Here is a 115343-nt window from a genome sequence, read left to right as displayed (position 1 = left end):
CCCGAGCTGCCCGAGAGGTACGCCGACGCCGACCTCGAGCAGGTGCACGAGTGCCAGTCGCCCCTGTTCCTCACGGTCGAGGTCGATGGCAGTACGCCGGACGCTCCCGTCTCCCTGTTCTTCAAGGCTCCGCGCGAGGCGCCGACGACACGCGGGTTCGCCGGGATCCTGCACACCGGACTGGACGGGCTGCCCGCATCGCAGGTGCTGGCGGTGCCGGACGACGTGGTCTTCAGGTTCGGGCTGGCCGAGGCCGTCTCACCCCTGAGAATGCGCGGCATGGTCGCGATGCTCTCGCGAATCAAGCGGCAGATTCGTGACAAGGTGTCCGGGTGACTTTCCGGCCCACCACGATGCGTTAGGTTTCGCCCATGTCCAGTACTCCCAGTAAGGCCAAGCTCGGGGCAGCCGGCGGCCTGATCCTGCTCGGTCTCATCCTCCTGATCGTCGGGCTGCTCTCCGGCGGCTCGGTCAAGCTGCACGGCTTCACCAACGGCCAGCAGGTCGATGCCAAGGACTCCGGCTTCTCGGTGTTCAGCAACGACCAGGCGGCCCGGTCCGCGGTCACCTGCACGGCGACCGTCAACGGTGAGCAGAAGACGCTGCTCCGACCGGCCGAGGACTTCTCGGTCGAGGCGGACGGCACCAAGTACTGGGAGATCGCCCGCAGCACCGACGACATGAAGGCCGGCGCCTACCCGGTCTCGTGCGAGGGCAAGGACGGCATCTCCACCTTCGTCGGCCCCAAGGAGGGCAAGGCCGGCAACGGCGCGCTGCGCATGCTCGGTCTGGTCCTCGGCCCGATCCTCCTGCTCGCCGGCCTGGCGCTGCTCGCGATCTCGCTGATGAAGAAGAAGCCTGCGACCGCGGGCGGCTACGACCAGCAGGGTCAGGGCTACGGCCAGCAGGCGTACGGCCAGCAGGCGGGCGCGTACAACCAGCAGGGTTACGGCCAGCAGCAGGGTTACGGCGACCAGTCCTACGGCCAGCAGGGCGGCTACTACAACCAGCAGGGCTACGGCCAGGGTTACGGCGACCAGTCCTACGGCCAGCAGGGCGGCTACAACCAGCAGGGCTACGGCGACCAGTCCTACGGCCAGCAGGGCGGCTACAACCAGCAGGGCTACGGCCAGGGTTACGGCGACCAGAGCTACGGCCAGGGATACCAGCAGGGCTACGGCGACCAGTCCTACGGCCAGCAGGGCGGCTACAACCAGCAGGGCTACGGCCAGCAGGGCTACGGCGACCAGCAAGCCCAGCCCGCGAGCCAGGACCACGACGCACCGACCCAGGCCGTGCGCCCGGTCGAGGGTGACAACGTCCACGAGCAGCCGACCACGGCCACCCCGGTCCAGGACGACCAGCAGCAGGGCGGACAGTCCGGCGGCTCCTCGTCGTGGCAGCCGGGCGACCAGGGCAAGGGCAACAGCTGACCCGACCTCCCGCCGACGTCACCCCGCACCGTGCATCGGTGCGGGGTTCGTCGTCTGCACCCCCGCTGTACGCCATCGCCATCACCGCCGACGGCAGCGCCGGCGCCGTGGTCAGGGCCGACGGCGAGGACACGACCACGGTGGTCTCCGGCCCGCTGGAGACACTCGTCGCCGAGGTGGCGCGGATCGAGGTCGCCGCTGCTGTGCGGTGGGTGTGGTGGCACCGACGGGCGGTCGCGCCGCTCGTGGCCGCAGACGTCCGTCTCAGTCGATGCTGGGACGTGCAGGAGGTCCACCGGCTGGTTGTCGGCGGCTGGTCGGCCGAGCCCGACGAGGTGTGGGCGGCTGCGCACGCGCTCGATCCGCAGGCGCGCCCCTCCGGACCGACCGGCGACCTGTTCGACCTGACTCGCCCTGACGAGCCGGTCGTCCGCGACGACGGCTTCCTCAGCGCCCGCTGCCTCGAGCCCTCATGGCCGTCCGGCCTGCAGGACTGCGAGCAGTGGGCCGAGCTGGCACTGGTCGTCGCCCGCCGTCAGCAGGACCTGATCCGTGCACGTTCGGCGAGGGCGGTCTCGACGGCCCACAGCGAGTCCGGAGCCGCCGTGCTGTGCGCCGAGCTCGAGCAGCACGGTCTGCCGCTGGACCGCGCGACGATGGAGCAGCTGATCACGCTGGCGGCCGGGCCTCGTCCCGAGTCCGAGGCCCACGCAGCAGCGCTGCGGCGCGAGCGCGACGAGCACGTGCTGCGTCACGTCCCCGGTCGAGAGCGCACCGATCTGCGCAACCCGGCCCAGGTGCTCCAGCTGCTGCACGCCATCGGTGTCCGCGTGGATGACACGCGGTCCTGGCGGCTGGAGCCCTACCGCGCCATGCACCCGGTGGTCGAGGCGCTGCTCACCTGGCGCAAGTCTGAACGCATCGCGACGACCTACGGCTGGTCCTGGCTGGACCGGTTCGTCGGCCCCGACGACCGGCTGCGCGGCGAGTGGACCGTCTGCGACGGCGGCGCAGGTCGGATGACCGCGGGCGCTGGCCTGCACAGCCTCCCCGCTCCCCTGCGGCCCGGCGTCGCCGCCCACGACGGCCACGTCCTGGTCCGTGCTGACCTCGGGCAGGTCGAACCCCGAGTGCTGGCAACGGTTTCGGGCGACCGGGCCTTCGCTGCGGCGACGGTCGCCGACGACCTGTACGCCGACGTCGCCGCTCGGCTGCGCATCGAACGCCCCGTGGCCAAGATCGCGGTGCTGGCAGCGATGTACGGCCAGACCTCCGGAGCGGCCGGCGAGGCGTTGAAGGGTCTGCACGCGGCGTACCCCACCGCCATGGCGTTCCTCCAGCGCGCAGCGGACCAGGGCGAGCGCGGCGAGGCGGTGATGACGTGGGGCGGACGGCTGATCCCGGTGAGCGAAGGCGGCGACGCCGGACGTCGGAGGGCGGTCGGGCGCTTCACCCGCAATGCGGTGATCCAGGGCGCCGCGGCCGAGCTCTTCAAGGCCTGGGCGCTCACGGTCCGCGCCGCGATCAGCGGACTGGGCGGCGAGATCGTGCTGTGCCTGCACGACGAGCTCGTGCTCCACGTGCCCGAGCAGTACGCCGACGAGGCCGTCGCGGCCGTGCACCGGACCCTCGCGTCAGCGACCCACCACTGGTCGGGCGGTGCGCCCGTGCGGTTCGTCGCGGACGTCAGCGTGGTTCAGCGCTGGTCGGAGGCGAAGGACTGAGCGCCCTCAGGGCTGCTTCCGCAGCATCTGCAGGCTCGCGTCGACCAGCCCGACCCTGGGCAGCGAGCCGACCTCGTCGAGCGGGATCCAGCGGGCCTCGTCGGTGCTCCCGCCGACCTCCGCCGTGAGCTCGCCACCGACGACCGTCGCGGCGAACACGACACGGATGCCCTTGAGCGGCCGGTTCTCCCCTCGGAGCCGCTCGTCGGCCCCGATCACCACGGTGTCGACACCGAGCAGCGGCCCGAGCTCGACGTCGTAGCCGCTCTCCTCGCGCAGCTCGCGCACGGCTGCCTCCTCGACCGTCTCCTGGAACTCGACTCCCCCGCCGGGCATCGTCCACTGCGGGGTCTGTCCGCCGTTCCACAGGGAGAGCAGCACGCGGTCGCGCTCATCGATGATCAGCGCGTACGCCGCGAGCCGGGTGTCGTAGTCGCGATAGTCCACGACGGGGAGGTTAGCCCCTGGCCGCGAACAGGCCTGCTACCGAAGGAAGTCGGGGCCGGCGTCCTCGTCGGTCTCGTCGTCGGCGGTCTCCTCGCGCAGGAACGCCTCGAGCTGCTCGCCGATCTCGTCGGCGGACGGCAGCTCGGCCATCTCGGTCGCGAGCAGGCTCTTGCGCTGGCGGCCCTCGTGGAAGGCGTCGTACTGCTGCTCCAGACCCGAGACCACCTGGGTGACCTCGTCGTTGTCGGCGATCTGGCGCTGGATGTCGGCCCGGTTGAGGCCGGCGGCAGCCGCCAGGTCAGCGACCGGGATGGCCAGACCGGTCTGGGCGTGGATCGCCTCCAGCGCTGCCACCGCGGCGTCACCGAACTCGACCTGCGCGAGGTAGTGCGGCACGTGCAGCGCGAAGCCGACCGCGTCGGTGCCGGACTCGCCGAGGCGCAGGTGCAGCAGCTGCTCCAGGCTTGCCGGGATCTGCACGGCGCCGAACACCGGGTCGTTCTCGGGGATCAGGCTGCGGTCAGTGGCATAACGGGTCATGCCGACCGGGCGGGTGTGCGGGACACCCATCGGGATGCCGTGCGCGCTGATGACCAGGCGCACGCCGAGCATCCGGATCAGCTGGCGGACGGCCTCGATGACCCGCTCCCACTGGTAGTCGGGCTCGGGGCCGTAGAGCACGTAGAACGGCGTGCCCTCCTCGTCGACCACGCGGTGCAGCAGCAGCGTCGGGTCGTCGTACGCGGCGATGTGGTCGCGGTCGAACGTCATGACGGGCCGACGGCCGCGGTAGTCGAGCAGCTGGTCGATGTCGAACGAGGCGACGACCTGGCTGTCGAGGGTCTCGAGGATGTGGTCGGTGAGGAGCTTCTGAGCCTGACCGGCATCGATGAGCCCACCGAACGACACGATCATCGTGGAGGCTCGCAGGTCCTCCTGCGGCGTGTCGGTCTCCAGCTGAAAGAGCTGCGACGGGTCTTGCACTGGTCTCTCCTGTGCCTGGTCTGACGGACTTCGGTCTCCCCCTCACCAACGCCCGAGGCTGCGGAGCGATTCCCGACGTCCGGACCAGCCGCGGCGCGGCTCAGCCCGCGACGACGTCGTCGTGACCGAGGTCACGCAGCGCCGTACGCAGCCGGTCGGCGTTGGCGGCCAGCACCTGCTGGTCCTCACCGTGGGTCACGATCTTGAACAGGTCGAAGTCGGCGATGCTGGTGGTGGGCCAGACGTGCACGTGCAGGTGCGGCACCTCGTACCCCATCACCATCAGGCCGGCGCGCTCGGCGCTGAAGGCGCTCTTCTGGGCCAGGCCGATCTGCTTGGCCACGCGAGTGAGGTGGGCCAGGACGTCGTCCTCGGCGTCGGTCCACTGGTCGACCTCGGCGCGCGGCACCACGATGGTGTGGCCGTCGGTGAACGGGTCGATCACCAGGAAGGCGACACACACGTCGTCCTTCCAGACGAAGTGCCCGGGGATCTCGCCGTCGATGATCTTGCTGAACAGGGTCGCCATGCGGGCGAGCCTAGTCACAGCGCATCCATCGCCTTGTAGACCCGCTTCTCCGAGATCGGGTAAGCCGTGCCGAGCCGTTGGGCGAACAGGCTCACCCGCAGCTCCTCGACCATCCAGCGCAGCTCGGTGACCTCCGGCGCAGTACGACGCTCGGCCGGCAGCTCGCGCAGCAGCGCCTGCCGCTCCTCCTCGACCCGCGCGACCACCTCGGCCCGCTGCCGGTCACGGGCCATGTCGGCCGGAGCCTTCTCCAGCCGCTCCAAGAGCCCGCGCAGATAACGGTCCAGGTGCCGCAGCCGACCGAACCCGGTGAGCGCGACGAAACCGGCAGGTACGAGGGCGTCCAGCTGGGCGCGTACGTCGTCGCGCAGGGCCGCCACCGACGGCTGGGTCATCCGCCCGAGTGCGAGGTCGACCTGCCGGTAGTGGTCGAGCACGGGCACGAGCAGGTCGACGACCTCGATGACCTTGGGCACGACCTGCTGGCGTACCGACCGCAGCGCTGCGTCGAACGCGTCCGGGGTGCGTACGTCTCCCCCGGGCTCGTCGGCCACCACGGCGTCGACGGCGCAGGCCAGCGCGTCGTCCAGGAGCTCCTGCATGTCGCCGTGCGGGTTGCTGCCGAGCGCGAGCCGCTGGGTGTTGGTGAGCAGCCCGAGGATGCGCTTCCAGGGCACCTCGGTGTTGAGCAGGATCAGTCGTCGTACGCCGAGCCGCGTGGCCGACTCGCTGGCCGAACGGCTCGGCAGCACCTCGACCGCGACGGAGTCACCGTGGTCGACGACGGCAGGAAAACCCTGGATCGTCTGCCGTCCCTGCTTGCGCTCGAACGTTTCCGGCAGGTCGCCGAAGGCCCACTGCCGCAAGCCTTCTCGTTCGACCGATGCAGCGGCCTTCGCCATCGTCGTACGCACCGTGCCAGCCAGCTGCTCCTGCAGCACGCTGAGGTCCTTGCCCTCGCCGAGCGGCCTGCGGCGCCGGTCCTCGACCCGGAAGGTCATGCGCAGGTGGTCCGGCACGCGCGTCCAGTCCCACTCGTCGACCGGGAGGCGTACGCCGGTGCGGCGGGTGAGTGCGTCCGCGAGCTCGTCCGTGATCGACCCGTTCGCCGGATCTGCCTGTGCCAGAGCGGCTCTCGCGTGGTCAGGGGCGGGGACGAAGTTGCGCCGGGTGGCCTTCGGGAGCGACTTGATCAGCGCCACCGCGAGCTCCTCGCGCATGCCGGGAACGAGCCAGTCGAATCCGTCGTCCTCGACCTGGTTGAGCTGTTCGACGGGGATGTGCACGGTCACACCGTCGGCGTCCTCACCCGGCTCGAACTGGTAGGTCAGCCGCAGTCGCAGGCCGCCCTGCCGCCACGACTTGGGGTACTGCGACTCGTCGATCGCCGCGGCCTCGTCGCTGACGAGCAGGTCCTCGCTGTAGGTCAGGAGCGACGGCGTCTCACGCGAGGCCTTCTTCCACCAGGCGTCGAAATGCGTTGCGGACACGACGGACTCGGGGATCCGCTCGTCGTAGAACTGCACCAGCGTCTCGTCGTCGACGAGCAGGTCACGCCGACGCGCACGGGCTTCGAGGTCGGCGAGCCGGTCGAGCAGCGCGCGGTTCTGCTGGAAGAACGTGTGATGGGTGTCCCAGTCGCCCTCGACCAGCGCGTGCCGGATGAACAGCTCGCGCGACTCGTGCGGGTCGACCCGGCCGTACGGCACCTTGCGGCCGGCAACCAGCGGTACGCCGTACAGCGTGACGCGCTCGAGCGCGACCGCGCTCCCCTGCTTGCGCTCCCAGTGGGGCTCGGCGTACGACCGCTTGACCAGGTGGGCAGCAGCGCGCTCGACCCACGCCGGGTCCGTGCGAGCGTTGACGCGCGCCCAGAGGCGGGTCGTCTCGACGAGCTCGGCCGACATCACCCAGTCGGGCTGCCTGCGGAACAGCGTGGAGCCCGGCTGGATCGAGAACCGCGCGTTGCGCGCCCCGAGGTAGTCGCGCCGGTCGCGGTCACGCAGGCCGACGTGCGACAGCAGACCGGTGAGCAGCGCCTGGTGGATCGCGTCGGGCGAGGCGTCGTTGTCACTCGTCGTCAGGCGTTGCTGCTTGCACGCCTGCTTCAGCTGGGTGTGCAGGTCCTGCCACTCACGGATGCGCAGGTAGTGGAGGTACTCGCGCTTGCACATCCGCCGGAACGCGCTGCCGCTGAGCTCCTGCTGCTGCTCCTTGAGGTAGCGCCACAGCGCCAGGTAGGACATGAAGTCGCTGTGCTCGTCCTTGAACCTGGCGTGCTGCTGGTCGGCCTGCGCCTGCGCGTCGGCGGGCCGCTCGCGGACGTCCTGGATCGACAGGCCCGCCACGATCACCAGCACCTCTCGCAGCGAGCCGTTCTCGGCGGCCGCGACGAGCATGCGTCCCATCCGCGGGTCGACCGGCAGCGCTGCGAGGGTGCGCCCGTACGACGTCAGCCGCTTGCGCGGGTCCACGGCATCAGGGTCGAGGGCGTGCAGCTCCTCGAGCAGGCGTACGCCGTCGGTCACCTGCCGTGCGTCCGGCGGGTCGACGAACGGGAACCGTGCCACGTCGCCGAGGCCGAGCGAGGTCATCTGCAGAATCACCGACGCCAGCGACGTACGCAGGATCTCGGGGTCGGTGAACTCCGGCCGAGCGTTGAAGTCGTCCTCGGAGTAGAGCCGGATGCAGATGCCCTCGGCCACGCGGCCGCAGCGCCCTGACCGCTGTGCGGCGGACGCCTGCGACACCGGCTCGATCGGCAGCCGCTGCACTTTGGTGCGCTGGCTGTAGCGCGAGATGCGCGCGGTGCCGGTGTCGACGACGTAGCGGATGCCCGGAACGGTCAGCGACGTCTCGGCGACGTTGGTGGCGAGGACGACCCGGCGTCCGCTGTGCCGGCTGAACACCCGGTGCTGCTCAGCCGCTGACAGGCGTGCATAGAGCGGCAGGATCTCGGTCTGCGGCAGGTCCAGGCCGCGCAAGGCCTCGGCCGCGTCACGGATCTCGCGCTCGCCGGAGCAGAACACGAGCACGTCCTGCGAGCGTCCGTCCGCCGGCGTCTCGGTCCACAGCTGCTCGACCGCCTCGACGATCCCGGTGACCTGGTCGACGTCGACCTCGACGTCGCCGTCAGTGCGCACGAGTGGCCGATAACGGACCTCCACCGGGTACGTGCGGCCCGAGACCTCGATGATGGGCGCCGGAATCCCTTGTGCTGCGAAGTGTTCGGCGAACTTCTCCGGGTCGATCGTCGCGGAGGTGATGATCACCTTGAGGTCGGGACGGCGCGGGAGCAGCTGCTTGAGATAGCCCAGGATGAAGTCGATGTTGAGCGAGCGCTCGTGGGCCTCGTCGATGATGATCGTGTCGTAACGACGCAGGTCGCGGTCTCGCTGCATCTCCGACAGCAGGATGCCGTCGGTCATGACCTTCACCAGCGTGTCCTGGTTGGCGTGGTCGGTGAAACGCACCTGGTAGCCGACCTGCTCGCCCAGCTCGACGTCGAGCTCCTCGGCGATGCGCTCGGCGACCGAGCGAGCTGCGATCCGGCGTGGCTGGGTGTGCCCGATGGTGCCTGCCACTCCCCGACCCAGCTCGAGGCAGATCTTCGGCAGCTGCGTCGTCTTGCCTGACCCGGTCTCACCGGCCACGACGACGACCTGGTGGTCACGGATCGCGGCGGCGATCTCCTCGCGCGCCGCCGAGACCGGCAGCGCCTGCGGATAGCTGATCTCGGGGACGAGTCCGCGCCGCCGCTCCTCGCGGGCGATGCGCTGCTCGTCGGTCTCGCGCGGACGTCGGGAGTCCGACGGGCCTCGGCGTCCCCACGAACGGGGTCGACGACGCCCCGAGGGCGCGTCGTCGCGCCGTCGGCGGTCCCGGCTGTCTCGGCGAGAGGAGGGCTGGTCGTTCATGGCGTCGTTCAGTCTGTCAGGGGTGCGGGACCTCGACGAATACTGGCCGACCTCGCCGGGGGTCGGTCAACAGGTTTGTGAACGTCGTCGGGTTGCGCGAGAGCGACACCAGCAGGTTGCCGCTGCGCAGCCGGATCTCGGGATGAGCCAACGGCTGGTACCGCACGAAGCCGTTGTGCTCGTCGTACGCGAACGGCGTCTCGGACGCGAGCGTCCACGGGCCGACGGGCGAGGCTGCCGTCCAGACGCCGATCGTGGCGCCGAACTCGCCACCCCGCTTGGACACCAGGACGAACCGGCCGTCGATGCGATGCACTGAAAATGCTTGTGACACACCGGGACTCGCCGACAAGACGGGGCGCGCCCAGCCCGGGTCCTCCTGCCACTGGCGACCGTCGTAGAACTGCCAGGCAGGAAAGCTGCGCATCTGCTCGAGTCGCACGCGGGCGACCAGCGCCGACTTCGCGACCTGCCCTGGCGCCTGCTGGCTGCCGTAGACGTAGAGCCAGTCGCCGTCGACGACCTGGGCAGCACCCCAGTTGACCGCCCGCGGGTCGTGGTTGTCGGGTGTGAGCGTCGTCATGTGCTCCACGACCGGTCGGCCGCCCACTGGCACCCGGATCTCGGCGAGCGACGCCCCGAGGTAGGTGAAGTCGAGCAGACCGTGGTGGTCCTGCTGGACCCGCGAGCAGATCACCGACACCGAGTCACCGCCCATCGCCTTGCGCGCGAGGACCGACGTCGGCCAGCACGCCTGACCGGTTCGTTGCAGATCGAGCACGGGCGCACCCGAGGACCCCGCCACCGGTGTGAAGCAGGTGCCCGAGCTCACCAGCATCGAGTTGGCCACGATGCCCGGCTGAGCACCCTTGGCCCGCAACGTGTCTCCGAACACCCACAGCAGCCGGCCGTCCGAGAGCGGGGCCGTCGCACCGACGTCGCCCGCGCGCCAGTCGGGCAGGCTGATGCCCTGCATCGCCCGGTTGAGGGTGGCCACGTCGTAGCCGCCGGCGACCGGCTGGGTCGAGCACGACGCCTCGGCCGTGCTCGACGGGCTCGGCGTACCGGCGACACCCAGCGCACCGTCCACGCGCCCAGGCACCTGCAGCTCCAGGTCGGGCTCGGGCTCGGCGCACGCACTGACGGCCGCGAGGACGGCTGCACACAGCACGAGGACCGTACGACGGACGCGCGGCCTGAGCATGGCCACCAGGCTAGCCAGGCCGCGCGCCGCGTACGGTCAGTAGGCGTAGGCGAGCAGGTCGGCGAACAACGCCTCGGCGTCCACCTCGTGCCCCTTGGAGGTGAACCACGCGGCCACGTTGCGGCAGTCGCGGTGCAAGAACTCCATGCCCTGCGGGTTGCCCACCACGTCGACCGCCTCCGGGAGGTCGATCACGACGAGCCGCTCCCCCGCCGCCAGCAGGTTGTACGCGGACAGGTCACCGTGGGCGTACCCGGCCCGCACCAGCCCGATCATCGCCTCGCGCAGCTGCTCGAACCATGTCGCGAGCATCGCCGGCGTCGAACGGGCCTGCGCGAGCCGCGGTGCGCCGGCGCCGTCCGGGCCGGTGACGAACTCCATCAGGATCTCGGTGCCGTCGACCTGGACCGGGTAGGGCACCGGGATGCCGTCGGACCAGAAGGTCTTCAGTGCCTCCCACTCGGCCCACGCCCACTGCCCTGCCGCGACGGCGCGGCCGTACTCGCTGCCTTTGGCCAGCGCTCTGGCGTCACGGCTCTTACGGGTACGACGGCCCTCGGTGTAGGAGGTGCTGCGGTGGAACGTGCGGTGGTCGGTGCTGCGGTAGCGCTTAGCGGCCATGACCACGGTGCGACCGGCGTCGTTGGTCGAGGTGCGCTCCAGCAGGAAGACGTCGGCTTCCTTGCCGGTCTTGAGGACGCCGAGCTCGGTGTCGATCGCGGACGCGTCGGTCACGACCCAGTCGGGTCGTGGCTCCGGTCCGCGGCAGAGCCGCTCGATGCTGTCCCAGGTGGACCATCGCTGCCCCTCGCCGGGGTCGTCGACGGCCTGGAAGTCGAAGGTGAAGAACGGGTCGAGCGCGGACTCAGTCTCGCGCTCCGGTGTTGCTGATGACATACGTGCTCCGAACGAAGAGGAAGGACGGCGTGCTGGGCAGGCCGATGACCGTCGTGGACATGTCACTGCTCCTCTCGATCGGGGCGCGCCGGATCAGCGCGCTCGTACTCCGCGGGCAAGGTTGGTACAGACCTCTGCTCGCGCGCAACAGGTTTTCGTTCAGTTCAGTCCTCGCCGCGCCGCCAGCCCCACGGCCGGCCGGCGTGCAGCCACGGCGCGAGCGCGCGCGTCATCGCCGGCAGCAGCAGGTAGGTCATGACGGGCGTGAGCATCGCCGTCAGCACCAGCACCCGGAGCACGACGTTCCAGTCCTGGATCAGGTGGCCGATCGTGACCGTGGCGAGCAGGTTGAGCGGGAAGAACGTCATCCAGATGATCAGCGCCTGCTTCCACCGCGGCGGAGCGGGTGGCGTGGACGGAGCGGTGACCAACGTCTGCAACGACACGTCGACCGGCTCGTCGAACCAGCCCTCCACTCCCGTACGCCGCTCGGCGAGGGTGTGCTCGACCAGACCCTCTCCCGAGCGCAGCCACCAGGAGCGCTCGGCCGAGCCTTCCCAGCGGTGCAGGCTCTCCTCGTCGGCGAAGCGGTAGAGCATGTGCCACTCGTCGGAGTCACCGGTCGGTCGGACCCAGCCGCAGCCCAGGAATCCGGGGAACCGCTCGGCCATCGAGGTGCCCGCGCGCACCCAGGCGAGCATCGCGGTCTCATCGGTCGCACTGACGCGACGGGTGATCGACACGGTCACGCTGTGGCGGCGTGACTCGGTGGCGGGCAGCGGGATCTCGGTGATGGACATCGCTGCTCATTGTCTCGCGGGCTGAGACGTGGTCCGGGCCATCGAGCCCGTGGCCTTGCTCACCTGCCGAAAGTGCAGCTCGTGCCGCCTCCCGTCGCGGGAGGCGGCACGAGTCGCACTGTCGGCGTACGACGACGCGGGGCGCCGTCGTACCGGCCCTCAGGCCTTCGCGGCCGTGAAGCCCTGCTCCAGGTCGGCGACGATGTCGTCGATGTGCTCCAGCCCGACCGACAAACGCACCAGCCCGGGCGTCACGCCCGCAGCGAGGCGGTCCTCGTCGCCGCCCTGGCTGTGCGTGGTCGATGCGGGGTGGATCGCCAGCGACCGCACGTCACCGATGTTGGCGACGTGGGAGTGCAGGGTCAGGCTCTGCACGAACTTCTGACCGGCCTCGACGCCGCCCGCGATCTCGAACGCGAGCACGGCACCGGCGCCCTTGGGGGTGTACTTCTGCGCGAGCTCGTGGAACTCGTTGTCCGGCAACGACGCCCAGCGCACGGACTCGACCTGCTCATGGCCCTGCAGGAACTCGGCGACCTTGTGGGCGTTCTCGATGTGGCGCTCGACCCGCAGGCTGAGCGTCTCCAGCCCCTGCGCGATCAGGAAGGCGTCGAACGGTGACGTCGCCGGCCCGAGGTCGCGCAGCAGCTGGACGCGCGCCTTGAGGATGTAGGCGAGGTTGGCCCCGAGGTCGCTGCCCACGCCGAGGTCGCGCGCATAGACCAGGCCGTGATAGCTCTCCTCCGGCGTGTTGAACCCCGGGAACTTCTCGGGGTTCTTGGCGTAGTCGAACGTGCCGCCGTCGACGATGACACCGGCGATCGTGGTGCCGTGGCCGCCGAGGTACTTCGTCGCCGAGTGCACGACGACGTCTGCGCCGTGCTCGAGCGGACGCAGGAGGTAGGGCGTCGCGATGGTGTTGTCGACCACGAGCGGTACGCCGACCTCGTGCGCGACCGCGGCCACGGCCTCGATGTCGAGGACCTCACTCTTGGGGTTGGAGATGGTCTCGCCGAAGAACACCTTGGTGTTGTCCTTGACCGCCGCACGCCACGACTCGGGGTCGCGGGTGTCCTCGACGAAGGTCACCTGGATGCCGAGCTTGGGCAGTGTGTGCTTCAGCAGGTTGAACGTGCCGCCGTACAGCGAGGGGCTGGCGACGACGTGGTCGCCGGCCTCGGCGACGTTGAGGATCGCGATCGTCTCTGCGGCCTGACCGGAGCCGAGCAGCAGCGCGCCGACACCACCCTCAAGGCTGGCGATGCGCTGCTCGACCGCGTCCTGGGTGGGGTTCATCAACCGCGAGTAGATGTTGCCGAACTCCTTGAGCCCGAACAGGTTCGCGGCGTGCTCGGCGTCGTTGAAGACGTACGACGTCGTCTGGTAGATCGGCAACGCCCGGGCACCCGTGGTCGGGTCCGGGGTCTGACCGGCGTGGATCTGGCGGGTCTCGAAGGACCAGCTGGGGGTGGCGTCGTCAGTCATCGATGCACTCCTCGTCGACGGTTCGCACCGCCGACGGCACCGGCGGTGCTGCGGAAGCAGGACGTCTGCTGCCCGCGCTTGCCGTCGGGCCTGTTGCCCGCACGGCCAGGTCCTCACCCGGGGCACCCCACCGCGGAGGAGGGTTGCCGGCCAGCGAGCCGGGGCTTGACGCTGGCGCTCTTGACCTGCGGTGAGACTAGCGCGAGGAGGCGCCGTCGTACATCACCGTTTCTTATGATGAACCAAACAATCAGGGCAGCTGCGAGAGCGCGTGGATGAGCAGGCCGACCAGGCCACCGACCACAGTGCCGTTGATGCGGATGAACTGCAGGTCACGACCGACCTGCAGCTCGATGCGCCGTGCCGCCTCGTCGCCGTCCCAGCGTGCGACGGTCTGGGAGATCAGCGTCGAGATCTCACGCCCGTACGTCGTCACGACATAGCCCGCCACGTCGTGGAGGCGTCGGTCGACTGCGCCACGCAGCTGGTCGTCGGCCACCAGACGGCGCCCCGCGTCGGCCAGCAGCGCGCTCATCCGCGCACGCAGCGGACCGTCCTCGTCGGCCAGAGCCTCCACGAGGGTGTGCTGCACCGAGCCCCACACCGAGACCATGCCGTCGGCCACACCGGGGTGGGTGAGGAAGCGTTCCTTGAGTGCCTCGGCCCTCGCCTGCGTCTGCGGGTCGTGCTGCAGGTCGCGCGCGAGACCCGCGAGGAGATCGTCGAGGGCGTGCCGCGCCGGGTGCTCGGCGTTGTCGCGCACGTCGCCCAGCCAGCTCATGATCTCGGCGTAGAGGCGATCCGTCACCGTCTCGTCGAGCCACCGCGGTGACCACCAGGGCGCGCGGGCGCCGATGATCGAGGCGATGGTGGCCTTGTTGTCCCGGGCCCAGTCGTGGACCTGGCCGATGCCCAGGTCGACCAGGCCCTGGTGAGAGCGGTCCTGCAGCACACCGTCGAGCAGGTGTCCGGCGATCTCGCTGATGGGCTCCTGGGCCAGACGCGGGAGGAAGAACCCCTCGAGCAGCGTGCGCACCTCGGCGTCCTGGACCGACGAGACGGCCCGGCTCAGGGCCGGCGCCGCCTCTCGTACGACGGTCGCAGCATGCTCGGGGTCGGACACCCAGCGGCCGAGGCGCAGCGGGATCTGCGCCTGCGCGAGTCGCTCCTGGACGATGTCGGCGGTGAGGAAGTTCTCGGTGACGAAGTCCTCGAGGCTCTCGCCGAGCGCGTCCTTCTTCTTGGGAATGAGGGCGGTGTGCGGCACCGGCAGGCCGAGCGGATGGCGGAACAGCGCCGTCACGGCGAACCAGTCGGCGACCGCGCCCACCATCGCGGCCTCGGCCGCGGCGTTGACGTAGCCCCAACCTCCGTCGCGGCCGTGCGTCGCGATGAAGACGACAGCCGCGATGACGAGCAGTGAGGTCGCGACGAGTCGCATCTTGCGCAGGGCAGCACGACGCGACGCATCGGCCGGCCCCAGCTGGGGACCGGCCGATGTCGTCGGGCTGGTGGAGCTCGTCACTCAGACCCTGCGCTCATCCGTGCGGATCAGGAAGCCGCCCAGGCGAGCGCGGCCTTGCCGCCGCCCTCGTCCTTCCAGACCACGGCGTACTTCTTGTAGTCGGCGCCGGCGGGCACCGCGAAGGTCACCAGGCCGCTGGCGCTCGCGCCGTTCTTGAGCGACTCGATCTGGATCTGCTTGCTGCGCGGGGTGATCGTGCCGTAGTCGCGGTCACACACGTTGTCCTGGTCGTCGACCAGACCGAACTGCTGCGGCGACGGGATGTAGTAGTCACCCGTCTTGTGCTTGATGGTGACCGGGAAGGTGATGGCCACCATGCCGTCACCCGGGAAGTAGCTGTCGGTGCTCGAGCTGTCGATGGTCGGCTTGCTGACCGTGATGTCGACCGACACGTCCTTGTCGTAGCCGAGGCCGGTCGCGGTCTGGGTGCCGAGCGGCTTGACCGGCATGCCCGCGCGCAGGATCGCGGTGGAGCCGCTGCTGTCGCACACGACGCCGCTGGCAGCCGCGCTGGTCGACGGGGCAGGAGCCGGAGCCGGGGCCTGGGTGGTCGGGGCCGGAGCGGGCGCCTCGGTCGTCGGGGCGGGAGCCGGTGCCTCGGTGGTCGGGGCCTCGGTCGGTGCCGCGGCTGCCGACGAGGTGGCCGGCGCGGGCGGAGCCGCCGTGGGCGCCTCGTCCTGACATCCCGCAAGGGTCAGTGCTGCGAGCGCGGCCGGGATGACAGCAAGGCGCAGACGACGGTTGGCGTTCATGTTCTCCTCCAGTGATGTGTGGCAGCTCCCCGGCTGCCGCGGTCAGGCTAGCGGTACGACGGCGCGGCACCCCGGGCGGTTCCGGCCTTCGATCATTCAGTCAGGATGCTTTCCAGGCGAGGTCGGCGACACCCGGGTAGTTGTCGGTGAACAGCACCTGGTAGCCGCTGAGGTCGGCGCCTTGAGGGACCGCGAACACCAGCTTGGCCGAGACCGAGTCGCCCGCGTGCAGGCTGTCGACGTCGAGCTGCTGCGAGTCCGGCACCGCATAGTTGAGAGTGTCCCGCTTACAGGGACGCTGCTGGCCGTCGACGAGCGTGAACTTCAGCGACGACGTGATGAAGTAGCTGGCGCTGGTGTTCTTGAGCGTGACCGGGAACACCGCGGAGACCATGCCCTCGCCCGGGTAGTACGTGCTGCCGGTCGAGGTGCGGTCGATGGTCGGACGCCCGACGGTCATCTCGACGGACCCGCCGTTGTCGGTGAAGGTCTGCTTGGTCGCGATCGGCGTGGCCGCCGGTCCGGGCCGACCCTCGTAGGTGCTGGTGCTCGCGCACACTCCGGACGACGTGCCTGCCGCGGGCGGCGTGGCCGGTGCGGCCGCGGTCGGTGTCGGGGTTGCGGTGACCGTCACGGTCGCTGCCGGCTGCTCAGTGGGTGCCGAGGTCGGCGCAGCCGCCGGGTCCGAGGGCGCAGCGGTGGGAGTACCGGCGACGGGCGAGGTGGAGCTGGGCTGCGGCGGGAGCGCGGTGGGCGCCTCGTCCTGGCAACCGGCCAGGACGATGGCCGCGAGCGCGACGGGGACGACTGCCAGACGTGGGCGTACGGTCATGATGACTCCAGGTGCGAGGGGCAGTCGTGCTGCCGCTGATCGACGGACAGTATGACGCCGCCTCCCGCCGCGTCGTTCCGGTCGATCGCGGATTCAGCTGCGGACGACCCAGACCTCCGCACCGTCGGAGGGGCGGTCGGCCCGGACGAACTCACGGGCGCCCTCCGAGACGGCGATGCCCTGCTTGCCCGCTGACTCGGTGAGTGCGTCGACGACGCGGTTCCAGACCTGTGCCCCCTGCGGGAAGCCCATCTCCCACGACATCTCGTCGACGCCGATCACCGTGCGGTCAGGGCGCAGGTGCGCGCGCACGAGCGGACGTGACCCGTCGATCTCGACGACGAGCGCACCCTCCTCGGGTCGTACGGCCGTGACGCGGTCGTCGGCCCCGGCGACATGGGCGATCAGCTCGCCCGTGCGCTGCGGGTCGGCGCCGAGGGTGAGAGTGCGGCCCATCATCGCCAGGTGCTTGGTCGCGGGACCGGAGGTCATCGCCCGGCCGAAGCCGCCCTCGAGCGCGCGCTCACGCACCTGCTCGTGCGTGCGGCTGACCTTGCCCTTGACGAAGAACCAGACGATCGACAGCAGGACGATCGCGACCAGGATGAGGCCGAGGTTGCGGAACACGCTGCTCAGTATGCCGACCGGTCAGCGGGCGGGTGCGAGGGCACCGACCGCGACCGCGCGGACGAGCTCGGCGAGCGTGTCGAGCGAACCGGCGAGGCGCGCCGGCGGCACGCTCAGCCGCAGCGGCACGCTGATCAGACGCGTGCCGATGCTGCGCACCACCATCTCCGGTGCCGGCGGCTCGTCCGCCTGGGCGTAGACGAGCATGCCCGCGCCCAGCCCGAGGGCCGAGGCATAGGTCAGCAGCGGGAAGTAGTCGGTGCTCGGCCCGGACTCGGTCGACCCGAGGTGATAGACCACGTCGCCCACGAGCACCGCACGCGAGCCGCTGCGCAGCAGCATGTCGGGCGTGAACTGCAGCTGGTCGTGCACGTCGAGGCTGTGCTCGGGCTGCTCGTCGACCGCGATCTCGGGCCACAGCCGTTGGCTGAGCTCGACCGTGACCCACCGGCGGAACAGGTCGTCCATGTCGACGAGGAAGGTGTGGGCGCTCTGCTCGCCCTCCATGTGCCGGATCGCGACTCCGTCCAGCGCCATCCGCGACAGGTCCATCGCCGGGCCGTAGTGCTCGTTGAGCCGAGTGATCGGGATGCGGTCACGGTGCGTGCTCGCGTCGGTGTCGGCGACGCCGTCGAACCGCGCGAGCAGGCGCAGGCCGTCCCGGCGTACGACCGGCGGCAGCGAGGGCCAGGTGAGCACCTGGCGTACGGCGCAGCGCAGCAGCTGGTTCTCGGGGATGTTGGCCGTGAAGTCGTCGTAGCGGCAGGGCGGCTCGGCGATCTGCCACGGACGGGTCGCCAGCTTCTCGACGAGCAGCCGGCCACGGATGAGGTTGAGGTCTTCCTCGACCGTGACGTAGCCGTGCAGCAGACCACGGCGCGTCGCCTCGTCGATCGAGAGGAGCACGAACGCCGCGACGCCGTCGACGAGGTCGGCGTCGGAGGACCAGCCGATCTGGTCACTCCCCCAGCCCTCGCCCGGGATGCCGGCGGAGAACATCGTGAAGAGGTTCTCCATCGGCGCCGACGGCCGGATGCGCACGGTCAGGCCTGGGACGGAGATCGCCCCGACCCAGGACCCGGTCACCAGCACCACCCGGTCGGGGTCGGCCGTGGCGCGGATGTCGACCCGTCCCTGCGCGACTGACATCAAGGACTTACGGGCCGCCCGCGGCAGACGGACCGGCGGCGACTCGCTGTGCTCGGCGAGGTCCACGTCCATGGCGTCCACGAGCGGACCTCAGCGCTTGCGTGACGGCGGCAGCGCGCCGACCTCGGCCTGCGCACTCTCGGCATGCCGCTCGCGCACCGCCTGCCAGGTGAACGTCCGCAGCAGGTCCTCGCGACCGTAGAACTGGTCCTCGATGAACGGGTAGACGCTGTAGGTCCAGATGCGCTGCAGCGCCTCGTCATCCAGACCCTCGCTCATGAAGTGGCTGTGGCCGATCTGCAGGTGCGGGCCACGCAGTGCCTGGCGCAGCTCGGCGTTGACGCGGTCGACGACACCCGAGACCCAGACCGGCCCGCCGTGACGCGCGAGCCAGCGGCCGAGCAGGCCCTCCATCGGACCCTCGTGCGGCATGAACGGCACGAAGTGGAACCGGCGACGCAACGCCGCGTCGACCAGGGCGATCGAGCGGTCGGCGGTGTTCATGGTGCCGATGAAGTAGAGGTTGGGCGGCAGCTCGAAGCCCTCGTCGGGACGGTAGGAGGTCATGACGCTCTGCGAGCGGTACTCGAGCAGGAACAGCAGCTCACCGAACACCCGCGGCAGGTTGGCGCGGTTGATCTCGTCGATCAGCATGATGTGCGGCGTCGTCGGGTCGGCCTCGGCCGCCTCGACGAGCAGCGCCAACGGACCCTTGCGCAGCTCGTAGACCATCTGACCACCGGCGTCCAGGCGCGGCCGGAAGCCCTCGAAGAAGTCTTCGTACGAGGTCGACGGGTGGAACTGCACGACCGCACGCTTGGTGGAGTCGGGCTGCAGCGCAGCGGCGAGCCGCTGAGCGAGGTAGGTCTTACCGGTGCCGGGAGGGCCGTAGAAGATGATCTGCTTCTTGTCCTCGAGCAGACCGTGGACCCCACGCAGGAAGTCCTCGTCGACGAGGAGCTCTCCGGCCGCCTCGGCGATGAGGTCGCGCTCGGGGTCGGCGGCCGGCTCGCCCTTGCGCAGCAGCCACAGCGCGAACTGCGCCTGGCCCCACGGGTCGCCCGGCAGCAGCGGCTCGAGCCGAGCGCGCAGCCGGTCGTTGGCGATCAGGTGCTGCTTGGCGCGCGACTGGCCCTCGGCCTCGGGCAGCTCGACGCCGAGGACGCGGGCGAGCGCGATCTTGCCGTCGGCGCCGCCGAGGGAGTAGATCGGCAGGTAGCGGCCCGGCTGGGTGACGGCGAGGAGCTTCATGACCACGGCCTCGCTCAGGCCGGGGACCCCTCCCTCACCGAGGATCGCCTCGACGCGGTCACGGTCATCGGCGTCCTCGCCCCACAGCAGCTGCTTGAGGTGGACCGCGAGGTGGTCGAGCTCGGCGGCGTCCATCGCGGCCAGCCGGGCGTTGAAGACAGAGTTGGAGCCGGGGTGCCCGTAGGCGCGCCCGTTGAGCAGGCGGCGGAACGCGACCAGGTCGAACGCGTCGAGCGCCGCCGGCTCGAGCGCCGCAGCCAGGGCGCGTCGCTGCTCGGAGTGCCAGGTGTCGCGCTCGGACGGGTAGGGACGCTCGGCGACGAAGCGCTCGAGTTGGGCGAGCAGGTCGAGGTCGAGCGGCCCGGTCGGGGTGGGCTCCTTGCCGCTCATCACCTCGACCAGGGGCGCCAGGGCCTTGACGGTCTCGATGATGTCGTCGGCGAAGTCGGCACGGCCCAGCGCATCGGGGTGGGCCCACCAGCGACCGACGAAGATGTCGCCACCCGGGTAGGTGCGCTCGGCCGGGTGCACACGATCGGCCGACGTCACGGGCCGGATCGTCAGGAACGTCATGTCCTCGGGCAGGAAGCGCTCGACGCGACGGCCGATCTCCTCGTGCCGCTGCGCGCTGCCCTGGCCGTCCCACCCGGAGTGCAGGCCGACGGCGACCCCGGACCGGGTGATCCACATGCGGAAGCCGGGCGCGCTCGTACCACCCGGCAGTGCCCAGGTGGCGTGGGCGTCGACGCGGTACGGGGCGTCCTTGGAGATGCCGGTGCGGGCCTGCAGGTTGGTCTCGTGCAGCCGCAGTCCGGTCGCCTCGGCCAGCGGGCCGAGCAGCGAACGCACCGACAGCGTGGCCGCACCGCGCAGCTGCAGCGCCAGGCCGGCCGCGCGAGCCTCCTCACCCGGGCTCGGGTAGCCCGTGCCGGGGTGGAAGTCCATGAACAGCGACCCGGCCTCCTCGCAGATGGCGGGCAGGCCCGTACCGAGACCGAAGAAGGGCTGACGGGACGCGAGATAGCCGACCACCCACTCGACCCGGCGCGGGTCGTCGGGCTCGAGCGAGTGGCACAGCTCGGCGTAGGCGACGTAGCGCTCGGCGTGGGTCAGGTGGCGGCCCATCCAGCCCAACGTCTGGAAGGTGTCGGCGCCCTGGGGCCACAGGGCCGGCCAGGTCGAGCCGCCGTCGGTCGACCAGAACACCGACAGTACCGTCGGGATGCGCGAGGCGTCGGGACCGCCGGAGCCGATGAACTCCTGGACGGCCCGGATGCGGGTCGCCGCCTGCTCATCGTCCTCGGGCGTGAGGGTTACGTCGACCAGCAGGTCGGCGAGATCGCGCTCGCGGCCCGAGGTGTGCGCCATGAGCTGCCCGAGCCAGGTCGGTGCGGTCTGGCTGAGCGCGGAGTAAGGGCCCGGGCGCCGGGACCACACCGACGCCTGCTCGACGAACGCGTGGACGTCGCGCGACAGGGCGAGCTCCTTCAGCAGAGCCCGCGCCTCCTCGTCACGCTCGGCGCGGTGGTTCTCGCTCTGCTGCAGGAGGGTCTGCGCGGACGGGTCGGCCTTCACGGTCTCGCAGACCAGCTCGTACGTCGACCGCCACCGCTTGATGTCCAGCTGGCGCTGCGGGTTGGGGCGCGGCGCGTGGTGGGTGCTCTTGACCTGGAACCCGAGGTCGTGCAGATGGCCGGTGACAGCGCTCAGGTCGTGCGGCATCGACAACGGGGTGAGCGCACCGAACTCGGGCCGGGCAAAACCGTGCGCCGCCGCGGTCAGCGCGGGGACGTCGTACGGGCGTCCCTCATGGACGAGCAGGTGCTCATCGGTGGGGCTGAAACCGTAGGACTCCAAGAAGGCGCCTCGGCCCTGGGCGTCGAACTCGGTGATGGCTGCGAGCACGTCGTCTCGCGTGATGTCGGCCAGGGCCACAGCGTTGCACTCCGATGGAACTCAAAGAAAGGGGACGTTCGCCTAGGCTCACCAGCGTAGGCGATGTGACTGGCGAGTATGACGGAGTGTGGGAAGTGGACGGACAGGCTTCTCGTGGTGGCTACTTCAACGGGGCGTTCCCTCCCGACACGGTGACGTTCGCGGGTGCGATCGCGCTGAAGGTGGCGACCGGCGTCGACACTCGAGACGCCCTCGTGAGCGGCTTCGTGGAGATCGGCCAGGACATGGGTGCCTACTTCCCCGAGCCCGACATGTCGGCCGCCGAGGTCGAGCACCTGGTCGACCTGATCATCAGGGACCACAACGCGCAGGTGACCGCCGCGTCACCGCAGGCGATCGCCCTGCTCGACGCGTTCCACGCCATGACCGTCGCGGGCATCGTCTACTCCTTCGCCGAGGCCGGCGACACCCAGACAGCGCTCGAGGACATCAGCGACTCGGCACGGGAGCTGGTCGAGCACGGCGTCGCTGTGCGCGGCTACTGCTTCGCGCACGCCGTCGACACCGACGAGATGATCATGAACGGCCAGCTCGCCATCGGCTACGGCATCTTCGCCGAGGCCGGCAGCACGCCGGACGAGATCGGACGCGATGTCGCGGCGATCCTGCGCGAGCACGGGCTGCCGGTACGACCGCACCTGTCCTCCGACCAGCGCATCGTGGTCGGACCGATCGTCTACGAGCTGCCGTACCAGGGCATGGAGCTCGCCGAGTCCGGCGACTAGGCGCTGCACGGCAGCGGGTCGGGCAGCCGTACGACGTCCGAGCGCGTCACGACGTAGGTGCCGAGCAGTCGTACGGGTCCGCTGCTGGTCAGGTCGATGACCGCCTGGTGCCACCTGCGGTCGGCATCGGTGACCGCGCTGTAGCCCGGACGGACCACCGCCATCACGAGCGACGAAGCGCGCGCTGCCTCGAACACACCCGTCAGTCGCGCGAGCATGCTGTCGGCCTCTGCGCTGCGGTCGTCGTCACCGAGGCTGAGTGCGAGCGGCTCGAGCAGCAGGCCGTCACGGTCGCACAGGAGCAGCGTGATGCTGCCTCGTTCACGGTCCGCGTCGGTCAGGAGGTCGTCGAGAAGCGCGGTCGCGCGGTCGGGTCGGGCCAGCGACTCCGCGGCCCAGCGCTCAGGGCGCTCGTGAGTGGTCATGACGGCACAGCGTGCTCGAATTCGCGGGACCGCCCCATCCGCTGTCCACAGGGTCTAGCCTCTACATCTGTAGTAGACGTGAGGAGAGTCACATGGCCCCGAACTGGCCGCACATCGACCTGCCACACCCACCCGGACGCCGACCGGTCATCGGCGACCTGCTCGCCGTACGCCCGCCGAAGCCGTTCCAGAACCTCATGGCCGCCGCGGACGACCTCGGACCGGTCTTCGAGATCCGCCTCGGGCGCCAGAAGATGGTGTTCGTCCAGGACACCGAGCTGGCGCGCGAGCTGTGCGACGAGAAGCGCTTCGAGAAGAAGCTGCCGCCCGGGCTGGCGGCGCTGCGCGAGACCGCCGGCGACGGGCTCTTCACCGCCTACTCCGACGAGCCGAGCTGGAGCCTGGCGCACGACCTGCTCAAGCCGGCGTTCACCCGCTCTGCGATGCAGAGCTACCACGGCGTCATGAACGACGTGTGCTCCGAGCTGATCTCGTTGTGGGACAACGCTTCCGGGCCGGTCGACGTCTCCCCCGCCCTCACCAAGATGACGCTCGAGACCATCGGGCGGACGTCGTTCAGCACGTCCTTCGACTCGTTCACGACCGACGAGCAGCACCCGTTCGTGACGGCGATGGTCGAGTCCCTGCGTCGTGGTCAGCGCCGCGGCGCGCTCTCAGCGGTGCCCGGTGGCCGGCTGCTCCTGCGGCGGGGTGCCAAGGAGTTCGACAAGCACCGCTCGTTCGTCGACGGGATGCTGGACGACATCATCGGGGCACGCATCGCCAGCGGCGACACCTCGACCCACGACCTGCTCGGGCTCATGCTCCACTCGGCGCACGAGGAGTCCGGCGACAAGCTCGACCCGCTCAACATCCGCTACCAGATCAACACGTTCCTGGTCGCCGGCCACGAAACCACCTCTGGCGCCTTGTCTTTCGCGCTCCACTACATGACGCGAGACCCCTCGGTGGTTGCCAAGGCACAGGCCGAGACCGACGCCGTCCTGGGCGCGGACCCTGACGCCGAGCCGGCGTTCGAGCAGGTCGCCAAGTTCCGCTACCTGCGCCGCTGCCTCGACGAGGCGCTGCGGCTGTGGCCGACCGCACCGGCGTTCACCCGTGGCCCGAGGACGTCGACCGTCGTCGGTGGCCGCTACCCGATGGGCCCCGACGACTGGGCCACGGTGCTCATCCCCAAGATCCATCGCGACCCGGCGGTCTGGGGCGAGCAGGCCGAGTCGTACGACCCCGACCACTTCCTCCCGGCCAACGTCCGTGCGCGGCCGGCACACACGTACTTCCCGTTCGGCGTCGGCGAACGCGCTTGCATCGGAAGGCAGTTCACCCTTCATGAGGCCGTGCTGGTGCTCGCTCGCCTGTTCCACCGCTACGACATGAAGGCCGACCCGGCGTACGAGCTCGCGATCGCCGAACGCCTCACCTTGATGCCGGTGGGCCTGGAGCTCTCGCTGACGCGGCGCACGCCCAGCCCTGAGGCGATCCTCGACCGCTCGCCTGACAGCGCCGCCGCCGAGGGCGACGCCTGCCCGGTCGATCACGTGGCCGAGGCGATGTGCCCGGTGACGCACACCCGCGGGTGAGCAGACCGCACCACCGATGTACGACGACCGGCCGGCTCGGACACGAGCCGGCCGGTCGCGCACCCCGTGGCGTCAGACCACGCTGATGGTGCCGAGCGTGGCGTCCTGGTCGGGGTTGAGCGTGCATCCCACATGGGCCACGAACCCGCTGTCCGTGGTGAGGTCGGCGGTGAAGTCGCCCACGCTCACCGTGATCGTGCCCGGCGTGGAGGCCGCGGTCTCGGCAGCACCGGTGCCGCTCGCGGTGGTCGTGACGACACCCGTGTCCGGTACGGCCACCTGGGGCACCGTCAACGACGCAGTGCGCGCTCCCGGGCTGGTAACGGCGCCGGCCAGCGAGTAGCCGGCTGCGCTCGTACCCTCGAGCGTCTTGACGTTGAGCGCTCGCAGCTGATCGGCGGCATCGGCTCCGGTCGTGACCTTCGCCGTGACGGCCGGCCCGGGCACGCTCGCCCCGGCAGCGACCTCGGTGGGCAGATCGGCGCTCACCTCAGCGGTCCAGGGATCGTTGAACACGGTGCCGAGGTCAGTGAGCTTGCAGGAGTACTGCAGCGTCACCGGCCCTGCCGAGACGCTCGGCCCGGACGAGCTCGCCTGGGCCGTCGCCGGGCCGGACAGGCCCAGCGCGGCGACGCAGGCCGTGGCTGCCGCAAGGCCTCCGAGACGACGCGTCGTCGTGGTCTTCGTACGCTGACTGAATGCTCCGTGCTGCTGCATGGTGCTCTCCTTGATCAGCGGGTTCGCCTGGCACCGAACGGAACTCGGCGACCGACTTACCCTCACGTAGGTAACGCGACCGACGCTAAGGAGTGTGTGATCCAGGTCTCAAGAGGCTTCGGCAGAAATGGGCGCACCTGCACCAACCAGTCCTACCGTGAACCTGATCCATGCCAGGTCAAGACCGGAGGCTGACGCCCCGACCAGACGATCTGTGCCACCGGCCGGCCTCAAGGAGGCCGAAGCCGGGTCAGCGGGAACCCGGTCGCGCTCAGCCGATGACGCTCAGTCGCACCGTCTCGGGCATGGCCTGCAGCTCGGTGAGCACCGCCTCGGACAGCCCCTGGGCGACGTCGGTGACGACGTAGCCGGTCTGACCGTGGGTGGCCAGCATCTGTCCGTCGATGTTGACGTCGTGCGCGGCGAGCACGCTGTTGACCTTCGCGAGGACACCAGGGGTGTTGGTGTGGAAGTGCATCAGGCGGCAGCCGCCGGCGCGCTGCTCGAGGTTGAGCGAGGGCAGGTTGACGTTGAGCGTCGTGCTGCCGTGCTGGACGAAGTCGCGCAGCTTGGAGGCGACGAAGCGGCCGATGTCCTCCTGCGCCTCCTCGGTGGAGCCGCCGATGTGAGGTGTCAGCACCACGTTGGGCACACCCTGCAGCGGGGACGTGAACGCGTCACCGCGCTTCTTGGGCTCGACCGGGAACACATCGACAGCGGCACCCGCGATATGACCGGACTCGAGGTTGTCGCGCAGCGCGTCGTAGTCGACCACGAAGCCGCGCGAGAGGTTGAGGAACAGCGACCGCGGACGCATCCGGGCGAACTGCTCGGCCCCGAAGAACCCCGCGTTGCCGTCGCGGCCGTCGACGTGCAGCGTGACGACCTCGGCGACCTCGAGCAGCTCGTTGAGGCTCGCGCACCGGCGGGCGTTGCCGAGCGCCAGCTTGTCGTCGGTGTCGTAGAAGTAGACCTGCAGCCCGAGCATCTCGGCCACGACAGACAGCTGCGAGCCGATGTTGCCGTAGCCGACGATGCCGAGGCGCCGGCCGCGGATCTCGTGGCTGCCCTTGGCGTTCTTGTCCCAGACGCCGTCGTGCAGGGCGCGGTCCTTCTCGGTGAGGCGGCGCGCCATCACGATGATCTCGGCGATCGCGAGCTCGACCACCGAGCGCGTGTTGGAGAACGGTGCGTTGAAGACGACGATGCCGCGCTCGGCCGCGTCGGAGAGCGCGATCTGGTTGGTGCCGATGCAGAACGCGCCGATCGCCTTCAGCGAGGGGGCGTTGTCGAGCACGCGAGACGTGATCTCGGTCTTGGACCGGATTCCGACGACGTCGACCCCGTCGAGGGCAGCGATCAGCTCGTCCTCGTCGAGCGCGCCGCCGGCCGTCTTGACGTCGATACCGGCGTCGGTCAGGAGCGACTCTGCGAGCGGGTGGACGTTCTCGAGCAGCAAGGCCTTCACGAGGGCATTTTCGCAAGGACGTGTGTGCGCGCGTCGACCTGTCCGCTCTGCGGTCTCCAACGCCCCTCAGCCGAGGTCACGACAGGGCGAGGAGAGCGTCCAGCGCGCGCTCGCAGTGGAGTACGACCTCGGCCGAGCTCTCACGCTCGTCAGGCCCGCGGGCGCTCCACTGGAGCGCACGGTCCTCGACGTACGCGACCCAGCCGTGCAGGACCGGCGACCGGTCGTCGGGGAGGTCGAGCAGGTCGGCGATGCGGCGGGCGAGCGCCATCCGCAGGCCGAGCGCGAGGTCGTCGTCACCGCGCACCGGTCCTCGACCGTGGACGAGGGCGAGGTAGGAGTCGCGCCGACGGTCGATCTGGGCGACGTAGCGCTCCAACAGCTGTCGTACGCCGGCCGCGCCGCGCACGCCGTCGTCCGGCGCGATCGTACGCAGCACCCGCCGCCCGGCAGCCGCCACGACCGCCGCGTAGAAGTCGTTCTTCGTCGGGAAGTAGTGGAACAGCAGACCCCGCGAGATGCCCGCCTCGGCCGCGACCTCGTCGATCGGCAGGTCCTGGATCGGGCGCTCGACAAGTCGGCGCAGACCGATGCCGACCAGCTGGCGGCGGCGCTCGTCGGGGCTGAGCCGCGCTCGAGAACGCGGCGGCGAGGTCTCGGACACGTTATTGAGCATTGCTCAACAACGGGTTACGGTCAACGCCATGGACTTCACGCCCTCCGCCCGCGCGACCGAGCTCACCGAGGCGGTCCGCGCGTTCATGCAGGCCGAGATCGAGCCGGTCGAGGAGCAGTACCACCGCGACCTCGCCGCGGCCGACGACCCGTGGACGCCGCTCCCGGTCGTGGCCGAGCTGCAGGCGAAGGCGCGTGAGCAGGGGCTGTGGAATCTGTTCCTGCCCGCCGGCCACGGCGACGCGTACGCCGAGAAGTACGGCACGACAGGCGGCACTGGCCTGTCCAACGTCGACTACGCCCCGATCGCCGAGCTGACCGGACGCTCCTTCCTCGCACCCCACGTCTTCAACTGCAACGCACCCGACACCGGCAACATGGAGGTGCTGCTGCGCTACGGCAGCCCCGAGCAGCAGCGCGAGTGGCTCGAGCCGTTGCTGCGCGCCGACATCCGCAGCGCGTTCTGCATGACCGAGCCCGACGTGGCCTCGTCCGACGCGACTAACATGGCGGCGACCGCGGTCGTCGACGGCGACGAGATGGTCATCAACGGCCGCAAGTGGTGGTCGACGGGTGTCGGCCACCCGGACTGCGCGATCCTGATCTTCATGGGCCTCACCGCGCCCGACGCCGACCGGCACTCCCAGCACTCGATGGTGCTGGTGCCTCGCGACGCGCCCGGGGTGAAGGTCGAACGGCTGCTGAGCACGATGGGCACCCAGGACCCGCCGCACGGGCACGGTGAGGTGTCGTTCACCGACGTACGCGTGCCCCTCGCCAACGTGCTGGCCGGGCCCGGGCGGGCCTTCGAGATCGCCCAGGGTCGTCTCGGCCCGGGGCGCGTCCACCACTGCATGCGACTGATCGGCCTCGCGGAGGCGGCGCTGGAGCTGGCCTGCCGCCGCGCGCTGGACCGGACGGCGTTCGGCAAGCCACTGGCCAACCTCGGCGGCAACCGCGAACGCATCGCCGACGCCCGCATCAAGATCAACCAGGCACGTCTGCTCGTGCAGCACGCCGCCTGGCTGCTCGACACCCAGGGCCCGCTCGGCGCGTTCTCTGCGGTGAGCGAGATCAAGGTCGCCGTGCCCACCATGGCCCAGGAGGTCATCGACATGGCGATGCAGCTGCACGGCGGCGGTGGGCTGTCGGAGGACCTCCCGCTCGCCGGCGCCTGGACCAACGCCCGTGCGCTGCGCCTGGCCGACGGACCCGATGAAGTGCACCGTGGCGTCGCGGCACGCCTGGAGCTGATGAAGTACGGAGCGAAGCGATGACCGACAACACCCGCACCCTCATCACCGGCGCGAGCTCGGGCCTCGGCGCCGAGATGGCCCGCCAGCTCGCCGCCCGCGGGCACGACGTCGCGTTGACCGCGCGTCGTACGGACCGGCTCGAGGCCCTCAAGACCGAGATCGAGGCCGCCCACCCGGGCCGGCGCGTGCGCACCCGCGCACTCGACGTCAACGACCACGACGCGGTGTTCGCCGTGACGCGCGAGGTGGCCGCCGAGCTGGGCGGTCTCGACCGGTTCGTCGTCAACGCCGGGCTCGGCAAGGGCACGCCGCTCGGCACCGGACGTTTCGACGCCAACCGCGAGACAGCCATGACCAACTTCGTCGGGGCGCTGGCCCAGATGGAGGCCGCGATGGAGGTGTTCCGCGAGCAGAAGCGCGGCCACCTCGTGGTCATCTCCTCCATCTCGGCCCTGCGCGGGATGCGCCGTGCGATGACGACCTACGCCGCATCCAAGGCCGGCGTCGCGAGCCTTGCCGAGGGCGTGCGCTCGGAGGTCATCGGCCGTCCCGAGCTCGACATCGACGTGTCCACGATCTTCCCCGGCTACATCCGCTCCGAGATGAACGAGCACGTCGAGCAGGAGCAGAAGATGATGGTCGACACCGAGACCGGCGTACGCGCCATGGTCGAGGCCATCGAGGCGCGCAAGGCCAAGGCGTACGTCCCGGCCTGGCCGTGGGTGCCGATCGGCACGGCGATGAAGGCGCTGCCCCTGTCCGTCGTCCGTCGGATGGTCTGAGGCGATGGCCGCTGACGACGCGCGGGAGGTGCGCGCCGAGGACTCCTTCGACGTCGACGCCGTCGCGAGCTGGTTGCGCGAGAACGCCTCTGACACCACAGGACTCGAGGACATACCGTCCGTACGCCAGTTCTCCGGCGGCGCGTCCAACCTCACCTACCTGCTCTCGTACGCCGACCGCGACATCGTCCTGCGACGCCCGCCGGGCGGGCGCAAGGCCAAGAGCGCCCACGACATGCGGCGCGAGTTCACGATCCAGGACCGCCTCGCGGACTCGTTCCCGTACGTGCCGCAGATGGTCGCGTTCTGCGACGACGAGTCGGTCATCGGCTCTGACTTCTACGTGATGCAGCGCCTCGACGGGCTGATCCCGCACAAGGAGATGCCGGCCGGGGTGGACCTCTCCCCCGGCCAGGCGCGCACCCTCGGGCGCAACGTGCTCGACGTGCTCGTCGAGCTGCACGCCGTCGACCCCGGTGCGGCCGGTCTGAGCGAGCTCGGGCGCGGCACCGGGTACGTCGCTCGGCAGGTCGCAGGCTGGTCGGACCGCTACCGCAAGGCGCGCACCCGCAACGTGACGTCGTTCGAGAAGGTCATGGCGTGGCTCGATGCCAACCAGCCGCCCGACGCACGAAACTGCTTGATCCACAACGACTTCCGGCTCGACAACGTCGTGCTCGACCGTGCCGACCCCACCCGGGTCATCGGCGTGCTCGACTGGGAGATGGCGACCCTCGGCGACCCGCTGATGGACCTCGGCGGGTCGATGGCGTACTGGGTGCAGGCCGACGACAACCTCGCGTTCCGGATGTTCCGCCGCCAGCCGAGCCACCTGCCCGGCATGCTGTCGCGACGCGAGGTCGTGCACCACTACTGCGAGCGCGCCGGCCTCGACGTGAGTGACCGCGAGTGGGCGTTCTACGAGGTGTTCGGGCTGTTCCGGCTCGCGGCGATCGCCCAGCAGATCTACTACCGCTACCACCACAAGCAGACCACCAACCCGGCGTTCAAGAACCTCTACCTCGCGGTCACCGCGCTCGACCTGCGCTGCCGCTCGCTCATCCGTCAGGCCGGCCGATGAGCGTGATCCTCCTCGTGCGTCATGGGCAGGCGTCGTTCGGCAAGCGCGACTACGACGTGCTGTCCGAGCGCGGTCACGAGCAGGCCGCTCTGCTCGGTCGTGCGCTCGCCGACCGCGGGGTCGTCCCGGCCCGGGTGCTGCACGGCGGGATGCGGCGTCAGCTCGACACGGCCGTGGGCATGGTCGAGGCTGCGGGCTGGTCGTCGACACCCGAGGCTGACGAGCGGTGGGCGGAGTTCGACCACCAGGACGTCATCGCAGCCCACCGGCCGGCGTACCGCAACCAGCTCGTCATGAAGGCCGATCTCGCGCGAACTCTCAAGCCCCGCAAGGCCTTTCAGGACGTGTTCGCTGCGGCGACCGCGCGCTGGGCGTCGGGCGAGCACGACGACTACACCGAGACGTTCGCGGCGTTCGCCGCCCGCGTCGGGGCCGCTCTCGACGGTGCTGCTCAGCAGGCGGGTACGACGGTCGTCGTCACCTCGGGTGGCCCGATCGGTCTCGTCACGAGTCGCCTGCTCACCGGGTCGCCCCAGCGCTGGGCATCGATCAACGCCACCACCATCAACACCGCTGTCACCAAGGTGCTCAGCGGTGCGTCCGGCCTGACCCTCGTGTCGTTCAACGGTCACGAGCACCTCGAGTCGACCGCCGACGCCATCACGTACCACTGAGATCCTCACTCCCCCAAGGAGATTCGCATGCGCGCAGCACAGATCACCACCCTCGGCGGACCGTCGTCCGTCACCGTCGGCGACCTGCCCGAGCCCGCCCGGCCGACGGATCAGGTCCTCATCGAGGTGCATCGCGCGGGTGTCGCCTACCCGGACGTGCTGCTGTCCCGTGGCGAGTACCAGTTCAAGCCCGAGCTGCCGTTCGTGCCGGGTGCCGAGGTGTCGGGCGTCGTACGCGAGGTGCCGGCAGGGTCGACGTTGACCGTCGGCCAGCGCGTCGCAGCGTTCCCGGCGTTCGGCGGGTTCGCCGAGCTGGTGCACACCGCTGAGGCGATGGTGCTCCCCCTACCCGATGACGTCGACCTCGACGCCGCCGCGGCGCTGCCGATGAACTACCTGACCTGCGTGTTCGGGCTCGAGCAGCGAGCGCGCCTCGCGGCCGGTGAGACCGTGCTCGTCCACGGCGCCTCGGGCGGCATCGGCACAGCCGCGATCCAGGTGGCCAAGAGCGTCGGCGCGTCAGTGATCGCCGTCGTGTCGACCGACGCCAAGAGCGAGGTCGCCCGGCGCGCCGGAGCGGACGAGGTCGTCCTGGCCGACGGGTTCAAGGACCGCGTCAAGCAGATCACCGGCGGGAGGGGTGTCGACGCGGTCGTCGACCCGGTCGGCGGGGACCGCTTCACCGACTCGCTGCGCAGTCTCGCCCCGGAGGGTCGACTGCTCGTCATCGGGTTCACCGGTGGCGACATCCCGACGGTCAAGGTCAACCGCCTCCTGCACAACAACACGTCCGTCGTCGGCGTCGGCTGGGGTGCGTACTGGCTGCCCCAGCCGCAGGTGCTGCGTCAGCAGTGGGACCGGCTGATGGAGCTGCGCTCGGCTGGGCACATCGACCCGCTGATCGGTGCGTCGTACGGCCTCGCCGACATCGGACAGGCGCTCACCGACCTGGACGAGCGTCGCGCCCAGGGCAAGATCCTGCTGCGCGTCGCCGGCTGAGCGGCACCATCGCTCGGACCGTGTCACCCGCCACCGGGCTGCTCGGACAGATCGACGTAGCGGCACAACGCGTTGACCGATCGCAGCTGCTGCGGCGTGTGCACCTCGGCCTCGAGCAGTGCCGGTGAGCCGACCACGACCGCCATGGCCTTCGCGCGAGAGACCGCGACGTTGAGGCGGTGCAGGTCGTAGAGGAAGTCGACCCCACGCGGCGCCTCGGCGGCCGAGGACGCGCCCATCGCGTAGATCACGACCGGGGCCTGACGCCCCTGGAACCGGTCGACCGTGCCGACCTGTACGCCATCAGGCAGGTGCGCGGCCAGCTGGGCGACATGTGCGTTGTAGGCCGCCACGACGAGCACGTCGTCGACGGTCAGACCGTGCTGATTGCCGTCGGCGTCGGTCCAGGTGCCGCGCACGAGGTCGGCGACCAGGGTGCGTACGGCCTCTGCCTCCTCGACGCTCTCGGCGGCGTTGCCATGGTGCTCGACCGGGACCCACCGCAGCCCGGCTCCGCTCACCCGTCCCGGCGCCCGGACGACCTGCCGGTCGCGGCCGTCGGCGGGCAGGAGGCGACCGTCGTACATGAGGTCGGAGACGAACGAGCAGACCTGCGGGTGCATCCGGAAGCTGCGGTCGAGGAAGACGCCTCGGTCGGCGGGGATCGTGTCGTGGCCGTCGAGCAGGTGGTCCAGAGCGGACGCACCGGCCCCGAAGGGGTGCGTCGCCTGGGTCGGCTGCGTCAGCTGCTGCGGATCGCCGAGCAGCACCAGCGCCCGAGCGCCCTGCGCGACGGCGACAGCGTTGGCCAGCGAGAACTGCCCTGCCTCGTCGATGACGAGCACATCGACGGCCTCGGCCATCGACTCGCGAGCCCACAACCAGGCAGTGCCCCCGACCAGGTTGATGCTGCCGTCGGACAGCCCGGCCTCGATGGCCTCGTTGCTGGAGACCCGGGTGATCCCGTCATCCGGTGGCTCCTCCGGGACAGGGGCCTTCTGCCATGCCGGGCGCCCCACACCGTGCAGGAGGTTCTCGATCACCGCGTGCGACAGCGCAGTCACCCCCACGGTCTTGCCGCTGTCGAGCAGCTGTCGGATCAGGGCCGACGCTGCGTAGGTCTTGCCCGTGCCGGGCGGACCCTGCACGGCCAGCACCTGCTGCCGCACGGTCGACCCCACGCGTACGACGACGTCCTTGGGCGTCTCGCCCTCGCGCGGCTCGAGGTCGCGGGCGCTCGGCACCGTCCGATCGATCAGCGCGGCGCCGAGCGGTCGGCCTCCGGCGAGGACCTCGTCGGCGCACCGCTGGATGGAGCCACGCAGGACCTCGTCACCGATCGGCCCGGGCGGGCCGAACCCGCGCACCTGCTTGGGCTCGAACCGCGCGCCGACCTTGAGGTCGACCCAGCCCTCGACCGGGTCGAGCTCGAGCGCCTCACCGACGCTGTCGCCTGAGTCGACGTCGTGCAGCCGGCTACCGACGCGCAGGCCGCAGTCCTGCGCCGGGAAGGGGTAGCGCCACCGCTTCGAGGTCGCCCGACCGGTCTTGCTGAGCACGTCCTCGACGAAGACCGGCCCGCCCGCCCGACCGATCGCGGTGCCGTCAGCCACGATCTCCTCGTCGGTCATCGCGCCGTAGCGGAAGAACGCCCACCACCCCGGTCGCGCCTCCCGCCGGTGCCAGCCGACGCAGCCGGCGAGCAGGGAGTGGCCGGCGTCGAGCAGGCGTTCGGACAGCTCCGCCTCGGCCAGCTCGCCCTCACTGACCTCCTTCAGCGGCGGTGGCGTCGGTCGGCTCAGGGCGACCCCGGTGCCGGCGAGCTCGGAGCGTCGCTGCTCGAGCCACACGTGCAGGTCATGGGTCGAGCGCACGTCGTCGCGGTTGTAGCTCTCGATCGCGTCGAGGATCGACTGGTCGCCGTCGGTCAACCAGCGCTCGTAGTCGACGACGGAGGTCATCGCATCGGCGACCTCGTCGTCACTCTCCGCCGTACGGGTGTGGCCCCAGTAGAAGTCCTCGAGCTTCTTGATGGAGTACGAGGGCTTGCTGATGCGCAATCCCTGCTTGACCACGGCGTAGAGGTCGACGAACCGCTCAGCGCGCAGCAGCTGGTCGAGCTCGGCCTCGCGCGTCGCATGACGCGCAGTCATGCGCTGCAGCGCGGTGACCTCGTAGGGCGCGTAGTGGTAGATGTGCATGCCGGGGTCGGCGGCCCATCGGCGCATCAGGTCGTCGATGAGGTCGGTGACGAGCTTGCCCTCCTGCTCGAAGTCGTGAGCCCACCACGAGCTGAACGTGCCCGAGCGCTCCCACAGACCCGCCAGGTATTCGTGACCCGCGCCGTCGGCGGCCCACGGATCACCCTCGAAGTCGAGGTAGACGTCACCGCCCGCGGGCTCGGGCAGACGTTGGAGGCCTTTGCCCGGCTCGGGTGGGAGGAGGTCGTACGCCGCCTGTCCCGCGTCGCGTTCGCGCACCTGCAGCCGCGCCTGATGCAGCAGGCGGTCGCGCGTGAGCGGGCTGAGAGCGTCACCCACCTGCTCGGGAGTGGCTTCGGCGAGCTGGGTGAGGGTGGCAATCCCCTTGGACCGCAACGCCATTCGCTGGTCACCCCGGAGACCCGCCACCTGGACGAGGTCGTCCTCGGCGACCCACTGCTCCTCGCACACCGTCTGCCAGCGGCACATCACGCAGTGCGCCACCGGTGCGGGCTCGGTGCCGGGCGGTGCCGCGACGACGCCCTCGAGCCGCTCACGGATCCGCCGGGCGTAGGAGGCCACGTCGACCAGCCGCCACGGGTGCTCCTGCTTGTCGCCCGTCACCACGACGAGCTGCTGGGGCGCGACACCCTGCAGGCTGGTGAGGCGTTCGGCGTACATCGCCATCTGCAGGAGCGCCGGCACCTTCAGCCGGCGCGCGAGCTTGGTGTCGGCGATGTCGTAGGACCACGACCCGAGGTCGCTCGGGATCTCGCGGCGCAGAAGGAAGTCGGCGTGCCCGACCCACACCCCGTCGAACAGTGTCGCCTGGTAGATGACGTCGGCGCCGGAGCGCATCGCCTCGACCGTCGCCGCCTCGGCACGCACTCGGTCACGGTCTGAGATCTCGGTGACGCTCCGCCCGCGCTCACGCAGCTGGGCGAGGTAGTCGCGCTCGTGCGAGATGCCCTTGGCGAAGACCAGCTTGAGAGCGTCATCGGCCCCTTGCGGCCGACGCTCACCACGGTCGTCGCTCAGCCACTGCAGATCGAGAGTGGTGATGTGCGGGCACGCGACATGCTTGGTCAGGTCTGTCGGGCTGAGGACGATGCGACCGTCGACGCGCTGCATGACGCCACTGTGCCAGCGACCTCCGACACGTCCGTCCCCCGGTCAGGGGCCGTCGGCCTCGAACCGTCCGTCGACCACGACGCGCAGGTCCAGCGGAGCCTGCCCCGGAGCCGCGAGTCGTCCGGAGGAGTCCTTGAGAGCCCAGCGCACGACGCAGACGCCGGCGACGTCGGGGGCGGTCACGCCGACGCGTACGTCGATCCGCGCTCCCGCAGCCACGGTCGGCAGAACGATGCGCTCATCGGTCTGACAGGTGTCGGACCGCTGCGGGGCGTCCATCCGCTCGAGGTAGTAGGAGTGCCAGGGTCGGCTGCTGACGTTGCGCAGCCGCCACACCTTGGTGACCTGCTCGTGGGTCGCCACGCTCGCGCAGTCTGGCAGGGTCACGTCCTGCTGAAGCGTCCACACCGGCGCGGCGACCGGCGTACTCGTCGACGGCCGACATGCGGAGACGCCGTGCTGGGCCGCCGGCGCTGCCACCGCAGGGGCCGCCGCAGCGGACGCCGTGGCCTCGGGCAGCACCCCACCGACCACGACCAGGACCGCCAGCGTCGCCGCGGCACCGACGACCGCAGCGAGGACAGGTCCTCGTGAGCGCACCCACCAGCGCAGCACGGGCTCGGGGTCAGCGGGCTCCTCGAGCACCATCTGCGGTGCCGGGGCTTCTTCGACCGGGACGGGGGCTGCTGCGACCGGGATCGGGCCGCTCACCGGGCTCACCTCACGGGCGCGCGCCCACCGGTCCTCCCAGTCCTGCGGCTGTGCACCACAGGCGAGGACGAACTGCTCCGTCGTCGCCCAGGTCGGCATCCGTACGCCGAGAGTGGCGTCGTGCAGGGTCGTGTGCGAGATGCAGCCCGAGCGGCGAGCCATCTCCCGGTACGACGGAGAGCCCGCCGCCGCACGAAGGTCGATCAGGTCCTCGACGAACGTCCGGACCGTGTCCTGCTCCACCTCGTGCTGCACCCGCGCCACTCCCTCACCGATGTCGGACGACCCTCCGCGAGTCGCACTCGAGCGGTCTGACGTCGCCGGCGCCCAGGACGATCCCTCGGGTCTCGGGGCTCACGCCGCCGCGGGCGTCAGCGTCCGTTGTAGGACACCAACAGCCAGATCAGGCAAACTCCGGAGCCCGCTCGCCGCCTGGAGGACGCAGCAGCGCGGCCATGTCAACAGCCAGCTCACCGTCGAACCACTGATGGCCTCTGAGCACGCTCTTCAGCGAGACGCCCTTCCTCGGATCGACGCGATCGGCGAACAACATCTCCGGGCGATGACACTTTGCACAGTATTTGTATACAACCAACGGCGACATCTCGACCATTCTGCTACCGGTCGAATAATAGAACTTTCCCTCTTCGAGCGGCTCGACGTTCGTCATCTGCGCAGCTTCGAAATCGGGGTGGTCGTTCATCGCGCGTCCAAGGTCTGCCCTGAATGTTCCCCTGCGACTCTCGAACTTGACATCTCGCACCAACAGCCACGGCACGCTTTCCAGAAAACTCGTCTTCCTCAGAGCGTTCTCGATCAGCGGCAACCCCTCCGCAAGTCGCGCGGCAGCCTCACCTCGGGTAGTCGGACGACCGCCATGGGCGCTGAGATTTCGTTCCTGCAAGAGCATCCTAAGGCTGCCAATAGCGGATTTAGAATCACTCTTTCCGAGGCTCTCAATAAATCCAGGAATCGCGACCTCAGAATCTCCCAGCGCCATCGCCTTCGCGGCCGAAATGGTGATCTGGTGCCAGTGCCCTTGAGATACACCGCGAGCGAAGAATGCGTCGGCCAGCTCGGAAAGCGCAGAACTTTCCGGATCCTCGGCTGCCAGCCAGGAGGTCGAAACGACTCCCAAGCACGCCGAAAGCGCCTCACCGAGATCCAGAAGTAGACGATGCTGCTCCAGCGGGTCCGAGTCGGTCTGCATCGCCCTAGCCAACGAGGCGACCGGAAAAGGACTGTGCTCTCGGGCTCTACGCAGCTGCTCCGACTCTCGTGGCCCTGATCCCGAGAACGACGACATCTGTGTCGGTGTCTCGGACGTCGTGCCCGGCGGAACCGCCGACGCAGGCGTCCTCGATGACTGGAACGCTTGGCGTTGCACCGGCCGCGATGGTTCCCGCGGGGACGGGGCCTCAACCCCAGGCGACTCGACGGGCCACGACGATGTCGGCACCGGCGTAGATCCCGGCCAGGAGCTCTGCCCAGGACTCGCGAAACCAGAAGTCGAGGAAACCGCCCTCGAGTCCGCTCTCCGGGAGCGAAGCGCCCGAACTCCTCGGCGAAGCAGCGCCGTGATAAATCCAGGGATCAAGGCGCCGAGTAACCAGTAGTAGAGAGCGTTGACCCAGGTCGGAGCAGTCTGCTCGACTCCTTCAGCAGGAAAGATGGCCGACATCTCGAATAGCGCCGCCCACGCGACGGTCCACCAGAACGTCCAGTCGCGCAGAAGCGGCCGGTCGTAGACCCCTAGGTATCGGTGCTGTACTTGGGCCATTTCCCGTCCCCTTCTCTCGCGGAACTGTCAGTCATCCTGGCTCATGAGTGCCGCAGCACCGACAGCTCGGCACGCAGGTTGGCGCGGGCGGCATGCTCCCACCGGTCCTGGCCGTAGGCAGTGGCGAAGACGTTCGGGCGCTCCAGCAAGGACGCCAGCACGCGCGCACGGCCCGCGGCGAAGTCGGGGTCCGGCACGGCGGCGTACTCACGTCGGACGTCGGCGGCGTACTCGGCGTAGCGCTCGGGCGCCGTGGCGAGGATGGCCAGGTCGGCGTCGTACAGCACTGCAGCGGAGACATCCGTCGGATCACTGTCGTGGTCGGCGGTGCCCCGCACGAGGCGTGCGACCTCGGAGACCGTCGCACGGGACAGACCTGCCGACGACAGCCAGGCCTCGGCGCACCGCGCCGAGGCCTCCTCGTTGCTCACGTGAGTCGCGGAGCCGGTGGCGTAGACGACGTCATGGAAGTACGCAGCCAGCGTCACGACTGGTTGGTCGACGCCGAGATCTGTTGCCTCCGAACCGATCTCGGTGATCCGAGCAAGCACCTCGTCGAGATGGCGGACGTCGTGATAGCGCCGCCACGGCTGCTCGTACGCCGCGATGACCCGCTCGCGCAGCGCGACCCCGTCACCCAGCGGCCACCGGCGACGTACGCGATCGGCCGCGTCGGTCATGTGCGGTCGCTGTAGGTGATCTGCGTGTGCAGGTGCCCGTCGGCCACAGTGGCCTCGATGGTCGCGAGGCGCCGCCCGACCGGCTGGTTGACCAGGGGCGCGGCGAGGGCGTTGAGCTCTCGGACGAAGCCCTTGCCAACCAGCAGCGGCCGCCCGTCCGAGGCGAGCTCGACGCGTGCGACCCGCTGCAGGTCATCGAGGCGGACGGTCGCCATCACCTGGTCGGCGTCCGCGCCCTGCCGGTCGACCTCGTCCGCGCATGCCTCGCCGATCTGGTCGACCAGGGCGAGCAGCGCGGTCGGGTCGAGCGGCTCCTCGCCGACACCCGCTCGCTCGATCTCCTTGTTCTTGTTCCAGAAGCCCACGGGGACACCCTAGGGACGCCGGACGCCCGCGCGCTGCAGATCCGAGCCGTCGTTTCACCCAGAGTGCACCGCACAGTCACTCCCGAGGAACGACACCGACCTTGACTGGCCGGCATGGACCTTTCCCGCAGAAGTCTCCTGATCGCGTCGGTCGGCACCGGCGCCGCCTCCCTCCCGTTCGCCGCGCAGGCCTCGTCGTCCTCGCGGACCAGCACATCCGCGTCCGACCCGTTCACCCTCGGGGTGGCATCCGGCGACCCGACCGCCGACGGTGTCGTCCTGTGGACCCGTCTGGCCACCGACCCTCTTCATGAGTCGGGACTCGGCGGTATGCCGTCTCGTCCGGTCGCTGTCCGCTACGAGGTCGCCACGGACGAGCAGTTCCGACACGTCGTACGCAGGGGTGCCGTGACCGCACGGCCCGAGTCCGCGCACAGCGTGCACGTCGAGCTGACCGGACTGCTCGCGGGCCGGGAGTACTTCTACCGTTTCCGGACCGACCGTCACCTGAGCCCGACCGGTCGTACCCGCACGACCCCTGCCGCCCACGAGATGGCGTCCGCCCTGACGATGGCGTTCGCGTCGTGCTCGCAGTACGAGCACGGGTGGTTCACGGCCTACCGACGCCTCGCGGAGGACGAGCCGGGTCTGGTGCTGCACCTCGGCGACTACCAGTACGAGTACAAGGCGGGCGTCTACCAGGGCCGCGGCGGCAACGTGCGCGACCATGCCGGCCCGGAGACGGTCGACCTCGCGAGCTACCGCCAGCGGCACGCTCAGTACAAGGCCGACCCCGACCTGCAGGCCGCCCACGCGGTCGCGCCGTGGCTGGTGGTCTTCGACGACCACGAGATCGACAACAACTGGGCGGCCGACGTGCCCGAGAACACCAAGCCCGACGAGGGCAACGACTCGACCGCCCGCTTCCTGGCCCGTCGCCGCGCGGCGTTCCAGGCCTACTACGAGAACATGCCCTTGCGTCGCGCGAGCATCCCGAGCAGCGACGGCATCAAGATCTACCGCCGCAGCACCTGGGGCCGGCTCGCGACCTTCCACATGATGGACACGCGTCAGTACCGCGACGACCAGGCCTGCGGCGACGGCTGGAAGCCCAACTGCGATGCGCGGCTAGATGAGTCGCGCACGATCACCGGTCCCCTTCAGGAGCGGTGGCTGCTCGACGGGTTCCGCGCCTCGCGCGCCCAGTGGGACGTGCTCGGGCAGCAGGTGTTCTTCGCCGAGAAGGACCGCAACGCCAGCGCCGAGGTCACCGACGTCTCGATGGACGGCTGGGACGGGTACGCCGCCTCACGCCGACGCATCACCCAGGGCTGGGTGGACGCCGGCGTCCGCAACCCGGTCGTCCTCACAGGTGACGTGCACCGCAGCTGGGCCAACGACCTCAAGGTCGACTACCGCGATCCTGACGCGCCCGTGGTCGGCTCGGAGCTGGTGTGCACCTCGATCACCTCGACCGGTGACGGCGACGGCTCGACGACCGAGCCGACCATGGCCATCAACCCGCACCTGAAGTACTACAACGACGACCGGGGCTACGTCCGTACGCGCATCACACCGCGGTCGATGACCGCCGACTTCCGGGCGGTCACCACCGTGGCGACGCCGGGCGCCTCGGTGGCGACGCGGGCATCGTTCGAGCTGCTCGACGGGCAGCGCGGCCTGCAGCGTCGCCTCTGAACGCCACGGGTGGTGCGGCCTCACCGGAGAGCCGCACCACCCGTGGCAGACTCGGCGCAACGTCGTCGAGAGGTGTCACATGCCGTCGCCCGAGGTGGTCGCACGCCGACGTGTCGTGTGCGTCGTGACCGCCCTCGTCGGCGCTGTGCTGCTGGCGCTGTCGCTGAGCACCCCGCCGGGCAGCTCGCGCTTCTACCCGCTCGCGGCGGCGTTGGCCCTCACCTGGTTCGTCGGAGCGCTGCTGGCCGGCCCGGTCCGCATCGCACGCACCCGCCCTCGGGCACCCACCACCCCGGCGGTCGCCGGGCTGCTCGCGGGTCTCGCGCTCGCCGGCGCATGTGTCGTGGGCACCGCACTGATCGGGTCGTTCGCCCCGGTCCATTCCGCGGTCACCGAGGTGACCGACATCGCCCGCAGAGGAGTGCCCGCGCTGGTCCTCCCCGTCGCCGTCGTCACCGGTGCCGCTGAGGAGCTGTTCTTCCGCGGTGCGGTCTTCGACGCCCTGCCCCGTGACCGGGCCGTGGTCGGGTCCACGGCGGTGTACGCCCTCATCACGCTGGCCACCGGCAACCTGATGCTCGTCCTCGCCGCCGCCGTGCTCGGTGGTGTCACGTCCCAGCAGCGACGCGTCACCGGCGGAGTCCTCGCCCCGGTCGTCACGCACGCCGTGTGGTCGACCTGCATGGTCCTCGCCCTGCCGCCGGTCCTGGAGCTGGTCGGCCCATGACCGCGACGCGCACCGCACTCGTCACCGGCGCCACGGGCTACGTCGGCTCCCGGCTCGTACCCCACCTGCTCGAGATCGGTTGGCACGTCAAGGTTCTCGCGCGCAGACCCGAACGTCTCACGGTGCACGCATGGGGCGACCAGGTCGACGTCGTACCTGGTGACGCTGCCGATCCTGACACGCTGCGCCGTGCGCTTGCTGACGTCGACGTGGCCTACTACCTGCTCCACTCGATGGACGGCGGTGGCGACCTCAGCCGTCGCGACCACGATCTCGCGACCACGTTCGCGTCGGTGGCGCACGAACGGTCGGTCGGACGCATCGTCTACCTCGGCGGCCTGCATCCCTCCGGCCGGCTGTCCGAGCACCTTGCGTCGCGGACCGACGTCGGCGAAGTCTTCCTCGCTTCCCCCGTGCCCGCCGCGGTCCTTCAGGCCGGCATCCTCATCGGCACCGGGTCGGCGTCCTTCGAGATGCTGCGACACCTGACCCACCGGCTGCCGGTCATGGTCACGCCGCGGTGGGTCACCAGCCGCATCCAGCCGATCGCGATCGCCGATGCCCTGCACTACCTTGCCGCCGCAGGCACACTGCCTGCCGACGTCGACCGCGCGTTCGACATCGGCGGACCGGACGTGCTCACGTACGAGCAGATGATTCAGCGGTACGTCGCCGTCGCCGGTCTGCGACCACGCCGCATCGTCGTCGTGCCCGTCCTCACACCCGCACTCGCGAGCCGGTGGGTCGGCCTCGTCACGCCCGTGCCCTCCGGCATCGCACGGCCGCTCGTCGACAGCCTCGTGCACGACGCCGTGTGCGACGAGCACGACCTCACCGACCTGGTGGGCGCACCCGCCGAGGGCGCGACGTCGTACGACGATGCGGTGCGTCGCGCTCTCGACGGCTCGCGTGACGGCCCAGAGTCGATCGACCCCGGCGACCCGTCGTGGGCCGGACCTCGCTAGACCCCACACGCCAAGGTCACGACCGTCATCGGACGGTGGCTCAGGGTGCTGGGCACGGCCCGGGCTCGACTTGGGGCTCGGCACCGGCCGGCACCCGCGGCAGCGGTGCGTCCTTCACGGTGTAGCCAGGCCCTGAGGCGTAGGACGTGAACGGTGCGGGAGCCTTCCCCGCTCGATGGCACTGCCCGTCCACGACACCCCAGGAGAACCCCATCCGATCGTGCCGCGTGCTGCGCGGGTCGTCGTACACCGTGAAGGACGCCCGCTCGCCGATGGGGAGGTCGCTGCCGCTGTCGATCAGCCCCGAGACCACAGCCACCGGACCGGTCGCCATCACGTAGTCGACCTTGACCGTCGCCCGATGATGGACGACGGTGCCGTCCGGCTTCGGCTCCGGGTGGTCGATGCTCACGCTGCCGCGAGCGTCGCCGAACACGATCCGCCCGTCGGCCACCTTGTAGGGATTGCCGTGGGCGTCAAAGGTGAAGCGCCGCAACGGGTTCTGCGGATCGACGCTGAACTTCACCCAGGCGTCACCCGTGACATGGCCCTCGGCCCGCTGCACGGTCGTACGGTCCGTCGCCGTCGCCGACGGCTGTGCGACGGCAGCTCCCGTGAGCGCCAGAGCTGCGACCGCGCCGACCGCCAGCGCACCCCCTGCTCGTCGAGAAGCGTTGCTGTGCATCATGATTCGTCCCTTCATCGAGTACGAGGCGCCATCGCCTCAGCCCGAAGGTCGCACGGCCGCGCGCGCTCGCCCTCCCTCCGGGGAGCCATGGCGACCCTCGGCAGAGCGAGTCGAAGGCGAGTGGAACCAGACGCGACGCAGGTCACGTCAACTCACCGCTGCGCGGCCACGAAGGCCGCTCCTGGACACCAAGGACGGCCATGAAGAAGAAGCTCGCAGCATCGATCCTCGCCGGCGCCAGCGTGGCGGCCGCAGGCGGACTCGCTCTCAGCAGCAACGCGGAGGCCGCCTCCAGCGTGCGCTACAGCGTCACCTCCCAGTGCAAGGGCACGATCATCGACTCCGGCTACCTGCGCGGGGGCCTGAACGGCCAGGTCGGCGGAGGTAAGTGGCAGCTGTGGTACTCCCCCAAGAACGGTGGCACCAACTGCGTCGTCGTCTATGACAACCTACCCGGCAAGCACAGCATGAGCGCAGGCCTGCGGCTGTCGGGAACGTCCAAGGGCAAGACCGACGCCGGGACGTTCAACACCTTTGCCGGAGGCGTCCAGGCCACCGATGCCAACAACCGATGCGTCATCATGTCCGGCCACGTCAACACCGGTCGCTACTCGCTGGCCACCATGGTCAACAAGAAGGGCAAGGTCGTCAGCGGCGTCAAGACGCACTGCGGCTGACCGAACGGGGTCCGCCAGAGCGGCGAATGTCGTTGCCGCACAACACGATCGGGCCCCGATGCGAACCTTGTCGCCTCGGGGCCCGATCGTTGTCGGCCGGTGATCAGCTGCAGCCGCTGGTGCTGCCGCAACCCTCGCAGACGTAGCACGAACCGGCGGGACGCATCTTGGTGCCGCACGTCATGCACATCGGCGCATCGGCCGCCTTGCCCTGGAACTTCTCCAGCAGCTCGGCGGAGGAGTGGATCTCGCTGGAGACCTCGCGTGCGTCAGCCGCACCCGAGCCGGACTTCACCTCGACCGCGCTCTCCTCGACCTCGACCTTCTTGGGTGAGGTCGGCGCCGCGGACTGGGAGTACGACTCGAACTCGCCCGCCACGTCGTCCTCGCCCTCGTCGGAGGTCGTGGAGTCGGCGTACGAACCCGTCTCGAGCTGGCGGGCACGCTCCTCGGCGGAGTGGATGCCCATGAAGGACCGGGTCTCGAAGTCGAGGTGGTCCAGCGCCAGGCGACGGAAGACGTAGTCCATGATCGACTGCGCCATCCGCACGTCCGGGTCATCGGTCATGCCAGCGGGCTCGAACCGCATGTTGGTGAACTTCTCGACGTAGGTCTCCAGCGGCACGCCGTACTGCAGCGCCACCGAGACGGCCACCGAGAAGGCGTCCATCACGCCGGCAAGGGTCGAGCCCTGCTTGCCGAACTTCAGGAAGATCTCGCCCAGCTCGCCGTCCTCGTGCGTGCCCGCGGTGAGGTAGCCCTCGGCGCCACCGACCGCGAACGACGTCGTCTGGCTGCTGCGACGCTTGGGCAGACGCTTGCGGATCGGACGGTACTCGACGACCTTCTCGACCGCGGCCTCAGCAGGCTTGTCCTCCGCCTTCTTCTTGCCGTCGGACAGCGGCTGACCGACCTTGCAGTTGTCGCGGTAGACCGCCAGGGCCTTCAGGCCGAGCTTCCAACCCTCCATGTGCACCTCGGCGATGTCCTCGACGGTCGCCGACTCGGGCAGGTTGACCGTCTTGGAGATCGCGCCGGACAGGAACGGCTGGGTCGCGGCCATCATGCGCACGTGACCCATCGGGCTGATGGCCCGCTCGCCCATCGCACAGTCGAAGACCTCGTAGTGCTCCGGCTTGAGGCCGGGAGCGTCGATGACGTGGCCCTTGTCGGCGATGTGCTCGACGATCGCCTCGATCTGCTCGGTCTGGTAGCCGAGCTTCTTCAGCGCGCGCGGGATGGTCTGGTTGACGATCTGCATCGAGCCGCCACCGACGAGCTTCTTGAACTTGACCAGCGAGAAGTCCGGCTCGATGCCGGTCGTGTCGCAGTCCATCATGAAGCCGATCGTGCCGGTCGGTGCGAGCACCGATGCCTGCGCATTGCGGTAGCCGTGCTTCTCACCGAGCTCGATGACATCGGCCCAGGCCTTCGTCGCGGCCTTGTGGATGTCGCCGTCCATCGCGTCGAGCGTGCGCACCTCGTCGTTGGCCGCGCGGTGCTTGCGCATGACGCGCTTGTGGGCCTCGGAGTTGCGCGCGTAGCCGGCGTACGGGCCGACGACGGCAGCGATCTCGGCCGAACGCTTGTACGCGGCCCCGGTCAGCAGCGAGGTGATTGCCGCCGCGAGGCTGCGGCCGCCCTCGGACTCGTAGCCGTGGCCGGTGGCCATCAGCAGCGCGCCGAGGTTGGCGTAGCCGATGCCGAGCTGGCGGTAGTCGACCGTGGTCTTGCCGATCGACTCCGTCGGGAAGTCGGCGAAGCAGATCGAGATGTCCATCGCGGTGATGACCAGCTCGACGACCTTCTGGAAGGTCGCGGTGTCGAACGTGTCGTCGTCCTTGAGGAACTTCAGCAGGTTGAGGCTCGCCAGGTTGCACGAGGAGTTGTCGAGCGACATGTACTCCGAGCAGGGGTTGGACGCCGTGATGCGACCGGTCTCGGGGTTGGTGTGCCAGTCGTTGATCGTGTCGTCGTACTGCAGACCCGGGTCCGCGCACTCCCACGCGGCCTGGTTGATCTTGTCGAACAGCTCGCGCGCGTCGACCTCCTCGATGACCGAGCCGTCGCTGCGCGAGGTGAGGCCGAACGTGGTGCCGTCGGCCACCGCGCGCATGAATGCATCGCTCACGCGCACCGAGTTGTTGGCGTTCTGGTACTGGACCGAGGTGATGTCCTTGCCACCGAGGTCCATGTCGAACCCGGCGTCGCGCAGCGCGCGGATCTTGTCCTCCTCGCGCGCCTTGGTCTCGACGAATTCCTCGATGTCGGGGTGGTCCACGTCGAGGACGACCATCTTGGCCGCGCGCCGCGTGGCGCCACCGGACTTGATGGTGCCCGCCGAGGCGTCGGCACCGCGCATGAACGACACCGGGCCCGAGGCCGTACCACCGCTGGAGAGGAGCTCCTTGGAGGAGCGGATGCGCGAGAGGTTGAGGCCGGCGCCGGAGCCACCCTTGAAGATGAACCCCTCTTCCTTGTACCAGTTGAGGATCGAGTCCATCGAGTCGTCGACCGACAGGATGAAGCAGGCCGAGACCTGCTGGGGGCTCTTGGTGCCGACGTTGAACCACACCGGCGAGTTGAACGCGAACACCTGGTGCAGCAGCGCCCATGTCAGCTCGTGCTCGAAGATCTCGGCGTCGTCGTCGGACCGGAAGTAGCCGTGGTCCTTGCCGGCCTTGACGTAGGTCAGGACGACCCGGTCGATCAGCTGCTTGAGGCTCTTCTCACGCACGTCGGAGCCCAGCGCCCCACGGAAGTACTTGGTCGTGACGATCGTCGAGGCGTTGAGCGACCAGAAGTCCGGGAACTCCACACCGCGCTGCTCGAAGATCGTCTCGCCCGTCTTCCAGTTCTGCTGGACGACGTCGCGCGACTCCCAGGTCACCTCGTCATAGGGGTGCACACCTGGCTGGGTGAAGATCCTCTCGACCTTCACGCCCTTGGTCCTGCGACGAGCCTGCGACTGCGTGCGCGCCGTCTCGGTCATGGTGACTCTCCCTCTCCTCGTACTCACTGATCGTCTCGCTGACCACTGACAGTGGTCGTGTCGTCCTGGGAGGCCCCCTGGGCCTCGATGCGCAGCAGCGTGATCGCCGACTCGAAGTCCTCCAGCGAGTCGAACGCCTGGTAGACGCTCGCGAACCGCAGGTAGGCGACCTCGTCGAGCTGCCGCAGCGGGCTGAGGATCTCCAGCCCGACGTCGTGCGCGTCGATCTCGGCCACACCCTTGGCCCGGATCGACTCCTCGACCTGCTGCGCGAGCAGGGCGAGCTGGTCATCACTCACCGGCCGGCCCTGGCAGGCCTTGCGCACACCGCTCATGACCTTGCCCCGCGCGAACGGCTCACTCGCCCCCGACCGCTTCACGACGGTCAGGCTGGCGTTCTCGACGGTCGAGAACCGCTTGCCACAGCTCGGGCACTGGCGGCGCCTCTTGATGCAGGTGCCGTCCTCGTTGGTGCGGCTGTCGACCACCCTGCTGTCGGTGTGCCGGCAGAACGGACAGTGCATGACACCCACTTCCTCTCGACGGCGTCGCCACGACCCCAGCCACCCTTCCGACAACAGTCACGAGGGCATAGGAATGCCCGGGCAACCGCAGCGGGAGACCCCCTCACAGCCGGCTCCTGTGGATATCCGGTGGACAGCTTGGGGACTAGATGTGGATGACTTACAGCCGTGTAACTACTAGATGTAGGGATGCTAAGTCGTCGCGGACCTACGATGCAACACCCGGTCGGGGTCGTGTTGCGGCGGCCCGCAAACGTGCAGGTCAGGGGCTCGCCACGCCTCGACACGGCGCGTCGCCGCACCCCTCGCGGGGCGCGCAGGGCGCGGCTACGATGCACAGGCATGGGGTGGAGAGCCGAGCTGAAGCGAGTCCGCGGCGACCGACTGGCACGCACGATCGCCCGCGCCCACGACGACAAGCTCGACCGACTGATCGCGCACAGCGAGCGCCAGGCCGACCTGCTCGATCGGCTGCTAGCACGGCAGACGCAGCAGGACGCCACCATCGCCGAGCTGCGCACGCGCGTCGAAGCGCTCACACCCACAGCATCCGACGCCACGCCGAGCCCATCGGCGGGCACCTCCGACCAGGACTCCTGGCGCACCAAGGCCCAGGTGGGCGAGCTCGGGTTCCACGTGCATGACACGTTCCGGCAGCACGACGAGCAGTGGTGGCCAGTCATCGACGGAGAGTGGCGCGAGATGGGCTTCAGCCCCGAGGGCTGGCGCGACCGCACGGTCGTCGACGTCGGTGCCGGCTCGCGACTGCGCTCGTTGTGGTTCGAGGGCGCGTCGATCATCGCGATCGAGCCGCTCGCCGACCAGTACATGGAGCAGGTCGCCTGGAGCGACCTCACCCGAGCCACCGAGGTCTACTCGGTGCCCGGTGAGACCTTCGTCCCGGAGGTCGAGGGACGCGCAGACCTCGTCGTCTCGATCAACGCTCTCGACCACGGGTACGACCTCGCCACCTCGATCGGCAACATCGGCCGTTACCTCAAGCCCGGTGCCACCGCCTTCGTGTCGTTCGACATGCACGACACGGTGACCGACGAGATGCACCCCATGGTCGTACGCCACGACGACCTCGTCGAGCTGTTCCCCCGGATCGGCCTCAAGCTGGTCCGCACCGCCGAGCACAGCCGCCGCTACCACGGCGCCACCGGCCCCAAGGCTCGGCACTACTGGTTGCAGCAGGCCTGACACCCACGTCGTTCGCGTCGACTCACGACCCGCTGGGGACCACGAGGGTCTGCCCTGCGTTGACCTCGAGCGAGCTCAGACCGTTGGCCAGCTGGAAGCGCACGACCGCCTCCCCCACCGGCAGCTCCGGCAACCGGGCGTGAGCGATCTCGCTCAACGTCTGCCCCTCGGCCACCGTCACGGTGGACGTAGACGGGGTCGGACCGGCTGCGATCGCGGCCGACGCCATGATCACTCCGAGCGCCGCGATCACGCCGGCCAGAGCCAGCACGAGACGACCACGCGCGGTCAGGCGCAGCCGGGGCTGCCCGGCCCGGGTCAGCAGGTCGGGAACGACCCTGAGGTGTCGCACCTGGGGCGCCGCGGGAGCACGCTGGGGAACCTCCCATGCGGTGACTGCACTCATGACATCCTCCTCGAGACGAACACCTGTGCGATGGAACGCTTGTACGAGTTGTAGCACGGGTGTTCGAACAAGTCCAGGTTGTGCGACGCGACATACGTCGTACAGGTGTTTGAGAACTGTGTCCGAACTCCATAGGCTGCTCTCACAGAACAGGACTGAACCAGCGACCACCGACAGCCCCTGATTTCCCAGGGCGTCCGGCCGCAGACCCACGGGGAACGAGGACGCCGAGATGGCCAAGATCCATGAGATGCCGGAGCCGGACAGCCACAGCCTGACCACGCGCCAGCGCAAGGTGCTGGAGGTCATCCGCAGCTCGATCGACCGCCGCGGCTACCCGCCGAGCATGCGTGAGATCGGCCAGGCCGTCGGGCTCACGTCACCCAGCTCGGTCGCTCACCAGCTCTCGATGCTCGAGCGCAAGGGCTACCTGCGTCGCGACCCGATGCGACCGCGTGCCATGGAGGTCGTCTCCCCCGACCTCGGCAAGCGCCAGCGCGGATACCGCGGGCAGGCGGTCGGTGCCGCCGAGGAGTCCTCGATCGACGAGACCGGCATCAACGACGAGCAGCCGGAGCCCTCGTTCATCCCGGTCGTCGGTCGGATCGCCGCCGGGGGCCCGATCCTCGCCGAGGAGGTCGTCGACGACGTCTTCCCCCTGCCTCGTCAGGTCGTCGGCGAGGGTGACCTGTTCCTGCTCAAGGTCGTCGGCGACTCGATGGTCGATGCCGCGATCTGCGACGGCGACTGGGTCGTGGTCCATCAGCAGCAGACCGCCGACAACGGTGACATCGTGGCGGCGATGCTCGACAACGAGGCGACGGTCAAGACGTTCAAGCGCACCAAGGGCAAGGTGTGGCTGATGCCTCACAACGACGCGTACGAGCCCATCGACGGCGACGACGCCACCATCCTCGGTCGCGTGACTGCGGTGCTGCGCAAGGTCTGAGGCGGGGACTCAGCCGATCAGCTTGCGGCGCAGGTCCAGGGCCGTGGTGGCGTACGCCATCGCGGCTCCGCTGCGTGGCACCTGCGCGTCGTGGGCGACCATGTTGCGCCCGTTGCGCAGCGCAATGGCGGCCTCGACGTAGGCGTCGTTGACCAGGCCGTGTCGCCGCAGCGTCTCCAAGGAGTCCTCGAGGCGGGACCGGGTCCTGATCGACTCGTCGTGCGCGCGGGCGACCGCATTGATGTGGTGGTCCAGCTGCTCCCACGAACGGATCACCAGTCCCGAGGGGTTGCTCCGGCCCAGGACGTCCCACTCGTGCGGAAGCCGGCCCTCCTGCTCGGGCGGCACCGGCCAGTACTGCATCGGTGGGGGCAACGGCCGGTGAGGCGTACTCGGTGGCACGGGCTCGGCGTCCGCCTCCGGTGCGGTGGCCCCGTCGCCGGCCGGCCGGTCAGTCGGCGGCGCAGTCGGCGACGTGGCCGGACCTGCCGGCGAGAACGGCTCGCGGTTGCCGACGGCGCTGGCGCTGCTGCGCTCGGCACCCTCGAGCTCGCGCACGAACTCCGCGGACGCGATCGGGCTGTCGACCTTGGTCATGCGGTCGATGAGGCCCCTCACCTTGTCCCTGAACACCAGGAGCACGACGAGCACCACGACGGGCCAGCTGAGCACGGCACGGATCAGGTTGATCAGATCGGTCCAGGTGGGCTGCTGCATGGGTCCGTCCCGTTCGCCGAGGCTCCGGTCGAACCCCTGTGCGGTCGACCCTACTGATCGAGCGCGGCCTCGAGGGCCTGCAGCGTCGCACCCAGCGGAGCGTCGACCTTGATGGTCGTCTCGGCCTCACCGCGGGTGCGTCCGCGCGTGACCACGGCGACCGGCAGGGAGAGCCGCGCGGCGCGGCGTACGAACCGGTAGCCCGACATCACCATCAGCGAGGAGCCCAGGACGAGCAGACCGCGCGACGCCTCGACCTCGCGAAAACACCGCTCCACCAACGGTTTGGGGACGGACTCACCGAACATCACCACGTCGGGCTTGAGCTTGTCCGACCCGCAGATCACGCAGTGCACCAGCCGGAACGTCGCAGCCAGCTCGTCGGAGATGACGACGTCACCGTCGGGACGGATCTCGCCGTCGACGTCACGGTCGAACCCGGGGTTGGCCAGGGTGAACCACTCGTCGACCGTCGTACGCCGGTAGTGCTCGCCGCAGGTCATGCACACGACCTGGTCGAGCGACCCGTGCAGCTCGATGACGTCGGTGGCGCCGGCCTCCTGGTGCAGCCCGTCGACGTTCTGGGTGATCACGGTGCCGAGCAGGCCGCGGCGCTGAAGACGAGCGACGACCTCGTGACCGACGTTGGGTCGAGCCCGGGCGAACCGTCGCCAGCCGACGTAGCTGCGTGCCCAGTAGCGTTGCCGCGCCTGCGTCGAGCCGAGCAGCTCGGAGGCGGACATCGGCGTGATCCGACGTTCGCCGTCCGGGCCGCGGTAGTCCGGGATGCCGGACTCGGTGGACAGGCCGGCACCGGTCAGACCGACGAGCCCGCCCGTGCGGACGAGCTCGATCATCGACTCCCACGTCCGGACGTCGACCCCCTGCGGGCGGGTCGCACTCGTGTCGGTCACTCCCGCAGTATCGCGCCCGGTCGGGACGGACGCCGCGACGGGGGACGGGAGCACAGCCCGCAGCGGGTAGGGGACGATCCAGGCCATGGATCACGGCCGCAGCACATCAAGTGGCACTCGGTAACTCAGAGTTATAGAATATCTGCATGATCGATGCCGCCGGCCTACGCGTGATGCGCGCCATCTCCGACGAGGGCAGCTTCACCGCTGCCGCCGCCTCCCTGGGCTACTCCCAGCCTGCGATCTCCCAGATGGTGCGCCGACTCGAAGAACGCACCGGCACCGTCCTGGTCGAGCGCCTCGGCCGCACCGTCCGTCTCACCGAGGCGGGTACGGTCCTGGCCCGCCACGCCGGACCCGTCCTGTCCGCGCTCGAGGCCGCCGAGGCCGAGGTCGCCGCGATCGCGGGCCTGCGCTCGGGTCGCGTACGACTGATGGCCTTCCCGTCCTCCTCCTCGACCCTGGTCCCCCGTGCGCTGGCCCTGGTCAAGAAGCGCTTCCCCGACGTGCAGGTCACCTTCGCCGAGGCCGAGCCGCCGGAGTCGCTCGCGGCGCTGCGCGCCGGCGAGTGCGACCTCGCCGTCGCGTTCGCCTACGAAGGCGACGAGCTGCCCCGCGGTGAGGAGGACCTGGACGCGTTCACGATCCGACCGCTGCTCGTCGACGAGGTCCGCCTGGCGGTCTCCAAGGACCATCCGCTCGCCCAGGCCAAGACCGCCAAGATGGCCGACCTGGCGCAGGAGCCCTGGATCGCCGGCTGCCCGCGCTGTCGAGGACACCTGCTCTCCCTCGCTGCGCGTGAGGGGTTCGCGCCCGAGGTGGCGTTCGAGACCGAGGACTACGTCGCCGTGCTCGGACTGGTCGCCGAGGGTCTCGGCGTCGCCCTCGTGCCCGACCTCATCCTGCGCTCCGCGAGCAACCCCGGCGTCGTGACGCTCCCGATCGACCCGGCCAGCCGTCGTACGGTCCATGCCGTGACCACCCCTGACCTCCAACGCGTTCCGGCCGTTCAGGCCACGCTCGAGGCCCTCAACGAAGCCGCCCAGCTCACCTGCTGACCGAGGATGCACGGCGTCCTCGACGGATTCGGAGTCATCGGCGCCGTCATCGGGGTCGGCTTCCTGCTGGCCCACACCGGCGTTCTCGACGCAGCGTCACAACAGCTGCTGGCTCGGCTGGTCTTCTTCATCGCCACTCCGTGCCTGCTGTTCACACTGCTGCTCCAGGCTGACCTGCACCGCGTGTTCTCGCCCGGACTCCTGGTGGCGTTCGGCAGTGTCGTCGTCGCGGCCGGCGTCTATGTCGCACTCGCGCGCCTGATCTGGCGGCGCACCGCCGCCGAGACCGTCATCGGAGCCCTGTGCTCGGCGTACGTCAATGCCGGCAACCTCGGGCTGCCGATCGCGGTGTACGTCATCGGGAGCGGGGCGGCCATCGCGCCGATCCTGCTCATGCAGCTGCTCGTGCTCACGCCCGTCGCGTTCGCGCTCCTGGACACGCTGACCTCCGGGCGGCGCCCCGTGTGGTGGCGCGTGCTCGCCCAGCCGGCGCGCAACCCCATCACGGTCGGATGCTTCCTCGGAGTGGCTCTCGCGCTCACGGGCTGGAAGCCGCCGACCGTCGTGCTCGACCCGGTGACGATGATCGGCGAGATGGCCGTACCCGCGGCTCTGCTCGCCTACGGGGTCTCGTTGCGGCTCGGCCCACGGCCGCTCACCGGCGGGTCCGCCGTCGAGCTGGGGGTCGTGCTGCTGCTCAAGGTCGTCGTCCAGCCGGTCGCGGCCTGGGTGCTCGCTGCAGGAGTGTTCGGGATGAGTGGCAAGGACCTGCTCGCTGCGGTCGTGGTCGCGAGCCTGCCGACCGCGCAGAACATCTTCGTCTACGCGACGAGGTACGAGCGGGGCGAGCTGCTGGCACGGGACTCGATCTTCGTGACGACCATCGCGTCGGTGCCGGTGCTGCTCGGCATCGCGGCTGTGCTGGCGTGAGCGGTCACCCTGGGCGCGCGATCATCGGACGCCCACCCCGTACGACGATCGCCACGTCTCCCCCACGATCGGTCCTCAGCACGGTCGAGCCGCTGTCGCGCAGCAGATCCAGAGTGCGTGCTGCGGGGTGTCCGTAGTCGTTGTCGGCGCCCACGCTGATCACGGCCAACGGCGCACGCACCGCACGCATGAGGTCGGCGTCCTGGTTGGACGACCCGTGATGCGCGACCTTCAGGACACTGATCGGGAGCGAGCCCGGATCGAGCGCGAGCGCCCTGCGCACCTGTGCTTGTGCCTCACGCTCGGTGTCACCGAGGAACAGCATGCGGACCCCGGCGGTCTCGACGTCGAGGACGACGGACGCGTTGTTCTGCACCGATCCTTCGTGAATCTCCCTGGCAGGCCACAGAACTCGCGCTCGAACACCGTTCCAGGTCAGCGTGTCGCCCGTCCGCAGCTCGCGCACCGGGACCTGCGCTGCTGCCGCGACCCGGCGCACGTCGGGCTCCTGCGACGGCTCGTCCCTGCGTCCCGTGCCGTCGGTGTCGTGCACGTCGGTCGTGAACACCTCTCGCGCCGGGCGGTCTGTCAGAGCACCCGCCAGTCCCCCGACGTGGTCGGCGTGGAAGTGCGTGAGCACGACCGCGTCGAGAACCCGCACGTCGAGGGCGTCGAGGCAGCGGTCGATCGAGGCCGGGTCAGGACCGACGTCGATGAGGACACCGGAGTGCTCACCGGTGCGCAGCACGCCACCGTCGCCCTGGCCGACGTCACACGCGACGTAGACCCAGCCTGGCGCCGGCCAGCCCAGCGCGGGCAGCGGTGTCCACGCCGCCACGAGCAGCACGACCGAGGCAGCGGCCACGACCGGGTGGCGTACGGCGTGAAGGGCGAGCGCCGGGCCGGCGAACAGCAGGATCAGCACCAGCCCCGCCAGCAGGAAGGCCCCTGCAGCGCCGTCCGGCCACGGCAGTGCCCCGAACGGCACAGCGGCGAAGACGTGCGCGATCGTCGCGATGCCCCACGCCGGAACGCCCGCGCACCACGCGGGGACCATCGCCACGGTCGTCGACAGCGGCGCCACGACGACCGTGATGACGCCGGCGATGGTCGCCGGCGCCACCCACGGCGCAGCGAGCAGGTTGGCCGGGACTCCCACGACGCTCACCGAGCCCTGCAGCAGCACGATGACCGGTGCACAGACCGCCTGCGCGGCGACCGGGACCGCGATCGCGTCACCGAGGGGGCGCAGGCGGTCAGGCAGGAAGCGCGCGAACCACGCGCCCCACGGCCGCGCGAACAGGATGAGCCCGAGAGTCGCGAGCGCCGACAGCGCGAACCCGTAGGAGACCGCGAGCCACGGATCGACACACAGCAGCGCGATCACGGCTGTCGACAGCGCTGCGGGTGCCGCGTGCGGACGTGACATCGACATCCCGATGAGACCCACCACGCCCATCGCTGATGCTCGCACCACACTCGGCTCGGGTCGGCACAGCAGCACGAACAGGACGAGGGCGAGCAGGCAGAACGGCAACCGCCAGCGGCGTGGGATGCGCAGCCAGCCGCACGTCCACAGGACGGCCATGAGCACGATCGTGACGTTGCTGCCGCTGACGGCGTTGAGGTGGGTCATGCCCGTGGCTCGCATGTCGTCGTCGAGCTCTGGCGGCAGCCGGCTGGTGTCTCCGATCACCAGGGCCGGCACGAGCCCGCGTGGGTCAGCGGGCAGGTGGTCGGTGGCGTCGCGCAGGTCGGAGCGCACGGACTCGACTCCGCGCGTGACGATGCCGGGTCGGGTGAGAACGGTTGGCGGAGAACGAGACTCGGCGATGGCCTCGACATCGGAACCAGCGTCTTCGGGAGCCAGCCTGACCAGAGCGCGCACACGCTCGTGCCAGTGCACCGACAGCCAGCTCTCGTCGCCGAACAGCAGGACCGGCGTACGAGGGGTGCTGCGCTGTCCGCGCCCGACCACCTCGCGGACCGACAGCCTGACCATGACCGTAGGACCGTCGCGGCCTGGGCGTGACATCGCGACCTCTCGCGGGTCGGACACGACGACGGCCTCGATGGTGGCGACCGCGCGGCGCTGGGCGAGCTCGGGCACCGCCCCCGCCTGACGAGTGGCCATGTGCGCTGCGGTGGCGACGAGGACGAGGGCGATGGCTGCGCAGCACAGGCCCGCGACGAGGCCAGCCTTGGGCACCCGGACACGCAGGGCGATGAGTGTGCCTGCCGCGGCAGTGCACGCCGCGATCGTCAGGACCGTCGGACTCGCCCGGACGCCGAGGATGACGGCGACCCACGCGGCACCGGCCGGGGCCAGCAGGCGGACGTCGAGTCCCACCTCAGACACGCACGAGCGGGCGGAGCTGAGCCATCAGCTTGTCCCCGATCCCGCTCACCTCGGTCAGCTCGTCGACGCTGGTGAACCTTCCGTTGTCCGTGCGCCACTGGACGATCCGCGCGGCGATGACCGGGCCGACTCCCGGCAACGCGTCGAGGGCGCCCGCGTCGGCAGTGTTGAGGTCGACCGGACCGGACGCCCCGCCGCCGTCGCCGGCCGGTGCTCCGCTCGCCGGTGCAGCGCCGTCGGCGACGGCAGGACCTCCGGGCGCGGCCGTGACCGCCTCGCCCGGACGAGGCACCACGACCTGCTCACCGTCGACCACGGGGCGGGCCAGGTTGACGTGCGTCAGGTCGGCCTTGCCGGTCGCGCCGCCCGCGGCACTCACCGCATCCTGCACGCGTGCGCCCGGCGCCAGCCGCACCACGCCTGGGCGCTGCACCTGACCGACGACGTGCACCAGCACTGCGGTCGGCGCAGACGCCGCGCCCGTGGCAGCACCAGCAGCCGAACCGCCCCGAACCGACGAGGACGACGTGGCGGCGTCTCGTCCGAGGGCCGAACCCGTCGTGCTCGTGGCCGTGGAGGTCGGCAGCAGTCCACGCGCCGGCTCGGGCTGAGCCATCGTGCGTACCCACATCATCCGACCGCCGAGCACGACCGCTGCTGCGACGACCAGCACGAGGACCGCGACGAGTGCCAACCGACTCGGCTCGACCTGCGCGTCCTGCAGGCTGCTCGGTGTCCTGACCAGGGGTGCGTGCGGTCGAACCTTGGGCGGATCGTCCGCAGCGCGTTGATGGCGCCCGCGAGAAGCCGAGTCGGCGCCCCCTCGCTCGCGCACGCTCGTACGCCGCCCCCGGGCGTCGTGCACACTGGACTCCTCGGGCACCCAGCCGCCGCGCCGGGCACGGTCGACCTCCCCGAGCACGGCTGCGAGTCGGTCGGGCGGAGGGCTGGTGGTCCGGCGGGTTCCCATGAGCCAGACCGTAGGGACAGGTGCACTGCTCGCGCTGGACCGAGCAGCGCACCTGTGGACAACCTCAGGCGCAGGTCACCGGCTGTGGACCGTCACAGGTGGGTCGCGCCGATGACCGGTGCCGGACCGGCCCACGGGCTCGCGGCCACCGCGATGGTGCCGGGCCCGACGTGCGTCCCGACGACAGCACCCAGGTCGACGCTCACAGCGCGGCGCACGTGCGGCAGCCGAGCCCGTAGACGCTGCTGCAGGCCATCGGCGCGGGCGGTCGAGTCCAGGTGGTGCACCGCGATCTCGACGCCGAACGGAGCGTCCATCTCCTCGACCGCTGCGACCACGAGCTGCTCGAGCCGCGCGATCGCCTTGGACGCCGTACGAACCCGCTCCAGCGGCTCGATCTGCCCGTCGGCGAGCCGCAGGATCGGCTTGATCGACAGCGCCGAGCCCAGCAGGGCCGACGCCTTGCCGATGCGCCCGCCGCGCCGCAGGTGCTCGAGGGTGTCGACGTAGAGCAGGCCGACCGCCGCCGTACTGCGTTGGCCGGCCGCACGCGCGACGACGTCGGGCGGAGCGCCCGCCGCGGCGTAGCGAGCGGCCGTCTCGACGCCGAACCCCAGGCCCATGCCCACCGACCTGGAGTCGACGACGGTCACCGGCACCGGCGCGTCGACCGCAGCCAGACGGGCTGAGGACGCCGTCGCCGACATCGAGCTCGACAGGTGCACCGACACGATGTGGTCGGCCCCTGCGGCGGCGACCTTCTCGTAGGTGTCGAGGAACTCACCGGGTGAAGGCTTGGCCGTCGTCACGGGCCGACGCGCGCGGAGTGCGTCGGCCACCTCGGCGGAGCTGATCTGCAGACCTTCGGTGCGAGAGCGTCCGTCGACGACAACGTGCAGCGGCACCACGTGGATGCCGAGCTCGGCGAGTGAGCCGAGCGGGATGCACGCCGTCGAGTCCGTGACCACCGCGACCGTCATGTCGTCTGCTTCAGCCTGCGACGATGTTGACCAGCTTCGGGGCGCGCACGATCACCTTGCGAATCTGCTTGTCGCCCAACGCCTCTCGCACCTTCTGGCTCTCACGCGCAAGGCTTTCGAGATCGGACTCGCTGATCGTCGGCGGCACCTGCAGGCGGTCGCGCACCTTGCCCTCGATCTGCACGACGCACGTGACCAGGTCGTCGACCAGCAGCGCCGGGTCGGCGACGGGGAACGGTTCGTACGCGATGGTCTGCTCGTGCCCGAGCCGCTCCCACAGCTCCTCGGCGATGTGCGGTACGAGGGGTGCCGCCATCTGCACGGTCGGCTCGAGCACGGCACGCGGAGCGACGCCGCCCTTGGTGATCGCGTTGTTGAGCTCGATCAGCTTGGCCGTTGCAGTGTTGAACTGCAGTGCCTCGTAGTCCTTGCGCACTCCGTCGATCGTCTTGTGCAGCAACCGATTCAGCGCCTCGTCCGGAGCGTCGTCACTGACGCGGAGGGCGCCGGTCTCCTCGTCGACGACGTTGCGCCACAGCCGCTGCAGGAACCGCTGGGAGCCCACGACCGCCCGCGTCTCCCACGCGCGCGACTGGTCCAGCGGACCGCCGGACATCTCGTACAGGCGGAAGGTGTCCGCGCCGTACTCGTCGCACATCTCGTCGGGTGTCACGACGTTCTTGAGCGACTTGCCCATCTTGCCGTACTCACGCGTGACCGGCTTGCCCTGCCAGGTGTAGGTGGTCCGGCCGTCCTCGACGTGCTCCTCGACCTCGGCTGCAGGCACCGGCTGGCCGCGGTGGTCGCGGTAGGCGTAGGCCTGGATGTAGCCGTGCGTGAAGAGCCGACGGAACGGCTCGTCCGAGGAGATGTGGCCCAGGTCGTGCAGCACCTTGTGCCAGAACCGGGCATAGAGCAGGTGCAGGACCGCGTGCTCAGCGCCGCCGATGTAGAGGTCGACACCACCCGGGTCGCCGGCCTGTCCCTGACCCGCACCACGGCCCGGTCCCATCCAGTACTGCTCGACCTCAGGGTCGACGAAGCGCTGCGTGTTGCCGGGATCGGTGTAGCGCAGCTCGTACCAGCACGAACCCGCCCAGTTGGGCATCGTGTCGGTCTCACGCCGGTACGTCTTGACGCCGTCGCCCAGGTCGAGCTCGACCTCGACCCACTCCTCAGCGCGCGACAGCGGCGACTCGGGCATCGAGTCGGCGTCGTCGGGCTCGTACGTCTTGGGCGAGTAGTCGGCGACCTCGGGCAGCTCGACCGGCAGCATCGAGTCGGGCACCGAGTGAGCCCGGCCGTCCTCGTCGTAGACGATCGGGAACGGCTCGCCCCAGTAGCGCTGACGGCTGAACAGCCAGTCGCGCAGCTTGTAGGTGATGGTGCCGTGGCCGGCGCCGTCGGCCTCGAGCAGCGCGATCACCGCGTCCTTGGCGTCCTCGATCTCCTTGCCGTCCAACGAGATCCGCTCATTGGTGGAGTTGATGATCGGGCCGCTGCCGGTGAATGCGGCGTCCTCGTCGTGGCCCTCGTGCGGCTGCACCGTGCGGACGTAGGGCAGGTCGTACTTCTTGGCGAAGTCCCAGTCGCGCGGGTCCTCACCGGGAACGCCCATGACCGCGCCCGTGCCGTAGCCCATCAGGACGTAGTCGGCGATGAAGACCGGGACCTGGCGACCGGACACCGGGTTCGTCGCGAACGCCCCGGTGAACACGCCCGTCTTGGACTTGTCGTCGGTCTGCCGCTCCAGGTCGCTCTTGCGCATCGCCGCGCGCTGGTACGCCGACACGCCGGCCCGCGGGTCGGCGGCGCCGTCGGTCCACGCCTCCTGGGTGCCCTCGGGCCATGCGTCCGGGACCAGCGACTCGACCAGCGGGTGCTCGGGCGCGAGCACCATGAACGTCGCACCGAAGATCGTGTCGGGACGGGTCGTGAAGACCTCGACGCCCGTATCAACGCCGTCGACCGCAAACGTGATCGCCGCGCCGTGCGAGCGCCCGATCCAGTTGCGCTGCATCAGCTTGATCGACTCGGGCCAGTCGACGCGGTCCAGGTCATCGGTGAGCCGGTCGGCGTACGCCGTGATGCGCATCATCCACTGCGAAAGGTTGCGCCGGAACACAGGCATGTCACCGCGTTCGGTGAGGCCCTCGTTGGTGACCTCCTCGTTGGCGACGACCGTGCCCAGGCCGGGTGCCCAGTTGACCGGCACCTCGCGCTTGTACGCCAGGCGGCGGCTGTCGATCGCGTCACGCTGCTCGGCGTTGTCGAGCTCGGCCCACGGGCGACCGTCCGGCGTCGGCACGCTTCCCCGCTCGAACTCCTCGACCAGCTCGGTGACCGGACGTGCGCGGCCGGCCGACTCGTCGTACCAGGCGTTGTAGATCTGCAGGAAGATCCACTGGGTCCAGCGGTAGTAGTCCGGGTCGATCGTCGAGATCCGGCGGCGCTGGTCGTAGGACAGGCCGAGCTGGCGCAGCTGGCGGGTGAAGACCCTGATGTTGTCCTCGGTGGTCTTGCGCGGGTGCTGACCGGTCTGGACGGCGTGCTGCTCGGCCGGCAGCCCGAACGCGTCGAACCCCTGGGTGAACAGGACGTTCTTGCCGGTCGTGCGCTGGTAGCGCGCGTAGACGTCGGTCGCCACGAACGGCAGCGGGTGGCCGACGTGCAGCCCGGCACCACTGGGGTAGCTGAACATGTCCTGGACCATGACCTTGTCGCGGCCGTCGGCGTGCTCAGGGTCGGCCCACGGCCCCGCCGGGTTGGGCGCCTCGAAGGTGCCGTCCTGCTCCCACCGGTCCTGCCAGCGGCGCTCGATCTCACCGGCCAGGGCGGCGGTGTAACGGTGCTGGGGCTCCTGCTCAGTCATGGGTCTTCCTCGGATGCTCGTCTTCGGTCAGCAGCGCGCACGGACTCGCGACATGAGAAAACCCCTCGCACAGGGAGGGGTTGGCCGCGTTGAGGTCCGTCCAGGTCAACGCGGCTGGCTAAGGAGCTGCAGCTGCTGCATGGTGCAGAGCCTAGCGCAAGCCCTGCGAGCGCCACGATCGGCGCGGGTACGACGACGGCCGCCGCCCCGAGCGGGGCAGCGGCCGTCGTACGTGTCAGTGCTCGAGGCTCACAGGCTCGAGAACTTCTTGGCCATCGCCGACTTCTTGTTGGCGGCCTGGTTCTTGTGCAGGACGCCCTTGGAGACGGCCTTGTCGAGCTTGCGCGAGGCGTCGCGCAGAGCGGTCTCGGCGGCCTGCTTGTCGCCGGCGTCGGCAGCCTCGCGGAACTTGCGAATCCAGGTGCGCAGCTCGGACTTGTAGGCCCGGTTGCGCTCGGTGCGGACCGCGTTGGTCTTGATCCGCTTCATCTGCGACTTGATGTTTGCCACGAAAACTCTCTCTTGGTCGGAGCTGCTTCTGTCATGAGGGCGACAGACGCGGTTCGGGATGGGGCGTGGGGACACTCGGGCGGTGAACCGCGCTGGTGGTGCTGACGTACGCGCACGACCAGAGCGCGCACGCAAGGGAGAAATCTACCAGCGGCCCGCGCTGTGGGCCAAAACGAGCCGGAGCAGGCGGCGACGGTGCACGATGCTCAGGTGGCGACTCTGTTCATCGTGTGCGGCTTGCCCGGCAGTGGCAAGACCACCACCGCGCGACGCCTGGCGGACGAACGCGACGCGCTTCGCCTCAGCGCCGACAGCTGGATGATCGAACTCGGCCACTCGCTCTGGGATACCCAGGCTCGCGATCGTATCGAGCGACTTCAGTGGCAGGTCGGACAGGAGCTGTTGTCGCTCGGGACATCGGTCATCGTCGAGTGGGGCACGTGGACGCGCGCTGAGCGGGACCGGCTTCGACGGTCCGCGCGCACCCGTGGGGCTCGCGTCGAGTTGTGGTCTCTGGACGCTCCGGACGAAGAGCTTCTCCGTCGCATCCGGGATCGCGGCACGGAGGGTCCGCCTGTCGCGGCCGGCGACATCGACCAGTGGCGGTCCGTGTGGGAACCGCCGACTGCGGACGAACTCAGGCACTACAGCGGATCCGGGACAGGTTGATGATCGGCAGTGCACGTCCGATCGGTGTCGTCCGCACGACTGATGTGCGTGCGCGCCCACCGGTCCGCTCGGTGTGACCCACTGCGACCTGCACGGCTCGGTGTGACCTACCGCGAGGAACATCACCACCCGGGTCGCCATGCTCGGTGTGGCTGATCGCGACCGGCTGAACGCGGTATGGCACACCGTGTCGAGACGAGCGGGTCGTCGTACGCCGCCAGCCATTCACGCGACGTCGGCCCCACCTGCGCGCTGCCGAGTGATCTCCAGGATCGCCCGCTCGACGGCGTAGACCGGGTCACGGCCGCCGCCCTTGACGTCGAAGTCGGCTGCCGCCACGGCCTGGATCGCCCGTCCGAGCCGGTCGCCGTCCCAGCCACGGGCCGCGGCACGGGCGCGGTCGATCTGCCACGGCGCCATGCCGAGCTGCTTGGCCAGGTCGGCTGACCGGCCGCGGCCCGCGGAGGCGACGCGCGCGATCTGGCGCAGCTGGCCGGCGAGCACCGCGACGATCGGCACCGGGTCGAGCCCGGTGGCGAGTGCATGCCGTAGGAGGCGCAACGCCTCGGCCGCGTCGCCGGCGACAGCGGCATCAGCCACTCGGAAGCCCGTCGCCTCGACCTTGCCGCCGTGGTAGCGCTCGACCGTCGCCGCGTCGATGACCCCTGTGGTGTCGTCGACCAGCTGCTGGCACGCCTGCGCGAGCTCGCGCAGGTCCTTGCCGACCGCCTCGAGCAGCGCACGCACCGCGTCCGGAGCGACATTGCGGCCCTTGCTGCGGAACTCGTGGGTGACGAACGACGTCTTGTCGCGGTCGGACTTGATGGCGGGTGCGTCGATGACCCTGGCCTTGGCCTTCTTGAGCGCGTCGAGCGCCTTCTTGCCGCGGTTGCCGGACTTGTGAGTCACGATCACGACGGCGTCGCTCCCCTGCTGCACGATGGCGACGAGGTCCTCGATCAGGGCGTCGTTGCCCTCGTCCAGGTCACGGACGACGACGGCCTTACGACCACCGAACAGGCTCGGACTCGTGTGCACCTGCAAGGCGCCGGGCTCGTACGCGGCTCCTTCGAGGCGGACGACCTCGACATCAGGATCTTCCTCGCGCACCGCCTCGAGGGCGCTGGCGAGGGCACGCTCGGCGAGCACCTGCTCGGGGCCGGAGATCAGGACGAACGGAGGGACGCTCACGAGGGCCAGCCTGCCAGTCGACACCGACGGCGCGCGGCCGGCGTACCCCTCGCTGACAATGACCGGCATGAACATCTCCGAGGTGACCGAGCGGGCGATCCACGTCGCCGGGTTGTACGACCAGCTCAACGAGCAGCAGCGTGGCCGGGTCTGGACGACGGACGACTACATGCTCGGATTCGTCGGCGACGTGGGCGACCTGGCCAAGCTGGTGATGGCCGACTCCGGCACACGCGACGCCGACGACCTGCGGGCACGCCTCGGGCACGAGCTGGCCGACTGCCTCTACTCGGTGGCCGTGCTCGCTCATCGCACGGGCATCGACCTGGCGGCGGAGTTCGATGCGTGCATGACGATGCTCACCGGATACGTGCAGGATCAGCTCGACTGACGATCGCCGCCACACGGCGCAGGCAGAGCCACGCCCGTTGGCGCCGAGGCTCAGGCGGGGTCGGCGGCCAGAGCCACACCCAGGTGAGCCGCCCGCGCACTGACCTCGGCGGGCTGAAGGTCGAGGTGCTCGGCCAGCTCGTCGACGGTCAGCCCCATGTCGGCCGCATCACGCAGCTCTTCGTCGTCCTCGGCGCTCCAGTCACGGGAGCCGTCACTCGGTGTGCTGGACGGCGCGGGCGCACGGGCGGGCTCAGGCTGTGCCGCCGGGACCGGCTCCGGAGCAGGGGCCATGCGCGCGTCGGCACGCGCACCCGTGACACCGCGCAGTGCGGGTCGGTCGACCTCGATCACCGGTGGTGCTGTCTCGTCGAGGCGCTTGAGCGCCTGCAGCACCAGTGCGCGGTCGCTGGTCGGCCAGAACGGCGGCAGCGACTTCTGCAGGAATCCGGCGTAGCGCGCCGTGATCATGCGCGAGTCGAGGAAGGCGACGACCCCGCGGTCGCTCGACCGTCGTACGAGCCGTCCGGCGCCCTGCGCGAGCCGCAGCGCCGCGTGGGTCGCCGACACGGCCATGAACCCGTTGCCGCCCATGCGCGCGATCGCCTGGGACCGGGCCGACGCCAGCGGGTCGTCGGGCCGCGGGAACGGGATGCGGTCGATGATCACCAGCTGGCAGGCCGACCCGGGCACGTCGACGCCCTGCCACAGCGACATCGTCCCGAACAGACAGGTCGCCGCGTCAGCCGCGAACTGGCGTACGAGGGTGGCCGTCTGGTCCTCGCCCTGACACAGCACGGGGATGTCGGCACCGAGCCGCTGGCGCATCTCCTCGGCCGCTGCCTTGGCGGCACGCGTCGAGGAGAACAGGCCCAGGGTGCGACCGCCCGCAGCGCGGACGAGGGCCTCGATCTCGTCGAACACCTGAGGTGGCGTGCCGTCGCGACCGGGCGCCGGCAGCTGTTGGGCCACATAGGCGATCGCCTGGCTCGGGTAGTCGAACGGCGAACCGACGTCGAGTCCCTGCCAGCGCGGCCCTCCCTCACCGCGCAGCCCGAGCTGGCCGGCGACGGCGTCGAACGTGCCACCCAGCTCGAGCGTCGCGGACGTCATGACCACGGTGCGCTCGTCGAAGATCTTGTCGCGCAGGAGCATCGCCACACTCATCGGCGCCACCCGCAGGAGGTGGCCGCGGCGCGGGTCGTCCGACACCCAGATGACGTCGAGCTCGCGCTCCTCGATGACTCGCTCGGCGGTGTCGAACAGCTCGTCGACGGCTGCTCTCGCCATCTGCCTGGCGCCGTCGTTGTCGGCCGGACTCGCGGGCTTGAGCTCGGTCTGGAGGCCACGAGCCGCGTCACGGACCCGGCCGAGCGCGAGCGCGAGGTTGTCGGGCACGCCCATCAGCCGGCCCTCGGCCAGACCGCCGAGGATCTCACCGAGGAACTCGCCCGCCTCGGTCAGTGCGCTCGTATCGCCAAGCCTGCCAACCCTTTTGGCCGCCGCGTTGATCATGCCGGGGGTGATCTCGTCGGTGATCGTGGACGTCACCCGGTCGACGAGCTCATGAGCCTCGTCGATGACGAGCAGGTCGTGCTCGGGCAGCATCTGCCGCCCTTCGAAGGAGTCGATCGCCATGAACGAGTGGTTGGTGACGACGACGTCGACGTCCTTGGCGGCGGAACGTGCCTGCTCGACGAAGCACTCACCGACCAGGGGGCACTTCGACCCGAGGCACTCCTGCGCGGAGACCGACACCTGTCGCCAGGCCCGCTCGGAGACACCCGGCACCAGCTCGTCGCGATCGCCGGACTCGGTCTCGTCGGCCCACTCGCGCAGCCGCACGACCTCCTGCCCGATGCGGCCAGCAGCCTTGTCGACCTCACCGACCGACAGCAGGCCCCCCTCGTCGTCATCGGGGTAGCCGCCGTCGAGCTTGTTCTTGCACAGGTAGTTGCGCCGGCCCTTGACGAGTGCGTAGGTCGGCCGGCGGCCCAGCTGGTCCGCGAGCGCCTCGGCGAGGCGGGGCATGTCGCGGTCGACCACCTGCGCCTGCAGCGCCAGCGTGGCGGTCGCGACAATGGCGGGCTTGCCGGTCTCGAACGCGTGCCTGACGGCGGGCACGAGGTAGGCCAACGACTTGCCGGTGCCCGTGCCGGCCTGCACCAGCAGGTGCTCGCCGGACTCGACCGCGTCCGCGACAGCCTGCGCCATCCGGGTCTGACCGGGCCGCTCGGCACCGCCGACTCCCGCGACCGCGGCGTGCAGGAGGGACTCGAGCGAGGCGGCGGAAGGCATTGCCTCAGCCTAGGCGTCGACCGTCGCTGCGGTGCACCGCTCCACCGACCTGTGGAGCCCATGTCGGGTCAGACCCGGGATGTGGACGGGCGCATCCGCGGCGGTGAGGCCGACGTCTCCCGGTCAGCAGGTGGCGTCGAAGGCGGCGTTGAACCGCTTGATGGTCTCCGGAGTGGTGTTCTGAGCTCCGCCACCGACGCCGAAGGAGCAGAGTCGGCCCCAGGTCTGCGGCCCCACCGATCCGTCGACGAGGATCCCCTGCGAGCGCTGGTACTTCACGGTCGCCGCCTCGGTGGCCGGACCGAAGCTGCCGTCGATGGCGAGATTGGCGGTGAACCCGCCCGTGTTGACCGTGAACGGACCCTTCAGGAGGGTCTGAGCCATGCGCACGCAGTAGCCGGTGTCATAGCGGTTGACGTAGGTGTAGCGGCAGCTGTTGGTGGCCGCGCTGGCCGGCGCCGGGCTGACGGCTGTCGCCACTGTCGCCAACGCCGTCATCGCGACGGCGGCTCCGACGGTCCTGAGCATGATGGAACGCTTCGGCATGGAGATCCCCCTGATGAGTCGTGGTGCTGCTCCACGCGGGCAGCGCCTGGCCGGCCCGTGCCCGTGGTCGGCACCCGGTGCGGAAAGCTGTCGTCAGGCAGACGGTGTCCCCCAAGGCCCTGCGACAGCATCGTCAAAGTACTGACCCTCACCCACGAGCTCAAGGCATCGCCGCCGCCCTGGCGAGAATCAGCCACCGAGCGCGTCGTGCACGGGGTGGCAGATGAGATGGGCGACGACCGCCGTCCAGCCGGTCTGGTGCGAGGCGCCCAGACCCGCGCCGGTGTCACCGTGGAAGTACTCGCTGAACGTCGGGTGCGCCTGCCACAGCGGACCGGTCGGGACGTGCCGCGGATCGCCCGGACGACGGCCGTCGGCACCCGGCCGGAACATCGACACGAGCCGCCCCTCGAGGTCGGCCACGACGTCCCGCAGCGGCACCTGCGTACCGGAGCCTGTCGGGAGCTCGACCGTGAGGTCGCGGCCCATGTCGGTGGCGTACGTGCGCAGCGCGTCCGTGAGCAGCACGTTGACCGGGAACCACACCGGACCACGCCAGTTGGAGTTGCCGCCGAACAGGCCGCTGCGTGCCTCGCCCGGTGCGTACGCGATCGGCAGCGACTCGCCCTCGAGGTCGACGTCGATGCCGTCGCGGTAGGCCGCCGAGAGCGACCGGATGCCGTACGGCGACAGGAACTCACCCTCGTCGAGCATGCGCGACAGGATGCGCACCAACCGCTCCTGGGTGAGCAGCGAGAACGTCGTGTCGGGCTGCCCGTCGTACTCGCTGTGGACCACTGCGTCCGTGAGCTCGGGGCGTCGCTGCAGCAGCCACTCCAGCCGCGAGGTGTAGTCCGACAGCTCCTCGGGTACCCAGTCGGGCTCCACCGCGACGGCCATCAGCGGGAGCAGGCCGACCATCGAGCGGACCGGGATCTGCTGGCACGAGCCGTCGTCGTCGACGACCGCGTCGTAGAAGAAACCGTCCTGCTCGTTCCACAGCGAGATGTTGCTCGTGCCGAACGACTCCATGGCCTCGGCGATCGACAGGAAGTGCTCCAGGAACTTGGTCGCCGCCTCGTCCCAGGCACGGTCGGCCCGCGCGAGCTCCCAGGCGATGCGCAGCATGTTGAGGCAGAAGAAGCCCATCCAGCTGGTCGCGTCGGACTGCTCCAGGCGATGCCCGCCGGGCAGCGGCTCCGAGCGGTCGAACGGGCCGACGTTGTCCATCCCGAGGAAGCCGCCCTCGAACAGATTGGACCCGTCGGAGTCCTTGCGGTTGACCCACCAGCCGAAGTTGAGCATGAGCTTGGTGAACACCCGGATCAGGAAGTCGGTGTCCTGCGCGCCGTCGAGCTGGTAGACCCGCCAGACCGCCCAGGCGTGCACGGGCGGGTTGACGTCACTGAAGTTCCACTCGTACGCCGGCAGCTGGCCGTTGGGGTGCATCGCCCACTCGCGGCACATGAGCACGAGCTGCTCCTTGGCGAACGACGGGTCGACGTGCGCGAGCGCGACGCAGTGGAACGCCAGGTCCCACGACGCGAACCACGGGTACTCCCACTCGTCGGGCATCGAGATGACGTCAGCGAGCGAGAACGTCTGCCACTCGGTGTTGCGACCCTCCGGCTGCGGCGCACGCCGCTCCGGCGGCGGTGCGGGCTGACCGGGGTCGCCCTCGAGCCACTGCCGCACGTCGTACCGGAACAGCTGCTTGCACCAGAGCAGCCCGGCGAATGCACGGCGGGCCGTGAGCCGGTCCTCGTCGGAGGTCTGCTCGGGGATGACGGCGGCGTAGAAGGCGTCCGCCTCGCCCCGGCGGGTCTCGATCACGCCGTCGCCATCAGCCGCGCTCCCCTGCTGGTCGTCGCGGGTCAGCCGCAGCGTCACGGCCACGGTCTCACCCGGCTGGACCGCGTCGAAGTGCCACCACAGCGCGGCCTTCGTGCCCACGTCGGACGCCAGCAACGACTCGTCACCGTGCACGACCGCCTGGTTGACGGCGCTCTTGGGGTGAGCCGGATCGGTGCCACCACCGAAGGTCGCCGTCTCATGAGTTTCGTTGTCGCACAACAAAACTCGCGCACCATCGCTCGCCGTGACGTGATAGCGGCCGAGCCATCCGTGCTCGACCTGCAACCCTCCGTTGAGCGGCCGGATCGACGGACGACGGTCGTCGCGTCCCCAGCTCCACGTGTTGCGGAACCACACCTGCGGCAGCAGGTCGAGCGGGGCGGCGTCCGGGCCGTGGTTGGTCGCCTCGACGCGGACCACGACGTCGTACGGGTTGTCCTTGGCGTGGGTGGTGACGACGTCGAAGAAGCGGTCACCGTCGAGCACGCCGGTGTCGGCGAGCTCGTACTCCTCGTCGTCGAACCCGCGACGGGCGTTCTCGTCGATCAGCTGCTGGTACGGGAAGGCCGCCTGCGGGTAGCGGTAGAGGTACTGCGCGTACGAGTGCGTCGGGGTCGCGTCGAGGTGCCACCAGTACTCCTTGGCGTCCTCACCGTGGTTGCCCTGCGCGTTGGTCAGCCCGAACAGCCGCTCCTTGAGCCGGTCGTCCTGGCCGTTCCACATCGCGACGGCGACGTTGAGGAAGCCGTAGCGGTCGGTGAGGCCGGCGATGCCGTCCTCACCCCAGCGGTAGGCGCGGGTGTGGGCGTGGTCGAACGGGAAGAAGCCCCAGGCGTCGCCGTCGGCGGAGTAGTCCTCGCGGACGGTGCCCCACTGGCGGCCGGACAGGTACGGGCCCCACACCCTCCACGGGTCGAGGTCGCCGGGCGACTCGGCGACGCGGGCGTGCTCAGCGGACGGGTGACCTTCCGAGGATGCGCTCACGTCACCGCACCCTACGGACGAGCGAGGTCTCCACGGAAGACCCGCGCAGGTCTGCGTACGGTCACCGCCGCGGCACCAGGTCCCAGCGCTCCAGCGCGACGCGTGCCTGCTCGGCGGCGTCGATGTTGAGCGGACCGCTGGTCCACATGGCGTACGGCAGGTTGAGGAAGCGGCCCTGCCTCACCGCGGGCAGGTCACGTGTCGCGGGGTTGGTCCGCAGCAGGTGGACCTTCTGGGCGAACGACTGGGGCGGGTAGTCGACGAAGAAGATCGCGTCCGGTCGGGACGCCGCGACCCGCTCCCACGACACCGAGGTCCATGTGTCCTTCAGGTCCGACAGCGGGTTGCGTCCACCACCGGCTGCGATGACGGCCTGCGGCGCCCCGAGCGCCCCGCTGGAGAACACCTCCTTGTCACCGCTGTCGAACACGAACACGGTCGGTGGCTTCTTCGGCTTCGGCGCCGACCGCAGTGCGGCCAGCCGGCGGTCGAGGTCGGTGTTGACCCGTCGGGCGTCGGCGTCGTGGCCGGTGATCGTCCCGAGGTGGGTGAGGTCGGTCCTGAGCGCGGTCCACGGGTCGACCGTCCCGCGAGCGCGACTCCCGTGCTGACGGCAGCTCTCGGTCAAGGTGAAGGCGTCGATTCCCTTGGCCCGCAACGCTTCTGGTGTCACGCCCTTCTCCTCGGAGTAGCCGTAGCCCCAGCCCGCGACCATCACGTCCGGGCGCTGAGCCACGACCGTCTCCAGCGACGGGTACTCAGGAGCGACGACCTTGAGCGAGTCGACGGCGGCGCCGTAGTGCTTGCGCAGCAGAGCCTTGTCACGCCCGATGCTGCTGACGGCCGCGACGCGGTCCTGCGCTTTCAGGGCGAGCACCATCGAGATCAGGTTGCCGTCGTTGACGAAGAGGCGCTGGGCCGGCTTCGGGAAGGACGTCTGCTCCCCACAGCTGCTGACGGTCACTCGTGCACCGGCGGCTCGGCCGGCCTGTCCGGCGTCGGTGGAGGAGCATGCCGCGAGCAGCAGGACGGACGCGCCGGCGAGGGTGGCGGTGAGGCGTCGGTTCATGTCAGGTCCTCCAGGAGCAGGTGGGTACGGCCGGTGACGGGATGGGTGACGTGGGCGGCGGCGACGCCGAACACCTCTGCGACGAGGTCAGGGGTCAGTACGTGCGCGCCCGGGCCGACCGCGTGGGCGCGGCCGTCGTGCAGCACGAGCACCCGGTCGAAGCACGCGAGCGCCAGTCCGAGGTCGTGCACCGCCGCGACGGTCGTACGGCCGAGCGCCCGGACCGTACGCAGGAGGTCGAGCTGGTGGCGTACGTCGAGGTGGTTGGTGGGCTCGTCCAGGACGAGGACGCCGGTGTCCTGGGCGATGCCTCGTGCGAGCCACGCCCGTCGCATCTCGCCGCCGGAAAGCGTTGCGCACGAACGGTGCTCAGCGTCCATGAGGTCGACGTGATGCAGCGCCTCACGTACGGCGTCGCGGTCGTCCGGGCCGCCGCTGGACCAGGGAGACCGGTAGGGCGTACGGCCCAGACCGACGAGCTCACCGACCAGCAGGTCGGCCGGCAGCGCCGGGTCCTGGTCGACGAACGCGATCCGCCGCGCGCGGTCTCGCGCGGCCAGGAGGTGCACGTCGAGGCCGTCGACCTCGACCTGCCCGCCGGCCGCCGGGAGGAGACCGCTGAGCGTGCGCAGGAGGGTGGACTTGCCGCTGCCGTTGACGCCGACGACGGCGAGCATCGAGCCGGGCTCGACGTCGAGACTGACGTGGGAAAGGACTGTGCGACCCCCGACGGCGCACGACAGGTCACGGGTGCACAGGGCGCCGGCGCTCATACCGCGGATCCGTAGCTGTAGCGGCGCCGCCCGAGGAGCAGGAGGAAGACCGGCGCGCCCACCAGACCGGTCACGACGCTGAGGGGCAGCTCGACCGGACGCACGACCACCCGCGAGAGCACATCGACCCAGATGAGGAACGCCGCTCCACCGAGCGCGGCCACCGGCAGCAGCACCCGATGGCGGGCGCCCACCACCAGGCGCCCGAGGTGCGGCAGCACCAGCCCGACGAAGCCGATGCTCCCCGACACCGCGACGAGTACGCCGACGAGCGCCGAGGACAGGACGAACAGGGCCCGACGGAGGCCGTCGACGGGTACGCCGACCGCGCGGGCACCGTCCTCACCGGTGGTCAGCGCGTCGATCCAGGACGACGCGAGCAGCAGTGCTGTCGTCGCGACGACAGCGACCGCGGGCAGCCAGACCTGCGCCCACGTCGTACCGGAGAGGCTCCCCAGCAGCCAGAACAGGACCGACTGGGCGCCCCGGTCGTCGCTGCGCATCACCAGGAAGCTCGCGACCGAGGAGAACGCCGACGACATGACCACGCCCGTGAGGACCAGGCGCAGCGGGGTGAGCCCGCCCTGGGCGCTCGCGATCCCGAAGACGAGTGCCGTGGCAGCGAGCGCACCGAGCAGCGCGCCGGCGGAGAGGGCCCACGTGCCGAGCGCGGCCAGCGCGCCGGTGGTGATCACGGCCGTCGCGCCGACACTCGCGCCGGAGGACACCCCGAGCAGGTACGGGTCCGCGAGGGGGTTGCGGACGAGGGCCTGCACCGCTGTGCCCGCGACGCCGAGGCCGGCGCCGACCACCAGAGCCTGCGCCGCGCGCGGCGCCCGCAGCTCGACCACGATGAGGTCGACCGTCGGGTCCGGGCCGGGGCTCAGTCGCAGGCGGTGGGCGAGCACGTCCCACACCGCACTCGCGGCGATCGGCTCCGAGCCGAGTGCGAGCGACGCGCAGGCACCGGCAGCGCAGAGCACCAGCAGGACGCCGAGCACGGCCAGCATCCGGGGCCGACGACGCTCACGCTCCGGCGCGGGCACAGGCGGTCGCAGTTCAGGACGAGGGCGACCGAGTGCGTCGACGACGCGCCCAGGCGCCGACACGAGGTCGGGCACGCAACGGCTCTTTCATCCGGAGCCCGATCGCGAGGCTCGTGGTCGATGACATGAGCCGGCAGGTCTTCGGACTCGGGATCACTCAGACGGAGCGCCTTCCCGGACTCTCGTCCAGTGGCGTTGTGCTCCGCCCGTCACCCACACCGCTGCGCGTCAGCTCCGGAGTCTCACCGGATTCCCTGGCACCGTTCGTGGTACGACCAGCTCGCCGGGAACGCTATCACCGGCGACCGGCTCACGAGACGGCGTACGACGCGAGCTCGGCCTGCAGCGTCGGCGTCACCTTGGCGTGGACGCGCGTGCCGTCGCCCTGGTGCTCGGTGCTGAGGATCTCGGCCTCGTCGTGCAGGCGGCTGAGCAGGTCACCACGGTCGTACGGCAGGAGCACGTCGACGCGGATGTCGGGTCGTGGCAGCTCACGGGCGACCAGCGCACGCAGCTCGTCGATGCCGTCGCCGGTGCGGGCCGAGACCGCGATGCTGTGCTTCTCGGCGCGCAGGATGCGATCGACGACGTGCGGCTCGGCCAGGTCGGCCTTGTTGACGACGATGACCTCCTTGACCGCGTCGCCGCCGACCTCGGCGAGCACCTCACGCACGGCGCTGATCTGGGCCTCGGGGTCGGGGTGGCTGCCGTCGACCACGTGCAGCACCAGGTCGGACTCTGAGACCTCCTCCAGCGTCGAGCGGAACGCCTCGACGAGCTGGTGCGGCAGGTTGGCGACGAACCCGACGGTGTCGGCCAGCGTGTAGAGGCGGCCGTCCTCGGTCTCGGCGCGACGCACGGTCGGGTCGAGGGTGGCGAACAGCTGGTTCTGGACGAGCACGCCCGCGCCGGTGAGACGGTTGAGCAGCGAGGACTTGCCGGCGTTGGTGTAGCCCGCGATCGCGACGCTCGGCACGTGGTGCGCCTTGCGGCTGTGCCGCTTGGTGTCGCGCGAGGTCTTCATCTGCGCGATCTCCTTGCGCAGCTTGGCCATCCGGCTGTTGATGCGCCGCCGGTCGAGCTCGATCTTGGTCTCACCAGGACCGCGCGAACCCATGCCCTGACCGCCGGCCGCCTGGCCACCGGCCTGCCGGGACATCGACTCACCCCAACCACGCAGGCGCGGCAGCAGATAGCTCAGCTGGGCGAGCTCGACCTGCGCCTTGCCCTCCTTGGACTTGGCGTGCTGGGCAAAGATGTCCAGGATCAGCGCGGTGCGGTCGATGACCTTGACCTTGACGACGTCCTCGAGGGCGCGCCGCTGGCTGGGCGCGAGCTCGGTGTCGGCGATGACGGTGTCGGCGCCCTCGTCGATGACGATGTCGCGCAGCTCCTGGGCCTTGCCCGCACCCATCCAGGTGCCGGGGTCGGGCTTGTGGCGACGCTGCAGCACCCCGGCCAGCACGGTCGAGCCGGCCGTCTCGGCGAGCGCGGACAGCTCGCGCAGGGAGTTCTCGGCGTCCTCGGCGGTGCCGTCGGTCCAGACGCCCGCGAGCACGACGCGCTCGAGGCGCAGCTGGCGGTACTCGACCTCGGTGACGTCCTCGAGCTCGGTGGACAGGCCCTCGACGCGGCGCAGGGCTGCGCGCTCCTGACGGTCGAGCTGCTCGCCGTCGAAGTCGTCGACGATGAAGCCGGACTCGTCGTAGCGAGGGTCGAGGTCATCGGCCTCGGACAGGGCTTCGGCGCGGGTGCTGAGCAGGTGATCGTGTGCAGTCATGTTCTCCCTAGAGTCGCATGAGAGAACGCTGTGGGCGATCCGATTATGCCGAGCAGCACGCCGACGGGCCCCGTGCGGACGCCGTGGGATCAGGAGATCCCGAAGTCCTGGACCCAGGCGCCGTCGCCGTAGCCGTCGCCGACCGAGCCCCCGTCGTACCCCACCCCGATGCGGTTGAACGAGCAGTTGAGGATGTTGGCGCGATGACCCGCGCTGGACATCCACGAGCGCATCACGGCCGCTGGTGAGGCCTGACCGGCGGCGATGTTCTCGGCCGCTGCGAACCCGTCGTATCCCGCGCGGCGCATGCGCTGGAACGCGGTCGACCCGTCGGAGCCGGTGTGCGAGAACGACCGGTGACGCACCATGTCGGACGCGTGACCGTCGGCAGCCCGACGCAGTGCCTGGTCGGTGCGCACGGGGCCGCACCCGGCCTTCGCCCGCTCGGCGTTGGTGAGGCGCACGACCTCGGCGCGCACGTCACGACCGGGCGCTGGCTCGTCGCTGGTCCGGCTCGAGCTGCTCGAGCTGGTCGAGGGGCTCGGAGTCGTGCTGCGAGTCTCGCGCGCCGTCGAGGAACGCGATGATCGGGAGCTCGGGGTCGCCGTCACGGGCTCGGCCCGCTCGGCGACCGGGATCGGCGGCGGCGTCGCAGTGACCGTCACGACGGTCGGCGTGGCGGTGATCGGAGTCGCCGGCGAGGTCGTGGCCGAGTCGGTGCGCGACGGACTGGCCGTGGCCGGCGGCAGATGGTCGAGCCCGGTATGCATCTGCGAGCTCGCCCTGCGTCCATCGAGGCCGCCCCACAGCACGAAGCCACCGGCCGCGCCCAGCACGAGCACGACCGCGGCGGCCAGCAGCGGCGCAGCACCTGATCGCCCGTGCGCGTCCCGTCGTGGTCGCATCAGGTACGCCCGCGCCCTCGCTCGGTGGTCAGCCGATCACGCTAGCGGCCGATCACCGCCTGCGCGGCCGAACGGGCCAGGCGATCATCACTGCGGCGAGAGGTCCTTGGACCAGAGCACCGCGCCTGTTGCGTCACGCAGGCTGGCGGTCAGCAGGCCGGCGTCGTCGATCTGCACGTGCCCGAAGAAGTGCGCCTTGCCGGTGCGGGGCGACTGGTTGGCGTACGACGCCCCCTTGGCGAAGACGACCTCCGGACCGAACGTCGCGTCCATCGGGCTGGGCGCGAACGCCCCGGCCGAGATCGGTCCGGCCACGAGCTCCCAGAAGGGGGTGAAGTCGGTGAAGGCCGCCCGCGACGGGTCGTAGTGGTGCGCAGCGCAGTAGTGCACGTCGGCCGTCACCCAGACGACGTTGCGGATGTCGTGGCGCTTGATCTGCTGCAGCAGGTAGGCGATCTCCAGCTCGCGGCCGAGTGGCGTGCCCGGGTCACGGTTGGCGACGCTCTCCTGGTCGACCGGCCCGTCCGGGACGATGATGCCGAGCGGCAGATCGGCCGCGATGACCTTCCAGGTCGCCCGCGAACGACGCAGCTCACGGATCAGCCACTCGGTCTGCTCGTGGCCGAGGATCGCGGTGCGATGGGTCTCGAGCCCGGAGGTGTTCGGGCTCTTGAACGTGCGCATGTCCAGGCACATCACGTCGAGGTGGCGGCCGCGCGTCACCTTGCGGTAGATGCGGTTGCGGCCATCGGTCGTACGCCGGCCGCGCGCGTCGTCGTCACCGATCGGCTGCCACTCGCGCCAGGCCTGCTTGGCCCGCGCGGCGAGCACGTCGACGCGACGCTCGGTGTAGCGCTCGTCGGTGAGGACCTCGCCCGGGTACCAGTTGTTGAGCGTCTCGTGGTCGTCCCACTGGGCGAGGAGCGGCACGTCGGCGTACATCGCGCGGATGTTGGTGTCGAGCATGTTGTAGCGGTGCCGTCCGCGGTACTGCCCGAGTGTCTGCGCGACCTCGGCGACCTCGGGGATGACCAGGTTGCGCCAGACCTGACCGTCGGGCTCGGTGACCGACTCGGTGATCGGGTTGTCGGCGTAGATCGTGTCGCCGGAGTGGATCATGAAGTCCGGCCGCAGCGCGTGCATCGTGCGGTAGCCGGTCATGCCGCCCAGGTCGGGGTTGATGCCCCAGCCCTGGCCCGCGGTGTCACCGGTCCACACGAAGCTCTGAGCGCCCTTCATCGGCGCGGTGCGCAGATGCGCGATGCCCGACTCGCCCAGGTGGCCGTCGCGCCCCTCGAAGGTGAGGCGGACGTCGTAGTCCGTGCCCGGACGCAGGCCGTGCAGCGTGATCTTGGCGGTGTGGTCGGTGTCCGGGGTCGCCCACGGGCCGCGGATCACCTGACGCGAGCGCCCGCGTCCGACCTCAGCCACCAGCCGGCCGACGCGGTCGGCCCGCGCCCACACGACCCCGCCGTTGGTGGTGACGTCGCCGGACATCACACCGGAGGTGAGGTTCGGGCGCCCGGTGACGACCAACGGCGCAGCGGCGACACGGCTCCCGCCGAGCGTGAGAGCACCGGCGCCGGCGAGGGCGCCTCCGAGCAAGGTCCTGCGCGTCAGATCGGCCATGCGTCGCATGCAACCGGGTCGTGGTGGCCGCCCGGGGTGCCGTCCGTGACGAGCGGGTGAACGTCGGTCAGATCCAGCCGTGCTCGCGCGCGGCGTGCGCCGCCTCGATGCGGTTGCGGGTGCCGGTCTTGGCGATCGCGGCCGACAGGTAGTTGCGCACGGTGCTCTCGGACAGGAAGAGCGATCCGGCGATGTCGGCGACCGTACGCCCGTCGCGGGCCTCGGCGAGCACGTCACGTTCGCGTTCGGTCAGCGGGTTGGGCCCCGCGCGCAGAGCGGCTGCGGCGAGGTCAGGGTCGACGACGACCTCACCGGTGTGCACCCGTCGGATCGCGTCGGCGAGGTCCTCGACCGGCCGGTCCTTGACCAGGAAGCCGCGCACGCCGGCATCCATCGCCTGACGCAGGTAGCCGGGGCGTCCGAACGTCGTGACGATCACGACCTTGCACTCCGGCACCTGCTGGGCGAGGTCGGCCGCCGCGTCGAGCCCGCTGCGACCGGGCATCTCGATGTCGAGCACGGCGATGGTCGCCCGGTGCTCCACGGCGGTCGGCACGATCTCGTCGCCGCGCCCGACCTCGGCGACGACCTCGATGTCGTCCTCGAGGCCGAGCAGCAACGACAGCGCGCCGCGCATCATCGCCTGGTCCTCGGCGAGCAGCACCGTGATCGGCTCACTCATGCGTCGGCCCGCTGACGCTCGACGGGCAGCTCGACGACGAGCCTGAATCCTGGTGGGGATGCGTCGATCTCAAGGGTTCCGGCCATCTGCTCGACGCGCTCCTGGAGCCCTTGGAGGCCGTGGCCGGTGGCCGGCGAGCCACCCCGCCCGTCGTCCTCGACGACCAGCCTGATGCGACCGTCGCGCTCGGTCACGCCCACCCGGCAGGTGCGGGCGCCCGAGTGGCGTACGACGTTGGTCGTGGCCTCGCGCACGACCCAGCCGAGCGTGAGGTCGACGTCGGTGTCGAGACGGTCGGGTACCGGGCCTACCTCAGGGCGAATCCCGGCGGCGCTCAACGCAACTCGCGCCGTGACGATCTCCTCGGCGAGCGTCGTACGCCGGTAGCCGCCGACCGTCTCACGCACGTCGGCCAGGGCGGACCGGCCGATCTGCTCGATGTCGCCGGCGTGGGCCGCCGCGGCGTCCGGGTCGCGGCGCGCGATTCGGCGTACGGCCTCGGACTTGACGACGATGACCGACAGGGTGTGCCCGAGCACGTCGTGCAGGTCGCGCGAGAACCGCAGCCGTTCCTGCGTGACCGCCGCCTCGGCGAGCTGCGCCTGCGTGCGCGACAGCTCACCGACCGCGGCGAGCAGCCAGTAGAAGAAGTAGGTGGCTGTGCCGGCGAGCAGGCAGTTGACCGAGATGACCGTGCCGGTCGACCAGGCGCCGGTGTCGAACCCGATCGTCAGGGACGACAGCGTGCCGATGACGATGATCATGAGCGGCGCGACCGAGGTGCGCAGGCCGACGGCAGCACTGATGGCGACGAGGACGAACACCGCGTACCAGTCATCACCCCAGACGACGGCACCGGTGCCGACCAGCAACATCTGGGCCGCGACCAGCGCGAGCGCGACCGGGCGTCGCAGCACCTGGTCGGTGCCGAGCGGCAGCACGAGTCCCACGAACGCGACGGCCACCCCTGCCACGGCGGCCAGCTCGGTGACCGATCCGTCGCCGACGGCGTGCGACACGGGCGCGATGAGCAGGATCACCAGCCACGGGAGGACCGGCCACGGCCCAGGTCCGCGACGGACCCAGCCGAGCAGCCAGGGCGGCAGGCAGGTGGGCTCACCGAACGGCGTCGCGCCGGGGTCGTCGTCGAGCAGGGCGCGCCAGGGTCGGCGCGTACGGTCCATGACGCTCACGCTACCGACGCACGCCCGACGATGAACGGCAGACGAGTGCCGAGCGGACCGGGCTGCACGAAGTGCTCGATGTCGACGTCGGCGAACCCGGCGCTGCGGATCGCGGCCTCGGTGTCACGGGCCGGGTCACAGCCGTCGACCATGATCTGCACCGGCGCGAACGCCTGCAGCGCGAGGCGGGTCCACCCAGCGTCGGCGAGGACGTGCTCGCAGAACACGAACGAGCCCCCGGGGCGCAGCACGCGGCGTACCTCCGCGAGAGCGCGACGCTGGTCGTCGACCGAGCACAGCACCACGGTGGACAGAACCGCGTCGACCGAGGCCGCAGGCACCGCGATGTCCTCCGCGCTCCCCGCGATGACCTGCGTACGCCGGTGGTCCCGCTGTGCGCGCGCCTCCAGCTCGCGTCTGGCCCGCCGGCGTGGCTCCAACCCGATCCACGAGACCGTGCGGTCCAGCAGACCGAAGTTGGAGCCGCGCCCCGCACCGATCTCGAGCACCGTCCCCCGGAGCGAGCCGATCAGTGCGGTCTTGGCGCCGACGTAGGCGGCCATGTCGCCGGGTCGTGCGCTGCGCACGACGGCCCCGGTCATCGGGGCGCCAGGTCGGCGGTCGGACGTACGCGCAGGAAGAACATCAGGACCGCACCCACGACCAGGTGCAGCCCGATGAGCACGAACGTCGCACTCGTGGTCGTCGCGGCCAGCGGTCCGCCGAGCGAGAGCACCAGGACTCCCCCGGCAAGGATCAGCCACCACCTCAGGCCGGCGCGCCGACGGGTCAGGACCAGCTGCGTCAGCGTGGCAGCGGCACCGACGACCAGTGTCGAGACGACCACCGCCCACGGTCCGACCTCGCGTACCGAGCCGCCCTGCTCGACGGTCAGCGCCACGTCGGCCATCCGCGCGATCCCCCAGCCCGCGAGCGCGGCCGCCGCCGCACCCACGACAGCCGTCGTCGTCCTCACGATGTCCATGCCCCCTCCTTCGCCCGGTCCTGCTGACGACCTCGACGCTAGGAGCGCAGCGGGTGGGGGCGGCAGGGTCGACGGTCCGCGACGGAGAAGGACAGATGTCCCGTGCGGCTACCCTGCCTCTCGATGTCCGAGGACCACTACTTCACCGCGCAGCCCGCCAGCGCCGAGGAACGCCGCACGATCACGGTGCCGCTGGCCGGTCGGTCACGTCCCGTCGAGGTCGCGCGCGGGATCTTCTCGCCCGACCGCATCGACCAGGGCACGTCGGTGCTCCTGCAGCACGCTCCGGCGCCACCCGAGGCGGGCACGTTCCTCGACCTCGGCTGCGGATGGGGTCCGATCGCCCTGACGCTTGCACTGCGCTCCCCCGCCGCCACGGTCTGGGCCGTCGACGTCAACGAGCGCGCCCTCGACCTCGCTCGGCGTAATGCAATCTCGTTGGGGCTCAACGGAGTTCGCGCCACGACGGCCGACGACGTACCCGCCGGCACGACGTTCGACCTCATCTGGTCCAACCCGCCGATCCGCGTGGGCAAGGCCGTGCTGCACGAGCTGATGCGCACCTGGTTGCCGCGTCTGGCACCCGGCGGCTCGGCGTACCTCGTCGTGCAGCGCAACCTCGGCTCGGACTCGCTCCAGAAGTGGTTGGTGGCCGAGCTGGGTGACGGGTACGACGTGTCGCGCCTCACCAGCGTCAAAGGCTTCCGCATCCTGCACGTGCGCCGCGGGGCCTGAGCGCCGTACGAAGGCTGTCTGCTCGGCAGTGCATGGAGTGCCGAGCAGACGAGATCTGTCAGGCGGGGAGGGTGACCGTGCCGTCGGCGACGAGCACCGCCGGGCCCGAGAGCGCGACCTTGTCGTCGCTGATGTGGACGCCGAGCCGGCCGCCCGGGACGTCGACGACCCAGTCGAGCTGGTCGTCCGGCCGCCCGGCCCACCACCAGGTCGCGAGCGCAGCCGCCGCGGCACCGGTGCCGCACGACTGCGTCTCGCCGACGCCGCGCTCGTGCACGCGCATCTCGATGTGGCCGGGGCCGACCGGCCGGACGAGCTCGACGTTGGTGCCCTGCTCGGGGTGCGGGTCGACCTGCGGAGCGGTCGTGAGGTCGATGCGGCCGAGCGCGAGCTCGGGCGGCAGGGCCACGACGGTGTGCGGGTTGCCGAGGTCGAGGCTGAGGGCGGGCACCGGGTCGGCGATGCCGACCACCTGGACCACCGAGTCCATCCCGCGCTCCTGGGCCTCCGGCTCGCGCGCGAGCCGCCATGGGCCCAGATCGACGGCGTAGCCGCCCGGGACCGTGGTGATGCGCTTGAGGCCACCGCGCGTGGCGATGTCGAACGTCTCGTCGGTCACCAGACCGTGGGTGCGCAGGTAGTCGGCGAACACCCGCGTGCCGTTGCCGCACATCTCGGCGACGGAGCCGTCGGCGTTGCGGTAGTCCATGAACCACAGGTCGGGGTCGACGTCTGCGGAGACGTCGGCGACCTTGCCGGCCCGGACCACCCGGATCGCGCCGTCGCCGCCGATGCCGCCACGCCGGTCGCACAGGAACCGCACCTGCTCGGCAGTGAGGTCCAGGGCGCCGTCGAGGTCGGGCACGAGCACGAAGTCGTTGTGGGTGCCGTGGCCCTTGGTGAAGTCGATCGTGGTCACGCCCTCAGTCTGACCGATCGGCGTCGGCCTCGCGCACCGTGACCAGTGCGCGGTCGAGCAGGTCGGGCGCGTCGTACGGCAGCCACACGATGCGCGGCTCGGGGCGGAACCACGCCTCCTGCCGGCGTACGAGCCGGCGCGTCGCCAGCACCGTCTGCTCCTTGGCCTCGGCCTCGGTCAGGTCGCCGTCGAGCTGTCCGAGTGCCTGGGCGTAGCCGATCGCGCGGCTGGCCGTACGCCCGTGCCGCAGGCCGAGCCGCTCGAGCGCGCGCACCTCGTCGAGCAGGCCGGACTCCCACATCCGGTCGACGCGTACGGCGACGCGGTCGTGCAGCTCGTGCCGGGGTGCGCGCAGACCGATCATCACGCTGGGTCGCAGGAACTCCCGGCGCGGCATCGTCGAGCTGAACGGTCGGCCGGTGAGCTCGATGACCTCCAGGGCCCGCACCGTACGTCGACCGTTGCCGGGCAGCATGGCGCGTGCGGCCTCGGGGTCGCGCTCCTGCAGGAGGGCGTACAGCGCCTCGGGTCCCTGGCGTTCGAGCTCGGCCTCCCAGCGGGCGCGCACGTCGGGGTCGGTCGGCGGGATCTCCAGCACGTCGAGGGCTGCGCGCAGGTAGAGCCCCGAGCCGCCGACGAGCAGCGGCCTACGACCCCGGGCCAGCACGGCGTCGATGTCGGCGCGCGCGTCGCGCTGGTAGTCGGCGACCGTCGAGTCCTGCGTGACGTCGAGGGTGTCGAGCTGGTGGTGCGGGACTCCGTGCCGTTCGGCGACCGGGACCTTGGCGGTGCCGATGTCCATGCCGCGGTACAGCTGCGAGGCGTCGGCGTTGACGACCTCGCCATCGAGGCGCTGCGCCAGGGCGATGCCGAGGTCGGACTTGCCGGTGGCGGTCGGGCCGACGACGGCGACGACCAGCGGCGGTCGGGCAGGAGTGCTCATCGCGGCACATCGTCTCAGAGCAGTCGTACCCATCCGTCTCGTCGAGGGCTCCGAACCGCTTCGCGACACGTCCGGACGACCCCGAGGAGCTCCCCGCCATGACAGGACGACCCCGCGCCGCCGTGATCGGTAGCGGCGTCGCCGGGCTCGTGGCCACCCACGTGCTCGCGCGATCGCACACGGTCACGGTGTACGAGGCCGACGCGCGACCGGGCGGGCATGCCCACACGCACGACGTGACGCTCGAGGGTGAGCGGTTGAGCGTCGACAGCGGGTTCATCGTGCACAACGACCGCACCTACCCCACGCTCCAGCGTCTGTTCCGTGAGCTCGGTGTGGCGACCCGGGAGACCGACATGTCGATGTCGGTCCGGCACGAGGCGTCCGGCATCGAGTACGCCGGTGGGCGGGGCCCGTCAGGACTGCTCGCCGACCCGCGGACCGTCCTGCGACCGGCGTACGGACGGATGCTGCTGGACGTCCGCCGCTTCCACCGATCGGCACGCGCCCTCCTCGACACCCCTGCGACCGGCGCTGACGTCGCGCTCGGCGACTGGCTGGAGCCGCAGCGCTTCTCGAACGCGTTCATCGACTGGTTCGTGCGACCGCTGGTGGCAGCCGTCTGGTCGTGCGACCCGGACCGTTCTCTGGAGTACCCGGCTCGGTCGCTGCTCACCTTCCTCGACCACCACGGCATGCTGAGCGTCACCGGGTCGCCGACCTGGCGCACCGTCGTCGGCGGCTCACGCACCTACGTCGACCGCGTCCTGGCCGGCGTCTCCGACGTACGGCTGAGTACTCCGGTCGTCGCGTTGCGGAGGACAGCGAGCGGTGCCGAGGTCGTGTCGGCCGACGGACGCTGCGACGCGTACGAAGCCGTGGTCGTCGCCACCCATCCGCACCAGGCGCTGTCGTTGCTCTCGTCCCCGACAGCCGCCGAGCGCGACGTCCTCGGCGCCATCACCTACTCGGTCAACGAGGCGCAGCTGCACACCGACACCACCGTGCTGCCGAACCGGCGTGGCGCTCGGGCGTCGTGGAACTACCTGCTGCCGCGCGACCCACAGGCCGGGGTGCTCGTGACGTACGACCTGACGCGGCTGATGCGCCTGCCGTCGCCGAGCGGTCAGCGAGTCCTGGTGACGCTCAACGGTTCTCAGCGCGTCGACAAGCGCCGGGTGCTCGCCGAGATGACCTACGAGCACCCGCTCTACACCGCCGACGCCGTGGCTGCCCAGGCCCGCCTGCCCGAGCTGTCGGACCGACGCATCGCCTTCGCCGGCGCCTATCACGGCTGGGGGTTCCACGAGGACGGCGCGCTCTCGGGGCTGCGCGCCGCTCAGGCGCTCGGGGGCTCGTGGTGAGGCCGCGGCTGCTGCTCACACAGGTACGCCACACGCGTACGGCGCCCGTACGCGACGACTTCACGTACGCCGGGTGCGCGTGGCTCGTCGAGCCCTCGACGTCTCACGAGATGCCTTGGTGGCAAAGGCCATTCGTCACCTTCGGAGTCGCCGACCATCTCGGCGACCCACGAGCCTGCTGGCACGACAACGTGGTCCGCTTCGCTGAGACACAGGGCCTCGACCTCGACGGCTGCCGAGTGCTCGCCCTGACCGGCGCCCGCAGCCTCGGCCACGCGTTCGACCCCCTGACGATCTACTGGTGCTGGGACCGTGACGACGCGCTCGTGGCCGTGATCGCCGAGGTCCGCAACACCTACGGCGAGCGTCACGCCTACCTCGTCCGGCCCGACTCGCGCGGCCGCGCGAGCGCCGAGAAGGCGCTCTACGTCTCGCCGTTCAACGACGTGTCCGGTCACTACGCCATGTCCGTGCCGCCGCCGACGGCGGCGGGTGTCGACATCAGGATCACGCTCCACCGAGACGGGCACCCACCGTTCGTGACGAGCTGGCGAGGACGACCCGCTCGCCCGCGCGATGCGCCGCGCGTCCTCCTCCGACTTCCCCTCGCTCCGCACGTGGTCACCCTGCGCATCCGACTCCGCGGCGTACGCCTGTGGCTGCGTCGCGTGCCGGTGCAGCCACGACCAGCCCACCACCGCCAGGAGGCCGTATGACCGCCCTGTCCCCCACCGCGCCACGAGTCCAGGTCGACCCGGACCGATGGCCGGACGTCGCACGCGTTCCGTTGAGCCTCAAGGCGCGCGGCGCGGCGTTCGTCACCCGCGGCATCTTCCGTCGCGCGATGGCCGGCCTGCCCGTCCGCGTCGTGTGGCCCGACGGCTCGTGCATGGGTGGTGCCGCCGACGTCCCCACCGCACCGACCATGCACGTGCACGACCCGTCGGCGTTCATGCGCCGGGTGGGCAGCGCCGGACTCATCGGGTTCGGGGAGTCCTACCTCGCCGGTGAGTGGGACAGCAACGACCTCGCGGCTCTGATCGCCGCGTTCGCGACGGGAGTCGACGCGCTGGTGCCGGCTCCGCTCAAGCGGATGCGGTCGGCGTACCTCGCCCGTCAGCCACGAGCCGAGCGACCGACCCCGGAGAACGCGCGCAGCAACGTCGAGCGCCACTACGACCTGTCCAACGACATGTTCGCGCTCTTCCTCGACCCGACGATGACGTACTCGTCGGCGTTGTTCGTCGACGACGACGAGAGCCTGCAGACGGCACAGCACCGCAAGATCGACCGGATGCTCGACCAGGCGCGCGTCACTGCCGGTTCGCAGGTGCTCGAGATCGGCACCGGCTGGGGTGAGCTCGCGCTGCGCGCCGCACGACGAGGCGCCCGGGTCCACAGCGTCACGTTGTCGCGTGAGCAGCTGGAGTGGACCCGCGCCAAGATCACCGCTGCGGGATGCGCCGACCGCGTCAGCGTCGAGCTGTGCGACTACCGCGACGTGCGAGGCCGGTACGACGCCGTCCTCAGCGTCGAGATGGTCGAGGCCGTCGGCCTGGACTACCTCGACGGCTACTACGCCGTGCTCGAACGATCACTGCGCGACGGTGGACGCGCGGTGGTCCAGGCCATCACGATGCCGCACCAACGGGCACTGGAGACCCGAGACGGCTACACCTGGATCCACAAGTACGTCTTCCCCGGCGGTGCGCTGCCGTCACCGGAGATGCTCGCGTCGTCCGCAGCGGCCGCGGGCCTGGTCGGTGTCGACGCGCTGTCCATCGGTTCGAGCTACGCGGAGACGCTGCGCCGGTGGGCGGAGACCTTCGACGGGGCGTCGGAGGCGTTGGCACGCCTCGGTTTCGACGAGGTGTTCCGGCGGATGTGGACGTTCTACCTGCGCTACTCCGAGGGCGGCTTCCGGGCCGGATATCTCGACGTGCAGCAGCTGACGTACGAGCGGGCCACCGCATGAGCGCCGCTCCGATCGCACCGCGGCTGGCGGCGCTGCTCGAACCCGTGGTCGGCGCGCCGCTGCCCGTCCGCATCACCGCCTGGGACGGCAGCACCGCAGGCCCGCCCGACGTGCCGGTGGTGCACCTGAGCTCTGCGCAGGCCTTGCGCCGGTTGCTGTGGCACCCCGGCGAGCTCGGTGCTGCGCAGGCCTACGTCGTCGGTGAGGTCAGTGTGGAGGGGGATCTCACCGACGGCCTGCGTCACACCTGGGGTGAGGTGGCGCGCCGCGGCCTGCGCGCGCAGCGCCCCTCGCCCCGGGTGCTCGCAGCCGCCGCACGCCTCGCCCGTGAGCTCGACGTGCTCGGGACGCCGGCGCCCCTGCCGCGCACCCAGATCGCGGTGACCGGCCGGCTGCACTCGATGCGACGCGACCGCGCCGTCATCCATCACCACTACGACCTGTCCAACGCGTTCTACTCCCGCATCCTCGACCGTCACATGGCCTACTCGTGCGCCTACGTCACCGGCTCCGACCTCGACGGCGAGGAGTCGTCGGCGTACTCACTCGACGACGCGCAGACCGACAAGCTCGACCTCGTCTGCCGCAAGCTCGGGCTCGACGCACGCCCCGGGATGCGCCTGCTCGACATAGGCTGCGGCTGGGGGTCGCTGAGCCTGCACGCCGCGCAGCACTACGACGCCCAGGTCGTCGGCGTGACCATCTCGCAGGAGCAGAAGTCGTTCATCGACAACCGGATTCGCGAACGTGGCCTCCAGGACCGGGTCGAGATCAGGCTGCAGGACTACCGCAAGATCGACGACCCGGCGTACGACGCGGTCGCCTCGCTGGAGATGGGCGAGCACGTCGGCGAACGCAACTACGCGACGTACGCCGCGACCCTCGCCCGCTGCGTCCGCGACGACGGCCGGGTGCTGATCCAGCAGATGTCGCGGGCTGGCCGTCACCCCGGCGGCGGACCGTTCATCGAGGCGTTCATCGCGCCCGACATGACGATGCGCCCCATCGGCGAGACGGTCGCGTTCCTCGAGCGGGCCGGGCTGGAGGTGCGCGACGTGCACGCGATGCGCGAGCACTACGTCTGGACCGTCCGCGCCTGGCAGCGCCGGTTCGAGGCCCATCGCGCCGAGCTCGTCGCACTCGTCGGTGAGGAGGTCGTGCGGGTGTGGGACCTCTACCTCGCCGGCGGGCTGCTCAGCTTCGAGCAGGGCCGGATGGGCGTCGACCAGATCCTGGCCGTACGCCGCGGCACGGGTCCGAGCGCCCTGCCGCCGGTGCGCCCCGCGACCTGGAGCGACCCGCGGTGAGCGACGTCCTGGCCCTGAGCGCGGGATGCCTCGGTGTGCTCGCCCTGGTGCAGGCGGTGACCTTCGCCGTCGGCCACCGCATCGGGCGGTACAACGTGGTCGACGTCGCGTGGGGCCTCGGCCTCGCGCTGGTCTCTCTCGTCTGTCTCGCGCGATCGCAGGACTGGCGTGCGTGGGCGCTCGCGGCGCTCGTCACGACGTGGGGCGTGCGGCTGTCGTGGCACATCTGGAGGCGTACCCGTGGTGGTGACGAGGACCCCCGCTACGCCCGCCTGCTCGACGGCGCAGGCACAGGCACGGTCGTGCGCAAGGTGTTCGTGACCCAGGGGCTCGCCCAGTGGTTCATCTCGTTGCCGGTGCAGGTCGCGGCCGTCACCGGCCCGCCCGGGCGAGTCGGTGCCGTGGTCGCGGTCATCGGTGTCCTGGTCTGCATCACCGGCATCACGGTGGAGTCGGTCGCCGACCGGCAGCTCGCGGCGTACAAGGCCGATCCCGACAGGCCGCCGGTGATGGACCGCGGGCTGTGGGGCTGGTCGCGGCACCCCAACTACTTCGGCGACGCGTGCGTGTGGGTGGGCGTCTACCTGGTCGCGGCGTCGGTGTGGCCGGGCGTGCTCACGGTGCTCTCCCCCGCCGCCATGGTGTGGTTCCTCGTCGTCGCGACCGGGGCACGGCTGCTGGAGCAGCACATGAGCGGGCGCCCCGGCTACGCCGACTACCAGGCACGCACCAGCTTCTTCCTCCCGCTGCCGCCGCGCCGCACCACCTAGGGTCGGCGGCATGGTGAGACCGACGATCCTGTGGCTGCGGCGTGACCTGCGGCTGCACGACCACCCGGCGCTCCTGGCCGCTCATGAGGAGGCCGGATCCGGTGGCGTGTTGCCGTTGTTCGTCGTCGAGCCCGGCCTCTGGGACGGGGCGGGTGAGGTACGCCGGCGCTGGCTCGCGCAGAGCCTGCAGGCTCTCGCGGCGTCCTACGACCACCGGCTCGTGCTGCGGTACGGCGACCCTGCGTCGGTCGTCCCTGCCGTGGCCGCCGAGGTCGACGCCCGCGCCGTGCACGTGACGCGAGAGTCGACACCGCACGGCCGCCGACGTGACGCCGCCGTCGAGAGGGCACTCGGCGACGTACCGCTCCGGGCGACCGGCACGCCGTACGCCGTCGCGCCCGGCCGCGTCCTCAAGGGCGACGGTACTCCGTACGCCGTGTTCACCCCGTTCGCTCGCGCGTGGCACGACCACGGCTGGCCCGGTCCCGCCGACGCTCCTCGCCGAATCCGTTGGGCCGCAAGCGATTCCGACGACCAGGCGGTCACAGCAGTGAGCGACGCCGCCGACGGGGAGCAGCTCGTGCAGCCCGGCGAGGACGCTGCGCTCGGGAGGTGGGACGACTTCGTCGAGGAGGCCGTGGCGGCGTACGACACCGACCGCGACCGGGCAGCGGTCGACGGCACATCGCGCATCTCGCCCTACCTCAAGCTCGGCGTCGTGCACCCACGCACGCTGCTCCAGCGCATCGCCCACCTGCGCAGCAACGGCGCCGCCACGATGCGCACCGAGCTCGCATGGCGCGAGTTCTACGCCGACGTCCTGTGGCACCACCCGCGCTCCGCCTGGCACGACCTGCGACCGGCGTTGACCGGCATGGACTACGACGAGCCCGGCGACCTGGTCGACGCGTGGAAGGCCGGGCGCACCGGCTACCCGTTCGTCGACGCGGGGATGCGCCAGCTGCTCGCCACCGGGTGGATGCACAACCGCGTCCGCATGGTGACCGCGTCGTTCCTCACCAAGGACCTGCACGTCTGGTGGCCGATCGGGGCGCGCCACTTCCTGGACCACCTGGTCGACGGCGATCTCGCCTCGAACAACCATGGCTGGCAATGGGTCTCGGGCACCGGCACGGACGCTGCGCCGTACTTCCGCGTGTTCAACCCGGTCACGCAGGGCGAGCGGTTCGACCCCGACGGCGACTACGTACGCCGGTGGGTCCCCGAGCTGCGTCATCTCGACGGCAAGGCGGTGCACCAGCCGTGGAAGCACGCGGACGGTCACGCGCACGGCTATCCCGAGCGCGTCGTCGACCACGCCGAGGAACGGCGCGAGGCGCTGCGCCGCTACGAGGCGGTGCGTTGAGGGCTTGACCTTCGACCTGGTCGAACCACTCGACTCGCGGTCATGAGCGTCCTCGTGCACCCGTGCCGCGCCTGTCCTCACCCCGTCGACTGGCACGACCCACGCCACCGCGGCTACACCTCCTGCGCGTGCTGTCGCACCGGCGTGGCCGACCCCGACCCCGCGCCGCGCCTGCAGGCGACGTTCACCTCGCCGGGCGGGCGGCCCGAGCCGCTGTACGCACCCGGGTCGCCGCGCAACGCCGGCTCCATGCACGCCACCCGCACCTGCGACTGCCCCGCGTGCCACACGGCGTACGCCGCCCGTCAGTAGGTCATCCCCATCACCTCACGCACCTGATCGAGCGTGTGCTCAGCGACCTCGTTGGCCCGTGAGTTTCCTTCGCGCAGAACCTGATCCAGGTACGCAGGGTCCTGGGCGAGCTGCGCGCGGCGGCTGCGGTGGTCGGCCAGCCCGTCGTTGACCGCCTCGGTGACGACCCGCTTGAGCTCGGCCGCTCCGCCGTCGCCGATCCGCTCGGCGAGCACGGCCTCGTCCTCACCGAGGAAGAGGGCGGCCGTGGTGATCAGGCTCGACACCTCGGGCCGTCGGTCGGGCTCGAACGTGATCCGCCGCTCACCGTCCGTGCGGGCGCCCCGGATCAGCCGGGCGGTCTCGTCGGCGCTCGCGCCGAGCCGGACGGTGTTGCCGCGCGACTTGCTCATCTTGTGCCCGTCCGTCCCGAGCAGCAGCGGGGCGTCGCTCAGCAACGCCTCCGGTTCACGGAAGACGACCTGCCCGCCGGCGTACCTGCGGTTGAACCGACGTGCGATCACCCGGGTCTGCTCGACGTGCGGCAGCTGGTCCTTGCCCACGGGCACCACGTTGCCGTGGCAGAACAGGATGTCGGCGGCCTGGTGCACGGGATAGGTCAGCAGCAGCCCGCTCAGTGGTCGTCCGTCGGTGGCGGCCAGCTCGTCCTTGACCGTCGGGTTGCGCCGCAGCTCGGCGTTCGTGACGAGCGACAGGAACGGCAGCATCAGCTGGTTGAGCGCCGGCACCGCCGAGTGGGCGAAGATCGTGGTCCGGCTCGGGTCGATCCCTGCGGCCAGGTAGTCGAGCACGAGCCCGCGCGTGTGATCGCGGATGCGGCCGACGACATCGCGGTCGGTGATGACCTGGTAGTCGGCGATGATGACGAAGGACTCGACTCCCTTGTCCTGCAACGCAACTCGGTTGCGCAGGCTCGCCAGGTAGTGGCCGACGTGCAGCTCGCCGGTGGGCCGGTCACCGGTCAGGACCCGCAGCCCGGCTCGGCGCAAGGCCTCGGGGTCGTCGATGGTCTGGTGCAGCAGGTCGCTGCGCTCCCGGGCGATGTCGTACGACGTGTCGGTGGACGTGGTGGTCATGGTGCTCCTTACAGGACGGGCCCTCGAGCACACGTCGCCACACATGACGAACGCCGCCCGAAGGCGGCGTGTGAGAGTGGTCTGAGGGTCTCGTCAGCGGCCGCCGGTCAGGGCAGCCACCACCAGCACGCGGGACGAGACGTCAGAGCCATGCCCACCACCATAGGCGCTTCACGCCGCGTCCGTCACACCCGACGGCGCCCGCCACAGCAGCGCGCCGATGGCGAGGGCGAGTGCGTACAACGCAGCCACGAAACCGACCAGGCCGCTCCACCCGCCTGCGCTGTAGGCGACTCCGGCGCACACCCCGGCGACCGAGCTGCCGACGTAGTAGGCGAACAGGTAGAGCGCGCTCGCCTCGGCGCGGTGGTCGACAGCGAGCCGTCCGACCCAGCCGCTCGCGACGGCGTGTGCTCCGAAGAAGCCCGCCGTGAACAGCAGCATGCCTGCCAGCGTCGTGACCAACGAGTCCGGAAGGGTCAGCGCCAGGCCGACCAGCGCGGCGGCCTCGCTCATGACCAGCATCCCTCCCCGGCCGAACCGGTCGGCGAGCCGACCCACTGCCGCGGACGACGCCGTCCCGGAGAGGTACATCAGGAAGACCAGCCCCACGAACGCCTCAGGAAGGGCGAAAGGGCTTGCCAGCAAACGGAATCCGAGGATGTTGTACGCCGACACGAAGCCACCCATGAGCAGGAGTCCGGAGGCGAACAGCACCAGCAGCCGAGGTCGTGTCAGGTGCCCGACGAGATGGCGTGCGGTCGTGACCAACCCGATCGGCTGCGGCCGGAAGTGCTCGGACGGTGGCGCCAGCCGCAGGAACCACAGCGTGAACCCGAGCGACACCAGAGCCGCGACCTCCAGGGCCCACCGCCAGGTGCTCAGGTCGAGCGCGAACGAGGCCAGCAGGCGGCCGGCGAGGCCACCGATCGTCGTACCGGCGACGTAACGACCCATCGCCGCACCCAGGGAGCCCGCGTGGACCTCCTCGGCGAGGTAGGCCATGGCCGTGGCCGGCACACCGGCCAGCGCGATGCCCTGCAGGCCGCGCAGCGCCACCAGCACCTCCATCGACGGCGACCAGGGCAATACGAGCCCGATCAACGCCGACAGCAGGGCCGAGGCGGCCATCACCCGGGTCCGGCCGAACCGCTCGGACAGCGCGCTCGCCGGGATGATCGCGAGAGCGAGCAGACCTGTCGTGGTCGACACCGCCAGCGCCGATCCCGCCGGCGAGACCCCGAACTCGTCGGACAGCTGGGGCAGGACTGCCTGCGCGGCGTACATCGCGACGAACGTCGTCATGCCGACCGCGAACAGCGCACCCGTGATGCGCCGGTAGCCCGGCTCGCCCTGCCGGTGACCCGCCGCCGGTCGCGGCACGGTCTGCGTCATCACATCGCTCACATCCCCCATCGTCGCGATCGGCTCCTGATGATGGAAATGAATGTCTGGGCAGTTTGTCATGCACTCACGACATATCCTTGAGTCGTGAGGGAAACGACTCGATGGTTCGTCGTGCTGGCGGAGGAGCAGAACGTCACCGCCGCTGCGGCACGGCTTCAGATGACGCAGCCGACGCTGTCGCGGATGCTGTCGCGCCTCGAACGCCGGCTCGGGGCGACACTGTTCGACCGCCACGGACGGCGCCTCGCCCTCAACGACCTCGGGCGCCTGTACGCCGACCACGTGCGTCGCGCTGACACCGAGCTCGCCCTCGCCGAGCAGGCCGTCGCTGATCGCATCAGCGACGAGCCCCGCGTCGTACGCCTCGGGTTCTTGCACTCGTTCGGCACCTGGCTCGTGCCGGACATCGTGCGCGGGTCGCGCGAGCACGACCCGGGGCTGCGGTTCGAGCTGCTCCAGGGCTCGGCCGACCTCGTCCGCGACAAGGTCATCGCCGGTGAGCTCGACCTCGGCATCCTCTCGCCGCAGCCGGCATCGACCAGGGTCACCTGGCGGCGCATCATGCGTCAGTCCGTCGTGCTCGCCACCCCGCTCGGTCACCCGCTCGCCGGTGCCCGCAGCGTGCGGATGGAGCAGGTCGAGGGCTGTTCGTTCGTGGCCATGCCGCGCGAGTACGGCATGCGACAGATCCTCGACGAGGCTTGTGCCGCAGCAGGATTCGAGCCTCAGGTCGTGGTGGAGTGCCAGGACCTGCACACCGTGGCGGGCCTGGTCTCCGCCGGCATCGGCGTCGCCCTGCTGCCCGAGGAGCACACGACGCGGTATCCCGCCGATGTCGCGATCACTCCCCTGGCCGGGGCCGTGGGCGGGCGTGAGGTCGGGCTGATCTGGGCCAAGGGACGGCCGCTGCCTCAGCCTGCCCGCGACGTGCGCGATGCGCTGGCGTGACACCGCGCTACGGTCTGGCGCATGAGTGACGTGACCCTGCTGCACAACCCGCGCTGCTCCACCTCGCGCGCGGCCCAGGACGAGATCACTGCGGCCGGCGTCGACGCCGATGTCGTGCAGTACCTCAAGGAGCCGCTCGACGCGGATCAGCTGCGCGACCTGCTCGGCAAGCTCGAGGACGAGCCGACCGACCTCGTACGCCGCGACTCCTTCTTCAAGGACCTCGGGCTGACCGACGCCGACGTCGCGTCAGCCGACCAGGTCGTGGCGGTGCTGATCGAGCACCCGCGCCTCATGCAGCGACCGGTGATCGTCAAGGGCGACCGCGCCATCATCGGCCGGCCCAAGGACCGCGTGCCTGCGTTCCTCGCCGACTGACCACCCAGGGCCTCACGTCGAGGCGAGATGTGACTTCACGAGTGCGCACAGCAGCCCATGAAGTCCCATCTCGCCTGGTGCGTCAGATGCCGCAGGCGGGCGCGCTGACCTCGGGGGTCGCCGGCTTGCCGATCGAGGGCATGCCCAGCGCGACGGCCGGCTTCCGGGAGACCCCCTCGGCAGCGTCGGCCTGCAGCGCCTCCCACGCGTCACCACCGCGCGTCCGGCGTACGGCATAGGTGCCGCCCTCGACACCGGAGTCGGCGACGAGGTGGTGCGGGGCGCCGTACGTCACGTCGACCGTCACCATGTCGCCCGGACGCGGCGTCTCGCCGCCCTCGGGCACGCTGAAGTGGACGAGCCGGTTGTCCCGCGCACGACCCGACATGCGCTGGGTGGCAGCGTCCTTGCGGCCCTCTCCCGGCGCGACCAGCACCTCGACCGTGCGGCCCTCCTGAGCGCGGTTCTCGCTCCAGGAGACCTCCTCCTGCACCTTCAGCAGCCGGTCGAAGCGGTCCTGCACCACGGCCTTGGGGATCTGGTCGGCCATCGTGGCCGCCGGCGTGCCCGGGCGGATGGAGTACTGGAAGGTGAAGGCCGACGAGAAGCGCGACTCGCGGACGACCCGCAGCGTCTCGTCGAAGTCCTCCTCGGTCTCACCCGGGAAGCCGACGATCAGGTCGGTCGTGATCGCGGCGTCGGGCATGCGCTCCCGCACCCGGTCGAGGATGCCGAGGAACTTGGCCGAGCGGTAGGACCGGCGCATGTCCTTGAGGACCTTGTCCGAGCCCGCCTGCAGCGGCATGTGCAGCGACGGCATCACGTTGGGCGTCTCGGCCATCGCATCGATCACGTCGTCGGTGAACGCCGCCGGGTGGGGGCTGGTGAAGCGCACCCGCTCCAGACCCTTGATGTCACCGCACGCGCGCAGCAGCTTGCCGAACGCCAGCCGGTCGCCGAACTCGACGCCGTAGGAGTTGACGTTCTGGCCGAGCAGCGTGATCTCGACGACTCCCTGCTCGACGAGTGCCTCGACCTCGGCGAGGATCTCGCCCGGGCGACGGTCCTTCTCCTTGCCGCGCAGGCTCGGGACGATGCAGAACGTGCACGTGTTGTTGCAGCCGACCGAGATCGACACCCAGCCGCTGTAGGCCGAGTCGCGGCGCGTCGGCAGCGTCGAGGGGAACGTCTCGAGCGACTCCAGGATCTCGACCTGCGCCTCGGCGTTGTGCCGGGCGCGCTCGAGCAGCACCGGCAGCGAGCCGACGTTGTGGGTGCCGAAGACCACGTCGACCCAGGGCGCCTTGCGGACGATCTCGCCGCGGTCCTTCTGCGCGAGACAGCCGCCGACGGCGATCTGCATGCCCGGGTTCTGCTGCTTGACCGGACGCAGGTGGCCGAGGTTGCCGTAGAGCTTGTTGTCGGCGTTCTCGCGCACGGCGCAGGTGTTGAAGACCACGACGTCGGGTGCATCAGGCCGTTCGCCGACAGCAAGGCCGTCGACGTCGACGTAGCCGGCCGACTCCAGCAGGCCGCTGATGCGCTCGGAGTCGTGGACGTTCATCTGGCACCCGTGGGTGCGCACCTCATAGGTCTTCATGGCGCCACCCAGGGTACGACGGCCGCCCACCTCTCCCCGAACTCGCGCGGCCCCGCGGCCGGCCGGCGACGGCGTACGGGAGGATCGAGCGTATGAGCATCGTGAAGATCAACGCCATCACCGTGCCCGCCGACAGCGGAGACGAGCTCGGCAAGCGGTTCGCCGCGCGTCAGGGCGCCGTCGACGACCAGCCGGGCTTCGAGGGCTTCGAGCTGCTCAAGCCGACGGATGACCGCACCACCTGGCTGGTCATCACGCGCTGGGCCGACGAGGAGTCCTTCGAGGCGTGGAAGTCGAGCCAGAGCTTCGGGCACGCCCACCGCGGTACGTCCGGCGAGGGCGAGTCGGGCTCCGGCTCCGGGGAGGCCCCGCAGCGGCCGGTCGGCATGAGCGCCGAGCTGTGGTCGTACGAGGTCGCGACGGGTTCGAGCGGCAACGCCGGATGAGGCTGCTGCTCAACCTGATCTGGTTCGTGCTCGCCGGGCTGTGGCTGGCCATCGGGTACGCCCTCGCCGGGCTGATCATGTGCGTGCTGATCGTCACGATCCCGTTCGGGGTCGCGTCGTTCCGGATCGCGTCCTACGTGCTGTGGCCGTTCGGTCGCACCATCGTCGCCAAGCCGAGTGCCGGCGCCGGCGCCGTGGTGCTCAACGTGATCTGGTTCGTGCTCGCGGGCTGGTGGCTCGCGATCGGACACATCGTGACTGCCGTCGCGCAGGCGATCACGATCGTCGGCATCCCGCTGGCGATCGCCAACATCAAGCTCATCCCGGTGACGCTGGTGCCGTTCGGGAAGGACATCGTGCCGACCGACGCGTTGCACGGTCAGCGCGCGCTGCACTCCATGTGAGGTCGCCTCACCGGATGAGGCAGAAAGGGTGGCCGGCGGGGTCGAGGTAGACCCTGAACCCACCGTCCTTCGACGGCTGGTGCTCGTGCACGCGGGCGCCGGCCGCGAGGACGGCCGGCTCGGCGGCCTCGATGTCGCCGACGGCCAGGTCGAGGTGCATCTGCTGCGGGTGCCCGCCGCCCGGCCAGGTCGGCTCGACCCAGTCCTCGATGCGCTGGAACGCCACCGCTGTGTGACCGTCGGGGTTGTCAGGGCCGATGCCGCCACCGGGCGGCTGCAGTGTCGCCCAGTCACGGTCGGCGCCGTCCTCCAGCTGCCAGCCGAGCACCTCGCCGTAGAACCCGGCGAGCTCGAGTGCGTCCGGGCAGTCGATGACGATCAGGTCCAGCTTCGGGCGTGGTCTCGTCGTGTCGGTCATGGGTCGACCGTACGACCGGTTCCGGACGTCGCGGGTCCGGAACCGGCCTTCCCTGCGGGACTGCTCAGCGCAGACCGACGACGACCCGGTCGTCACCGACCTGCCAGACCTGGCCGACCTGGGAGCAGCCCCCGTCACGCATCGCTTGCAGGTAGTCGGCGGTGGACGGGAGGTCGTGCACGTCATGAGCGAGGTCGACGCGTGCCCGAGCGTCGCGCAGCGCGGCCAGCTCGGGCGCAGCCGGCACGGCGTCCCACCAGGCCCGCCAGTCCTCGCCCTCGACGCGACCAGCGCGATCGGCCGCGCGATCGGCAAGCACGCGCGTCAGCTCGTCGAGCGAGCGCGCTCCGTCGTACAGGTGGTCTCCGTCGACCACGACTCCCCCGGGCACCAGTGCGGACGAGGCGGTCGTCAGCAGCCGCATGAGGGCGGGGCGGTCCAGCCAGTGCAGCGCCGTCGTGCTCACGAAAGCGTCCGGTGCGCGGTCGAGCTCCAGCGCATCGAGCCACCCGTCGGTGCGCAGGTCGACCCGCACGGTGCGGAACCGGTCGCCGCCGTAGGCGCGCTCGGCGAGACCCAGCAGGAGCGGGTCCATGTCAGCGCCGACCACGCGCGCTCCGGGCAGCCGCTGCAGCAACCGGGTCGCGAGCGAGCCCGGTCCGACGCCGAGGTCGACGATGAGCGGGTCCGGGCGGTCGAGGACGTGCTCGACCACGTCACAGATCACCTCGAAGCGCTCCTCGCGGTCGGTGAAGTACGTCGCCTGCTGGGCGTCCCAGCGCTGGAGCCAGGTGAGTGCCGCCTCGGGGGTCAGGGTCTGCGTGCTCGTCGTCATGGGACCAGCGTGATCGTGTGCAGCGTGACGAGGTAGCCCTGCAATCACCTGCTCCGGACATAGCCTGTGCCTATGCCAATGACACCATCGGTCGATGATCTCCGGCTCGTGCTCGCGATCGTCGAGCACGGCTCCATCGGCGCCGCTGCACGAGCCCTTCGGGTCGCTCAGCCCTCCGCGAGCCAGCGGCTGTCGTCAATCGAACGCCGTTGTGGCGCAAGGCTTTTCGAGCGAGACACGACGGGTGCTCGGCCGACTCCGGCCGGCGCAGAGCTCGGTCGCCAGGCGGCGCACATCATCGGCCACCTGGAGCGTGCGTACGCCACGGCGTCGGCCGCGTCGGAGGCTCGTCCACCCCGGGTCGGGACGTTCGTGTCGCTGTCCCCTGCCGTCTTTCCCGCCCTGGAGCGGTGCCTGGACCGCGAGGTGCTCGCTGTCGTCGACCACGGCCCGGCGCTGATCGAGCAGGTCGCCGAGGGCAGCCTCGACGCGGCGGTCGTTGCCGTCGCCGAGCAGGTGACGCTCCCCCGCCTGGTGCGCGTCCATGCGCTCGGCGAGGACACCCTGGTCACGCTCCGGCGCCGTGACGTGGCACCGCTCGGCAGGGGCAGACGGGCCCTCGCCGGGCGACGCGTCGTCTACTCGACCTACGACCGGATGGGCCCCGTGCTGCACGAGCGGCTGGAGCGCCTCAGAGCACGCCCACAGCAAGGCCCGACGCTGCCGACGACCATCGCGTACGCCCGCGCCGGCGACTGCATCGCTGTCCTGCCGCGCAGTGCCATCGCCCACCAGCTGCGGGACGACGAGGTGATCGAACCGCTGCCTGTACGCGTCACGCTGCGCCTGTCGGTCGTCACCGGCCGCGCGCCGGACCCCGATCTCGTCAGCTCGATCCCGGCGCTGCGACGCGCCCTCGGCGTCGGACGCGCTCAGCCGCGTGCGTCGAGTGCCTGACCCTCGCCGCCGAGCCGCGCCCGATCAGCCGCGCTGAGCCCGGAGTACCAGCCCTCGGCGTCCTTGGGCCGCCGTGGTCCCTTGCGCTGCACCACGGGGAACAGCTCCTCGATCGCCTCGGTCACCTCCTCGTGCCGGTGCTCCAGCACGTGGACGAGCGAGGTACCCGATCGCTCGCCGGTGCTCGCCTCGGACTCCATCGCTGCGACCTGCGCCTGCGCCGCCTCCTGCAGCCGCTCCCCGATTCGGGTGGCGTACGCCGACAGGAACGAGGACCGGAACCCTCGGGTGCGGCTGCGTCCGCGCTGGTCGGTGCGCTGTCCGGCCGCAGTCATCGCTCGCGTCGCCTGCACGAGCAGCGAGGTGTAGAGCATCTCGACGGCGTCGAGGTCGGGCGCGAAGCCGACGACCGTGCCGAAGCCGAGGTGCTGGCTCCACACCATCCGGCAGCGGTTGGCCTCGGCGACCGCAGCGAGCAGGAGGGCCTTCTGGGCGTCGTAGGGCTGGTCGACCCCGATGCGCCGACCCACCGGCCCGGAGCGCGACCGGCCGCGCTCCTCACCGGACTGCGCGAGCAGCGCGGCATCGATGCTGTGCCGGGCCATCAGCGACTGCGCCGCAGCGGTGAACGTCTCGGCCTCCGGCTCGTACGGCGTCGACTCGGCTTGCGCCAGCAGACGGCGTACGCGCTGCAGGACCCGCTCATCGACCTTCGGACGCTGCTCGTCGGTGGGAGCACCGGTGTCGGGTACGTACGCACCCGGCACCGCGGTGAGCCGCTCGATCGGCGGCAGCACCATGAGCAGGTGCAGCACGGTGAGCGTGCTCGTGAGCAGCGTCAGCCAGTCGGTGCCGCGCTCACGGTGCGCGAGCAGCAGCGGCTGCGAGCGTGACCACCACCAGCGTCCGTCGAGTGCCTTGAGCTGTGCATGCCAGGTCGGGTCGACCGTCGCCGACGCGAACCCGTCGAGGTGGCGTACGACAAGGTCGAGGGTGAGGTGCTGCTCGGCGGACGCGACTCGGCGCACCGCCATGCGGTGCACGTCGGCCGGCTGCCAGCCGTGCTCCCATGCGCGCGTGAGGTACTGGCCGAGCTGGGCGTCCAGCTCGGCGACGACGGCCCGGGCTCCGGCTGCGGTGGAGCACTGCTGGGCGAGTGCCACCGCAGCGTCGTCGAACGCGTCACCCCAGCCGCGCTCGATCGCCGTGACGCCGGCACCGATGTCGTGGCGCACGTCGTCGGCGCCTGCACCGTGGTGCTGATGACTCACAGAACCTCTCCTGCATGCGTCGTGCGTCGGCGCATGCACGATCGGTGCACGCGGTCAGTCGGGCTGGTGCTCAGGTGCGTCGGCGATGACCTCGCGGATGACCGCCCACGCCACCGATGACGAATACCCTTTGCGGGCAAGCATGCCCGCGAGCCGACGGGTCTGCACGGTCGCGTCGAGACCGTGCATCGAGCGCATCTTCTTCTCGGCCAGCGCTCGTGCTCGATCCCGCTCGCTCTCGTCGTCGATGTCGTCCAGCGTCGCCGCAGCGACCTCGTCGTCGACGCCTTTGCGTCGCAGCTCCTGGCGCAGCGCCCGACGCGCCAGACCACGTCCGGTCTGCTGGGTGCGGACGACCATCTGGGCGTAGGCCTCGTCGTCGACCAGGCCCACCTCCTCCATCCGGTCGAGGACCTGGCGTGCCACCTGCTCGTCGCAGTCCTTCTGGCGGAGCTTGTCCTCCAGCTGTTTGCGGCTGCGCGGCGCCATCGTCAGCTGTCGCAGCACGATCGCCCGCGCCACCTCGTGCGCGTCCGGCTCGGGGTCCTGACTCGCAGCGCGGGACGGGTCGTCGGGAGCCTCGGGCGCGCGCCCGGTGCGGCGCTGGGCGGCTGCGCCAGGACTCGTGCGGCGCTGCTCACGGGTGGGCCGTCGGCTGCTGGAGGGTTCGTACGACGTCGACGCGGAGGTCGCGGTGCCGTCGGCCGACCGGGCCGCTTCCTGCGCGAACGCGGGAGGCGGCCCGGCCGGACGGTCGAACGGACGATCCACGATCAGAAGGAGACCGGGACCTCAGCCGCCGGAGCCTCGGCGGGCGCCTCGGCCGGCTTGTCCAGCTGCGGGCCGACCCCGAGCTTTTCCTTGATCTTCTTCTCGATCTCGTCGGCGAGGTCGGGGTTGTCCTTGAGGAAGTTGCGGGCGTTCTCCTTGCCCTGCCCCAGCTGGTCGCCCTCGTAGGTGTACCAAGCGCCGGACTTGCGCACGAACCCGTGCTCGACGCCCATGTCGATCAGGCCGCCCTCACGGGAGATGCCCTGGCCGTAGAGGATGTCGAACTCGGCCTGCTTGAACGGCGGGGACACCTTGTTCTTGACGACCTTGACGCGGGTGCGGTTGCCGACCGGCTCCGAACCGTCCTTGAGAGTCTCGATGCGACGGACGTCGAGGCGGACCGAGGCGTAGAACTTCAGCGCCTTGCCACCCGTGGTGGTCTCGGGCGAGCCGAACATCACGCCGATCTTCTCGCGCAGCTGGTTGATGAAGATCGCCGTCGTGCCCGTGCTGTTGAGCGCGCCGGTGATCTTGCGCAGCGCCTGGCTCATGAGGCGGGCCTGCAGGCCGACGTGGCTGTCACCCATCTCGCCCTCGATCTCAGCGCGCGGCACGAGGGCTGCGACCGAGTCGATGACGATGATGTCGAGCGAGCCGGAGCGGATCAGCATGTCGGCGATCTCGAGCGCCTGCTCACCGGTGTCGGGCTGGCTGACCAGCAGGTTGTCGGTGTCGACGCCGAGCTTCTTCGCGTATTCCGGGTCGAGTGCGTGCTCGGCGTCGATGAAGGCGGCGAGCCCGCCGTTGCGCTGGGCGTTGGCGACGGCGTGCAGGGCGACCGTCGTCTTACCCGAGCTCTCCGGCCCGTAGACCTCCACGACGCGGCCACGCGGCAGACCGCCGATACCGAGCGCGACGTCGAGCGTGATGGCGCCGGTCGGGATGACCTCGATCGGCGGGCGGATGTCGTCACCGAGGCGCATCACCGCACCCTTGCCGTGCGACTTCTCGATCTGGGACAGGACGACGTCGAGCGACTTGTGCTTGTCTCCGCCGGCGGGACCGGACTTGGGTGCTGCAGCCATCTGGCTTCTCCTTCAGAACGTGGGCGGGCGCGCCTCCCGGCGACCGACCTCAGCCCACGCGTGCGATGGACCTCGGTACGAGTCAGACGCTAGGAGCCAGCACCGACAGCCGTCGCGGACGTCCGAGCACGCTGTGGACGAACGACCCGTCGAGCGGGCACCTGTGCACAACGTATCCGAACATGCGTACGAGCGGCGCGCGACCCGCCGTACGCGCGTGTCGCGAACCGCGCGACGTCAGACCATCACCACGGGCGAGGTGTGGTCGTCGGTGTGCAGGTTGCCCTCGAGCAGCGCGGTCACGCGCATGCCCCGCAGGTTGACCCGCCCGCCGAAACGCGTCATGAACGAGGTGTCGGCAGCATCGCGTCCGGTGGAGATGCGCAGCAACGACTGCCGTGGCGCCATGCCCGTGGAGTCGACCAGGTGCCAGGCGCCGTCGACGTAGGCCTCGGCGACGGCGTGGAAGTCCATCGGCACCAGGCCGGGCGCGTAGCACGCGACGATCCGGGCCGGCACCTCACGCGCACGCAGCATCGCGACGGTCAGGTGGGCGAAGTCGCGGCAGACGCCGTCGCGCGCCAGGAACGTGTCGACCGCGCTGTCGGTGACGCGCGAGGAGCCGACGACGTACGCCGTCCGCTTGCGCACCCATGCGCGTACGGCCTGGACCAGCTCCATGCCCTGCACACCCTCGAACTCCTCGCGGGCCGAGCCGAGCAGCCGGTCGGACTCGCAGTAGCGGCTCGGCAGCAGATAGGTGAGGCGATCGGCGATGTCGTCCTCGAACGGCTCGGCCTCACCCTCGACGCTCGCCTCGTAGCGGACCTCATGCTGCCCGGGCTCGACGTCGACGACGTGGCAGATGCCGTCGTGCTTGCCGACGATGGCGGTGACGTCACGAGCCTCACCCTGCGCCGTGACCGTGAACGCGTCCTCGATGCGCAGTCCCGGCCTCGGCGCCACGGCGACCTGGAGCACGAGGCGTGCCGGTGTCGTGACCTGGAGGTTGAGGACGGACGAGACGGTGCGCTTCACCTACGACTCCTTGGGGTTGTCTCGGACGGGCAGGTCGACCCCGAGGCGGCGCTCCGGGGGCACGTTCATGTCGTCGCACAACGCCTCCCAGACGTCGCGCGGCCGACGGTGCGCGGCCAGGGCCTGCTCGACCGTGAGGTCGTCGAGCGCGTGCAGCACGTGAGTGCTCGCCAGCATCCGGCTGTAGGACGCACCGAACTCGTCGTCCATCAGTCGCCAGAACTCGCTCATGCGCACACGAGACGGTCTCACACGCCGACGCTCGGCTGCACGCGGGCGCAGCCCCGCGCCGGGCTGCTGTGACGGGCGCAATACTGGCCCGCATGGAGCTCATCACCGCGCCGGCCGTCCCGACGTCCTGGGCCCGTGTCGACCAGCCCGACCACGCCCCGGTGCGTGTCGGACTCGTCCAGCACGCCTGGGACGAGGACACCGACCGTCTGCAGAAGACCCTGCTCGACGGCATCACGACCGCAGCCGAGGCCGGAGCACGCATCGTGTTCCTTCCCGAGCTGACCCTGTCGCGCTACCCCGCCGACACGCTGCCCACCGGGACGCCGTCAGACCTGGCCGAGAGCCTCGAGGACGGCCCCACGGTCGCCTTCGCCCGCGAGGCCGCTGCAGCGACCGGCGCGATGGTGCACGCGTCGCTCTACGAGAAGGCCGACCAGGACGACGGCCTCGGTTTCAACACCGCCGTGCTCGTGGCTCCTGACGGTCGGCTGATCGCCCGAACGCGCAAGACGCACATCCCCGTGACAGCCGGCTACTACGAGGACAAGTACTTCCGCCCTGGCCCGGCCGATGACGCGTATCCCGTTGTGCCGGTTGAGGACCCACAGGTCAAGCTCGGCCTCCCGACGTGCTGGGACGAGTGGTTCCCGGAGGTCGCGCGGCTGTACGCCCTCGGCGGGGCCGACGTGCTCGCCTACCCCACCGCGATCGGCTCCGAGCCCGACCACCCCGAGTTCGACACCCAGCCGCTGTGGCAGCACACGATCGTCGGCCACGCCATCGCCAACGGCCTGTTCGTGGTCGCGCCCAACCGCTACGGCACCGAGGGCCTGATCACGTTCTACGGCAGCTCGTTCATCGCCGATCCCTACGGCCGGGTGCTCGTGCAGGCACCGCGCGACCGGGCGGCCGCACTCGTCGCCGACCTCGACCTCGCACAGCGCAAGGACTGGCTCGACCTGTTCCCGTTCCTCGCGACCCGACGACCCGACTCGTACGCCGACCTCGCCGCCCCCGTACGGCCCGAGCACGAACGGCACGTCGACTGATGGCTGCCGACCCGCAGCGGTGGCGGATGCCGGCCGAGACCGCCGCGCAGACCTGCACCTGGATGGCGTGGCCGCACGCGGGCTACACGTTGGGCGACACCGACGACGAGGCGGACGCCGCACGCCGTACCTGGGCCGCTGTCGCCAACGCCGTCGTCGCCTTCCAGCCCGTGCACATGGTCGTCGACCCGTCGGCGGTCGACGACGCCCGTGCACACCTCGACCCGAAGGTCACCCTCCACGAGGCACCGCTCGACGACGCCTGGATGCGCGACATCGGTCCGTCCTTCGTGCTCGACGAGCACGGCCGGCTCGGCGCGGTCGACTGGGTCTTCAACGGGTGGGGCGCACAGTCGTGGGCGACCTGGGGCAAGGACGCCGAGATCGGTTCGTACGTCGGCGAGCTCGCCGGCGCCAGACTCATCGACTCACCGCTCGTCAACGAAGGCGGCGGCATCCACGTCGACGGCGAGGGCACGGTCCTGGTCACCGCGACCGTGCAGCTCGACCCGGGCCGCAACCCGGGCGCGAGCAGAGCCGACGTCGAGGCCGAGCTCGCCCGGACGATCGGGGCCTCCCACGTCGTCTGGCTGCCACGGGGACTCACGCGCGACTACGAGGAGTTCGGCACGCGAGGGCACGTCGACATCGTGGCGACGATGCCCTCGCCGGGAGTGGTGCTCGTGCACGACCAGGAGGACCCCGAGCACCCCGATCACGTCGTGAGCGCCGAGATCATCACGTTCCTCGAGGGTCAGGTCGATGCCGCGGGCCGGCCGTTCGAGATCGTCCGAATCCCCGCTCCCGCAACGCTTTTCGACGATGAGGGGCCGGTCGACTACAGCTACGTCAACCACCTCGTGGTCAACGGCGGCGTCGTGGCGTGCACGTTCGACGACCCGCACGACGAGCGCGCTCTCGACGTGCTCCGCCGTGTCTATCCCGGCCGCACCGTCGTCGGCGTCGACGCCCGCGAGCTCTTCGCCCGGGGCGGAGGCATCCACTGCATCACCCAGCAGCAGCCCCGGGCGACCGATCCCTGATCGACGCCGGATCGAGTGACCCGTTATCCCTACGTCGCCGTCATCACCCACCTAACGTGGACCCATGGGTGGAGCGAGCACGGTCGCCGGCAGGCGGGTCCTGATCACCGGTGCGGCACGAGGCATCGGCGCCGCCCTGGCGAAGCGGCTGCACGAGCGGGGTGCCCACGTCGCCGTGGCGGGGCTGGAGCCCGACCTCCTCGAGACCGTCGCGGCCGACGTCGACGGCCCCTGGAGCGAGTGCGACGTCTCGGACCGCGAGCAGGTCGACGCTGCCGTCGCGCAGACCGTCCGCGAGCTCGGCGGGCTCGATGTGGTCGTCGCCAACGCCGGCATCGCCAAGCAGCTGCCCATCGACGGCGGCGACCCGACCGTCATGGAGCGCACGCTGCAGGTCAACACCCTGGGCGTCTACTACACGCTGCGCGCGGCGGCACCGCACATCAGCCACCGCGAGGGCTACGCCCTGGCCACGTCGTCGTTGGCCGCAGGCGTCAATCTCCCTCTCCTGGGTGCTTATTCGGCGTCCAAGGCGGCGGTCGAGGCGATCGGCAACACGTTCCGCTGCGAGGTGCGGCCGACGGGTGCGAAGGTCGGCGTCGCCTACTTCGCCGAGCTCGACACCGACATGACCACGCGAGGCTTCGGCACCGAGTCGGCGAGCACGCTGCTCGGAGGCGGCGGCACGATCAGCGGCGTCGCCCCGCTCGGCCCGGCCATCGATGCGCTCGAGCGCGGCATCGCCCGCCGCTCTCGTCGGATCTGCTCACCGGGCTGGGTCCGGGCCGTGCTGCCTGCTCGCGAGATCGCCCAGCGCGTGGTCGAGCTCAAACCGTTGCCCCATCTGCGCGAGGCCCTGGAGCTGGCCCAACGCGAGGACGTCGACTTCACCACCGTTCAGCCGCAGCGACGGGAGCTGCGGTGACGGCCCGGATCTCTCCCGGGACGCTCCGGGAGATCGGACCGGCGGCGTACGCGATGAGCCGCGTCGCGGGACGCGTCACCCGCACGAGTCCCCCGGCGATCTTCACCACGCTGGGCCGCACCCGGCGTACGTACTGGGGATGGCTGGCCTTCGCCGCGACGCTGATGCCGTTCGGCCGACTCGCCCGCCGCGAGAGCGAGATGGTCATCCTGCGCACGGCCTACCAGCGCGACAGCGACTACGAGTGGGCCCACCACGAGCGCCTCGGCCGCCGAGCAGGCCTGAGCCGCCAGGAGATCGAGCGACTGGGGCAGGACGACCTCGGGCTCGAGTGGTCTGCGCGGGAGCACATCATCCTGCTCGCAGCGGACGAGCTGTTGAGCACGGACGACCTCGGCGACGAGACCTGGTCGATGCTGCGCGCGCATCTCGACGAGCGTGAGTGCATCGAGCTGCTGCTGCTCGTCGGCCACTACGCGATGCTCGCCACCACGCTGTCGACGCTGCGTGTCATCCCTGATACGCAGAACTGAACGTCTGCTTAACCTTCCTTGACGTTCACCGCGTGAGCGGGCCGCGTTCCTCCCAGGAACGCCATTTCTGCGACTGTGACCCGCCAGGAACCTTGCCGCCGACGAGCCCTGCGCAGGAATCTTCGGTGCGACCCGCCACGTCGTGAGCCGCACCACGGCTCGATGCGCTCCTGACGGGTCACTCCCAGCCGCTGACCCGGCGGCTCCCCCTCAGGAGGAAACCTGTGAAGCACCTCAAGCTGGTCGTCGCTGGCACGACGTTGGCCTCTGCTGTTGCACTCTGCCCCACCACGGACGCGGTCGGCTCGGTCTCGTCGGCCGTCCCCGCTGCCGCCCAGGCACGCTCAGCCGCGATCGCCTCGGCCCAGGCCGCAGCGGGCGACAACGCCCGAGCACTGGGCCTGTCCAGCGACGAGAAGCTCGTCGTCAAGGACGTCATCACCGACGCCGACGGCACGAAGCACGTCCGCTACAACCGCACGTTCAAGGGCCTGCGTGTCGTCGGCGGCGACTTCGTCAGCCACAACGACCGCTCGGGCTCGGTCAAGAGCGTGAGCTGGAACGGCGCGGGCAAGAAGGTCGCCGTCGCCACGACCCCGACGGTGTCGTCGGCCACCGCCGTCGCCAAGGGCCGCCAGAGCGCCCAGGCCGACAAGGCGTCCGTGGCCACGAGCAAGGGCGAGCTGGTCGTCTACGCCTCCGACCCCTCCGGTCCGCGTCTGGCGTACGACGTGCTCACCACCGGCGTCCGCGACAACCAGACGCCGAGCCGTCTGCACACCTACGTCGACGCCCAGAACGGCAAGGTCCTCGGCTCACGCGACGAGATCGTCGAGGGCACCGGCAACGGCGTGCACGTCGGCAGCGTCTCCCTCACCACCACGGGCAGCTCGGGCGCGTACAAGCTGCGCGACGGCGTGAACAACTACACGACCGACCTGAACGGCTCGACCAGCGGCACCGGCACCGAGTTCACCGACAGCGACGACGTGTGGGGCAACGGCTCCACCTCGAGCCGTCAGTCGGCTGCGGTCGACGCGCAGTACGGCGCGGAGAAGACGTTCAACTACTACAAGAACGTCCAGGGCCGCAACGGCATCTGGAACGACGGCCGCGGCGCACGCTCGCGCGTCCACTACGGCAGCAACTACGTCAACGCCTTCTGGGACGGCACGCAGATGACGTACGGCGACGGCTCGAGCAACAGCAACCCGCTCACCTCGATCGACGTCGCCGGCCATGAGATGAGCCACGGCGTCACCGAGAACACCGCGGGTCTGGACTACTCCGGCGACCCGGGCGGTCTCAACGAGGCGACGTCGGACATCTTCGGCACCATGGTCGAGTGGTACTCCGGCAACACCTCCGACCCCGGTGACTACCTCATCGGCGAGGAGATCAACATCAACGGCAACGGCACGCCGCTGCGCTACATGGACAAGCCCTCCAAGGACGGCGGCTCCTACGACTGCTACCGCAACATGTCCGGCGTCGACCCGCACTACTCCTCCGGCCCGCTGAACCACTGGTTCTACCTGGCCTCCGAGGGCTCGGGCGCCAAGACGATCAACGGTGTCTCCTACAACAGCCCGACCTGTGACGGCTCCACCGTGTCCGGCATCGGCCGCGACAAGGTCGCCAAGGTCTGGTATCGCACGCTGTCGACCTACCTCACGAGCAGCAGCACCTACGGCGCCGCTCGCAACGGGGCTATCAAGGCCGCCAAGGACCTGTACGGCGCGAGCTCGGCCGAGTGCGCGGGCATCGAGAAGGCGTTCACCGCCATCAGCGTCCCGGCCGGCACCGAGAAGTGCGACGGTGGCACCACGCCTCCGCCCACCGGCGACAACCTGCTGAAGAACCCGGGCTTCGAGTCCGGCGCGGTCGACTGGACCGGCACCTCCGGCCCGATCACCAACAACACCGGTCGCCCGGCCCACACCGGCTCGTGGAAGCTGTGGCTCGGCGGCAACGGTTCGTCCACGTCGGAGAACGAGTCGCAGTCGGTCACGATCCCGTCCACCGCGGCAGCCCCCAAGCTGTCGTACTGGGTCCGCACCGACACGAGTGAGTCCGGCTCCACGGCGTACGACACCGCCAAGGTCCAGGTCGTGAGCGGCACGACGACCTCGACGCTCGCGACGTACTCCAACGTCGGCACCAGCAGCACGTACAGCCAGAAGACGTTCGACCTGTCCGCCTACAAGGGCAAGACGATCACCATCAAGTTCTCGGCCACCGAGGACTCCTCGCTGCAGACGAGCTTCGTCTTCGACGACACGTCGGTGACCCTCGGCTGACCCAGCCTCATCTCAGCACGCGACCGGCCGTCGTACCTCATCGAGCAGGTACGACGGCCGGTTCGCGTACATCCCCCGAAACCCTTCTCCCTCAAGGACTTTCGCATGCGAACAACCACCCTGCGCTACGCCGCCGCTGCCGCTGTCGCGACCGCGGTCACCCTCACTCCCTCGGCCTCGGCGAGCACCCCGACGCTGGCCGACCCCGACATCTCGGTGACGAGCACGAAGGCGCACCTGGACCAGCTGCAGAGCATCGCCACGGCCAACGGCGGCAACCGCGCCACCGGCCGCCCGGGTTACAAGGCGTCCGTCGACTGGGTGAAGTCCCAGCTCGACGCGGCCGGCTATGTCACCACGGTGCAGCCGTTCTCGACCAGCTCGGGCACGTCGTACAACCTGATCGCCGAGTGGCCGCACGGCGACGCGAACCACGTCGTCATGGCCGGCGCACACCTGGACAGCGTGTCCAGCGGACCGGGCATCAACGACAACGGGTCCGCAAGCGCGGGCATCCTCGAGACCGCCCTCGCCTACGCGCGGAGCGGCGAATCCGCGAAGAACAGAGTGCGATTCGGCTTCTGGGGCGCTGAGGAGCTCGGACTGCTCGGCTCCAAGTACTACGTCAACAACCTGCCGACCGCCGAGCGCGACAAGGTCGAGGTCTACCTCAACTTCGACATGATCGCCTCGCCCAACCCCGGGTACTTCGTCTACGACGACAACCCGGCCGGCGACGGCGCGCGCGACGACCTCACCGCGTACTTCGACGGGAAGGGCATCCCGTGGGAGTACATCGACGTGCAGGGCCGTTCGGACCACGCGGCGTTCAGGTCGCTCGGCATCCCGACCGCAGGCACGTTCACCGGCGCCGAGGGCACGAAGACCAGCGCCCAGGCCAGCAAGTGGGGCGGGACGGCCGGGCGCGCCTTCGACCCCTGCTACCACTCCTCCTGCGACACCAGCGCCAACCTCGACCTCACGGCGCTCGACCGCAACATCGACGCGATCGGCCACATGATCTGGTCGTACGCCGCCAAGGACTACGGCACGACACCGCCGCCGTCCGGGGACAACCTGCTGAAGAACCCCGGCTTCGAGGCCGGCGCTGTGGACTGGACCGGCACGTCCGGCCCGATCACCAGCAGCACGAGCCGGCCGGCGCGGACCGGCAGCTGGAAGATGTGGCTCGGTGGCAACGGGTCGACCTCGGCCGAGACCGAGTCGCAGACGGTGACGATCCCCTCGACCGCGCCCGCCCCGAGGCTGTCGTACTGGCTGCGCTCCGACACGGCCGAGACCGGCAGCACGGCGTACGACACGATGAAGGTGCAGGTCGCGAGCAGCACGAGCACGACCACCCTCGCGACCCACTCCAACGTGGGCACCAGCACCGTCTACGCGCAGAAGACGCTCGACCTGTCGGCGTACAAGGGCAGGACGGTCACCGTGAAGTTCCTGATGACCGAGGACGCCTCGCTGCAGACGAGCTTCGTCGTCGACGACACCGCGGTGACGCTCGGCTGACGAACTCCGGCCGGCCGGTCGTCGAGCATGTCGCGGTACGACGACCGGCCTGGCTCGCACTGTCGCATCCGCCTCGACGCCTTCGTGGAGATGATGAGCACCCGACGACGTGTCGGGTCTGACGAAGAGGTGAGCACCATGCCCGAGACGCCGAACCCGCCGACGCGCCGACCCCTGCGATTCGGCGCGGTCGCGCCGTTCACCACCGACCTGCCGACCTGGACCGACAGCCTGCGGTCCCTGGCCGACAGCGGTTACTCGACGGTCCTGATGCCCGACACACCGCAGTGGCAGCCCGCCCCGGGGCCCGCGCTGGCCGTCGCCGGGTCGGTGACCGGCCTGCGCGTCGGCACCTGGGTCTACGCCTGCCCCGTCAGACCGCCCTGGATGACCGCATGGGAGGCGCACTCGCTGTCCGTGCTCACCGAGGGCCGCTTCGAGATGGGCATCGGCACGGGCAGACCCGGCATCGCCGACCAGCTGCGCGACCTCGGCATCCCCGTCGACTCCTCGCGCAGCCGCTCCGATCAGGTCCGCGACGTCATCGTGGCGCTGCGTGAGCTGGACGGCACCGACCGTCACACGCCGGTCGTCATGGCGGTCTCCGGACCGCGCGCCCAGGCCCTGGCCGCCGAGCTCGCGGACACGGTGACGTTCGTGATGCCCCAGCTCGAGACACGCGCCGAGACCACGCGTCGGGTGCGGCAGTTCGACAACAGCCGTGACCTCGAGCTGGCACTGCACGTGCCGGTGGTCGGCGACGGCGTCGCGCCGTTCATGGCCGGTCCCGACACCGACGCGGCCGCCGTCCGCGCGGCCGACTCGCTCGCCCACCTGCCCAGCGATCCCGCGGCTGCCACCGACGAGATCCTGCGGCGGCGAGAGGAGCTCGGGTTCTCCCACTTCGTGCTCGGGGCCGACGTCGCCGGACCGTTGGCGCAGGTCGTCGCCGACCTCGCCGGGAAGTAGTCCGGCAGGCGCACTACGCAGGTCGGTCCGGTCCGCAGGACGACGACGCCTCGATGCCGCCCATCAGGTCGTTGACGAGGTCCTGCGCGAGCGGGCCGAGGTCGCCGAGCCTTTCGTCGTCCGAACGTCCTACTCCTGCAACGGTTCTCACCGCCACGATCATGTCGTCGGGGTGCCGCGTCGTGGGCGTGTCGTCACCGAGGGCCGTCCAGTCGACCGCGTCGCGAGCGGTGCTCACGCGCTCGTACCAGTCGTCGAGCAGTCGACCCGACTCGCCGTCCGGGAGGCCTCTGGTGGTGAGCTCGACCCGACCGTCCGGCTCGATCGTGATGCGGTCGTCGAAGCCCACGATGCCGCCCGTGCGGGTGATCGTGAGCGTCAGCTGATCAGCGTCCATGGCGTATGACTACCAGTCATCACCGTCGACGACCAGCGGCACGAAGCTGTACCAGCCGTGCTCCTCGACCACCGGAGCGCCGGTCGTGCGCGTCACGCGCAGCATCCGGCCGGCGACAGGAGCGACCAGGACGCCGGCGACGACGAGCTGCTCGACCAGGGACGTCGGCATCCGGTCGGCCATCGCCGAGACGAGCACCCGGTCGTACGGCGCCTCGCCCGGCAGCCCGAGCACGTCCGGCTGGGCGCGATGGACGGTGGCCCACGGGCGACCGGCGGACGCGACCGACGAGGCCGCCCGGTCGGCGAGGGCGGAGACCCGTTCGACCCCGGTCACGCGCCCCTGCGGGCCGACGAGGTCCGCCAGGATCGCCGTCGTCCAGCCCGAGCCCGCGCCCACGTCGAGCACCCGCTGACCGGGCCGGACGTCGAGCAGCTCGAGCATGTCGAGCACCGTGCGTGGTTGCGAGCTCGTCTGCCCGCCGCCGATCGGGAGCGGACCGTCGTGGCCGGCGCGAGCGGCCTCCTCGGGCGGGAGGAAGTCGGCCCGCGGGGTGCGGCGCATCGCCTCGGCCGCGCGACGGCGTACGGCATCCGTCATCACTCCAGTATGCGCGCGGCCACTGAGCTGATGTCGTACGCCGGTGGCAGGCTGGGGCGTATGCCGCAGGACGTCCTCAGCCGGTTCTCACCGGCGACCCGTGAGTGGTTCACGGGCAGCTTCAGCGAGCCCACCGCCGCGCAGGCCGGCGCCTGGGACGCGATCAGCTCGGGACAGCACACCCTCGTCGTGGCGCCGACGGGTTCGGGCAAGACGCTGTCGGCGTTCCTGTGGGCCCTCGACCGGCTGGCTGCCGAGCCGGTCCCGGACGAGCCGCTCCAGCGCTGCCGGGTGCTCTACGTCTCGCCGATGAAGGCGCTCGCGGTCGACGTCGAGCGCAACCTGCGCTCGCCTCTCGTCGGCATCAAGCACGCCGCCACCCGGCTGGGCCTGCCCGAGCCCGATGTCACCGTGGCGGTGCGATCGGGCGACACCCCGGCCCAGGAGAGGCGGGCGTTCCAGCGGCGTCCGTCGGACGTGCTGATCACGACTCCCGAGTCGTTGTTCCTGCTGCTCACCTCGTCCGCTCGCGAGGCACTCGCCGGCGTCGAGACGGTCATCATCGACGAGGTCCACGCGGTCGCCGGCACCAAGCGCGGCGCTCACCTGGCGCTCACCCTCGAACGCCTGGATGCCTTGCTGCCCCAGGCCGCCCAGCGCATCGGGCTCTCGGCGACGGTGCGCCCGGTCGACGAGGTCGCCCGTTTCCTCGCCGGCGGTCGGCCGGTCACCACGGTGCAGCCACCGTCGCAGAAGCAGTGGGACCTCGAGGTCGTCGTCCCCGTGCCCGACATGACCGAGCTGGGTGCCGGCCCGGTCGGTGCTGACGACGACCCGCAGGAGCGGGCGTCGATCTGGCCGCACGTCGAAGAACGCATCGTCGACCTGGTCGCGCAGCACCGCTCGACGCTGGTGTTCGCCAACTCACGCCGGCTCGCCGAGCGCCTCACGGCCCGCCTCAACGAGATCTGGCAGGAGCGCCTGGAGGCCGCGGCGGGTGACGGCGAGGGTGCCGCCGAGGTCGGCGCACGGCGTACGACCACGACCCCCGCCCAGGTCATGGCCCAGTCCGGGCAGAGCCACGGCGCGTCGCCCGTCCTCGCACGCGCCCACCACGGCTCGGTCAGCAAGGAGCAGCGAGCCCAGGTCGAGGACGACCTCAAGGCGGGCCGGCTGCCGGCCGTCGTCGCCACCAGCTCGCTCGAGCTCGGCATCGACATGGGTGCGGTCGACCTGGTCATCCAGGTCGAGTCGCCGCCGAGCGTCGCGAGCGGGCTGCAGCGCGTCGGTCGCGCCGGTCACCAGGTCGGCGCGGTGTCGCGTGGCGTGCTGTTCCCGAAGTTCAGGGGCGATCTGGTGCAGACAGCGGTGGTGGTCGAGCGCATGCGCAGCGGCGGCATCGAGTCGCTGCACGTGCCCGCCAACCCCGTCGACGTGCTCGCCCAGCAGGTCGTCGCGATGTGCGCGATGGACGACTGGGCGGTCGACGAGCTCGAGCAGCTCGTACGACGGGCGACCCCGTTCGCGGGGCTGCCGCGGTCGATCCTGGAGTCGGTGCTCGACATGCTCTCGGGCCGTTATCCGAGCGACGAGTTCGCCGAGCTGAGACCCCGGCTGGTCTGGGACCGGGTCGCCGGCGTGCTGTCCGGACGACGCGGAGCGCAGTGGCTGGCCACGACGAGCGGCGGCACGATCCCCGACCGCGGGCTGTACGGCGTGTTCCTCGCAGGTGGCGACGGGCCCGGCCGGCGGGTGGGTGAGCTCGACGAGGAGATGGTCTACGAGTCGCGCGTGGGTGATGTGTTCACGCTCGGCACGACGAGCTGGCGCATCGAGGACATCACCCACGACCAGGTGCTCGTCTCACCTGCACCGGGTCAGCCCGGTCGCCTGCCGTTCTGGAAGGGCGACTCGATCGGCCGACCGGCCGAGCTCGGCAAGGCCGTCGGCGGGTTCGTCCGCGAGGTGATGGCCCTCGACGACGAGGCCGCGCGCACCCGTGTCGGTGTCGCCGGGCTCGACACCTGGGCCGGCGACAACCTGCTCGACTATCTGCGCGAGCAGCAGGAGGCCACCGGCCACGTCCCGCACGACCGGTCGATCGTGGTCGAGCGGTTCAGGGACGAGCTGGGCGACTGGCGCGTCGTCGTCCACTCACCGTTCGGGGCACAGCTGCATGCGCCGTGGGCCCTGTGCGTGGCAGCCCGGCTGCGTGAGAAGTTCGGCGTCGACGTGCAGGCGATGCACGGTGACGACGGCATCGTGTTCCGCCTGCTCGACCTCGAGGTCGAGCAGGGTGGCGATCTCAGCCGTGAGCTGATGGCCACCATCACGCTCGACCCCGACGACGTCACCGACATCGTCACCGCTGAGATCGGCGGATCCGCTTTGTTCGCAGCACGATTCAGAGAGTGCGCCGCTCGTGCGCTGCTGCTGCCGCGACGCAACCCCGGCCGTCGGCAGGCCCTGTGGCAGCAGCGCCAGCGGTCGGCCCAGCTGCTCGAGGTCGCCAGCCGCTACCCGTCGTTCCCGATCGTGCTCGAGGCGGTCCGCGAGTGCGTCCAGGACGTCTACGACGTCCCCGGCCTCGTCGACCTGATGCGCGACCTGGCCGCACGGCGCGTGCGCCTGGTCGAGGTCGAGACCACCACGCCGTCGCCGTTCGCCAAGAGCCTGCTGTTCGGCTATGTCGCCCAGTTCCTCTACGAAGGCGACTCGCCCCTGGCCGAGCGCCGTGCTGCTGCGCTCGCCCTCGACCCGTCGCTGCTCGGCGAGCTGCTGGGCCACGGCGAGGGCGCCGCCCTGCGCGACCTGCTCGACAGCGACGTCGTCCGGCGCACCGAGGCCGAGCTGCAGCGCCTGGTCGACGAACGCCGCAGCCGCGACGCCGAGGACGTCGCCGATCTGGTGCGCTGGCTCGGGCCGCTCACCCTCGAGGAGATCCGCCAACGCGCGACCGACGACGGCCGCGATCACGTCGATGCATGGGTCGATGCCCTGGTCGACGCGCGACGCCTGATCCGGGTGCGCCTCGCCCAGCGCGACTGCGTCGCCGCCGTCGAGGACGCCTCGCGGCTGCGCGACGCCCTCGGCGCCGCCCTGCCGGTCGGCGTACCAGCCGCGTTCCTCGAGCCCGTCGCTGATCCGCTCGGTGACCTGATCGCCCGATTCGCCCGTACGCGAGGGCCGTTCACGGTTCCCGAGGCCGCCGAGCGGTTCGGACTCGGGCGCGCGGTCGTCCAGGACTGCCTGCGCCGTCTTGTCTCGGCCGGCCGCGTGGTCGAGGGTGAGCTGCGCCCGGTCGACATCGGCGGTGCGCCCCACAGCACCGACTTCTGTGACGCCGAGGTGCTCCGCGTCCTCAAGCGCCGGTCGCTCGCTGCCCTGCGCGCTGAGGTCGAGCCGGTCCCCGCGGTCGACCTGGCCCGGTTCCTGCCCGCGTGGCAGGGCGTCGGGTCCGGGCAGCGCGGCGCGGATGGCCTCCTGCGAGCCGTCGAACAGCTGGCAGGAGCCCAGGTGCCGGCCAGTGCGCTCGAGACCCTCGTGCTGCCCGCCCGGGTGGTCGACTACTCCCCCGGCCTGCTCGATGAGCTGATGACCTCCGGTGAGGTCGTGTGGCAGGGGCACGCGGCCCTGCCCGGTGACGACGGCTGGGTCTCGTTGCACCCCGCCGACACCGCGCACCTCACCCTCGCCCCGCCCGACGCGACGTTCGAGCTGCAGCCCCTCCATCGCGACCTGCTCGCTGCGCTCGAGCCGGGTGGTGCGTACTTCTTCCGCGCCCTGAGCGACGCCGTCTCCTCCTCCGACGACGAGCAGCTGCTCACGGCGTTGTGGGACCTCGTCTGGAGCGGACACGTCACCGCCGACACCATCGTGCCGGTGCGCGCACTGCTGTCCGGCGGTCGCACGACGCACCGGGCCCGCCGCAGCGGTCCGCGCCGCACGCGGCACAGCGGGCGCGGCACGCTCGGCGGCCTGAGCGCGGGGCGACCGTCCGCGCCGAGTCGCAGCGGACCGCCCACCGGTGTCGGGCGCTGGGTCGCACTGCCCGCGGTCGAGTCGAGCGCGACCGTGCGTGCGCTCGCCGAGGCGGAGGTCCTGCTCGACCGGCACGGTGTGGTCACACGTGGCACGGTGGCCGCCGAAGGCGTGGCCGGCGGATTCGCGTCGGTCTACCGCGTGCTCGCCACCGCCGAGGAGTCCGGCCGCGTCCGTCGGGGCTACTTCGTCGAGGGCCTCGGTGCCTCCCAGTTCGCCGGGGCAGGTGCGGTCGACCGGTTGCGCGCACAGTCCAAACCCCTTGGCAGCACTCGCAATCCGTGGGACACCGCACCCGACCCGCGGGAGGCGGCACGGGCCGTGGTCCTCGCCGCCGCCGACCCGGCCAACCCCTACGGCGGCGCGCTCGCTTGGCCGGAGCGTCCGGTCACCGACGGGTCGGCCGACGACCCGTCTTCGGGTCGTACGGGCTCGGCCGGCCACCGCCCGGGACGCAAGGCCGGCGCGCTCGTCGTGCTCGTCGACGGCGCGC

The 115343-nt window shown here is 70.5% G+C and carries 103 protein-coding genes and 2 riboswitches (2 of these 105 cut by a window edge); of the genes, 41 read left to right on the top strand and 62 right to left on the bottom strand.

Annotated features, from left to right (window positions below; translation table 11 throughout):
* The 3 genes in view from VV01_RS06460 to VV01_RS06450 are tightly spaced (at most 38 nt apart) and all read left to right on the top strand, a layout consistent with a single transcriptional unit that may run on beyond the window.
* On the top strand, window positions 1–336 hold the 3' portion of the coding sequence (locus tag VV01_RS06460) for a SufE family protein (RefSeq protein ID WP_050669172.1). The gene continues 102 nt to the left of window position 1, outside the view; the window shows 336 of its 438 coding nt (coding positions 103–438); the start codon falls outside the window, past its left edge; the stop codon is at window positions 334–336.
* A 35-nt stretch (window positions 337–371) separates the two neighbouring features.
* A complete protein-coding gene (locus tag VV01_RS23800; protein WP_050669171.1) occupies window positions 372–1433 on the top strand; it encodes a hypothetical protein in 1062 nt (353 codons plus the stop codon).
* Between the two features lie 38 nt (window positions 1434–1471).
* On the top strand, window positions 1472–3157 hold the full coding sequence (locus VV01_RS06450) for a DNA polymerase (protein WP_231635171.1): 1686 nt from the start codon (window positions 1472–1474) through the stop codon (window positions 3155–3157).
* 6 nt (window positions 3158–3163) lie between these two features.
* On the opposite strand, the gene VV01_RS06445 is transcribed toward VV01_RS06450, so the two are convergent.
* The 14 genes from VV01_RS06445 to VV01_RS23795 all read right to left on the bottom strand — a co-directional run bounded on the left by VV01_RS06445 (window position 3164) and on the right by VV01_RS23795 (window position 21491).
* The gene (locus VV01_RS06445) at window positions 3164–3604 is read right to left on the bottom strand and encodes an NUDIX hydrolase (RefSeq protein WP_050669170.1); all 441 of its coding nucleotides are present in this window, start codon (window positions 3602–3604) and stop codon (window positions 3164–3166) included.
* A 36-nt stretch (window positions 3605–3640) separates the two neighbouring features.
* Window positions 3641–4588, bottom strand: a complete 948-nt coding sequence (locus tag VV01_RS06440; RefSeq protein ID WP_050669169.1) for a PAC2 family protein — start codon at window positions 4586–4588, stop codon at window positions 3641–3643.
* 100 nt (window positions 4589–4688) lie between these two features.
* On the bottom strand, window positions 4689–5117 hold the full coding sequence (locus VV01_RS06435; protein ID WP_050669168.1) for an HIT family protein: 429 nt from the start codon (window positions 5115–5117) through the stop codon (window positions 4689–4691).
* A 14-nt stretch (window positions 5118–5131) separates the two neighbouring features.
* A complete protein-coding gene (gene hrpA, locus VV01_RS06430) occupies window positions 5132–9034 on the bottom strand; it encodes an ATP-dependent RNA helicase HrpA (RefSeq protein ID WP_082220848.1) in 3903 nt (1300 codons plus the stop codon).
* Between the two features lie 16 nt (window positions 9035–9050).
* Window positions 9051–10238: a DUF4185 domain-containing protein gene (locus tag VV01_RS06425; protein WP_157508766.1), complete on the bottom strand. Its 1188-nt coding sequence runs from the start codon at window positions 10236–10238 to the stop codon at window positions 9051–9053.
* 36 nt (window positions 10239–10274) lie between these two features.
* A complete protein-coding gene (locus VV01_RS06420; RefSeq protein ID WP_050669166.1) occupies window positions 10275–11135 on the bottom strand; it encodes a serine protein kinase RIO in 861 nt (286 codons plus the stop codon).
* Window positions 11136–11299: 164 nt separating this feature from the next.
* A complete protein-coding gene (locus VV01_RS06415) occupies window positions 11300–11935 on the bottom strand; it encodes an antibiotic biosynthesis monooxygenase (protein ID WP_050669165.1) in 636 nt (211 codons plus the stop codon).
* A gap of 159 nt (window positions 11936–12094) precedes the next feature.
* The gene (locus VV01_RS06410) at window positions 12095–13420 is read right to left on the bottom strand and encodes a bifunctional o-acetylhomoserine/o-acetylserine sulfhydrylase (protein ID WP_050669164.1); all 1326 of its coding nucleotides are present in this window, start codon (window positions 13418–13420) and stop codon (window positions 12095–12097) included.
* A 69-nt stretch (window positions 13421–13489) separates the two neighbouring features.
* Window positions 13490–13606, bottom strand: a riboswitch (SAM riboswitch).
* Window positions 13607–13670: 64 nt separating this feature from the next.
* The gene (locus tag VV01_RS06405; RefSeq protein ID WP_331456418.1) at window positions 13671–14945 is read right to left on the bottom strand and encodes a DUF445 domain-containing protein; all 1275 of its coding nucleotides are present in this window, start codon (window positions 14943–14945) and stop codon (window positions 13671–13673) included.
* Window positions 14946–14971: 26 nt separating this feature from the next.
* Window positions 14972–15697 (bottom strand): hypothetical protein, encoded by a 726-nt coding sequence (locus VV01_RS23235; protein WP_157508765.1) that lies wholly within the window; start codon window positions 15695–15697, stop codon window positions 14972–14974.
* Between the two features lie 100 nt (window positions 15698–15797).
* Window positions 15798–16529 carry a DUF4352 domain-containing protein gene (locus VV01_RS06390; protein WP_050669161.1) on the bottom strand — a complete coding sequence of 244 codons (732 nt, stop codon included), beginning with the start codon at window positions 16527–16529 and terminating at the stop codon, window positions 15798–15800.
* 93 nt (window positions 16530–16622) lie between these two features.
* On the bottom strand, window positions 16623–17156 hold the full coding sequence (locus VV01_RS06385; RefSeq protein WP_050669160.1) for a hypothetical protein: 534 nt from the start codon (window positions 17154–17156) through the stop codon (window positions 16623–16625).
* Between the two features lie 21 nt (window positions 17157–17177).
* Window positions 17178–18377: an McrC family protein gene (locus tag VV01_RS06380; RefSeq protein WP_071606521.1), complete on the bottom strand. Its 1200-nt coding sequence runs from the start codon at window positions 18375–18377 to the stop codon at window positions 17178–17180.
* A gap of 18 nt (window positions 18378–18395) precedes the next feature.
* Window positions 18396–21491 carry an AAA family ATPase gene (locus VV01_RS23795; RefSeq protein ID WP_050669158.1) on the bottom strand — a complete coding sequence of 1032 codons (3096 nt, stop codon included), beginning with the start codon at window positions 21489–21491 and terminating at the stop codon, window positions 18396–18398.
* Window positions 21492–21586: 95 nt separating this feature from the next.
* Between VV01_RS23795 and VV01_RS06370 the strand changes: the two genes are divergently transcribed.
* The gene (locus tag VV01_RS06370; protein WP_050669157.1) at window positions 21587–22237 is read left to right on the top strand and encodes a DUF6891 domain-containing protein; all 651 of its coding nucleotides are present in this window, start codon (window positions 21587–21589) and stop codon (window positions 22235–22237) included.
* Here VV01_RS06370 and VV01_RS06365 read toward each other — a convergent pair.
* Complete coding sequence (locus tag VV01_RS06365) at window positions 22234–22662, bottom strand: hypothetical protein (protein WP_050669156.1); 429 nt, start codon at window positions 22660–22662, stop codon at window positions 22234–22236. The two genes, VV01_RS06370 and VV01_RS06365, sit on opposite strands and share 4 nt — an antisense overlap.
* Window positions 22663–22754: 92 nt before the next feature.
* Between VV01_RS06365 and VV01_RS06360 the strand changes: the two genes are divergently transcribed.
* Window positions 22755–24263, top strand: coding sequence for a cytochrome P450 (locus VV01_RS06360; protein ID WP_071606310.1), 1509 nt, complete (start codon window positions 22755–22757; stop codon window positions 24261–24263).
* Between the two features lie 72 nt (window positions 24264–24335).
* Here VV01_RS06360 and VV01_RS06355 read toward each other — a convergent pair whose 3' ends face one another.
* The 3 genes from VV01_RS06355 to VV01_RS06345 form a co-directional block, all read right to left on the bottom strand.
* On the bottom strand, window positions 24336–24980 hold the full coding sequence (locus VV01_RS06355) for a DUF6801 domain-containing protein (RefSeq protein WP_050669155.1): 645 nt from the start codon (window positions 24978–24980) through the stop codon (window positions 24336–24338).
* Window positions 24981–25251: 271 nt separating this feature from the next.
* Window positions 25252–26448 carry a phosphoglycerate dehydrogenase gene (serA, locus tag VV01_RS06350; protein WP_050669154.1) on the bottom strand — a complete coding sequence of 399 codons (1197 nt, stop codon included), beginning with the start codon at window positions 26446–26448 and terminating at the stop codon, window positions 25252–25254.
* A gap of 76 nt (window positions 26449–26524) precedes the next feature.
* A complete protein-coding gene (locus VV01_RS06345; RefSeq protein WP_197275004.1) occupies window positions 26525–27112 on the bottom strand; it encodes a TetR/AcrR family transcriptional regulator in 588 nt (195 codons plus the stop codon).
* 40 nt (window positions 27113–27152) lie between these two features.
* On the opposite strand from VV01_RS06345, the gene VV01_RS06340 reads away from it, so the two are divergent.
* The 5 genes from VV01_RS06340 to VV01_RS06320 are packed head-to-tail and all read left to right on the top strand — an operon-like array spanning window position 27153 to window position 31915.
* Window positions 27153–28400 (top strand): acyl-CoA dehydrogenase family protein, encoded by a 1248-nt coding sequence (locus VV01_RS06340; RefSeq protein ID WP_050669152.1) that lies wholly within the window; start codon window positions 27153–27155, stop codon window positions 28398–28400.
* On the top strand, window positions 28397–29161 hold the full coding sequence (locus tag VV01_RS06335; protein ID WP_050669151.1) for an SDR family oxidoreductase: 765 nt from the start codon (window positions 28397–28399) through the stop codon (window positions 29159–29161). The genes VV01_RS06340 and VV01_RS06335 overlap by 4 nt, the downstream gene beginning before the upstream one ends.
* Before the next feature lie 4 nt (window positions 29162–29165).
* On the top strand, window positions 29166–30242 hold the full coding sequence (locus VV01_RS06330; protein ID WP_050669150.1) for a phosphotransferase family protein: 1077 nt from the start codon (window positions 29166–29168) through the stop codon (window positions 30240–30242).
* Window positions 30239–30916, top strand: a complete 678-nt coding sequence (locus VV01_RS06325) for a histidine phosphatase family protein (RefSeq protein WP_050669149.1) — start codon at window positions 30239–30241, stop codon at window positions 30914–30916. Before VV01_RS06330 ends, VV01_RS06325 begins: the two co-directional genes overlap by 4 nt.
* Window positions 30917–30943: 27 nt before the next feature.
* A complete protein-coding gene (locus VV01_RS06320) occupies window positions 30944–31915 on the top strand; it encodes an NADPH:quinone oxidoreductase family protein (protein ID WP_050669148.1) in 972 nt (323 codons plus the stop codon).
* A gap of 23 nt (window positions 31916–31938) precedes the next feature.
* Here the strand turns inward: VV01_RS06320 and VV01_RS06315 are convergent, their stop codons facing one another.
* The 5 genes from VV01_RS06315 to VV01_RS06295 all read right to left on the bottom strand — a co-directional run bounded on the left by VV01_RS06315 (window position 31939) and on the right by VV01_RS06295 (window position 38783).
* Complete coding sequence (locus VV01_RS06315; RefSeq protein ID WP_050669147.1) at window positions 31939–35247, bottom strand: TM0106 family RecB-like putative nuclease; 3309 nt, start codon at window positions 35245–35247, stop codon at window positions 31939–31941.
* Window positions 35248–35289: 42 nt separating this feature from the next.
* A complete protein-coding gene (locus VV01_RS06310; protein ID WP_157508764.1) occupies window positions 35290–36213 on the bottom strand; it encodes an NBR1-Ig-like domain-containing protein in 924 nt (307 codons plus the stop codon).
* A gap of 148 nt (window positions 36214–36361) precedes the next feature.
* Window positions 36362–37168, bottom strand: a complete 807-nt coding sequence (locus tag VV01_RS23225; protein WP_157508763.1) for a hypothetical protein — start codon at window positions 37166–37168, stop codon at window positions 36362–36364.
* A 611-nt stretch (window positions 37169–37779) separates the two neighbouring features.
* Complete coding sequence (locus VV01_RS06300) at window positions 37780–38418, bottom strand: HD domain-containing protein (RefSeq protein ID WP_050669144.1); 639 nt, start codon at window positions 38416–38418, stop codon at window positions 37780–37782.
* Entirely contained in the window at window positions 38415–38783 is a 369-nt protein-coding gene (locus VV01_RS06295; RefSeq protein ID WP_050669143.1) for a hypothetical protein, read from the bottom strand. The genes VV01_RS06300 and VV01_RS06295 overlap by 4 nt, the downstream gene beginning before the upstream one ends.
* Before the next feature lie 114 nt (window positions 38784–38897).
* On the opposite strand from VV01_RS06295, the gene VV01_RS06290 reads away from it, so the two are divergent.
* The 3 genes from VV01_RS06290 (at window position 38898) to VV01_RS06280 (ending at window position 42173) form a co-directional block, all read left to right on the top strand.
* Window positions 38898–40481 carry an alkaline phosphatase D family protein gene (locus VV01_RS06290; protein ID WP_050669142.1) on the top strand — a complete coding sequence of 528 codons (1584 nt, stop codon included), beginning with the start codon at window positions 38898–38900 and terminating at the stop codon, window positions 40479–40481.
* A gap of 79 nt (window positions 40482–40560) precedes the next feature.
* Entirely contained in the window at window positions 40561–41208 is a 648-nt protein-coding gene (locus VV01_RS06285) for a CPBP family intramembrane glutamic endopeptidase (RefSeq protein WP_050669141.1), read from the top strand.
* The gene (locus VV01_RS06280; RefSeq protein WP_050669140.1) at window positions 41205–42173 is read left to right on the top strand and encodes an NAD(P)H-binding protein; all 969 of its coding nucleotides are present in this window, start codon (window positions 41205–41207) and stop codon (window positions 42171–42173) included. Before VV01_RS06285 ends, VV01_RS06280 begins: the two co-directional genes overlap by 4 nt.
* Window positions 42174–42213: 40 nt before the next feature.
* On the opposite strand, the gene VV01_RS06275 is transcribed toward VV01_RS06280, so the two are convergent.
* A complete protein-coding gene (locus VV01_RS06275; protein WP_157508762.1) occupies window positions 42214–42861 on the bottom strand; it encodes a hypothetical protein in 648 nt (215 codons plus the stop codon).
* A 200-nt stretch (window positions 42862–43061) separates the two neighbouring features.
* On the opposite strand from VV01_RS06275, the gene VV01_RS06270 reads away from it, so the two are divergent.
* Window positions 43062–43538: a hypothetical protein gene (locus VV01_RS06270; protein ID WP_050669139.1), complete on the top strand. Its 477-nt coding sequence runs from the start codon at window positions 43062–43064 to the stop codon at window positions 43536–43538.
* A gap of 103 nt (window positions 43539–43641) precedes the next feature.
* Here the strand turns inward: VV01_RS06270 and VV01_RS06265 are convergent, their stop codons facing one another.
* Window positions 43642–46530 (bottom strand): vitamin B12-dependent ribonucleotide reductase, encoded by a 2889-nt coding sequence (locus VV01_RS06265; RefSeq protein WP_050669138.1) that lies wholly within the window; start codon window positions 46528–46530, stop codon window positions 43642–43644.
* Window positions 46531–46553: 23 nt separating this feature from the next.
* Window positions 46554–47054: a transcriptional regulator NrdR gene (gene nrdR, locus VV01_RS06260; RefSeq protein ID WP_050671762.1), complete on the bottom strand. Its 501-nt coding sequence runs from the start codon at window positions 47052–47054 to the stop codon at window positions 46554–46556.
* Window positions 47055–47396: 342 nt separating this feature from the next.
* Between nrdR and VV01_RS06255 the strand changes: the two genes are divergently transcribed.
* Entirely contained in the window at window positions 47397–48257 is an 861-nt protein-coding gene (locus VV01_RS06255; protein ID WP_050669137.1) for a methyltransferase domain-containing protein, read from the top strand.
* Window positions 48258–48279: 22 nt separating this feature from the next.
* Here the strand turns inward: VV01_RS06255 and VV01_RS06250 are convergent, their stop codons facing one another.
* Entirely contained in the window at window positions 48280–48663 is a 384-nt protein-coding gene (locus VV01_RS06250; protein ID WP_050669136.1) for a LysM peptidoglycan-binding domain-containing protein, read from the bottom strand.
* A 232-nt stretch (window positions 48664–48895) separates the two neighbouring features.
* Here VV01_RS06250 and lexA point away from each other — a divergent pair, with 232 nt between their 5' ends.
* Window positions 48896–49612: a transcriptional repressor LexA gene (gene lexA, locus VV01_RS06245; protein WP_050669135.1), complete on the top strand. Its 717-nt coding sequence runs from the start codon at window positions 48896–48898 to the stop codon at window positions 49610–49612.
* Between the two features lie 9 nt (window positions 49613–49621).
* Here lexA and VV01_RS06240 read toward each other — a convergent pair whose 3' ends face one another.
* Both VV01_RS06240 and VV01_RS06235 read right to left on the bottom strand, forming a co-directional pair.
* Window positions 49622–50329, bottom strand: a complete 708-nt coding sequence (locus tag VV01_RS06240) for a hypothetical protein (RefSeq protein ID WP_050669134.1) — start codon at window positions 50327–50329, stop codon at window positions 49622–49624.
* 50 nt (window positions 50330–50379) lie between these two features.
* Entirely contained in the window at window positions 50380–51243 is an 864-nt protein-coding gene (locus VV01_RS06235; RefSeq protein ID WP_231635170.1) for an NAD-dependent protein deacetylase, read from the bottom strand.
* Between the two features lie 146 nt (window positions 51244–51389).
* On the opposite strand from VV01_RS06235, the gene VV01_RS06230 reads away from it, so the two are divergent.
* Both VV01_RS06230 and VV01_RS06225 read left to right on the top strand, forming a co-directional pair.
* On the top strand, window positions 51390–52301 hold the full coding sequence (locus tag VV01_RS06230; protein ID WP_050669133.1) for a LysR family transcriptional regulator: 912 nt from the start codon (window positions 51390–51392) through the stop codon (window positions 52299–52301).
* Between the two features lie 6 nt (window positions 52302–52307).
* The gene (locus VV01_RS06225; protein ID WP_050669132.1) at window positions 52308–53231 is read left to right on the top strand and encodes an AEC family transporter; all 924 of its coding nucleotides are present in this window, start codon (window positions 52308–52310) and stop codon (window positions 53229–53231) included.
* A 4-nt stretch (window positions 53232–53235) separates the two neighbouring features.
* On the opposite strand, the gene VV01_RS06220 is transcribed toward VV01_RS06225, so the two are convergent.
* The 5 genes from VV01_RS06220 to rpsT all read right to left on the bottom strand — a co-directional run bounded on the left by VV01_RS06220 (window position 53236) and on the right by rpsT (window position 60922).
* Window positions 53236–55590, bottom strand: a complete 2355-nt coding sequence (locus VV01_RS06220; protein ID WP_071606309.1) for a ComEC/Rec2 family competence protein — start codon at window positions 55588–55590, stop codon at window positions 53236–53238.
* Entirely contained in the window at window positions 55583–56560 is a 978-nt protein-coding gene (locus tag VV01_RS06215; protein ID WP_231635169.1) for a helix-hairpin-helix domain-containing protein, read from the bottom strand. Before VV01_RS06215 ends, VV01_RS06220 begins: the two co-directional genes overlap by 8 nt.
* A gap of 92 nt (window positions 56561–56652) precedes the next feature.
* The gene (locus VV01_RS06210) at window positions 56653–57540 is read right to left on the bottom strand and encodes a DegV family protein (protein WP_050669130.1); all 888 of its coding nucleotides are present in this window, start codon (window positions 57538–57540) and stop codon (window positions 56653–56655) included.
* Between the two features lie 10 nt (window positions 57541–57550).
* The gene (leuS, locus tag VV01_RS06205) at window positions 57551–60412 is read right to left on the bottom strand and encodes a leucine--tRNA ligase (RefSeq protein WP_050669129.1); all 2862 of its coding nucleotides are present in this window, start codon (window positions 60410–60412) and stop codon (window positions 57551–57553) included.
* Window positions 60413–60661: 249 nt separating this feature from the next.
* A complete protein-coding gene (rpsT, locus tag VV01_RS06200; RefSeq protein WP_050669128.1) occupies window positions 60662–60922 on the bottom strand; it encodes a 30S ribosomal protein S20 in 261 nt (86 codons plus the stop codon).
* Window positions 60923–61132: 210 nt separating this feature from the next.
* On the opposite strand from rpsT, the gene VV01_RS06195 reads away from it, so the two are divergent.
* A complete protein-coding gene (locus VV01_RS06195; RefSeq protein ID WP_071606520.1) occupies window positions 61133–61591 on the top strand; it encodes an AAA family ATPase in 459 nt (152 codons plus the stop codon).
* Window positions 61592–61816: 225 nt separating this feature from the next.
* Here the strand turns inward: VV01_RS06195 and holA are convergent, their stop codons facing one another.
* Window positions 61817–62782, bottom strand: a complete 966-nt coding sequence (gene holA, locus VV01_RS06190) for a DNA polymerase III subunit delta (RefSeq protein ID WP_050671758.1) — start codon at window positions 62780–62782, stop codon at window positions 61817–61819.
* Between the two features lie 67 nt (window positions 62783–62849).
* Here holA and VV01_RS06185 point away from each other — a divergent pair, with 67 nt between their 5' ends.
* Complete coding sequence (locus tag VV01_RS06185; RefSeq protein ID WP_050669127.1) at window positions 62850–63173, top strand: nucleoside triphosphate pyrophosphohydrolase family protein; 324 nt, start codon at window positions 62850–62852, stop codon at window positions 63171–63173.
* A 50-nt stretch (window positions 63174–63223) separates the two neighbouring features.
* Here VV01_RS06185 and VV01_RS06180 read toward each other — a convergent pair whose 3' ends face one another.
* The 13 genes from VV01_RS06180 to VV01_RS06120 all read right to left on the bottom strand — a co-directional run bounded on the left by VV01_RS06180 (window position 63224) and on the right by VV01_RS06120 (window position 78907).
* Entirely contained in the window at window positions 63224–65470 is a 2247-nt protein-coding gene (locus VV01_RS06180) for an ATP-dependent DNA helicase (protein WP_050669126.1), read from the bottom strand.
* Between the two features lie 123 nt (window positions 65471–65593).
* On the bottom strand, window positions 65594–66016 hold the full coding sequence (locus tag VV01_RS06175) for a peptidoglycan-binding domain-containing protein (protein WP_050669125.1): 423 nt from the start codon (window positions 66014–66016) through the stop codon (window positions 65594–65596).
* 189 nt (window positions 66017–66205) lie between these two features.
* Entirely contained in the window at window positions 66206–68854 is a 2649-nt protein-coding gene (locus tag VV01_RS06170) for an MGH1-like glycoside hydrolase domain-containing protein (protein ID WP_050669124.1), read from the bottom strand.
* Window positions 68855–68915: 61 nt separating this feature from the next.
* The gene (locus VV01_RS06165) at window positions 68916–69923 is read right to left on the bottom strand and encodes an ABC transporter substrate-binding protein (RefSeq protein ID WP_050669123.1); all 1008 of its coding nucleotides are present in this window, start codon (window positions 69921–69923) and stop codon (window positions 68916–68918) included.
* Window positions 69920–70696, bottom strand: a complete 777-nt coding sequence (locus VV01_RS06160; protein ID WP_050669122.1) for an ABC transporter ATP-binding protein — start codon at window positions 70694–70696, stop codon at window positions 69920–69922. Before VV01_RS06160 ends, VV01_RS06165 begins: the two co-directional genes overlap by 4 nt.
* Window positions 70693–71817 carry a FecCD family ABC transporter permease gene (locus tag VV01_RS06155; RefSeq protein WP_231635168.1) on the bottom strand — a complete coding sequence of 375 codons (1125 nt, stop codon included), beginning with the start codon at window positions 71815–71817 and terminating at the stop codon, window positions 70693–70695. The genes VV01_RS06160 and VV01_RS06155 overlap by 4 nt, the downstream gene beginning before the upstream one ends.
* 40 nt (window positions 71818–71857) lie before the next feature.
* A riboswitch (cobalamin riboswitch) is annotated at window positions 71858–72037 on the bottom strand.
* 15 nt (window positions 72038–72052) lie between these two features.
* On the bottom strand, window positions 72053–73522 hold the full coding sequence (hflX, locus tag VV01_RS06150) for a GTPase HflX (protein WP_050669120.1): 1470 nt from the start codon (window positions 73520–73522) through the stop codon (window positions 72053–72055).
* Between the two features lie 89 nt (window positions 73523–73611).
* Window positions 73612–74427, bottom strand: coding sequence for a CAP domain-containing protein (locus VV01_RS06145; protein ID WP_050669119.1), 816 nt, complete (start codon window positions 74425–74427; stop codon window positions 73612–73614).
* Window positions 74428–74514: 87 nt separating this feature from the next.
* Window positions 74515–76056 (bottom strand): alkaline phosphatase D family protein, encoded by a 1542-nt coding sequence (locus tag VV01_RS06140; protein ID WP_082220846.1) that lies wholly within the window; start codon window positions 76054–76056, stop codon window positions 74515–74517.
* 67 nt (window positions 76057–76123) lie between these two features.
* Window positions 76124–76738, bottom strand: coding sequence for a response regulator transcription factor (locus VV01_RS06135; RefSeq protein WP_050669117.1), 615 nt, complete (start codon window positions 76736–76738; stop codon window positions 76124–76126).
* On the bottom strand, window positions 76735–77922 hold the full coding sequence (locus tag VV01_RS06130) for a sensor histidine kinase (protein ID WP_050669116.1): 1188 nt from the start codon (window positions 77920–77922) through the stop codon (window positions 76735–76737). Before VV01_RS06130 ends, VV01_RS06135 begins: the two co-directional genes overlap by 4 nt.
* A gap of 5 nt (window positions 77923–77927) precedes the next feature.
* A complete protein-coding gene (locus VV01_RS06125; RefSeq protein WP_050669115.1) occupies window positions 77928–78524 on the bottom strand; it encodes a class I SAM-dependent methyltransferase in 597 nt (198 codons plus the stop codon).
* Window positions 78521–78907, bottom strand: coding sequence for a DUF6069 family protein (locus VV01_RS06120; RefSeq protein WP_050669114.1), 387 nt, complete (start codon window positions 78905–78907; stop codon window positions 78521–78523). Before VV01_RS06120 ends, VV01_RS06125 begins: the two co-directional genes overlap by 4 nt.
* A gap of 123 nt (window positions 78908–79030) precedes the next feature.
* Between VV01_RS06120 and VV01_RS06115 the strand changes: the two genes are divergently transcribed.
* On the top strand, window positions 79031–79642 hold the full coding sequence (locus VV01_RS06115) for a class I SAM-dependent methyltransferase (RefSeq protein ID WP_050669113.1): 612 nt from the start codon (window positions 79031–79033) through the stop codon (window positions 79640–79642).
* 58 nt (window positions 79643–79700) lie between these two features.
* Here the strand turns inward: VV01_RS06115 and dapF are convergent, their stop codons facing one another.
* Together dapF and miaA are read right to left on the bottom strand one after the other, a co-directional pair.
* Window positions 79701–80561, bottom strand: coding sequence for a diaminopimelate epimerase (gene dapF, locus VV01_RS06110; RefSeq protein WP_050669112.1), 861 nt, complete (start codon window positions 80559–80561; stop codon window positions 79701–79703).
* A 4-nt stretch (window positions 80562–80565) separates the two neighbouring features.
* On the bottom strand, window positions 80566–81504 hold the full coding sequence (gene miaA, locus VV01_RS06105; RefSeq protein WP_050669111.1) for a tRNA (adenosine(37)-N6)-dimethylallyltransferase MiaA: 939 nt from the start codon (window positions 81502–81504) through the stop codon (window positions 80566–80568).
* A gap of 98 nt (window positions 81505–81602) precedes the next feature.
* Here miaA and VV01_RS06100 point away from each other — a divergent pair, with 98 nt between their 5' ends.
* The 7 genes from VV01_RS06100 to VV01_RS06070 are packed head-to-tail and all read left to right on the top strand — an operon-like array spanning window position 81603 to window position 88598.
* Window positions 81603–82868 (top strand): NAD(P)/FAD-dependent oxidoreductase, encoded by a 1266-nt coding sequence (locus VV01_RS06100; RefSeq protein ID WP_050669110.1) that lies wholly within the window; start codon window positions 81603–81605, stop codon window positions 82866–82868.
* Window positions 82862–83584, top strand: coding sequence for a DUF1365 domain-containing protein (locus tag VV01_RS06095; protein WP_331456416.1), 723 nt, complete (start codon window positions 82862–82864; stop codon window positions 83582–83584). The genes VV01_RS06100 and VV01_RS06095 overlap by 7 nt, the downstream gene beginning before the upstream one ends.
* Window positions 83581–84843, top strand: coding sequence for an SAM-dependent methyltransferase (locus VV01_RS06090; RefSeq protein WP_050669108.1), 1263 nt, complete (start codon window positions 83581–83583; stop codon window positions 84841–84843). Before VV01_RS06095 ends, VV01_RS06090 begins: the two co-directional genes overlap by 4 nt.
* Window positions 84840–86150, top strand: coding sequence for an SAM-dependent methyltransferase (locus VV01_RS06085; RefSeq protein WP_050669107.1), 1311 nt, complete (start codon window positions 84840–84842; stop codon window positions 86148–86150). The genes VV01_RS06090 and VV01_RS06085 overlap by 4 nt, the downstream gene beginning before the upstream one ends.
* Window positions 86147–86920 (top strand): DUF1295 domain-containing protein, encoded by a 774-nt coding sequence (locus VV01_RS06080; RefSeq protein ID WP_050669106.1) that lies wholly within the window; start codon window positions 86147–86149, stop codon window positions 86918–86920. The genes VV01_RS06085 and VV01_RS06080 overlap by 4 nt, the downstream gene beginning before the upstream one ends.
* Before the next feature lie 10 nt (window positions 86921–86930).
* Window positions 86931–88286: a cryptochrome/photolyase family protein gene (locus VV01_RS06075; protein ID WP_050669105.1), complete on the top strand. Its 1356-nt coding sequence runs from the start codon at window positions 86931–86933 to the stop codon at window positions 88284–88286.
* Between the two features lie 42 nt (window positions 88287–88328).
* Window positions 88329–88598 carry a hypothetical protein gene (locus VV01_RS06070; RefSeq protein WP_050669104.1) on the top strand — a complete coding sequence of 90 codons (270 nt, stop codon included), beginning with the start codon at window positions 88329–88331 and terminating at the stop codon, window positions 88596–88598.
* Here the strand turns inward: VV01_RS06070 and trpS are convergent.
* Both trpS and VV01_RS06060 read right to left on the bottom strand, forming a co-directional pair.
* A complete protein-coding gene (gene trpS, locus VV01_RS06065) occupies window positions 88592–89674 on the bottom strand; it encodes a tryptophan--tRNA ligase (protein ID WP_050669103.1) in 1083 nt (360 codons plus the stop codon). The genes VV01_RS06070 and trpS overlap by 7 nt on opposite strands.
* Before the next feature lie 171 nt (window positions 89675–89845).
* Window positions 89846–91081, bottom strand: a complete 1236-nt coding sequence (locus tag VV01_RS06060) for an MFS transporter (protein WP_231635167.1) — start codon at window positions 91079–91081, stop codon at window positions 89846–89848.
* An 84-nt stretch (window positions 91082–91165) separates the two neighbouring features.
* Here VV01_RS06060 and VV01_RS06055 point away from each other — a divergent pair, with 84 nt between their 5' ends.
* Together VV01_RS06055 and VV01_RS06050 are read left to right on the top strand one after the other, a co-directional pair.
* The gene (locus tag VV01_RS06055) at window positions 91166–92029 is read left to right on the top strand and encodes a LysR family transcriptional regulator (protein ID WP_071606308.1); all 864 of its coding nucleotides are present in this window, start codon (window positions 91166–91168) and stop codon (window positions 92027–92029) included.
* A gap of 21 nt (window positions 92030–92050) precedes the next feature.
* A complete protein-coding gene (locus VV01_RS06050; RefSeq protein ID WP_050669100.1) occupies window positions 92051–92407 on the top strand; it encodes an ArsC/Spx/MgsR family protein in 357 nt (118 codons plus the stop codon).
* Between the two features lie 82 nt (window positions 92408–92489).
* Here the strand turns inward: VV01_RS06050 and miaB are convergent, their stop codons facing one another.
* Window positions 92490–94007, bottom strand: coding sequence for a tRNA (N6-isopentenyl adenosine(37)-C2)-methylthiotransferase MiaB (gene miaB, locus VV01_RS06045; RefSeq protein WP_050669099.1), 1518 nt, complete (start codon window positions 94005–94007; stop codon window positions 92490–92492).
* Between the two features lie 92 nt (window positions 94008–94099).
* On the opposite strand from miaB, the gene VV01_RS06040 reads away from it, so the two are divergent.
* Together VV01_RS06040 and VV01_RS06035 are read left to right on the top strand one after the other, a co-directional pair.
* Window positions 94100–94453, top strand: coding sequence for an antibiotic biosynthesis monooxygenase family protein (locus VV01_RS06040; RefSeq protein WP_050669098.1), 354 nt, complete (start codon window positions 94100–94102; stop codon window positions 94451–94453).
* Window positions 94450–94857: a YccF domain-containing protein gene (locus VV01_RS06035; RefSeq protein ID WP_050669097.1), complete on the top strand. Its 408-nt coding sequence runs from the start codon at window positions 94450–94452 to the stop codon at window positions 94855–94857. The genes VV01_RS06040 and VV01_RS06035 overlap by 4 nt, the downstream gene beginning before the upstream one ends.
* Before the next feature lie 7 nt (window positions 94858–94864).
* On the opposite strand, the gene VV01_RS06030 is transcribed toward VV01_RS06035, so the two are convergent.
* Window positions 94865–95275, bottom strand: a complete 411-nt coding sequence (locus tag VV01_RS06030; RefSeq protein WP_050669096.1) for a VOC family protein — start codon at window positions 95273–95275, stop codon at window positions 94865–94867.
* Window positions 95276–95339: 64 nt separating this feature from the next.
* A complete protein-coding gene (locus VV01_RS06025; RefSeq protein ID WP_050669095.1) occupies window positions 95340–96110 on the bottom strand; it encodes a class I SAM-dependent methyltransferase in 771 nt (256 codons plus the stop codon).
* A 72-nt stretch (window positions 96111–96182) separates the two neighbouring features.
* Here VV01_RS06025 and VV01_RS06020 point away from each other — a divergent pair, with 72 nt between their 5' ends.
* Window positions 96183–97067, top strand: coding sequence for a LysR family transcriptional regulator (locus tag VV01_RS06020; protein WP_050669094.1), 885 nt, complete (start codon window positions 96183–96185; stop codon window positions 97065–97067).
* Here VV01_RS06020 and VV01_RS06015 read toward each other — a convergent pair.
* From VV01_RS06015 to VV01_RS05995, 5 genes are all read right to left on the bottom strand, one after another.
* The gene (locus tag VV01_RS06015; protein ID WP_050669093.1) at window positions 97043–98338 is read right to left on the bottom strand and encodes a DUF2786 domain-containing protein; all 1296 of its coding nucleotides are present in this window, start codon (window positions 98336–98338) and stop codon (window positions 97043–97045) included. The two genes, VV01_RS06020 and VV01_RS06015, sit on opposite strands and share 25 nt — an antisense overlap.
* Before the next feature lie 54 nt (window positions 98339–98392).
* A complete protein-coding gene (locus VV01_RS24305; RefSeq protein ID WP_231635166.1) occupies window positions 98393–99109 on the bottom strand; it encodes a regulatory protein RecX in 717 nt (238 codons plus the stop codon).
* A 2-nt stretch (window positions 99110–99111) separates the two neighbouring features.
* Window positions 99112–100194 (bottom strand): recombinase RecA, encoded by a 1083-nt coding sequence (gene recA, locus VV01_RS06005; protein ID WP_050669092.1) that lies wholly within the window; start codon window positions 100192–100194, stop codon window positions 99112–99114.
* A gap of 237 nt (window positions 100195–100431) precedes the next feature.
* Complete coding sequence (locus VV01_RS06000; RefSeq protein WP_050669091.1) at window positions 100432–101232, bottom strand: transglutaminase-like domain-containing protein; 801 nt, start codon at window positions 101230–101232, stop codon at window positions 100432–100434.
* A complete protein-coding gene (locus tag VV01_RS05995; protein WP_050669090.1) occupies window positions 101233–101469 on the bottom strand; it encodes a DUF3046 domain-containing protein in 237 nt (78 codons plus the stop codon).
* 86 nt (window positions 101470–101555) lie between these two features.
* Here VV01_RS05995 and VV01_RS05990 point away from each other — a divergent pair, with 86 nt between their 5' ends.
* The 7 genes from VV01_RS05990 (at window position 101556) to VV01_RS05960 (ending at window position 109812) form a co-directional block, all read left to right on the top strand.
* Entirely contained in the window at window positions 101556–102515 is a 960-nt protein-coding gene (locus tag VV01_RS05990) for a nitrilase-related carbon-nitrogen hydrolase (protein WP_050669089.1), read from the top strand.
* Window positions 102515–103558, top strand: coding sequence for an agmatine deiminase family protein (locus VV01_RS05985; protein ID WP_050669088.1), 1044 nt, complete (start codon window positions 102515–102517; stop codon window positions 103556–103558). Before VV01_RS05990 ends, VV01_RS05985 begins: the two co-directional genes overlap by 1 nt.
* Before the next feature lie 64 nt (window positions 103559–103622).
* Window positions 103623–104483 (top strand): SDR family NAD(P)-dependent oxidoreductase, encoded by an 861-nt coding sequence (locus VV01_RS05980; RefSeq protein ID WP_050669087.1) that lies wholly within the window; start codon window positions 103623–103625, stop codon window positions 104481–104483.
* Window positions 104480–105016 carry a carboxymuconolactone decarboxylase family protein gene (locus VV01_RS05975; protein ID WP_197275003.1) on the top strand — a complete coding sequence of 179 codons (537 nt, stop codon included), beginning with the start codon at window positions 104480–104482 and terminating at the stop codon, window positions 105014–105016. Before VV01_RS05980 ends, VV01_RS05975 begins: the two co-directional genes overlap by 4 nt.
* A gap of 224 nt (window positions 105017–105240) precedes the next feature.
* Window positions 105241–107316, top strand: a complete 2076-nt coding sequence (locus tag VV01_RS05970) for a M4 family metallopeptidase (protein WP_157508761.1) — start codon at window positions 105241–105243, stop codon at window positions 107314–107316.
* Window positions 107317–107421: 105 nt separating this feature from the next.
* Window positions 107422–108843 (top strand): M28 family metallopeptidase, encoded by a 1422-nt coding sequence (locus VV01_RS05965; protein ID WP_050669086.1) that lies wholly within the window; start codon window positions 107422–107424, stop codon window positions 108841–108843.
* Window positions 108844–108981: 138 nt separating this feature from the next.
* Window positions 108982–109812: an LLM class flavin-dependent oxidoreductase gene (locus tag VV01_RS05960; protein WP_050671754.1), complete on the top strand. Its 831-nt coding sequence runs from the start codon at window positions 108982–108984 to the stop codon at window positions 109810–109812.
* A 13-nt stretch (window positions 109813–109825) separates the two neighbouring features.
* Here the strand turns inward: VV01_RS05960 and VV01_RS05955 are convergent, their stop codons facing one another.
* Together VV01_RS05955 and VV01_RS05950 are read right to left on the bottom strand one after the other, a co-directional pair.
* Window positions 109826–110209 carry a hypothetical protein gene (locus tag VV01_RS05955; RefSeq protein ID WP_050669085.1) on the bottom strand — a complete coding sequence of 128 codons (384 nt, stop codon included), beginning with the start codon at window positions 110207–110209 and terminating at the stop codon, window positions 109826–109828.
* Window positions 110210–110218: 9 nt separating this feature from the next.
* On the bottom strand, window positions 110219–110809 hold the full coding sequence (locus tag VV01_RS05950) for a protein-L-isoaspartate O-methyltransferase family protein (protein ID WP_050669084.1): 591 nt from the start codon (window positions 110807–110809) through the stop codon (window positions 110219–110221).
* Window positions 110810–110869: 60 nt separating this feature from the next.
* Here VV01_RS05950 and VV01_RS05945 point away from each other — a divergent pair, with 60 nt between their 5' ends.
* Window positions 110870–115343: the 5' portion of an ATP-dependent helicase gene (locus VV01_RS05945; protein WP_050671753.1), read on the top strand. Its footprint extends 236 nt past the window's final position; only the first 4474 of its 4710 coding nucleotides appear in the window; its start codon is at window positions 110870–110872; its stop codon lies off the right edge, out of view.

Origin of the sequence: Luteipulveratus halotolerans, from assembly GCF_001247745.1 — a bacterium.
GTDB classification, from domain to species: domain Bacteria; phylum Actinomycetota; class Actinomycetes; order Actinomycetales; family Dermatophilaceae; genus Luteipulveratus; species Luteipulveratus halotolerans.
The sequence above is the reverse complement of the archived record's forward strand: the minus strand, read 5'-3'. Positions and strand labels throughout refer to the sequence as shown.

What these genes read in the sequence shown, in the direction of transcription:
- VV01_RS06320 (WP_050669148.1), top strand. Translation starts at nt 30,944, where the DNA reads ATGCGCGCAGCACAGATCACCACCCTCGGCGGACCGTCGTCCGTCACC.
- VV01_RS06435 (WP_050669168.1), bottom strand. Translation starts at nt 5,117, where the DNA reads ATGGCGACCCTGTTCAGCAAGATCATCGACGGCGAGATCCCCGGGCAC.
- VV01_RS06290 (WP_050669142.1), top strand. Translation starts at nt 38,898, where the DNA reads ATGGACCTTTCCCGCAGAAGTCTCCTGATCGCGTCGGTCGGCACCGGC.
- VV01_RS05955 (WP_050669085.1), bottom strand. Translation starts at nt 110,209, where the DNA reads ATGGACGCTGATCAGCTGACGCTCACGATCACCCGCACGGGCGGCATC.
- VV01_RS06365 (WP_050669156.1), bottom strand. Translation starts at nt 22,662, where the DNA reads ATGACCACTCACGAGCGCCCTGAGCGCTGGGCCGCGGAGTCGCTGGCC.
- VV01_RS06075 (WP_050669105.1), top strand. Translation starts at nt 86,931, where the DNA reads ATGGTGAGACCGACGATCCTGTGGCTGCGGCGTGACCTGCGGCTGCAC.
- VV01_RS06035 (WP_050669097.1), top strand. Translation starts at nt 94,450, where the DNA reads ATGAGGCTGCTGCTCAACCTGATCTGGTTCGTGCTCGCCGGGCTGTGG.
- VV01_RS06340 (WP_050669152.1), top strand. Translation starts at nt 27,153, where the DNA reads ATGGACTTCACGCCCTCCGCCCGCGCGACCGAGCTCACCGAGGCGGTC.
- VV01_RS06165 (WP_050669123.1), bottom strand. Translation starts at nt 69,923, where the DNA reads ATGAACCGACGCCTCACCGCCACCCTCGCCGGCGCGTCCGTCCTGCTG.
- trpS (WP_050669103.1), bottom strand. Translation starts at nt 89,674, where the DNA reads ATGACCACCACGTCCACCGACACGTCGTACGACATCGCCCGGGAGCGC.
- VV01_RS06130 (WP_050669116.1), bottom strand. Translation starts at nt 77,922, where the DNA reads ATGGACCGTACGCGCCGACCCTGGCGCGCCCTGCTCGACGACGACCCC.
- VV01_RS23225 (WP_157508763.1), bottom strand. Translation starts at nt 37,168, where the DNA reads ATGCAGACCGACTCGGACCCGCTGGAGCAGCATCGTCTACTTCTGGAT.
- VV01_RS06250 (WP_050669136.1), bottom strand. Translation starts at nt 48,663, where the DNA reads ATGAGTGCAGTCACCGCATGGGAGGTTCCCCAGCGTGCTCCCGCGGCG.
- VV01_RS06410 (WP_050669164.1), bottom strand. Translation starts at nt 13,420, where the DNA reads ATGACTGACGACGCCACCCCCAGCTGGTCCTTCGAGACCCGCCAGATC.
- VV01_RS06355 (WP_050669155.1), bottom strand. Translation starts at nt 24,980, where the DNA reads ATGCAGCAGCACGGAGCATTCAGTCAGCGTACGAAGACCACGACGACG.
- VV01_RS06255 (WP_050669137.1), top strand. Translation starts at nt 47,397, where the DNA reads ATGGGGTGGAGAGCCGAGCTGAAGCGAGTCCGCGGCGACCGACTGGCA.
- VV01_RS06120 (WP_050669114.1), bottom strand. Translation starts at nt 78,907, where the DNA reads ATGGACATCGTGAGGACGACGACGGCTGTCGTGGGTGCGGCGGCGGCC.
- VV01_RS06025 (WP_050669095.1), bottom strand. Translation starts at nt 96,110, where the DNA reads ATGACGACGAGCACGCAGACCCTGACCCCCGAGGCGGCACTCACCTGG.
- VV01_RS06145 (WP_050669119.1), bottom strand. Translation starts at nt 74,427, where the DNA reads ATGCGACCACGACGGGACGCGCACGGGCGATCAGGTGCTGCGCCGCTG.
- VV01_RS06085 (WP_050669107.1), top strand. Translation starts at nt 84,840, where the DNA reads ATGAGCGCCGCTCCGATCGCACCGCGGCTGGCGGCGCTGCTCGAACCC.
- VV01_RS06135 (WP_050669117.1), bottom strand. Translation starts at nt 76,738, where the DNA reads ATGAGTGAGCCGATCACGGTGCTGCTCGCCGAGGACCAGGCGATGATG.
- VV01_RS06185 (WP_050669127.1), top strand. Translation starts at nt 62,850, where the DNA reads ATGAACATCTCCGAGGTGACCGAGCGGGCGATCCACGTCGCCGGGTTG.
- VV01_RS06090 (WP_050669108.1), top strand. Translation starts at nt 83,581, where the DNA reads ATGACCGCCCTGTCCCCCACCGCGCCACGAGTCCAGGTCGACCCGGAC.
- recA (WP_050669092.1), bottom strand. Translation starts at nt 100,194, where the DNA reads ATGGCTGCAGCACCCAAGTCCGGTCCCGCCGGCGGAGACAAGCACAAG.
- VV01_RS06115 (WP_050669113.1), top strand. Translation starts at nt 79,031, where the DNA reads ATGTCCGAGGACCACTACTTCACCGCGCAGCCCGCCAGCGCCGAGGAA.
- VV01_RS06030 (WP_050669096.1), bottom strand. Translation starts at nt 95,275, where the DNA reads ATGACCGACACGACGAGACCACGCCCGAAGCTGGACCTGATCGTCATC.
- VV01_RS05965 (WP_050669086.1), top strand. Translation starts at nt 107,422, where the DNA reads ATGCGAACAACCACCCTGCGCTACGCCGCCGCTGCCGCTGTCGCGACC.
- VV01_RS06390 (WP_050669161.1), bottom strand. Translation starts at nt 16,529, where the DNA reads ATGACCGTACGCCCACGTCTGGCAGTCGTCCCCGTCGCGCTCGCGGCC.
- VV01_RS23800 (WP_050669171.1), top strand. Translation starts at nt 372, where the DNA reads ATGTCCAGTACTCCCAGTAAGGCCAAGCTCGGGGCAGCCGGCGGCCTG.
- VV01_RS06275 (WP_157508762.1), bottom strand. Translation starts at nt 42,861, where the DNA reads ATGATGCACAGCAACGCTTCTCGACGAGCAGGGGGTGCGCTGGCGGTC.
- VV01_RS06050 (WP_050669100.1), top strand. Translation starts at nt 92,051, where the DNA reads ATGAGTGACGTGACCCTGCTGCACAACCCGCGCTGCTCCACCTCGCGC.
- VV01_RS06125 (WP_050669115.1), bottom strand. Translation starts at nt 78,524, where the DNA reads ATGACCGGGGCCGTCGTGCGCAGCGCACGACCCGGCGACATGGCCGCC.
- VV01_RS06270 (WP_050669139.1), top strand. Translation starts at nt 43,062, where the DNA reads ATGAAGAAGAAGCTCGCAGCATCGATCCTCGCCGGCGCCAGCGTGGCG.
- VV01_RS06240 (WP_050669134.1), bottom strand. Translation starts at nt 50,329, where the DNA reads ATGCAGCAGCCCACCTGGACCGATCTGATCAACCTGATCCGTGCCGTG.
- VV01_RS06265 (WP_050669138.1), bottom strand. Translation starts at nt 46,530, where the DNA reads ATGACCGAGACGGCGCGCACGCAGTCGCAGGCTCGTCGCAGGACCAAG.
- VV01_RS06180 (WP_050669126.1), bottom strand. Translation starts at nt 65,470, where the DNA reads ATGCCTTCCGCCGCCTCGCTCGAGTCCCTCCTGCACGCCGCGGTCGCG.
- VV01_RS06210 (WP_050669130.1), bottom strand. Translation starts at nt 57,540, where the DNA reads ATGACGGTCGCGGTGGTCACGGACTCGACGGCGTGCATCCCGCTCGGC.
- VV01_RS06315 (WP_050669147.1), bottom strand. Translation starts at nt 35,247, where the DNA reads ATGCAGCGCGTCGACGGTCGCATCGTCCTCAGCCCGACAGACCTGACC.
- VV01_RS06175 (WP_050669125.1), bottom strand. Translation starts at nt 66,016, where the DNA reads ATGCCGAAGCGTTCCATCATGCTCAGGACCGTCGGAGCCGCCGTCGCG.
- VV01_RS06280 (WP_050669140.1), top strand. Translation starts at nt 41,205, where the DNA reads ATGACCGCGACGCGCACCGCACTCGTCACCGGCGCCACGGGCTACGTC.
- VV01_RS06285 (WP_050669141.1), top strand. Translation starts at nt 40,561, where the DNA reads ATGCCGTCGCCCGAGGTGGTCGCACGCCGACGTGTCGTGTGCGTCGTG.
- VV01_RS06215 (WP_231635169.1), bottom strand. Translation starts at nt 56,560, where the DNA reads ATGGGAACCCGCCGGACCACCAGCCCTCCGCCCGACCGACTCGCAGCC.
- VV01_RS06230 (WP_050669133.1), top strand. Translation starts at nt 51,390, where the DNA reads ATGATCGATGCCGCCGGCCTACGCGTGATGCGCGCCATCTCCGACGAG.
- hflX (WP_050669120.1), bottom strand. Translation starts at nt 73,522, where the DNA reads ATGACTGCACACGATCACCTGCTCAGCACCCGCGCCGAAGCCCTGTCC.
- VV01_RS06100 (WP_050669110.1), top strand. Translation starts at nt 81,603, where the DNA reads ATGACAGGACGACCCCGCGCCGCCGTGATCGGTAGCGGCGTCGCCGGG.
- VV01_RS23235 (WP_157508765.1), bottom strand. Translation starts at nt 15,697, where the DNA reads ATGAACGCCAACCGTCGTCTGCGCCTTGCTGTCATCCCGGCCGCGCTC.
- VV01_RS05985 (WP_050669088.1), top strand. Translation starts at nt 102,515, where the DNA reads ATGGCTGCCGACCCGCAGCGGTGGCGGATGCCGGCCGAGACCGCCGCG.
- VV01_RS06160 (WP_050669122.1), bottom strand. Translation starts at nt 70,696, where the DNA reads ATGAGCGCCGGCGCCCTGTGCACCCGTGACCTGTCGTGCGCCGTCGGG.
- VV01_RS06300 (WP_050669144.1), bottom strand. Translation starts at nt 38,418, where the DNA reads ATGACCGACGCGGCCGATCGCGTACGTCGCCGGTGGCCGCTGGGTGAC.
- VV01_RS05980 (WP_050669087.1), top strand. Translation starts at nt 103,623, where the DNA reads ATGGGTGGAGCGAGCACGGTCGCCGGCAGGCGGGTCCTGATCACCGGT.
- nrdR (WP_050671762.1), bottom strand. Translation starts at nt 47,054, where the DNA reads ATGCACTGTCCGTTCTGCCGGCACACCGACAGCAGGGTGGTCGACAGC.
- VV01_RS06225 (WP_050669132.1), top strand. Translation starts at nt 52,308, where the DNA reads ATGCACGGCGTCCTCGACGGATTCGGAGTCATCGGCGCCGTCATCGGG.
- lexA (WP_050669135.1), top strand. Translation starts at nt 48,896, where the DNA reads ATGGCCAAGATCCATGAGATGCCGGAGCCGGACAGCCACAGCCTGACC.
- VV01_RS05990 (WP_050669089.1), top strand. Translation starts at nt 101,556, where the DNA reads ATGGAGCTCATCACCGCGCCGGCCGTCCCGACGTCCTGGGCCCGTGTC.
- VV01_RS05950 (WP_050669084.1), bottom strand. Translation starts at nt 110,809, where the DNA reads ATGACGGATGCCGTACGCCGTCGCGCGGCCGAGGCGATGCGCCGCACC.
- leuS (WP_050669129.1), bottom strand. Translation starts at nt 60,412, where the DNA reads ATGACTGAGCAGGAGCCCCAGCACCGTTACACCGCCGCCCTGGCCGGT.
- VV01_RS06040 (WP_050669098.1), top strand. Translation starts at nt 94,100, where the DNA reads ATGAGCATCGTGAAGATCAACGCCATCACCGTGCCCGCCGACAGCGGA.
- miaA (WP_050669111.1), bottom strand. Translation starts at nt 81,504, where the DNA reads ATGAGCACTCCTGCCCGACCGCCGCTGGTCGTCGCCGTCGTCGGCCCG.
- hrpA (WP_082220848.1), bottom strand. Translation starts at nt 9,034, where the DNA reads ATGAACGACCAGCCCTCCTCTCGCCGAGACAGCCGGGACCGCCGACGG.
- VV01_RS06415 (WP_050669165.1), bottom strand. Translation starts at nt 11,935, where the DNA reads ATGTCCATCACCGAGATCCCGCTGCCCGCCACCGAGTCACGCCGCCAC.
- VV01_RS06140 (WP_082220846.1), bottom strand. Translation starts at nt 76,056, where the DNA reads ATGGCCGATCTGACGCGCAGGACCTTGCTCGGAGGCGCCCTCGCCGGC.
- VV01_RS05960 (WP_050671754.1), top strand. Translation starts at nt 108,982, where the DNA reads ATGCCCGAGACGCCGAACCCGCCGACGCGCCGACCCCTGCGATTCGGC.
- VV01_RS06020 (WP_050669094.1), top strand. Translation starts at nt 96,183, where the DNA reads ATGCCAATGACACCATCGGTCGATGATCTCCGGCTCGTGCTCGCGATC.
- VV01_RS06420 (WP_050669166.1), bottom strand. Translation starts at nt 11,135, where the DNA reads ATGTCATCAGCAACACCGGAGCGCGAGACTGAGTCCGCGCTCGACCCG.
- VV01_RS06335 (WP_050669151.1), top strand. Translation starts at nt 28,397, where the DNA reads ATGACCGACAACACCCGCACCCTCATCACCGGCGCGAGCTCGGGCCTC.
- VV01_RS06070 (WP_050669104.1), top strand. Translation starts at nt 88,329, where the DNA reads ATGAGCGTCCTCGTGCACCCGTGCCGCGCCTGTCCTCACCCCGTCGAC.
- VV01_RS06330 (WP_050669150.1), top strand. Translation starts at nt 29,166, where the DNA reads ATGGCCGCTGACGACGCGCGGGAGGTGCGCGCCGAGGACTCCTTCGAC.
- VV01_RS06360 (WP_071606310.1), top strand. Translation starts at nt 22,755, where the DNA reads ATGGCCCCGAACTGGCCGCACATCGACCTGCCACACCCACCCGGACGC.
- VV01_RS06425 (WP_157508766.1), bottom strand. Translation starts at nt 10,238, where the DNA reads ATGCTCAGGCCGCGCGTCCGTCGTACGGTCCTCGTGCTGTGTGCAGCC.
- VV01_RS06380 (WP_071606521.1), bottom strand. Translation starts at nt 18,377, where the DNA reads ATGGACGTGGACCTCGCCGAGCACAGCGAGTCGCCGCCGGTCCGTCTG.
- miaB (WP_050669099.1), bottom strand. Translation starts at nt 94,007, where the DNA reads ATGAAGACCTATGAGGTGCGCACCCACGGGTGCCAGATGAACGTCCAC.
- VV01_RS06325 (WP_050669149.1), top strand. Translation starts at nt 30,239, where the DNA reads ATGAGCGTGATCCTCCTCGTGCGTCATGGGCAGGCGTCGTTCGGCAAG.